109 protein-coding genes (2 of these 109 only partly in view) are annotated in these 115,343 nt (G+C 65.2%); 83 read left to right on the top strand and 26 right to left on the bottom strand.

From position 1 onward, the window contains the following. Positions 1-110 carry the 3' portion of a DUF6578 domain-containing protein gene (locus RF641_RS07970; protein WP_424572933.1) on the top strand. 259 nt of this gene lie to the left of the window's left edge, so 110 of the gene's 369 nt are visible here — the last part of the coding sequence; its start codon lies off the left edge, out of view; its stop codon occupies positions 108-110. Here RF641_RS07970 and RF641_RS07965 read toward each other — a convergent pair. From RF641_RS07965 to RF641_RS07955, 3 genes are all read right to left on the bottom strand, one after another. Continuing rightward, the gene (locus tag RF641_RS07965) at positions 107-958 is read right to left on the bottom strand and encodes a 3-hydroxyacyl-CoA dehydrogenase (RefSeq protein WP_053798220.1); all 852 of its coding nucleotides are present in this window, start codon (positions 956-958) and stop codon (positions 107-109) included. The two genes, RF641_RS07970 and RF641_RS07965, sit on opposite strands and share 4 nt — an antisense overlap. Before the next feature lie 224 nt (positions 959-1,182). Beyond that, a complete protein-coding gene (locus RF641_RS07960) occupies positions 1,183-1,524 on the bottom strand; it encodes a hypothetical protein (RefSeq protein ID WP_047119251.1) in 342 nt (113 codons plus the stop codon). Between the two features lie 136 nt (positions 1,525-1,660). Further along, positions 1,661-2,461: a hypothetical protein gene (locus RF641_RS07955; protein WP_424572932.1), complete on the bottom strand. Its 801-nt coding sequence runs from the start codon at positions 2,459-2,461 to the stop codon at positions 1,661-1,663. Between the two features lie 128 nt (positions 2,462-2,589). Between RF641_RS07955 and RF641_RS07950 the strand changes: the two genes are divergently transcribed. Next, positions 2,590-3,660 carry a PLP-dependent cysteine synthase family protein gene (locus RF641_RS07950; protein ID WP_047119249.1) on the top strand — a complete coding sequence of 357 codons (1,071 nt, stop codon included), beginning with the start codon at positions 2,590-2,592 and terminating at the stop codon, positions 3,658-3,660. Here the strand turns inward: RF641_RS07950 and RF641_RS07945 are convergent. Beyond that, a complete protein-coding gene (locus RF641_RS07945) occupies positions 3,657-4,040 on the bottom strand; it encodes a cupin domain-containing protein (RefSeq protein ID WP_237562246.1) in 384 nt (127 codons plus the stop codon). The two genes, RF641_RS07950 and RF641_RS07945, sit on opposite strands and share 4 nt — an antisense overlap. A 100-nt stretch (positions 4,041-4,140) precedes the next feature. Here RF641_RS07945 and RF641_RS07940 point away from each other — a divergent pair, with 100 nt between their 5' ends. The 10 genes from RF641_RS07940 (at position 4,141) to RF641_RS07895 (ending at position 16,716) form a co-directional block, all read left to right on the top strand. After that, complete coding sequence (locus tag RF641_RS07940) at positions 4,141-4,902, top strand: YggS family pyridoxal phosphate-dependent enzyme (RefSeq protein WP_047119247.1); 762 nt, start codon at positions 4,141-4,143, stop codon at positions 4,900-4,902. Between the two features lie 119 nt (positions 4,903-5,021). Beyond that, positions 5,022-6,746, top strand: a complete 1,725-nt coding sequence (poxB, locus tag RF641_RS07935) for a ubiquinone-dependent pyruvate dehydrogenase (protein WP_424572931.1) — start codon at positions 5,022-5,024, stop codon at positions 6,744-6,746. A gap of 85 nt (positions 6,747-6,831) precedes the next feature. Beyond that, a complete protein-coding gene (locus tag RF641_RS07930; RefSeq protein WP_424572930.1) occupies positions 6,832-7,572 on the top strand; it encodes a YggS family pyridoxal phosphate-dependent enzyme in 741 nt (246 codons plus the stop codon). Positions 7,573-8,099: 527 nt separating this feature from the next. Next, entirely contained in the window at positions 8,100-8,330 is a 231-nt protein-coding gene (nrdH, locus tag RF641_RS07925; RefSeq protein WP_424572929.1) for a glutaredoxin-like protein NrdH, read from the top strand. 58 nt (positions 8,331-8,388) lie between these two features. Further along, positions 8,389-8,874: a class Ib ribonucleoside-diphosphate reductase assembly flavoprotein NrdI gene (nrdI, locus tag RF641_RS07920; protein WP_047119243.1), complete on the top strand. Its 486-nt coding sequence runs from the start codon at positions 8,389-8,391 to the stop codon at positions 8,872-8,874. After that, complete coding sequence (nrdE, locus tag RF641_RS07915; protein ID WP_424572928.1) at positions 8,871-11,009, top strand: class 1b ribonucleoside-diphosphate reductase subunit alpha; 2,139 nt, start codon at positions 8,871-8,873, stop codon at positions 11,007-11,009. The genes nrdI and nrdE overlap by 4 nt, the downstream gene beginning before the upstream one ends. A 209-nt stretch (positions 11,010-11,218) precedes the next feature. Beyond that, positions 11,219-12,193: a class 1b ribonucleoside-diphosphate reductase subunit beta gene (gene nrdF / locus RF641_RS07910; protein ID WP_047119241.1), complete on the top strand. Its 975-nt coding sequence runs from the start codon at positions 11,219-11,221 to the stop codon at positions 12,191-12,193. A gap of 190 nt (positions 12,194-12,383) precedes the next feature. Then, complete coding sequence (locus RF641_RS07905) at positions 12,384-14,774, top strand: PEP/pyruvate-binding domain-containing protein (protein WP_424572927.1); 2,391 nt, start codon at positions 12,384-12,386, stop codon at positions 14,772-14,774. Further along, positions 14,767-15,372, top strand: a complete 606-nt coding sequence (locus RF641_RS07900) for a TetR/AcrR family transcriptional regulator (RefSeq protein WP_424572926.1) — start codon at positions 14,767-14,769, stop codon at positions 15,370-15,372. Before RF641_RS07905 ends, RF641_RS07900 begins: the two co-directional genes overlap by 8 nt. A 105-nt stretch (positions 15,373-15,477) precedes the next feature. Continuing rightward, complete coding sequence (locus RF641_RS07895) at positions 15,478-16,716, top strand: MFS transporter (protein ID WP_424572925.1); 1,239 nt, start codon at positions 15,478-15,480, stop codon at positions 16,714-16,716. A 106-nt stretch (positions 16,717-16,822) separates the two neighbouring features. Here RF641_RS07895 and RF641_RS07890 read toward each other — a convergent pair whose 3' ends face one another. Both RF641_RS07890 and RF641_RS07885 read right to left on the bottom strand, forming a co-directional pair. Then, positions 16,823-17,026: a cold-shock protein gene (locus RF641_RS07890; protein ID WP_013349123.1), complete on the bottom strand. Its 204-nt coding sequence runs from the start codon at positions 17,024-17,026 to the stop codon at positions 16,823-16,825. 760 nt (positions 17,027-17,786) lie between these two features. Beyond that, complete coding sequence (locus RF641_RS07885; RefSeq protein ID WP_424572924.1) at positions 17,787-18,722, bottom strand: NAD(P)/FAD-dependent oxidoreductase; 936 nt, start codon at positions 18,720-18,722, stop codon at positions 17,787-17,789. 72 nt (positions 18,723-18,794) lie between these two features. Here RF641_RS07885 and RF641_RS07880 point away from each other — a divergent pair, with 72 nt between their 5' ends. After that, complete coding sequence (locus RF641_RS07880) at positions 18,795-19,370, top strand: helix-turn-helix domain-containing protein (protein ID WP_053798213.1); 576 nt, start codon at positions 18,795-18,797, stop codon at positions 19,368-19,370. A gap of 92 nt (positions 19,371-19,462) precedes the next feature. Beyond that, positions 19,463-20,281: a thioesterase family protein gene (locus RF641_RS07875; protein ID WP_047119235.1), complete on the top strand. Its 819-nt coding sequence runs from the start codon at positions 19,463-19,465 to the stop codon at positions 20,279-20,281. On the opposite strand, the gene RF641_RS07870 is transcribed toward RF641_RS07875, so the two are convergent. Continuing rightward, a complete protein-coding gene (locus RF641_RS07870; RefSeq protein ID WP_244910773.1) occupies positions 20,278-20,886 on the bottom strand; it encodes a uridine kinase family protein in 609 nt (202 codons plus the stop codon). The two genes, RF641_RS07875 and RF641_RS07870, sit on opposite strands and share 4 nt — an antisense overlap. A gap of 114 nt (positions 20,887-21,000) precedes the next feature. Between RF641_RS07870 and RF641_RS07865 the strand changes: the two genes are divergently transcribed. Next, entirely contained in the window at positions 21,001-21,747 is a 747-nt protein-coding gene (locus tag RF641_RS07865; protein WP_424572923.1) for a lipoate--protein ligase family protein, read from the top strand. A gap of 54 nt (positions 21,748-21,801) precedes the next feature. Here RF641_RS07865 and RF641_RS07860 read toward each other — a convergent pair whose 3' ends face one another. After that, entirely contained in the window at positions 21,802-22,080 is a 279-nt protein-coding gene (locus RF641_RS07860; RefSeq protein ID WP_424572922.1) for a mycoredoxin, read from the bottom strand. A 120-nt stretch (positions 22,081-22,200) separates the two neighbouring features. Between RF641_RS07860 and RF641_RS07855 the strand changes: the two genes are divergently transcribed. Next, a complete protein-coding gene (locus tag RF641_RS07855; RefSeq protein WP_047119231.1) occupies positions 22,201-22,926 on the top strand; it encodes an SOS response-associated peptidase in 726 nt (241 codons plus the stop codon). On the opposite strand, the gene RF641_RS07850 is transcribed toward RF641_RS07855, so the two are convergent. The 3 genes from RF641_RS07850 to RF641_RS07840 form a co-directional block, all read right to left on the bottom strand. Beyond that, a complete protein-coding gene (locus RF641_RS07850; protein ID WP_424572921.1) occupies positions 22,923-23,459 on the bottom strand; it encodes a hypothetical protein in 537 nt (178 codons plus the stop codon). The two genes, RF641_RS07855 and RF641_RS07850, sit on opposite strands and share 4 nt — an antisense overlap. An 89-nt stretch (positions 23,460-23,548) precedes the next feature. After that, positions 23,549-24,178, bottom strand: a complete 630-nt coding sequence (locus RF641_RS07845; protein WP_424572920.1) for an MBL fold metallo-hydrolase — start codon at positions 24,176-24,178, stop codon at positions 23,549-23,551. Next, a complete protein-coding gene (locus RF641_RS07840; protein ID WP_047119228.1) occupies positions 24,178-25,263 on the bottom strand; it encodes an S-(hydroxymethyl)mycothiol dehydrogenase in 1,086 nt (361 codons plus the stop codon). The genes RF641_RS07845 and RF641_RS07840 overlap by 1 nt, the downstream gene beginning before the upstream one ends. Before the next feature lie 253 nt (positions 25,264-25,516). Between RF641_RS07840 and RF641_RS07835 the strand changes: the two genes are divergently transcribed. From RF641_RS07835 to RF641_RS07810, 6 genes are all read left to right on the top strand, one after another. Beyond that, complete coding sequence (locus RF641_RS07835; RefSeq protein WP_161448069.1) at positions 25,517-26,344, top strand: aldo/keto reductase; 828 nt, start codon at positions 25,517-25,519, stop codon at positions 26,342-26,344. Positions 26,345-26,590: 246 nt separating this feature from the next. After that, complete coding sequence (locus RF641_RS07830) at positions 26,591-27,946, top strand: MFS transporter (RefSeq protein WP_424572919.1); 1,356 nt, start codon at positions 26,591-26,593, stop codon at positions 27,944-27,946. Positions 27,947-28,141: 195 nt separating this feature from the next. Then, positions 28,142-29,002, top strand: coding sequence for an SDR family NAD(P)-dependent oxidoreductase (locus RF641_RS07825; RefSeq protein WP_424572918.1), 861 nt, complete (start codon positions 28,142-28,144; stop codon positions 29,000-29,002). A 49-nt stretch (positions 29,003-29,051) separates the two neighbouring features. Continuing rightward, a complete protein-coding gene (locus RF641_RS07820) occupies positions 29,052-29,555 on the top strand; it encodes a nuclear transport factor 2 family protein (protein ID WP_424572917.1) in 504 nt (167 codons plus the stop codon). A 221-nt stretch (positions 29,556-29,776) separates the two neighbouring features. Beyond that, a complete protein-coding gene (locus RF641_RS07815) occupies positions 29,777-30,085 on the top strand; it encodes a DUF6504 family protein (RefSeq protein WP_231736074.1) in 309 nt (102 codons plus the stop codon). A gap of 33 nt (positions 30,086-30,118) precedes the next feature. Continuing rightward, positions 30,119-33,577 carry a DNA polymerase III subunit alpha gene (locus RF641_RS07810; protein WP_424572916.1) on the top strand — a complete coding sequence of 1,153 codons (3,459 nt, stop codon included), beginning with the start codon at positions 30,119-30,121 and terminating at the stop codon, positions 33,575-33,577. Positions 33,578-33,607: 30 nt separating this feature from the next. Here RF641_RS07810 and RF641_RS07805 read toward each other — a convergent pair whose 3' ends face one another. The 3 genes from RF641_RS07805 to RF641_RS07795 all read right to left on the bottom strand — a co-directional run bounded on the left by RF641_RS07805 (position 33,608) and on the right by RF641_RS07795 (position 36,522). Continuing rightward, on the bottom strand, positions 33,608-34,291 hold the full coding sequence (locus RF641_RS07805) for an HAD family hydrolase (protein WP_424572915.1): 684 nt from the start codon (positions 34,289-34,291) through the stop codon (positions 33,608-33,610). Positions 34,292-34,339: 48 nt separating this feature from the next. Then, positions 34,340-34,780, bottom strand: coding sequence for a VOC family protein (locus tag RF641_RS07800; RefSeq protein ID WP_047119220.1), 441 nt, complete (start codon positions 34,778-34,780; stop codon positions 34,340-34,342). A gap of 164 nt (positions 34,781-34,944) precedes the next feature. Beyond that, positions 34,945-36,522, bottom strand: coding sequence for an MFS transporter (locus RF641_RS07795; protein WP_424572914.1), 1,578 nt, complete (start codon positions 36,520-36,522; stop codon positions 34,945-34,947). A 79-nt stretch (positions 36,523-36,601) separates the two neighbouring features. Between RF641_RS07795 and RF641_RS07790 the strand changes: the two genes are divergently transcribed. The 11 genes from RF641_RS07790 (at position 36,602) to RF641_RS07740 (ending at position 49,490) form a co-directional block, all read left to right on the top strand. After that, entirely contained in the window at positions 36,602-37,249 is a 648-nt protein-coding gene (locus tag RF641_RS07790) for a winged helix-turn-helix domain-containing protein (protein ID WP_120989390.1), read from the top strand. Between the two features lie 108 nt (positions 37,250-37,357). Further along, positions 37,358-39,373 carry a threonine--tRNA ligase gene (gene thrS / locus RF641_RS07785; protein WP_424572913.1) on the top strand — a complete coding sequence of 672 codons (2,016 nt, stop codon included), beginning with the start codon at positions 37,358-37,360 and terminating at the stop codon, positions 39,371-39,373. Positions 39,374-39,400: 27 nt separating this feature from the next. After that, on the top strand, positions 39,401-39,961 hold the full coding sequence (locus tag RF641_RS07780) for an HIT family protein (protein WP_047119216.1): 561 nt from the start codon (positions 39,401-39,403) through the stop codon (positions 39,959-39,961). A gap of 506 nt (positions 39,962-40,467) precedes the next feature. After that, entirely contained in the window at positions 40,468-41,694 is a 1,227-nt protein-coding gene (bioB, locus tag RF641_RS07775) for a biotin synthase BioB (RefSeq protein ID WP_424572912.1), read from the top strand. Next, positions 41,691-43,052 carry an adenosylmethionine--8-amino-7-oxononanoate transaminase gene (bioA, locus tag RF641_RS07770; protein WP_424572911.1) on the top strand — a complete coding sequence of 454 codons (1,362 nt, stop codon included), beginning with the start codon at positions 41,691-41,693 and terminating at the stop codon, positions 43,050-43,052. Before bioB ends, bioA begins: the two co-directional genes overlap by 4 nt. Then, positions 43,045-44,235, top strand: coding sequence for an aminotransferase class I/II-fold pyridoxal phosphate-dependent enzyme (locus RF641_RS07765; protein ID WP_052772381.1), 1,191 nt, complete (start codon positions 43,045-43,047; stop codon positions 44,233-44,235). The genes bioA and RF641_RS07765 overlap by 8 nt, the downstream gene beginning before the upstream one ends. Next, positions 44,232-45,413 carry a cytochrome P450 gene (locus RF641_RS07760; protein WP_424572910.1) on the top strand — a complete coding sequence of 394 codons (1,182 nt, stop codon included), beginning with the start codon at positions 44,232-44,234 and terminating at the stop codon, positions 45,411-45,413. Before RF641_RS07765 ends, RF641_RS07760 begins: the two co-directional genes overlap by 4 nt. Beyond that, positions 45,410-46,126 (top strand): dethiobiotin synthase, encoded by a 717-nt coding sequence (bioD, locus tag RF641_RS07755; RefSeq protein WP_047119212.1) that lies wholly within the window; start codon positions 45,410-45,412, stop codon positions 46,124-46,126. The genes RF641_RS07760 and bioD overlap by 4 nt, the downstream gene beginning before the upstream one ends. An 88-nt stretch (positions 46,127-46,214) precedes the next feature. Continuing rightward, entirely contained in the window at positions 46,215-46,886 is a 672-nt protein-coding gene (locus RF641_RS07750; protein WP_424572909.1) for a TetR family transcriptional regulator, read from the top strand. Between the two features lie 10 nt (positions 46,887-46,896). Further along, the gene (locus RF641_RS07745; protein ID WP_113606300.1) at positions 46,897-47,826 is read left to right on the top strand and encodes an ABC transporter ATP-binding protein; all 930 of its coding nucleotides are present in this window, start codon (positions 46,897-46,899) and stop codon (positions 47,824-47,826) included. After that, positions 47,826-49,490 (top strand): ABC transporter permease, encoded by a 1,665-nt coding sequence (locus RF641_RS07740; protein ID WP_424572908.1) that lies wholly within the window; start codon positions 47,826-47,828, stop codon positions 49,488-49,490. The genes RF641_RS07745 and RF641_RS07740 overlap by 1 nt, the downstream gene beginning before the upstream one ends. Here the strand turns inward: RF641_RS07740 and RF641_RS07735 are convergent. Together RF641_RS07735 and RF641_RS07730 are read right to left on the bottom strand one after the other, a co-directional pair. After that, positions 49,487-50,179, bottom strand: a complete 693-nt coding sequence (locus RF641_RS07735; protein WP_424572907.1) for an HAD family hydrolase — start codon at positions 50,177-50,179, stop codon at positions 49,487-49,489. The two genes, RF641_RS07740 and RF641_RS07735, sit on opposite strands and share 4 nt — an antisense overlap. Then, the gene (locus tag RF641_RS07730) at positions 50,176-50,979 is read right to left on the bottom strand and encodes a DeoR/GlpR family DNA-binding transcription regulator (RefSeq protein WP_424572906.1); all 804 of its coding nucleotides are present in this window, start codon (positions 50,977-50,979) and stop codon (positions 50,176-50,178) included. Before RF641_RS07730 ends, RF641_RS07735 begins: the two co-directional genes overlap by 4 nt. Positions 50,980-51,490: 511 nt before the next feature. Between RF641_RS07730 and RF641_RS07725 the strand changes: the two genes are divergently transcribed. The 7 genes from RF641_RS07725 to RF641_RS07695 all read left to right on the top strand — a co-directional run bounded on the left by RF641_RS07725 (position 51,491) and on the right by RF641_RS07695 (position 58,500). Further along, positions 51,491-52,264: a carbohydrate ABC transporter permease gene (locus tag RF641_RS07725; RefSeq protein ID WP_424572905.1), complete on the top strand. Its 774-nt coding sequence runs from the start codon at positions 51,491-51,493 to the stop codon at positions 52,262-52,264. After that, positions 52,261-53,145 (top strand): carbohydrate ABC transporter permease, encoded by an 885-nt coding sequence (locus RF641_RS07720; protein ID WP_424572904.1) that lies wholly within the window; start codon positions 52,261-52,263, stop codon positions 53,143-53,145. Before RF641_RS07725 ends, RF641_RS07720 begins: the two co-directional genes overlap by 4 nt. A 61-nt stretch (positions 53,146-53,206) precedes the next feature. Next, on the top strand, positions 53,207-54,574 hold the full coding sequence (locus RF641_RS07715; protein WP_113606295.1) for an ABC transporter substrate-binding protein: 1,368 nt from the start codon (positions 53,207-53,209) through the stop codon (positions 54,572-54,574). A gap of 2 nt (positions 54,575-54,576) precedes the next feature. Next, complete coding sequence (locus RF641_RS07710; protein ID WP_113606294.1) at positions 54,577-55,326, top strand: glycerophosphodiester phosphodiesterase; 750 nt, start codon at positions 54,577-54,579, stop codon at positions 55,324-55,326. A gap of 602 nt (positions 55,327-55,928) precedes the next feature. Beyond that, entirely contained in the window at positions 55,929-56,831 is a 903-nt protein-coding gene (gene pdxS / locus RF641_RS07705) for a pyridoxal 5'-phosphate synthase lyase subunit PdxS (RefSeq protein WP_047119207.1), read from the top strand. A 186-nt stretch (positions 56,832-57,017) separates the two neighbouring features. After that, positions 57,018-57,899 carry a class II glutamine amidotransferase gene (locus RF641_RS07700; RefSeq protein ID WP_424572903.1) on the top strand — a complete coding sequence of 294 codons (882 nt, stop codon included), beginning with the start codon at positions 57,018-57,020 and terminating at the stop codon, positions 57,897-57,899. A gap of 40 nt (positions 57,900-57,939) precedes the next feature. Beyond that, positions 57,940-58,500 carry a dihydrofolate reductase family protein gene (locus tag RF641_RS07695; RefSeq protein ID WP_120989401.1) on the top strand — a complete coding sequence of 187 codons (561 nt, stop codon included), beginning with the start codon at positions 57,940-57,942 and terminating at the stop codon, positions 58,498-58,500. 89 nt (positions 58,501-58,589) lie between these two features. Here RF641_RS07695 and RF641_RS07690 read toward each other — a convergent pair whose 3' ends face one another. Together RF641_RS07690 and RF641_RS07685 are read right to left on the bottom strand one after the other, a co-directional pair. Further along, complete coding sequence (locus tag RF641_RS07690) at positions 58,590-59,354, bottom strand: GNAT family N-acetyltransferase (protein WP_047119205.1); 765 nt, start codon at positions 59,352-59,354, stop codon at positions 58,590-58,592. Further along, positions 59,354-61,360: a M3 family metallopeptidase gene (locus tag RF641_RS07685; protein ID WP_424572902.1), complete on the bottom strand. Its 2,007-nt coding sequence runs from the start codon at positions 61,358-61,360 to the stop codon at positions 59,354-59,356. The genes RF641_RS07690 and RF641_RS07685 overlap by 1 nt, the downstream gene beginning before the upstream one ends. Before the next feature lie 93 nt (positions 61,361-61,453). Between RF641_RS07685 and RF641_RS07680 the strand changes: the two genes are divergently transcribed. Then, a complete protein-coding gene (locus RF641_RS07680; RefSeq protein WP_424572901.1) occupies positions 61,454-62,662 on the top strand; it encodes a CapA family protein in 1,209 nt (402 codons plus the stop codon). A gap of 15 nt (positions 62,663-62,677) precedes the next feature. Here the strand turns inward: RF641_RS07680 and RF641_RS07675 are convergent, their stop codons facing one another. Continuing rightward, complete coding sequence (locus RF641_RS07675) at positions 62,678-63,559, bottom strand: hypothetical protein (protein ID WP_424572900.1); 882 nt, start codon at positions 63,557-63,559, stop codon at positions 62,678-62,680. Next, positions 63,556-64,209 carry a DUF6318 family protein gene (locus RF641_RS07670; protein ID WP_147407186.1) on the bottom strand — a complete coding sequence of 218 codons (654 nt, stop codon included), beginning with the start codon at positions 64,207-64,209 and terminating at the stop codon, positions 63,556-63,558. The genes RF641_RS07675 and RF641_RS07670 overlap by 4 nt, the downstream gene beginning before the upstream one ends. 404 nt (positions 64,210-64,613) lie before the next feature. Here RF641_RS07670 and pdxT point away from each other — a divergent pair, with 404 nt between their 5' ends. The 9 genes from pdxT (at position 64,614) to RF641_RS07625 (ending at position 74,264) form a co-directional block, all read left to right on the top strand. Next, a complete protein-coding gene (pdxT, locus tag RF641_RS07665; RefSeq protein ID WP_120989403.1) occupies positions 64,614-65,225 on the top strand; it encodes a pyridoxal 5'-phosphate synthase glutaminase subunit PdxT in 612 nt (203 codons plus the stop codon). Positions 65,226-65,228: 3 nt separating this feature from the next. Next, the gene (locus tag RF641_RS07660; RefSeq protein WP_047119201.1) at positions 65,229-65,987 is read left to right on the top strand and encodes a YebC/PmpR family DNA-binding transcriptional regulator; all 759 of its coding nucleotides are present in this window, start codon (positions 65,229-65,231) and stop codon (positions 65,985-65,987) included. 4 nt (positions 65,988-65,991) lie between these two features. Continuing rightward, entirely contained in the window at positions 65,992-66,591 is a 600-nt protein-coding gene (ruvC, locus tag RF641_RS07655; RefSeq protein ID WP_120989405.1) for a crossover junction endodeoxyribonuclease RuvC, read from the top strand. Between the two features lie 85 nt (positions 66,592-66,676). Continuing rightward, complete coding sequence (gene ruvA / locus RF641_RS07650; protein WP_047119199.1) at positions 66,677-67,300, top strand: Holliday junction branch migration protein RuvA; 624 nt, start codon at positions 66,677-66,679, stop codon at positions 67,298-67,300. Positions 67,301-67,309: 9 nt separating this feature from the next. Beyond that, entirely contained in the window at positions 67,310-68,359 is a 1,050-nt protein-coding gene (gene ruvB / locus RF641_RS07645) for a Holliday junction branch migration DNA helicase RuvB (protein WP_082344761.1), read from the top strand. A gap of 185 nt (positions 68,360-68,544) precedes the next feature. After that, positions 68,545-68,964, top strand: a complete 420-nt coding sequence (gene yajC / locus RF641_RS07640; RefSeq protein WP_113606288.1) for a preprotein translocase subunit YajC — start codon at positions 68,545-68,547, stop codon at positions 68,962-68,964. Positions 68,965-69,019: 55 nt separating this feature from the next. Beyond that, complete coding sequence (secD, locus tag RF641_RS07635) at positions 69,020-70,756, top strand: protein translocase subunit SecD (protein WP_120989406.1); 1,737 nt, start codon at positions 69,020-69,022, stop codon at positions 70,754-70,756. After that, positions 70,749-71,723 (top strand): protein translocase subunit SecF, encoded by a 975-nt coding sequence (gene secF, locus RF641_RS07630; protein WP_424572899.1) that lies wholly within the window; start codon positions 70,749-70,751, stop codon positions 71,721-71,723. Before secD ends, secF begins: the two co-directional genes overlap by 8 nt. Positions 71,724-71,996: 273 nt before the next feature. Next, a complete protein-coding gene (locus tag RF641_RS07625; RefSeq protein ID WP_047119196.1) occupies positions 71,997-74,264 on the top strand; it encodes a RelA/SpoT family protein in 2,268 nt (755 codons plus the stop codon). On the opposite strand, the gene RF641_RS07620 is transcribed toward RF641_RS07625, so the two are convergent. Further along, positions 74,265-74,909, bottom strand: coding sequence for a hypothetical protein (locus RF641_RS07620; protein WP_424572898.1), 645 nt, complete (start codon positions 74,907-74,909; stop codon positions 74,265-74,267). 59 nt (positions 74,910-74,968) lie between these two features. After that, entirely contained in the window at positions 74,969-76,327 is a 1,359-nt protein-coding gene (locus tag RF641_RS07615; RefSeq protein WP_047119194.1) for a DUF349 domain-containing protein, read from the bottom strand. A 183-nt stretch (positions 76,328-76,510) separates the two neighbouring features. Here RF641_RS07615 and hisS point away from each other — a divergent pair, with 183 nt between their 5' ends. The 4 genes from hisS (at position 76,511) to RF641_RS07595 (ending at position 81,398) form a co-directional block, all read left to right on the top strand. Then, positions 76,511-77,833 (top strand): histidine--tRNA ligase, encoded by a 1,323-nt coding sequence (hisS, locus tag RF641_RS07610; RefSeq protein WP_047119193.1) that lies wholly within the window; start codon positions 76,511-76,513, stop codon positions 77,831-77,833. An 88-nt stretch (positions 77,834-77,921) separates the two neighbouring features. Continuing rightward, a complete protein-coding gene (gene aspS / locus RF641_RS07605) occupies positions 77,922-79,724 on the top strand; it encodes an aspartate--tRNA ligase (protein WP_424572897.1) in 1,803 nt (600 codons plus the stop codon). Positions 79,725-79,879: 155 nt separating this feature from the next. Further along, entirely contained in the window at positions 79,880-81,019 is a 1,140-nt protein-coding gene (locus tag RF641_RS07600; protein WP_424572896.1) for a hypothetical protein, read from the top strand. Positions 81,020-81,071: 52 nt separating this feature from the next. Further along, the gene (locus RF641_RS07595; RefSeq protein ID WP_424572895.1) at positions 81,072-81,398 is read left to right on the top strand and encodes a PadR family transcriptional regulator; all 327 of its coding nucleotides are present in this window, start codon (positions 81,072-81,074) and stop codon (positions 81,396-81,398) included. Between the two features lie 3 nt (positions 81,399-81,401). Here RF641_RS07595 and dtd read toward each other — a convergent pair whose 3' ends face one another. Further along, a complete protein-coding gene (gene dtd / locus RF641_RS07590) occupies positions 81,402-81,839 on the bottom strand; it encodes a D-aminoacyl-tRNA deacylase (protein ID WP_053798172.1) in 438 nt (145 codons plus the stop codon). A gap of 77 nt (positions 81,840-81,916) precedes the next feature. Between dtd and RF641_RS07585 the strand changes: the two genes are divergently transcribed. The 27 genes from RF641_RS07585 to RF641_RS07455 all read left to right on the top strand — a co-directional run bounded on the left by RF641_RS07585 (position 81,917) and on the right by RF641_RS07455 (position 109,986). Next, the gene (locus RF641_RS07585; protein ID WP_082344760.1) at positions 81,917-83,320 is read left to right on the top strand and encodes a replication-associated recombination protein A; all 1,404 of its coding nucleotides are present in this window, start codon (positions 81,917-81,919) and stop codon (positions 83,318-83,320) included. 203 nt (positions 83,321-83,523) lie between these two features. After that, on the top strand, positions 83,524-84,147 hold the full coding sequence (gene rpsD / locus RF641_RS07580; RefSeq protein ID WP_047119187.1) for a 30S ribosomal protein S4: 624 nt from the start codon (positions 83,524-83,526) through the stop codon (positions 84,145-84,147). A 122-nt stretch (positions 84,148-84,269) separates the two neighbouring features. Beyond that, entirely contained in the window at positions 84,270-84,641 is a 372-nt protein-coding gene (locus tag RF641_RS07575) for a DUF948 domain-containing protein (protein ID WP_047119186.1), read from the top strand. Between the two features lie 39 nt (positions 84,642-84,680). After that, positions 84,681-84,890, top strand: coding sequence for a hypothetical protein (locus RF641_RS07570; RefSeq protein WP_047119185.1), 210 nt, complete (start codon positions 84,681-84,683; stop codon positions 84,888-84,890). Between the two features lie 19 nt (positions 84,891-84,909). Next, positions 84,910-87,600 (top strand): alanine--tRNA ligase, encoded by a 2,691-nt coding sequence (gene alaS / locus RF641_RS07565; protein WP_047119184.1) that lies wholly within the window; start codon positions 84,910-84,912, stop codon positions 87,598-87,600. Continuing rightward, entirely contained in the window at positions 87,593-88,066 is a 474-nt protein-coding gene (ruvX, locus tag RF641_RS07560; protein WP_047119183.1) for a Holliday junction resolvase RuvX, read from the top strand. The genes alaS and ruvX overlap by 8 nt, the downstream gene beginning before the upstream one ends. A 46-nt stretch (positions 88,067-88,112) precedes the next feature. Continuing rightward, positions 88,113-89,549 (top strand): endolytic transglycosylase MltG, encoded by a 1,437-nt coding sequence (gene mltG, locus RF641_RS07555; protein WP_424572894.1) that lies wholly within the window; start codon positions 88,113-88,115, stop codon positions 89,547-89,549. 75 nt (positions 89,550-89,624) lie between these two features. Then, the gene (locus tag RF641_RS07550) at positions 89,625-90,512 is read left to right on the top strand and encodes a shikimate dehydrogenase family protein (RefSeq protein ID WP_052772374.1); all 888 of its coding nucleotides are present in this window, start codon (positions 89,625-89,627) and stop codon (positions 90,510-90,512) included. 29 nt (positions 90,513-90,541) lie between these two features. Then, positions 90,542-91,741 carry a chorismate synthase gene (aroC, locus tag RF641_RS07545; RefSeq protein WP_053799405.1) on the top strand — a complete coding sequence of 400 codons (1,200 nt, stop codon included), beginning with the start codon at positions 90,542-90,544 and terminating at the stop codon, positions 91,739-91,741. A 24-nt stretch (positions 91,742-91,765) separates the two neighbouring features. Continuing rightward, the gene (locus RF641_RS07540) at positions 91,766-92,254 is read left to right on the top strand and encodes a shikimate kinase (RefSeq protein ID WP_424572893.1); all 489 of its coding nucleotides are present in this window, start codon (positions 91,766-91,768) and stop codon (positions 92,252-92,254) included. Positions 92,255-92,333: 79 nt separating this feature from the next. Beyond that, positions 92,334-93,425 carry a 3-dehydroquinate synthase gene (aroB, locus tag RF641_RS07535; protein WP_424572892.1) on the top strand — a complete coding sequence of 364 codons (1,092 nt, stop codon included), beginning with the start codon at positions 92,334-92,336 and terminating at the stop codon, positions 93,423-93,425. 2 nt (positions 93,426-93,427) lie between these two features. Further along, complete coding sequence (locus RF641_RS07530; RefSeq protein ID WP_113606281.1) at positions 93,428-93,958, top strand: tetratricopeptide repeat protein; 531 nt, start codon at positions 93,428-93,430, stop codon at positions 93,956-93,958. 150 nt (positions 93,959-94,108) lie between these two features. Beyond that, the gene (gene efp, locus RF641_RS07525; protein WP_047119180.1) at positions 94,109-94,669 is read left to right on the top strand and encodes an elongation factor P; all 561 of its coding nucleotides are present in this window, start codon (positions 94,109-94,111) and stop codon (positions 94,667-94,669) included. Continuing rightward, positions 94,669-95,079: a transcription antitermination factor NusB gene (nusB, locus tag RF641_RS07520; RefSeq protein ID WP_047119179.1), complete on the top strand. Its 411-nt coding sequence runs from the start codon at positions 94,669-94,671 to the stop codon at positions 95,077-95,079. The genes efp and nusB overlap by 1 nt, the downstream gene beginning before the upstream one ends. Before the next feature lie 351 nt (positions 95,080-95,430). Next, on the top strand, positions 95,431-96,000 hold the full coding sequence (gene pyrR, locus RF641_RS07515; protein ID WP_047119178.1) for a bifunctional pyr operon transcriptional regulator/uracil phosphoribosyltransferase PyrR: 570 nt from the start codon (positions 95,431-95,433) through the stop codon (positions 95,998-96,000). Continuing rightward, positions 95,997-96,959, top strand: a complete 963-nt coding sequence (locus RF641_RS07510) for an aspartate carbamoyltransferase catalytic subunit (RefSeq protein ID WP_053798114.1) — start codon at positions 95,997-95,999, stop codon at positions 96,957-96,959. Before pyrR ends, RF641_RS07510 begins: the two co-directional genes overlap by 4 nt. 10 nt (positions 96,960-96,969) lie before the next feature. Then, on the top strand, positions 96,970-98,274 hold the full coding sequence (locus tag RF641_RS07505; RefSeq protein WP_424572891.1) for a dihydroorotase: 1,305 nt from the start codon (positions 96,970-96,972) through the stop codon (positions 98,272-98,274). Then, positions 98,267-98,779, top strand: coding sequence for a PH-like domain-containing protein (locus RF641_RS07500; RefSeq protein WP_146955791.1), 513 nt, complete (start codon positions 98,267-98,269; stop codon positions 98,777-98,779). The genes RF641_RS07505 and RF641_RS07500 overlap by 8 nt, the downstream gene beginning before the upstream one ends. Then, entirely contained in the window at positions 98,776-99,945 is a 1,170-nt protein-coding gene (carA, locus tag RF641_RS07495; RefSeq protein ID WP_424572890.1) for a glutamine-hydrolyzing carbamoyl-phosphate synthase small subunit, read from the top strand. Before RF641_RS07500 ends, carA begins: the two co-directional genes overlap by 4 nt. Continuing rightward, positions 99,945-103,223, top strand: coding sequence for a carbamoyl-phosphate synthase large subunit (gene carB / locus RF641_RS07490; RefSeq protein ID WP_424572889.1), 3,279 nt, complete (start codon positions 99,945-99,947; stop codon positions 103,221-103,223). Before carA ends, carB begins: the two co-directional genes overlap by 1 nt. Then, positions 103,216-104,058: an orotidine-5'-phosphate decarboxylase gene (gene pyrF, locus RF641_RS07485; RefSeq protein ID WP_047119172.1), complete on the top strand. Its 843-nt coding sequence runs from the start codon at positions 103,216-103,218 to the stop codon at positions 104,056-104,058. Before carB ends, pyrF begins: the two co-directional genes overlap by 8 nt. A gap of 143 nt (positions 104,059-104,201) precedes the next feature. Further along, complete coding sequence (mihF, locus tag RF641_RS07480; protein ID WP_047119171.1) at positions 104,202-104,537, top strand: integration host factor, actinobacterial type; 336 nt, start codon at positions 104,202-104,204, stop codon at positions 104,535-104,537. A 3-nt stretch (positions 104,538-104,540) separates the two neighbouring features. After that, positions 104,541-105,104, top strand: a complete 564-nt coding sequence (gene gmk, locus RF641_RS07475; protein ID WP_047119170.1) for a guanylate kinase — start codon at positions 104,541-104,543, stop codon at positions 105,102-105,104. Next, positions 105,097-105,375, top strand: coding sequence for a DNA-directed RNA polymerase subunit omega (gene rpoZ / locus RF641_RS07470; protein WP_047119169.1), 279 nt, complete (start codon positions 105,097-105,099; stop codon positions 105,373-105,375). Before gmk ends, rpoZ begins: the two co-directional genes overlap by 8 nt. Positions 105,376-105,507: 132 nt before the next feature. Continuing rightward, a complete protein-coding gene (gene coaBC / locus RF641_RS07465; protein WP_424572888.1) occupies positions 105,508-106,734 on the top strand; it encodes a bifunctional phosphopantothenoylcysteine decarboxylase/phosphopantothenate--cysteine ligase CoaBC in 1,227 nt (408 codons plus the stop codon). Between the two features lie 76 nt (positions 106,735-106,810). Next, on the top strand, positions 106,811-108,016 hold the full coding sequence (metK, locus tag RF641_RS07460) for a methionine adenosyltransferase (RefSeq protein WP_047119167.1): 1,206 nt from the start codon (positions 106,811-106,813) through the stop codon (positions 108,014-108,016). Between the two features lie 5 nt (positions 108,017-108,021). Further along, entirely contained in the window at positions 108,022-109,986 is a 1,965-nt protein-coding gene (locus RF641_RS07455; protein WP_113606275.1) for a primosomal protein PriA, read from the top strand. Here the strand turns inward: RF641_RS07455 and RF641_RS07450 are convergent. The 3 genes from RF641_RS07450 to RF641_RS07440 form a co-directional block, all read right to left on the bottom strand. After that, positions 109,983-111,395 (bottom strand): glycosyltransferase family 2 protein, encoded by a 1,413-nt coding sequence (locus tag RF641_RS07450; RefSeq protein WP_424572887.1) that lies wholly within the window; start codon positions 111,393-111,395, stop codon positions 109,983-109,985. The genes RF641_RS07455 and RF641_RS07450 overlap by 4 nt on opposite strands. 166 nt (positions 111,396-111,561) lie before the next feature. Then, the gene (locus tag RF641_RS07445) at positions 111,562-112,431 is read right to left on the bottom strand and encodes an alpha/beta fold hydrolase (protein ID WP_053798106.1); all 870 of its coding nucleotides are present in this window, start codon (positions 112,429-112,431) and stop codon (positions 111,562-111,564) included. 10 nt (positions 112,432-112,441) lie between these two features. Continuing rightward, positions 112,442-113,395 (bottom strand): sugar-binding transcriptional regulator, encoded by a 954-nt coding sequence (locus RF641_RS07440; protein WP_047119163.1) that lies wholly within the window; start codon positions 113,393-113,395, stop codon positions 112,442-112,444. Positions 113,396-113,556: 161 nt separating this feature from the next. Between RF641_RS07440 and RF641_RS07435 the strand changes: the two genes are divergently transcribed. Together RF641_RS07435 and RF641_RS07430 are read left to right on the top strand one after the other, a co-directional pair. Then, positions 113,557-115,233, top strand: a complete 1,677-nt coding sequence (locus RF641_RS07435) for an FAD-dependent oxidoreductase (protein ID WP_424572886.1) — start codon at positions 113,557-113,559, stop codon at positions 115,231-115,233. Positions 115,234-115,298: 65 nt separating this feature from the next. Continuing rightward, positions 115,299-115,343: the 5' portion of an MIP/aquaporin family protein gene (locus RF641_RS07430; protein ID WP_053798103.1), read on the top strand. 684 nt of this gene lie beyond the right edge of the window; only the first 45 of its 729 coding nucleotides appear in the window; it begins with the start codon at positions 115,299-115,301; its stop codon lies off the right edge, out of view.

Genomic DNA, 115,343 nt, shown 5'->3' with positions numbered 1-115,343 from the left:
TGTCCACGCTGCCCGATGGGGTGGACTATGACAGCGACGGCATCGAAGTTGATCTGCAGGTCGATCAGAGTCAGCAGCTGCCCGAACTGTTCAGCTGGCCACGCCGCTAGTTGTACTTGTAGAAGCCCTCGCCGGTCGCCGCGCCCAGCTTGCCCTTTTCGATGTACTCGCTCTTGAGCAGGGCGGCGAACTTCTTGCTTGTCTCGTCACCCATGCTGGAAATATTGTAGGCGGTGTTCAGCCCCACGATGTCGTAGATCTCGAAGGGTCCCTTCGGGGCGCCGGTGCCCAGCTTCCACGTCTTGTCGATGGTCGGAGCGTCGGCCACGCCGTTGACCAGCAGGTGGCTTGCGGCTTGGAGGAACGGGACCAGCAGGGAGTTGAGCAGGTAGCCCGGCTGCTCCTTGAGGACGCGAATCGCCACCAGTCCGGTACGTTCGGCGAAGTCGACCACGGCCTCATAGGCTTCGCTGCCGGTGAGCGCGGTGCCCATGATTTCGCCGGTGTTGTTCTGCCAGACGTGGTTGGCGTAGTGCAGGGCCAGGAACTTCTCCGGGCGCCCGGTGTGCGGTGCGATGGCCGACGGGAGCAGGGTGGAGGAGTTGGTGGCGAACACGGTGCGCTCCGGCGCCACGGCAGCCAGGGCCTCGTAGGTGCCCTGTTTGATATCAAGGGATTCCGGGACGGCCTCGATGACGAAGTCTGCGTCCTTGACCGCATCGGCCAGGTCCATTGACAGTCGGATGGAATCGCGCGCTGCCTGGGCCTTGGAGCGGTCTCCTGCGTCGAAGTAGTCCGCGTAGGTCTGCACCAGTGAATCCAGGCGGTGGTTGGCCGCCTCCAGTGCCTGTTCGGTGATGTCGTATCCCACGACGGGCAGGCCGTGATAGGCGGTCTGGAAGATGATCTGCGCGCCCAGCACGCCGGTGCCCAGGACTGTGGTGTTGGTGAGGATCATGGGATTGCCCCGATTCCGCCGGCAGGAGCTGGCAATGGTTTTCGGCGCAACGGCCGCCGTGCCGCCAACCAGTAAGTTACCGATTGGTAACTTCATTGTGCGGCACCCGGTGGCCTGCTGCAACGTTCTGTGAGGCGAAGAACGAGCTGCTGGGGCCCAGACCACATGGCAGGCATGCAAAAGGGCATCCGGGTATGCCCCGGATGCCCTTCGGATCTCAAGCCTTAGGCGGTCTTCTTTTTCAGGACCACTGCGGCCACCGCGGCAACGATCAGGGAAATGATCAGGAAGTTGCGGCCCTTGTGGCTCTGCTTCGGGGCCAGCGACTTCTGCGCGCTCTTCACCGCATTCTCCACCGAGGCGCGGGTGCGCTTGGCCGCCTTGGACTTGCCCGTCACGTTCTCCACCAGATTCGCCCCGGCGTGGCTGATCGCTTCGACGTTCACGCCGGAAATCGCGTTGTTCCAGGTTTCGCGCAACTCGTCCGGCAGCTCTTCCTTGGCGGACTTGGCGAGCTTGGCCAGCGACTTCTCTACTTCTTTGAAATTCTTGGCGGTCTTCGACATAACTTCCTCTCGGTTGGCCCGCGCCCGTGGATGGGACGCCGTGCGTTCACGTCTCCAGCCTAGCCAGCACCGATAACGCGCTCAAGCACCGTTGGTTGCGCTCAGTGCGAACTCCCAGAGACTTCACGGGCGCGGCTTACGCGGCGGGCTCGCCGTCCGCAGGCTCCTGGGGATCCCGCAGCCGACGCAGCCGGGTGCGCGCCGCGCTGGCAAGGCACAGCAGGAGCAACAGCGTGGCGACGCTCGCCACCCCGGCGAACAGGGGCGAGGAGGCCTGCCACGTGTAGCGGTCGATGGTGATCCAGAAAACGACCCACAGGGCCCCGGCATTCATGTAGAGCCCGATGGGTTTCTTGAAGGTCAGCGCGCACAGGGCAAGGCTGACCAGCAGCAGCACCAGGGCCGCGATTCCTTTGAACATCAGCCGGTTCGAATCCACTCCCAGGGCCGCCAGCCAAGCCGCCGCCTCGCCGAGCACGATGATGACCAGCCATCCGGTGAACAAGCCGAAGCTGGACCGGGTGATCCAGCGGTCCATGTTGTTGCGCAGCGTGGTGCGGTCGATCATCATGGCGATCCGGGTCAGCACCAGGAGCATGAGCAGCGCGAACAGCAGGCTGAAGCCCATCCGGTCGCGCTGCAGCAATTGCAGCCACAGGGCATTAAGCAGGACCAGCGCGAGTACCCAGGGGCGCAGCTTGCCGTGCAGGTCCGTGTGCCTGGCGGTGGGCATGCATTGCCACACTGCATAGATGCCCAGGCCCGCCATCAGGGCGAACCAGGGCAGCTGGGCCACCAGCGGAACCGCCATCACCGTGGCGTCGGCTTCCAGCCAGCCGCCGGCGATCTGGCCCAGATGCGAGCCGCGGATCGCTCCGGTGCCGAACACCGCCCAGTTCAAGGCCGCGAAAACGACCAGTGCGTAACAGATAGACACTAGTGGTGTCGCATTTTGACGGGCCTTGGCCATGGCATCCCTTATCCGATACTTCGTCTCGAGTCTGAAACTACCACGGCTGTGCGGAGATTGCCTGATGGCGCGACAGGTGGCGATAAGCTGGTTTGATGACGCAATCAACCCAGTGGGTCCGCGAGGCCATCTCCCTGCTTGACGCCGATGCAAACCGCAGCGCCGATACGCATCTGCACCGCTTCGAACTGCCCAAGCAATGGGGGATCGAGCTGTACCTGAAGGACGAATCGGTGCACCCCACTGGATCGCTCAAGCACCGTCTGGCGCGGTCGCTGATCCTCTACGGCCTGGTGAACGGCAAGATCCAGGAGGGCACCACGCTGGTGGAGGCCTCCAGCGGCTCCACCGCAGTCTCCGAAGCGTACTTCGCCCGCATGCTGGGACTTGAATTCATCGCCGTGGTCCCTAAGTCCACGAGCACCGAGAAGATCGAGCTCATCGAGTTCTACGGCGGGCGCTGCCACCTGGTGGACCAGGCCGGGCAGGTCGACGCGGCGGCCCGCGAGCTGGCCGCCGGCCCCGGCGGCTACTACCTGGACCAGTTCACCTTCGCCGAGCGGGCCACCGACTGGCGCGGCAACAACAACATCGCCGAATCGGTGTTCGCGCAGATGAGCGCCGAGCGCTACCCGATCCCGAGCTGGATCGTGGTGGGTGCCGGCACCGGCGGCACCAGCGCGACCTTCGGGCGCTTCGTGCGCTACAAGCGCCACGACACGAAGGTCGCCGTGGCGGACCCCGAAGGCTCCTCCTTCTACGAGGGCTGGCGCACCGGGAACATGGGCTACTCCACCGGCGTGGGCTCGCGGATCGAGGGCATCGGACGCCCGAGCGTCGAGCCGTCCTTCGTGCCCGGGGTCATCGACGAGATGATCCAGGTCCCCGACGCCGGCTCGCTGGCCGCCATGCGCCTGCTGCGGGCCAAGACCCGCTATTTCGCCGGCGGCTCCACCGGCACCAACCTCTACGCCGCATTCCAGATCATCGCCGGCATGCTCCAGCGCCGTGAGCGCGGCAGCATCGTCACGCTGATCTGCGACTCCGGCGAGCGCTACGCCAACACCTATTACAACGACGACTGGCTGGCAGACCAGGGCCTTGACCTGGCCCCGCACACCGCGGTGCTGGAGCGCTTCCTGGCCGAGGGGATCTGGGAGGACTAGGTCTCGCTGGGCCGGTGCGCGGGCATCAGCCCGGCGGTCTTCTTGCGCTGGTGCACAGAGAAGTAGGACAGCCCCTGCTCGCCGGCGACGAAGTGTCGCCGGGCCCTGGCCGGCAGGTAGATGATGTCCCCGGCACCCAGCTGCACGGTGGTTCCCTCGCCGTGCAGCAGGCCGGAGCCGGCGACCACGTGCAGCAGCACGTCCAGCTCCGGGCCCACGTGCTCGCCGATCTCGGCTCCCGGTGCCAGCGCGATCACGTTCGCGTCCAGGTCCCGCCGGCCCGGTTCAAGTTTCCACAGCGCCCCGTTGCGGCCGTCCGCCTGGGCGGCGAGCTCTGCGGTGTTGGCCATGCGGCGCGGGACCGGGGGCATGCTGGTCATCGGGAGCTCCTGTTCAGCGCCGGAATTCGGGCCGGTGCGCGGATGTCATCTGTGCACCCAGCATAACCGCGCACCGTGGACGCGGTCGTAGGATGGAATCATGAGTGAACACCCCTCCGCAGCAGCCCACGCCCAGACCCAGGCGGACTTCGCCGCGAACCTCGCCTCGGTGCGGGAGCGGATCGCCCGCGCGGAAGCATCCGCGGGCCGCGCGCCGGGCAGCGTGCGCCTGCTGCCGGTCACCAAGACCGTGCCCTCCGAGCGGCTGCGCCTGGCGATCGCCGCCGGGGTGGACTGGCTGGGGGAGAACAAGGTGCAGGAAGCGCTGCAGAAATCCGAGGAGCTGGCGGACCTGCCGCAGCTGAAGTACTCGGTGATCGGGCACCTGCAGACCAACAAGTCCAAGTACGTGGCGCGCTTCGCCCACGAGTTCCAGGCGCTGGACAACCTGCGCCAGGCCGAGGCGCTGCAGCGCCGCCTGGAGCTGGAGGACCGCACCCTGGACGTATTCGTGCAGGTGAACACCTCCGGCGAGGAATCCAAGTTCGGCATGCCGCCGGAAGCGGCGCCCGGCTTCGTCAAGCAGCTGCCGGCCTTCGACCGTCTGCACGTCAAGGGCCTGATGACCCTGGCGATCTTCTCCACCGACCAGGTGGCGGTGCGCCGCTGCTTCCAGAAGCTGCGGGCCGTGCGTGACACCGTGCGCGAGGCCGACGAGCGGATCGCGGAACTGTCCATGGGCATGAGCGGCGACTTCGAGCTGGCCATCGCCGAGGGCGCCACAGTGGTGCGCGTGGGGCAGGGCATCTTCGGGGCCCGCGCGCTGCCGGACTCGCACTACTGGCCCGGATTCGCCGGCTGAGCCCCGGCCGACACGCCTGTGACCTGAGAGGCAGCGGGGTATCTGCAAAAACACTTAGCCCGCAGGGCGCTGGCGCAGTAGGGTGAAAGTGACACCGTCACTGTTCCAAAGGAGCTGTCTTGCCTACCGTTGCCGAACACCTTATCGACCAGCTCGACGCCCAGGGGATCCGCCGGATCTACGGCATTCCCGGCGATTCGCTCAATGGCCTGACCGACGCGCTGCGGGTCAACGGCCGCATCGAATGGATCCACCACCGCCACGAGGAAGCCGCGGCGTTCGCCGCCGCGGCGGAGGCGGAAATCACCGGGGAGCTGGCCGTCTGCGCCGGATCCTGCGGGCCGGGCAACCTGCACCTGATCAACGGGCTGTACGACGCGCAGCGCTCACGGGTTCCGGTGCTGGCCATCGCCGCGCACATCCCCACCGAGGAAATCGGCTCCAACTACTTCCAGGAAACCCATCCCGTGGAAGTCTTCCGCGGCTGCTCGGTGTACGCCGAACAGGTCTCGGACCCCAAGCAGATGCCGCGCATGCTGCGCATCGCGATGCGCGAGGCCATCGAGAAACGCGGCGTGGCAGTGCTGGTGGTCTCCGGGGACGTGGCCCTGTCGAGCATGGAGCGCAGCGAAACCCACCAGATCGTGAAAACCAACCCGCGCATCCTGCCCGACGAGCAGGAGCTGGAGCGCGCCGCGGAGATCCTTGAATCCTCGCGCAGGGTCACCATCCTCGCCGGGGCCGGCACCGCCGGCGCCCACGACGAGGTCATCGCCCTGGCGGACAAGCTGGGCGCCCCGATCGTGCACGCGCTGCGCGGCAAGGAGCACATCGAATACGATAACCCCTTCGACGTGGGCATGACCGGCCTGCTCGGCTTCGCCTCGGGCGCCAAGGCCATCGCCGAATGCGAGGTGCTGCTGATGCTGGGCACCGACTTCCCGTACCAGCAGTTCTACCCGCAGCAGGCGACCATCATCCAGGTGGACATCCGCGGCGAGCAGATCGGCCGGCGCACCCGGGTGGATGTGCCCCTGGTGGGCACCGTGAAGGATACCGCCGCCGCGCTGGCGGCGCTGCTGCCGGTGCAGACGCACCGCAAGCACCTGGACACCGCGCTGGAGCACTACCGCAAGACCCGGACCAAGCTCGACGAGCTGGCCACCGGGTCCAAGCCGGGCACCGCGATCCATCCGCAGTACCTGGCCCGACTGATCGACCAGGCGGCCGACGAGGACACGATCTTCACCGCCGACGTGGGCTCCCCGGTGATTTGGGCGGCCCGCTACCTGTCCATGACCGGCAAGCGCCGGGTGCTGGGTTCCTTCAACCACGGCTCCATGGCCAACGCGCTGTGCCACGCGCTGGGCGCCCAGGCCATCGACCGCTCCCGCCAGGTGATCGCCTTCGCCGGCGACGGCGGGCTGGCCATGATGCTCGGCGAGCTGCTCACCGCCACGCAGAACAAGCTGCCGATCAAGGTGGTGGTCTTCAACAATTCCTCGCTGAACTTCGTGGAACTTGAAATGAAGGCCGCCGGATTCGTCACCTACGCCACCGACCTGCAGAATCCCGACTTCGGCGCGCTGGCCAACGCCGCCGGGCTGAAGGGCTACCGCGTGACAGACTCCTCCCAGTTGGAGGACACCATCAAGGACTTCCTGGCCCACGACGGACCGGCGGTGCTGGACGTGGTGACCGACCGCCAGGAGATGTCCATGCCGCCGTCGATCAAGCTGGAACAGGCCAAGGGTTTCGCGCTCTACGCGATCCGCACGGTCATGTCCGGGCGCGGCGACGAGCTGCTGGATCTGGCCAAGACCAACTGGCGGCAGATGTTCTAGGAATTAATTGCCTATGCTTAATGCCGGTGCCGTGAATGCGGCGCCGGCATTTTGCGTGTGAACTTCAGAAAGAGGCGTAGGCGCTTTGACTTCGCAACCTGCCGCGGCCCACGCGGCAACCACCGAGGACTTCTCCCACAATCTGGCTGCGGTGCGCGAGCGGATCGCCCGCGCGGCCCGCTCGGTGGGCCGGGACCCGGAAGCGGTGCGCCTGCTGCCGGTCACCAAGACCATCCCGGCCGAGCGGCTGCGCCTGGCCATTGCCGCCGGCGTGGACACGCTGGGGGAGAACAAGGTCCAGGAGGCGCAAGCCAAGCACGAGGAGTTCAAGCAGGACTACCCGCATCTGCGCTACTGCGTGATCGGTCCGCTGCAGCGCAACAAGGCGAAGTTCGTGGCGCAGTTCGCCGACGAGTTCCATGCCCTGGATTCGCTCCGGCTCGCCGAAACCCTGCAGAGCCGGCTGGAAGCCGAAGGCCGCCACCTGGATGTCTTCATCCAGGTGAACACCTCCGGGGAGGAATCGAAGTCCGGCATCGAAGCGGCAGAAGCCGCCGACCTGCTGGCAGCGCTGAAGCCGCTGGACCGCCTGAAGCCCGTCGGCCTGATGACCATGGCGGCGAATACCAGCAACGAGTCCTCCATCCGCGCCAGCTTCACCCTGCTGCGCGAGACGCTCGCCGAGCTGCAGGCCGCCGGAGCCCCGGAGGAATTCGCGCAGCTGTCCATGGGCATGAGCGGCGACTTCGAGATCGCCATCCAGGAAGGCGCCACGGTCGTCCGTGTGGGCCAGGGGATCTTCGGGGCCCGCCAGTACCCCGCCTAGGCATTCCTGGATGCTTGCAAGCCTGGCAGCGGCGGTGTGGGACGTCGTCGGTGTAGCGCGCCTTTGTATCCATTCCACGGGTGTGTCCACACCCTGCCTTGAACCGTCCTAAAGTGTCGGTTCCCGGCGGATACTACATGTAGGTACAGACACTTCAGCCATGGCACAAGTCGACGGAGGGGAAACACGCCGAGGAACTTCTCACACCAAGTATTTTTAACCCACAAGTTCGATATCCCAAGCTGTGGACAAACCAGGCTGTACCGCGAGAAATCGGGGTTTAATCAGGGGCCGGTATCCACAATTCCTGTGGACTCCCTTGTGGGGGAATCACATAGCTGTAATACATCATCTTGTGGCCGCTTGACCGGCCAGACACAAGATGTAGTATTGAATCCGATGGCGCGATAAACGCCGAAAACACCCCGAAGGTGAACTTTGGGGCATCCGAGAGGTTGGTCCGCACCGCCGTGAAAACGGTGAGAAGACGGACCGAAACTAGGACTTTTTAAAGGGGATCAGGGACTATGTCCATCACGGTTTACACGAAGCCTTCCTGCGTACAGTGCAACGCCACCTACCGCGCGTTGGACAAGAGGGGTGTCGAGTACAACAAGGTCGATATCTCTCAGGATGCTAACGCCTTGGAGCACGTGCGTGGCCTTGGATACATGCAGGCACCGGTTGTCGTGACCGACAACGATCACTGGTCGGGCTTCCGCCCGGACAAGATCGCTCTGCTGGCTCCGGCAAACTAACCAGATACCGAGCCCATTCGGTACTAAATCCGCTCTTTTGTAGTGGAGGCGAAATACCATGCCACCGACAGCTCTTGCCGACAGGCAACACGCTGAGGCGCACGAACCAGTGGTGTACACCGATTCGAAGTTGATCTACTTTTCTTCGATATCGGAGTACACCCGGCGGTTCGTCGAAAAACTTCAGATGGATTCGGCCCGGATTCCGCTTTACGGGTACGAGCCGAAACTCATCACCACAGCTCCGTACGTCCTGCTGATTCCCACCTATGGGGGAGACGGCGGCAAACGATCAATCCTGCCGCAGATCATGAAATTTCTCGGGTATGAAGAGAACCGCAAGAACCTACGCGGTGTCATCGGAGCAGGGAATACAAACTTCGGCGAGTACTACTGCATTGCGGCCAAGCGAATCGCGGCCAAATGCGATGTGCCCGTGCTTTATACATTCGAACTCATGGGAACGCAGGAAGATGTTCTCAAAGTCAAAGAAGGGCTTGAAACCTTTTGGAAACCAGCGTCGCAGAAGCAGCAGGAACGATGAAGGACTCGAAAGAGCTCCCCGCGCAGTTCCAGGGGTTGAGCTACAACGACCTCAACGCCATGCTGAACCTCTACGGTCCAGACGGCAAGATCCAGTTCGAGGTGGATCGCTACGCGGCTCGCCAGTACTTCCTGGATCACGTGAACAACAACACCGTGTTCTTCCACGATCTCGATGAGAAGCTCGAATACCTGGTCAAGCACGAATACTACGAGCGTGAAACCCTCGACCAGTACTCGATGAACTTCATTCGCGACCTGTTCAAGCACGCCTTCTCCAAGAAGTTCCGTTTCGAAACCTTCCTGGGCGCCTTCAAGTTTTACACCTCGTACACCCTGAAGACTTTTGACGGCAAGCGTTACCTGGAGCGCTACGAGGACCGTGTCTGCATGGTTGCCCTGCACCTGGCTCGCGGCAACGAAGAACTGGCCACCCAGCTCGTCGACGAAATCATCGAAGGCCGTTTCCAGCCTGCTACCCCGACCTTCCTCAACGCGGGCAAGGCCCAGCGCGGCGAATTGGTCTCCTGCTTCCTGCTTCGCATTGAAGACAACATGGAGTCGATCGCCCGTGCCGTGAACTCCTCGCTGCAGCTGTCCAAGCGCGGCGGCGGCGTGGCCCTGGCCCTGACCAACCTGCGCGAGCACGGTGCACCGATCAAGCAGATCGAGAACCAGTCCTCCGGCGTCATCCCTGTCATGAAGCTACTGGAAGATTCCTTCTCCTACGCCAACCAGCTTGGCGCACGCCAGGGTGCCGGCGCGGTCTACTTGAACGCCCACCACCCGGACATCTACCGCTTCCTCGACACCAAGCGCGAAAACGCCGACGAGAAGATCCGCATCAAGACCCTGTCGCTGGGTGTTGTCATTCCTGACGTCACCTTTGAACTCGCTCGTAAGAACGAGGACATGTACCTGTTCAGCCCGTACGACGTCGAGCGCGTCTACGGCAAGCCGTTCAGCGAAATCTCAGTCACCGAGAAGTACACCGAGATGGTTGATGATTCGCGCATCAAGAAGACCAAGATCAACGCCCGCGAGTTCTTCCAGACTCTGGCGGAGATCCAGTTCGAGTCCGGCTACCCGTACATCATGTTCGAAGACACGGTGAACAAGGCCAACCCGATCGAGGGCCGCGTCTCCATGTCGAACCTTTGCTCGGAAATCCTGCAGGTCTCCTCGCCGTCGGAGTACAACGACGACCTGAGCTACAAGACCGTGGGCAAGGACATCTCCTGCAACCTGGGTTCGATGAACATCGCCAAGGCTATGGACGGCAAGAACCTGGCCAAGTCCGTGGACATTGCCATCCGCGCGCTGTCCGCAGTCTCCGACATGTCATACATCGACTCCGTTCCTTCGGTTGCGGACGGAAACCGGAAGTCGCACGCCATCGGCTTGGGTCAGATGAACCTGCACGGCTTCCTGGCTCGTGAACGTATCTACTACGGTTCCGAAGAAGGCATCGACTTCACCAACATCTACTTCTACTCGATTCTGTTCCACGCGCTGACCGCGTCGAACAAGATCGCGATTGAACGCGGTGAGGTCTTCGACAACTTCGAGAACTCCAAGTACGCAACGGGCGAATTCTTCGACAAGTACATCGACGTGGAATGGGCTCCAGCCACCGAGCGTGTGCGCGAACTGTTCGACGGCATCCACATTCCTACCCAGGAAGACTGGATCGCGCTGAAGAAGTCGGTCATGGAACACGGCATCTATAACCAGAATCTGCAGGCCGTGCCGCCAACCGGTTCGATCTCCTACATCAACAACTCGACCTCGTCGATCCACCCTGTTGCTGCGAAGGTCGAAATCCGCAAGGAAGGCAAGATTGGCCGCGTCTACTACCCGGCCCCGTACATGACCAATGAGAACATTGAGTTCTACGAGGACGCGTACGAAATTGGCTACGAGAAGATCATCGACACCTACGCCGCTGCCACTCAGCACGTCGACCAAGGCCTGTCGCTGACCCTGTTCTTCAAGGACACCGTAACCACCCGTGACATCAACAAGGCCCAGATCTACGCATGGCGCAAGGGCATTAAGACTTTGTACTACATCCGCCTGCGCCAGCTGGCTCTTGAAGGCACTGAGGTGGAGGGCTGCGTCTCCTGCATGCTTTAATGCCTGAAATGCGGTGCTGACCAGTGCAATACTGCAACTCGAAACAAGCTGTCGAACCCTCGCGGGTTCGACAGCTTGTTGTCGTTAAATGCCTAGTCAGAGCAGAAAATAGTCGATGGTGTCGTTGCTCAAGTTATTATGTTTTGCGCTCCGGTGGCGGTAGGATTTAAGCGACTAACCATAATTCAGTCTCCAATCGATGAGGGGCAATGACCGAGAAGCTTAAGCTCGCCAATAAGGTTGAAGCGATCAACTGGAACCGTATCCAGGATGACAAGGACGTGGAGGTCTGGAACCGTCTCGTCAATAACTTCTGGCTGCCGGAGAAGGTGCCGCTGTCCAACGACATCCAGTCGTGGGGAACCCTGACCGAAGACGAAAAGCTGCTGACCATGCGCGTCTTCACCGGTCTGACCCTGCTCGACACCCTGCAGGGCACCGTTGGAGCAGTGTCGCTGATCCCGGATGCGATCACCCCTCATGAAGAGGCCGTGTACACCAACATTGCCTTTATGGAGTCGGTGCACGCCAAGAGCTACTCCTCGATCTTCTCCACCCTGGCTTCCACCAAGGAAATCGACGAGGCCTTCCGCTGGTCGACCGAGAACGTGAACCTTCAGAAGAAGGCGCAGATCATCGAGAGCTACTACTACGGCGACGACCCGCTCAAGCGCAAGATCGCTTCGACCCTGCTCGAATCGTTCCTGTTCTACTCCGGCTTCTACCTGCCGATGCACTGGTCCTCGCACGCCAAGCTGACCAACACCGCTGACCTGATCCGCCTGATCATCCGTGACGAAGCCGTTCACGGCTACTACATCGGCTACAAGTTCCAGAAGGGTCTTGAAGGCCTGAGTGAAGAGCGCAAGCAGGAACTGAAGGACTACACCTTCGAGCTGCTGTTCGAGCTATACGAGAACGAAGTTCAGTACACCCATGATCTCTACGATCCAGTGGGCTTGGCTGAGGACGTCAAGAAGTTCCTGCACTACAACGCCAACAAGGCGCTGATGAACCTGGGCTACGAGGCCATGTTCCCGTCGACTGTGACCGATGTGTCGCCAGCCATTCTGGCAGCGCTGAGCCCGAACGCCGATGAGAACCACGACTTCTTCTCCGGCTCCGGCTCCTCGTATGTCATCGGCAAGGCAGTGAATACCGAAGACGAAGACTGGGATTTCTAAGCTTTCCCCAATTCACGGATAGCTAGCCAAATCCAAAACCCGAACCCGCGTTTCGTGGGTTCGGGTTTTGTCGTCTTGTGGTCCCGAGACGCTGCATGGCTTGCCTTGTAAGTTTGATTAGAAATTTCTGCCGACAGCTTCAGCTTAAAAAGTAGTGTACGGATCGTTCTCTAAGCCGTAGCATGGCCTCATGGAAAAGCCGCAGATCCTGCCTTTGGCATTAGCTTCCCAAGACAACCTGAATGTCGTCGGAGGCAAGGCCGCAGGTTTGGGCGAACTGATCAAGCTGGGGGAAAACGTGCCTCCGGGATTTGTCGTGACGACGGATGCCTACGAAGAATTCCGGTCGGCTGGTTCCTTCACCGCGCTCAGCGGAACAAAACTGGCCGAAGTGATCGGAGCAGCTTACCGAGAACTAGGAAGCCCTTTGGTTGCCGTCCGTTCCAGCGCGACGGCAGAAGACCTTCCGGGTTCCGCTTTCGCCGGACAACAGGAGACATACCTGGGCATCTCGGGCGAGAGGCAGCTGTTCCGGGCTGTTGAAGACTGTTGGGCTTCCTTGTACTCCGACCGCGCCCGAGCGTATCGAAGTGAGCGAAAGATCGATGAATCGGTGATGTCGATGGGCGTCGTGGTTCAGTCAATGGTGGATGCAGACTTCGCCGGGGTGATGTTCACCGCTGATCCGGTGACCGGGGGCAGGGACCACATCGTGGTGGAATCTAACCCGGGCTTGGGCGAAGCAGTGGTTTCCGGAATGGTGACCGCAGATCGGGCGGTCATTGATTCCAAGGGGAGGATCATCGAGCGCCGAGCCGGACTGGCCGGCACTGTCATCAAGCTGAACTCCGACGGTGGAACCAGAAAAGAGACTCCCGAGGAAAACCAGCAGGTTCCCGAGGAAACACTGCACGAGATTGCGGAAGCCGGCGTTCGCATCCGCGAAGGTTTCGGTCGACCCATGGACATCGAATGGGCTGTAGCCAATGGCGATCTCCTGATCTTGCAGGCCAGGCCGATGACAGCCTTGCCTCCAGCCCCGCGCAATATCGGCCCGCTGGCACGGAAAATCGCACCGATGCTCTACGAGTTGTTGCCGCAGCGCCCCACTATATTGGAAACCGAAGCATGGATCGATGCCGGTATCGCCCCATTGGTCGCGGGTATGCTGCACGGAATCACCGGGGTTCGTGTGGACTACTCCGCATGGTTGAAGCGCGAGAACGGGGTCGTCACCGAATTCATTCCCGTCACGCCGAAGCCATCAGCGGCAACGCCGCGGAAAATCGTTCAAGCCTTTACGCAGAAAGCTCCGACCGGATCGTGGCGAAAAGATCCCTTGTATGACGAGTACCTGCGCAACTGCCAACAGCTCAACGAACTCCACGTGGCGGATCTGTCCTGGAAGGAACTGTCGGAGATTCCAAGCAGGGCCACCACCAGCATGCAACTTGTGACTGAGCTGCGAGTGAAATACCTACGCCAGGCGATCCCTGCGGGAATCAAGCTGATCCTGGTACTGGCGTTAACCGGAAAGCTGTCGCAGTTTGCGTCGCTGAGCGTGACTGCTGATACCGAGACCCACCGAATCAACGACGATCTGCAACGTATCGCTAAACTGATCGCCGAGATGCCCGGAGGCACCCAGCTTCTGCGGGATACGGAGCCAGAATCAACAATCCAGACGCTGCGCTCGCAACCGCACATGGAAGAAATCGCTGACCAGATCGATGAATTTCTTGCTCGCTACGGCCACAGGGAATCAGCCAGCTTGCTGCTGCCGCGAGCAGCGACCTGGGGCGACGACCCATCCCCGGTAATCAACCTGCTGCGCATGCTGATCGATGGAACTGGCGCAGAAGGAGGGGAAATAGACGCCTTGGAAAATCTGATATCGCACCCGCTGCTTGGCAGCCGGTGGCTGGAACCGCGAATCAGGCGATGGGTCAAGGGGCTGCGCGGATTCATCTCCGTGCGCGAAGACACACATTTCGAAATCACCCGGACCATGCCGGCAGTACGCTCCGCCATCAATGAAATGGGGCGCCGGCTGCATGATGCCTCGGCCTTGGAAGACCCAGGAGATATCTGGTTCGTGAACTATGACCTCCTACGCCGCGCACCAGGTGTCGCTGCACTCAGCGGCGGCCAACTTGCCCAGATTGCGGCCGGCCGTCGACGCCGCCATGATGAACTGGCCGGTGCGCCGATGATTTCTCCGGCCACCCTCTACGATCTGTCTCCCGTGCCAGGGGCATTACTGCACGGCACCGGTTCCGGCGGAGGCAGGGCCAGCGGAAGCGTTCGCATCATCAATTCGCCAGAAGAGTTCGAAAAGCTGCTGCCCGGAGAAGTCCTGGTCTGTCCCGCTACCAACCCCTCGTGGACTCCGTTGTTCTCCCGGGCCGCGGCGGTGGTGGTCAATCACGGTTCTGCCGCCTCCCACGCAGCCATCGTTGCCCGTGAATACCGGATCCCAGCGGTCATGGGATGCGCTAACGCCACCACCGTGCTGGCCGAGGGCAAGCAAATCATCGTTGACGGCGACCGTGGTCTCGTGCTGGAGCCAGAACATGGCTGACCAGAAAGATTATCGATCAGGCCCACGACGGCGCGGGGAGCAACTTGTCACTGCAATACTCGATGCCGCGGCGTTGGAGCTGGCGCAGTCCGGATTCGCCGCCCTGAGCGTTGAAGCCGTGGCACGTCGGGCCTCTGCGTCCAAGGTGTCCATCTACCGGCGGTGGCCGAACAAGATTGAATTGGTGCGGGCCGTCGCGGCGCATAAAGCCGTCATGCCGGTCCTGCCGGAACAGGCTGCAACACTTCGCCAAGACTTGCTCCTGGTGCTGCGCTCGATGGCAGCGCAGATCGACGAACCGATTGGCGAGCTGTTGCGGGGCTTGGTCATCGCGAGTTTGTCGGAACAAGCGCCGAGCATGGCAGACATGTCGTGGGGGATGGGCCCCAACATGATGCATCTGGTTGCTGAACGTGCTCAGGCGCGCGGGGAACTGGCGGAGATCCCGTCCGAACTGCTGCTTCGGGTCCCCACTGAACTGTTCAAGCAGCGTTTCATCAGTTTTGGGAAGGTTACCGACCGGTTCATTGTTGAACTAGTTGATCAGATCGCATTACCGCTGTGGACCTTGAAACCCGGGGAGCCTCACGTGAGCTAATCGCCCAGCCATGGCGATGCACCCGAAGCTATAGAATACGGTGAACCCAGCTGGGCGACGTACCAAGGAGAAATCATTACAAAGTCAGATGCCAGGGACGAGCAGTTGAGCGAGCCTCAGATCCGCGCAATTCGCCGGCGGTCCATTTCAGTGCTCGCTCTGGGGCAGATACTGGGAGGGCTCGGCGGCGGCGCGACGATAACACTGGGTTCCCTGCTCATCGTTGATGTTTCGGGCCTCGACTCGCTGGCCGGCATGGCCGCGACCATGAACACCCTCGGTGCGGCGATCATGGCGATCCCATTGGCGATGCTGGCGCGCCGCTTTGGGCGCCGGATCTCGCTTTCCACCGGCGCCTTGATCGCGGTTCTCGGCTCGCTGCTGATCGTCACCTCGGCGATGCTTGATTTGGTGCCGCTGCTATTCCTCGGAATGCTGGTGCTGGGAACCGCTTCGGCGATGAACCTGCAATCACGTTTCGCTGCGACCGACCTGTCGGACGAGAAGACCAGGGGCCGGGATTTGTCCTTGGTGGTGTGGACGACAACCATCGGTGCCGTGATCGGTCCGAACCTCTTCGCGCCAGGCGAAGTAGTGTCCACCGCATTGGGACTGCCCGCCTATACCGGAGGATTCTTGATTGCGATGGCGGCGCAGCTGGCTGGCATGAGCATTTACCTCCTTGGGCTGCGGCCGGACCCGATGAAGGTCGCCCTGCAGCAAAACAGCGGTAGCGTACCGGCTGTCGCGCGCCGTGGCGGGGGTTTCCATCTCCTGCGTGAGAGGCCTGCGGCTCGTCGGGCCGTGGTGACAGTTGCGCTGAGCCATGCCTACATGGTGGCGCTCATGTCCATGACCCCGGTGCACATGCAGCACCATGGGGCAACGCTGACGCTCATCGGATTCACCATTTCGCTTCACGTGCTGGGCATGTACGCGCTGTCGCCGCTCTTTGGTTGGCTGACCGACCGGGTCGGCGGGTCTCGTGTTGCCCTGATGGGGCAAGTCCTGCTGATCGGGTCGAGCCTCTTCGTCTGGTTCAACCCGGAGGACCACGTCATGGTGACTCTAGCCTTGGCGTTACTGGGCCTTGGCTGGTCCGCATCTACGGTGGCGGGCTCGACCATGGTTTCGGCAGCTGCGCCGATTCACGAACGCACCAGTCTCCAGGGCACCAGCGACCTGCTGATGAACCTCGCCGGTGCACTGGGCGGCCTCAGCGCGGGGCCGCTGCTGGCGCTCTTCGGGTTCCACGGGTTGGCGCTGCTGCTGTTGGCTCTGGCAGTAGTCGTAATTTTTGCCAATCGCGATGCACTGAAGTCGAGCCAACGCGTGGCTCTCTAGACTGGTGCGAAGCCTCCGGCCCGCTGAGCCGGGGGGACGGGCCTGAAAACAATAACGGCGTGGACTTCATCAAATGATGAAGTCCACGCCGTTATTTCAAAGACTCTTAGCGGGCCTGAATGTTGGTTGCCTGTGGGCCCTTTGGACCGGCTTCCAGGGTGTACTCAACGGTCTGGCCTTCTTCGAGGCTGCGGAATCCGAAGCTCTGGATAGCGCTGTAGTGTGCGAAGACGTCAGCCGATCCATCCGAAGGAGCGATGAAGCCGAAGCCCTTTTCAGCGTTGAACCATTTTACGGTGCCAGTGGCCATAGTGTTATTTCCTTATTATTGGTTGGCCACAGCGTGGCCTGAGTGCCGATCCGGAGATTCGAATCGGAAATTTTTGAGGTTACCTCGGGCAGTGCCATCCGGAACGATTCGCCTGCCGTCGATACGGGGGATCGATTACTGATTTTGCCGGTATCGGCCAAAAACGGATGTCGCTGCACTGGATTAGTTATCCGAGAGATTCCGGGAGAAGGACGGTAATGAACCAGCCCCATCGAAGTAGAACACGGAATCGGTTGTCATCGGACGCACTGATGCGTCTGGATAACCAGTTTGCAGTGAAGAAGAGAAGATGAAGAATTCGTTTCGGTTAGGAGCTGATCTGATCCATGATCTGATCAGCCGATATGTGCTGCACAGACGATTTGTTGGCTGTGCTACAAATCCATACTGCTAACGCTTGCTGGCGGGTGAGTCACACCATCAAGCGCCGAGGTAACTCAATAACTCTACCATCTGGAGCCGAGGATGTCTTCGTGACCTTCCTAACGGACCGCTGGGACCGGAGCAGAGTGTGGTTGCTGGCGGTTACGGGCGGTTGTCAAGGCCTGTTCTGGCTGCGATCTCGATTGACCGCTCGTAATGAGATTTGGTGAAGTGCCCGGCAACTTCAGAGATTACTTGTTGGAAGAAGGAGCCATGAGCGGACTCGGCAATTTCCACGACTTTTCGTCGAGCAACTCGATCGTCAAAGGCCTTGCGATGGTTGCTCTGAGTGTAACCACCGCAAGACCTGTAGCCGTTAGGAGTGTATTTTGCTCGGCTCCGAATTAATGCTCGCCATGGCAAGGTCTGCGTTGAGTGCCGCTCCAGCGATGGTGCCAGATGCAGCCGCGGCCATGACCATGGCGCCCAAGTTCACTGCGTTGCCAGCTGCGTAGACCCCGGGAATACCCGTTAGCCCCATTTCGCTTACCTGGATAAACGTGCCCAGAGGATGCTCTTGCAACCTGCCGCCGAGCTGCTGGTATAGGTCTGCATTGGCATTCATTCTGCTGGCTACAACGGCTGCTTGGGCCTTAACCAGATCGCCGTTGCTCAGCTCAACGCCTTTGAGCTGCCCGTCGCCGTCCACTCGAAGCTTCGCAATCCTGCGCTCCAGGATTGGCACACCCAGCTTTTCAAGTGTTGCCCGGTTTTCCTCGGAAAGAACATCTGGCTGGTGGTTGATGAATACCACGTGGCTGCTGAGTTGTGCGAACAGTAGGGCCTGGTGGGTGCTCATGGGACCGACCCCCAAAACGGCGACTGCCTGATCCCGCACCTCCCATCCGTGGCAGTACACGCAGTGGATGGCGGAGATGCCCCAGGCTTCGCGCAACCCTGGGATCTCTGCAAGGTTGTCGGTGAGTCCGGTGGCCAGCACGATGCGCGAGGCGGAGTACTCGCTGGCGCCGGTTTTGACGGTGAATCCGTCCTCGACGGATCCGGTCAGGCGCTCCGCCTCCTCGTGGACGATCCGTGCGCCGTAGTGTTCGGCTTCGCTTCGCCCGAGCTCCAATAGATGCTGGGGGCTGATTCCTTCTTGGCCCAAGACGTTATGGGCGTGTGATGCGCGAGCATTTCGCGGCTGGTTCGTGTCGATGACTAAAACCGTCCGGCGAGAACGCCCCAACGCTACCGCCGCTGCAAGTCCAGCGCCGCCACCACCGATGATGATTGCGTCGTAGTGTTCCATTGCTGTGTCCTTTCGGGTGGTTGTGAGAACTACCGTAGAGAGAAATTGCTTACTAGGAGTATTGTTTTGCGTATGACGCAAGAACTTGACGTGGACAGCACGATTCGCCAGCGGATTCGCGCGCTGCGGCAAAGCCGGGGCTGGTCCTTGGAGTCCTTGGCAACCAAGGCGAAACTCAGCGTCTCAACACTGAGCCGCATCGAAACCGGCTCTCGGCGTATCGCCCTGGACCAGCTGGTGCCCATCGCCCGCGCCCTGGGCACCACGCTTGACGAATTGGTGGCGACGGCCGGGGAAGACGTCGTCATCAGGCCCGAGCCAGTTGACCTGCCGGGAATGACCATTTGGAAACTGACGAATGAGGACGCGGTCAACGGCGTGACGGTGTCGAAAATCCGCTACGACTCCGCGACCGCCCCGGCGCCCAGCGAGGCTAGGATCCATCAGGGCAAGGAATGGTTCACTGTGCTCTCCGGCGAAGTGCAGTTGAAGCTCGGCGAAAGAACCTACCACGTCGTCGCCGGGCAAGCGGCCCAATTCGACACGTTGACCCCGCACGTCATCTGGGCAGTGAACGGGGTTGCTGAAATTCTCAGCATCATGGATCACGAAGGCCGGCGAGCGCATCACGGTGATCGACCGAGCTGATCCGGCGTGGTGGATGATTTAGTGGTTTGGCTCACCCATTGGATACGCTGGGATCAACGACACATCCGCGCGAACATGCCTGGAGGGCAGCAATGACGCATCAGCTCACCGAGGACCTGGACAAGATTCTTGCGTCGGGGGACTTCTACTTCGAGTCGCTGGGCGAGGGGCGCTACCGTTCTTCATGGCATGCCCAGGGTGCGTGGAATGCGCACGAGCAGCACATGGCGCCGGCTTCGGGGATCATGGCACATGAACTGGAGCAGTTCCAGCCGCGAAGCGACATGCGCATTGCGCGACTGAGCTTTGAAATCCATGGCCTGATCCATGCCGGCGAATTCGAGATCACCACGCGCATGGTGCGCCCGGGTCGGACGATCGAATTGATCGAAGCCGAAATGAAGGCCAAAGGCCGGACGAGCATTGTTGCGCAGGCTTGGCGCGTGATTACCGGGGACTCGTCGGCTGTTGCGGGTGTTGAGGATGCACCGGTGGTTGGGCCGCAGGACTGCGAAGCGTTGGAGATTTCAAAGCTCTGGCCCGGGGGATACATCAAGTCCGTTGAAATGCGTGCCGCTGAGGGTCGCCGCAAGGGAAAGGGGCTTGCCTGGCTTCGCACTCCCTACGATCTGGTGGACGTCCACAATGCCTCGTCGATGTCCCGCCTGATTGGGCTTGTCGACACCGCCAATGGTGTCGCTCCGCGGGTGGAACCCGGCGCCGGCGAGTGGATGTTCCCGAACCTCGATCTGCAGATCCACATGTACCGTGCCCCGGCGGGAGAATGGCTGGGGCTGGAGGCACAGCAAAGCTACGGCACCGATGGCATTGGGCTGACCTCGACGGTTCTGCACGATGAAAGCGGGCCGTTCGGACGAGCAGAGCAGATCCTGACGGTCCGCTCGCGCTAGGAAACCGGGCTGAGGTTTGCCAGCAGCTTCTTGAGCTGGGGCTTCGGCATGATCGTGAATCCCTTGGCCCGGTAGTTTTCCCTGTCGGAGGCATGCGCCTTGAAGAGCGCATAGCCTCGCTTGATGAGGAATAGCAGTGGCTTGCGGCGCTGGGAAACGTCCCTGACGAAGCGGCGGATCGTCGTCAGCAGCGCCGGCTCATCGACGTAGTAGGCCTGGACATCGATTCCCTGGGCGCGCAGCGGTTCGAGGATTTCCGAGAGGAAGATCCCTTCCGCGATGATGGGTCCGCCATTGCCGCAGATCTTTCGATGCCCGTCGTAGCTTGAGGTGGAGATGGAGTAGTTCGGCACCATAGTGCTGCCCGATTCCAATAGCTCGTTGACTGCCTTCAACGCTGCGTCCATGTTCCAGGTGCCCGGGTGGTCCCAGTCGACTTCTCCGTAGGGAGTGCGGGGGAATGCCTCGGGGTGCCCGTCTTCGGAAAGCTGGCGGTAGAACTCATCGAGTGGAAGATGCGGATTTCCAAACCGAGCTGCAAGGTATGACTTGCCTGAGCCTGAGGGTCCGCCGATGAGAATTACTGGTGTAGATGAAGAAGGCACACGACCAATTATGTCCTACTGCGCCCAACGCCCAGTAATTTTCACCCTCACCCAGCCGGCGACTGGGCGTCATGCGTTCGAAACGGCTTCGCCGGCTGAATTAGACTCATGACCATGACCTTGTGGAATCGCCAATCTGATGCTCCGTTGACCTTGCTGCGCGAGGAACCCAGCGGAGATCCCGGTGCTGATCTGGAGCGCGGGGTGCAACTTCTGCGCGAAGTCCAGTCCGGTGAGCGCGGGCCGCTGCTGCGCCTGTACCGGCCGGACCCCACCTTGGCGTTCGGCCAGCGTGATGTTCGCCTCCCGGGCTTCGAGCTGGCCAGCCGGGCGGCCGAGAATCAGGGATTCGCGCCGCTGGTGCGGAAGGCGGGCGGCCGGGCGGCCGCGTACCATCGCGGCACCTTGATCGTTGACCATATCGAGCCGCAGGCCGAAGCGATCATGCACCAGCAGCAGCGGTTCGAGATTTTCGCCCGGCTCTATGCCGATGCATTCCGCAGGGTCGGGGTCCAAGCCGAGGTGGGGCCCATCGACGGCGAGTACTGCGTCGGGGACCACTCGGTGCACGGGGTGCCGGGGGCGGGCTCTGCGATCGGGCATGCGGTCAAGCTGGTGGGTACCGCGCAGCGGGTGATTTCCAGAGCTTGGTTGTTCTCCAGCGTTTTCGTGGTGGAAAATTCCGAGCCGCTGCGACGCGTGCTGGATGCCGTCTACCAGGCCATGGAAGTCCCGATGAATCCCGCGACGGTGGGTGCCGGTGACGACCTGGCGCCAGGGCTCACGACCGAAACCTTCATCGAGGCGCTGCTGGCCGAATACCGGGAGCATGTCGCCGTCCCGGAGCAGACGGCCGGTTAAACACGATGTTCCCGGAACCCTCAAGGTTCCGGGAACTGTGCATTTAAGGCGGAATTACGCTCCGACGCGCTCGACGACTTCCTCGATGCGCGGGTTGGTTGCGGCGGTGCCGTCGGGGAAGATCAGGGTCGGGACGGTCTGGTTGCCGTTGTTGAACGACTCGACGATCTCCGCGGTGCCCTCGACCTCTTCGATATTCACCTCGGTGTAGGCCACTCCCTTCTGGTCCATCAGGCGCTTCAGGTTGCGGCAGTAGCCGCACCAGCTGGTGGTGAACATGGTGACTCCGCCGGCGGCAGGAACGTACTTCTCAAGGTTCGATTCGTTGCTCATACTTCATGTAACCACGCGACCTGCCCGTTTGTTCCGCCTGACCCGGCTGCCACCACTGTTTTCCGCCGTGTGTCGGACTACACTGGGAACAAAATTCGAACAAATCTGCGGGGGTTCATCATGTGCGGACGCTACGTCATGGCCAAGGCCATCGGCGACCTGGTTGCCGAGGCGGAAGCGGAGGCGGACGCCAACCTGGAGCTTCGCCAGTCGTGGAACGTCGCGCCGACCACCGACGTGCCGGTGGTGCTCGAGCGGATGATCGACGGGCAGCTGCACCGCCAGGTCCATGTGGCCCGCTGGGGCCTGGTTCCCGGCTGGGCCAAGGAGCTGTCGGTGGGGGTGCGCGCCTTCAACGCGCGCAGCGAAACCGCCTCCTCCAAGCCGACGTTCCGTTCGGCGGTCAAGAAGCGCCGGGCCGCGGTGCCAGTGCAGGGCTATTACGAGTGGAAGAAGGAAGGCAGCAAGAAACGCCCCTTCTTCGTGCACCGCGAGGACGGCAAGCTGATCTTCTTCGCAGGGCTGTACGAATGGTGGAAGGACAAGGACGGAAGCTGGATCCTGTCCACCTCGATCATGACCATGGATTCGCCATCGAGCGAAGAGCCGGGGGTGCTCGGCGAGCTGGCCGGGCTCCACGACCGCCTGCCGATTCCGCTGGATCGGGAAATGATGGCACGCTGGCTGGATCCGGAGCAGGAGGACGGCGAAGGGCTGATTGAGCAGATCCGGTCCGAGGCCTTCGACGTGGCCTCGACCTGGACCATGCACGAGGTGGATCCAGCGGTGGGAAACGTGCGCAACGACGGCCCGGAGCTGATCGAACCGCATCGCTCGCTGTTCTAGGAGTCCGCGCTCCGGGAGCGCGCTCCCGCATGCAGCCCGAAGCCCAGGCCGATGGCCCCCAGGCCCAGCGCGCTGAGCAGCTTGCCGAGGATCTGCGTCCCTGTCACCCAGGGGGCGGGGGAGAAAGCGCTGTTGTCCAGCGGCGCGTAGACGAACCAGCCGAAGCTCTTGACCTGCAGCGCATCCCAGATCAGCAGGCCGGTTCCGCCGGCCAGCACCAGCAGCCCGGCGAGCCAGATGATGCGCGTGGTGAGCGTGTGCTTCCTGCTTTTGAGCATGCGGCGTGCCAGGATCAGTCCCAGGCTCAGGCACAGCGCCCCGAAACCCAAGGCCAGCAGCAGCTCGCCGGAGACCTGCAGCAAGGAGGGGCCGATGGAAAACGTGTCGACCGGTTGCGGTTCGGTGCCGCCGGAATACAGCAGGTACTCGGCTTGGATGTCGCGCCAGAGCAACACGCTGCCGGCCAGGATGGACAGCGTTCCGATCCAGCCGGGGATTTTCGCCGAGCGCACGCGGGCAGAGGATTCAGGCATGGGTTCATCATTCCACACGAAAGCCCAAGCCGGGATGGAATTGCTCATTCCACCCCGGCTTGGGCTCAGCGTTGCGCACCGCTATGGGGCTAGTGCCCGCGGGCGATCCACTCATCCAGGTTCGGCGCTTCGTCGCCGATGGTGGTGGCGGCGCCGTGGCCGGTGTTGACCACGGTTTCCGCCGGCAGGGTCAGCAGCTTGGAGCGGATCGAGTCGATGATCGTCTCGAAGCTCGAGTAGCTGCGCCCGGTGGCGCCGGGCCCGCCGTTGAACAGGGTGTCGCCGCTGAACAGCACCCCCAGGTCCTCCGAGTAGAAGCAGGTGGATCCCGGTGAGTGCCCCGGGGTGTGCAGGGCTGTCAAGGTGGTCCCGGCGACGGTGAAGCTGTCGCCTTCGTGGATTTCCGCGTCGATATCGCGCCCCGGGTACACCGCGTCCCAGAGCATCTGGTCTTCGGGGTTCAGGAACAGCGGGGCGTCGACCTCGTCGGAGAACTGCGCGGCGGCGCGGATGTGGTCGTCGTGCCCGTGGGTGAGCAGCACCGCCATCACCTCGCGCTTGCCGATGGCCTCGCGGATGGCCTGCGGGTCGTGGGCCGGGTCGATCACGATGACCTCGGCGTCGTCCCCGATGAGCCAGACGTTGTTGTCCACTTCCCAGGTGCCGCCGTCCAGGCTGAAGGTGCCGGAGGTGACGATGTTCTCGATGCGCGCGGCCACTAGATTTCCACCACCGATCGCAGTACGGTGCCCTCGTGCATCTTGTCGAAGGCCGCCTCGACGTCGTTGATGCCGATGCGCTCGGTGACGAAGGAATCCAGGTCCAGGCGGCCGAGCTTGTACTGCTGGACCAGCATCGGGAAGTCGTGGCTCGGCAGGCAGTCGCCGTACCAGGAGCTCTTCAGCGAACCGCCGCGGCCGAAGACATCCAGCAGCGGCAGCTCGAGGGTCATCTCCGGGGTCGGCACGCCCACCAGCACCACGCGTCCGGCCAGGTCGCGGGCGTAGAAGGCCTGCTTGTAGGTTTCCGGGCGGCCCACCGCGTCGATGACCACGTCGGCGCCGAAGCCGCCGGTGAGCTCCTGGATCGCGGTGACCGCGTCCACCTGGGCGGAGTTCACGGTGTGGGTGGCGCCGAAGCGCTTGGCGGTTTCCAGCTTGTCCTGGTTGACGTCCACCGCGATGATGGTGGTAGCCCCGGCCAGCTGGGCGCCGGCGATGGCCGCCGAGCCCACGCCGCCGCAGCCGATGACCGCCACGGATTCCCCGCGCTTGATCTCTCCGGTGTTGATGGCCGCGCCGATTCCGGCCATGATGCCGCAGCCCAGCAGGCCCACGGCCGCCGGATCAGCGTCCTCGTCCACGATGGTGCACTGCCCGGAGTGGACCAGGGTCTTTTCGGCGAAGGATCCGATGCCCAGCGCAGGGGACAGTTCGGTGCCGTCTTCCAGGGTCATCTTCTGGGTGGCGTTGAAGGTGTTGAAACAGTACTTCGGCTCGCCCTTGGCGCAGGCGCGGCACTGGCCACAGACCGCGCGCCAGTTCAGGATGACGCGGTCGCCGACCTTGACGTTGGTGACGTTCTCGCCGATCTGGCTGACCACCGCAGTGGACTCGTGGCCCAGCAGGTAGGGGTAGTCGTCACCAATGCCGCCGAGCTTGTAGTGCAGGTCAGTATGGCACACGCCGGTGGTCAGCACGTCGACCACGACCTCTCCCGGTCCCGGATCCGGAACGATGATGTCGACAACCTCGACCGGGGCGTCTTTGGCGCGGGAAATGACCGCTTTGACCTTGTGGGACATGTCAGTGAGCTCCTTGTGGTGGATTGTGCTTCTGACCCGATGCTATCGGTGCGGCAGACGGGAATCTAGGAGCCGCGCGCCAAATGACCAAGTGTGGCGCGGGATGGATGCGCCGTGCGGCCGATTCGCCGATTGTCCCGGAATCCTACATAGTCGCTGACGTGTTTGGTCGTGGACTTTTGCTCGGCGGCCGCTAAATACTTGAATGGATTAGCCAAGACGATAAGCGCAGGTCAGGGACGAGGGAGCAGGAATGCAGGAACAGCACACGATTGAGTTGGTGCCGGGGTTGCGGATTCCGGCCATCGGGCTGGGCACCTGGCCGCTGACCGGCGAGGAAGCGGCTGATGCGGTGGCCCGGGCGCTGGGCAACGGCTACCGCCACGTGGACACCGCGGCGAACTACGGCAACGAGCAGGCGGTCGGCGAGGGCATCGCGCGGGCCGGGGTGCGGCGCGAGACGCTGTGGGTGACCAGCAAGTTCAACAAGGAGGACCACTCGCGCGACGGCGTGGCCGCCGCCTACGAGCGCGCCTGCGAGCTGATGGGGCTGGATTACCTGGACTTGTATCTGGTGCACTGGCCCAACCCGCAGCAGGGTGCCTATGTCGAGGCCTGCCACGGGCTGGAGGAACTGGTACAGGCAGGGAAGCTGCGCGCCTGGGGCGTGTCCAACTTCAAGCCGGCGCACCTGCAGGCCGTCTACGACGCGGGGCTGCGCCCGGCGCTGAATCAGGTGCAGGTCGACCCCGAACACCTGCAGCGCGGGCAGCTACAGGCCCATGCCCAGCGCCAGCTCGTCACCGCCGCCTACAGCCCGCTGGGCCGTGCCGGGGATTTCCTGTCCCACCCGGCGATCACCGAAGCGGCGGAGCAGTATGGCAAGACCCCGGCGCAAATCGTGCTGCGCTGGCACCTTGATTCGGGACGCGTCGCGGTGCCCAAGTCCGCCAGCAATGTGCGGCAGCGCGAGAACCTTGATGTTTTCGACTTCTCCCTGACCCGGCAGCAGCTGGCGGCGATCGATGCGCTGGATACCGGTGCCGGCCCGCGCCTGGATGCGGATTCCTTCGGCCACTAACCTCCCTCGCGCAGACCAGGGCCGCCTCTCGGGGCGGCCCTTTGCCGCGTTAACGGGGGCCTGCACACGGCAAATCGCCGTTGACCTGCAAGACACCGAGCGCCTGCGGGAGATTTTCGGATCGGCGAATTTTCTTTGAAATTTCCCTAGGTGTTGCGGATCACGCAGGAGTACACTCAAGTGTGCGCAAAACGTACCACTGTTCGGATAGCGTGCACATCGGTTCTTGTTACTTGGAGGTTCCCCATGGCGATTGACCAGAGCAGCGCAGTTGTCGGTACAGATCTCTCGCGTGTCGAGCAGAGCTACCGGATGAAGCGGGCGAAGAAAGCGGCGCTGGCCGCGTTCCTCGGAGGCATGCTGGAGTACTACGACTTCTTCATCTATGCGACCGCCGCGTCGCTGATCTTCTCGCATATCTTCTTCCCGGCGGGGGATCCCACGATTACCCTCATGGCCTCGTTCGCCACCTTCGGCGTCGCCTACGTGGCCCGCCCATTCGGGGCCATCGTGTTCGGCCACCTAGGCGACCGACTGGGGCGTAAGAACACGCTGGTGCTGACCCTGATGCTGATGGGAGGGTCGACCTTCGCGATCGGCCTGCTGCCGAACTTCGCGCAGGCCGGCTACCTGGCCCCGGCCCTGCTGGTGTCCCTGCGGCTGCTCCAGGGCCTGTCCGCCGGCGCAGAGACGGCGGGGTCCTCGACCCTGACCATGGAGGAATCCCCGGTGGGGCGGCGCGGGTTCTTCCCGTCCTTCGCCATGAGCGGGATCTCGGCGGGCATCGTGCTGGCCTCGCTGGCATTCATCCCGGTCGCCGCGATGGAGGAAACCGCCAGGATGTCGTGGGGCTGGCGTGTTCCCTTCCTGCTCTCGGTGGTCGTCATGATCGTGGCCATGCTGGTGCGCCGCTCGCTCGAGGAGCCTGAAGTCTTCGAGGACGAGGTCAAGGCGCAGGCCGGCGACGCCAAGGAGAAGCTGCCGTTCCTGCTGATGCTCAAGACCCACCCGGCGCAGTTCTTCCAGGTCTCGCTGATGTCCTTCCAATGCGTCACCAACACCCTGATGCAGGCCTTCGGCCTGGCCTACGCGGTCAGCGTGGGCATCCCCGCGGCCACCATGCTGGTGGTCAGCATCGTGGGCAACGTGCTGGCGATCTTCACCCAGCCGCTGAGCGCCCACCTCTCGGACCGCTTCGGCCGCCGCCCGATCTTCATCACGGGCATCCTGTCTTCCGGCGTGCTGATCTGGGTGTACTTCTGGGCGATCTCCACCTCCAACATCGCGCTGGTCTTCCTGCTGAGCATCGCGATCACCGCCGGCAGCTACGCGGTGTCCAACGCGATCTACCCGGCCTGGTTCTCCGAGCTGTTCCACGTCAAGGTCCGCTACTCGGGTGTCGCCATCGGCCTGCAGGTGGGCATCCTGTGCGCCGGGTTCACCCCGATGATCGCCACCGTGCTTGTCGGCGGGATCCCTGCCAACTACGGCCCGGCGGCCTGGATCGTTGCCGGATCCTCCATCGTGGCGGCCATCGGAGCCATCTGGGCCCGCGAAACCTTCAAGACCCCGCTGCACGAGCTGGGCAACCGGGTGGAGTAGAACCTCCGTCTCCTGCCAAGGGCCCGGAATCCGCTGGTCGTCGACCGGCTGGTTCCGGGCCTTCGTGCCGCCGGGGCGGCATGGCGGCCCGTCCCGTTCAGCGGGACGGGCGGATTTCGGCGGCGCGCGGGCGGGATGTAATCGAGCCACGCGCGCCCGGGACCTCGGGCGCGCCAGAATCACGGGAGGAAATCGATGACCCAGAAAACCCGACGCGTCGCAGTTGTCACCGGAGCCAGCCGCGGGGCTGGCAAGGGGATCGCGCTGGCGCTGGGCGAAGCCGGGGCCAAGGTCTACGTCACCGGGCGCACCACCACCGAAGGCGAGGCCCCGCTGCCGGGGACCGTTTTCGCCACCGCCGAGGAAATCACCGCCCGCGGCGGGATCGGCGTGCCGGTGGTGCTCGACCACACCGACGACACCCAGGTGAAGGCGCTCTTCGAACGCATCGCCGCCGAAGACGGGGCCATCGACATCCTGGTCAACAACGCCTACGCGGTCCCGGCGGAGCTGACGCTTTCCGGGGCGTTCTGGGAGAAGTCCCTGGACCTGCTTGAGGTGTTCAACGTCGGGCTGCGCTCCAGCTACGTCGCCAGCTACTACGCCGCACCGCTGCTGATCGCCGGCGGCGGGCTGGTGGTGAACACCTCCTCCTTCGGCGGAACCTGCTACATGCACGGACCGGCCTACGGGGCCGGCAAAGCGGCCGTGGACAAGATGGCCAGCGACATGGCCGTGGACTTCAAGGCGCACGGCGTCGCCGTCATCTCCCTGTGGATGGGGATGCTGAAGACCGAGCGCACCCTGGCCGAGCTGGCGAAGAGCCCCGAGCAGTACGGGGACCTGGAAGCCACCGCCGAATCCCCGGAATTCCCCGGCCGGGTCATCGACGCACTGCACCGCGACCCGCAATTGATGCAGCGCAGCGGCCAGGTGCTGATCGCCGCGGAAGTGGCCGCGGAACTGGGGGTGCAGGACGTGAACGGTGCGCAGCCGGTCTCCCACCGCCCCATGCTTGGAAACCCGCCGGTGTTTTCCGACGCAGTCATCGGCTAATTCGCCAACGGACTATCCGCTCGACACGACTTTTTCAGGAGAACAATCCATGGATTTGGAACAACGCCTTGCCGCGCTGGAAGCGATCGAAGAGATCAAGGCGCTCAAGCACCGCTACTGGCGCGCCTGTGACGGGAAAGACCCGCAGGGATTCCGCGACTGCTTCATCAAACGCGGCGCGATCATCGACTACGGCCCCATGGGCGCCTTCGACGACGTGGAGCCGATGGCCGAGATCTTTACCCAGGTGGCGCTGGCGAAGATCGACGGGAAGCACGTGATCTTCGACATGCACCACGGCATGCACCCGGACATCACGCTGATTAGCCCCACCACCGCCCGGGGACGCTGGACGCTGCGCTTCCGCCAGATCAACCTGGCCGAACGCACCGAGTACCTGAAGACCGGCGAATACGACGACGAATACGTGCTGGTGGGCGGCCAGTGGAAGATGTCCGCCTGCCGCTTCACCGACACCTGGTCGATGACCCGCGCGCTTGATGAGAGCGCGCAGATCACCGAGGGCGAGTTCCTGGAGGTTCCGGCACCCTAGCGGCGCCCGTCGAAGGCCCGGAGGCCGAGCGGATCATCCGCTCGGGCTCCGGGCCTTTGCCGTGCCTTCCGCAGCATCGCCGCGAGCGGTGAACTGATCAAAAAAATTGTTCACGAAACCGGGCCCGCGCCAAACTGTCGGCCGGGCTGACTAGTGTAGCTACCGATCGAACACATGTTCGAATAGAATGAATTTGTTGAGTAAGGAGCGCACACGTGGGCATGTTCACCGAGCCGATTGAGGTCACCCGCGCAGCGAACGGAATACCGCTGCGCGTCACCTGGCGAGGGAAAGACTACCGCCTGGTGGCTGAACCCGAACGTTGGTTCGAACGCCGCAAATGGTGGGAGGAGAACATGAGAATCCCGCGTGGACTAGGGGCAGGGGTGGCCGATTATGAGATGTGGCGACTGCAGCTGGCCGATGCCTCGGGCCGTTCGGAGCCGTTCAGCATCGATGTCAGCTTCGATGCGCAAAGCACCCGCTGGCGCCTGGTCCGCCTGCACGAGCAGCATGCCCGCAGCGCCTGAGGCGCTACTCGAATACATGTTCGAGGCGATGGCATGAGCTTCACGCACCTGAATGTCGCTTCCTCCTACAGCGCCCACTACGGGGTCTCCACCCCGCCCCAGCTGGCGGCCGCCGCGCACGCCATGGGCGCCGAAGCGCTGGCCCTCACCGACCGCGACGGGCTCTACGGGGCGGTCAAGCACGTAGCCGCCTGCATGGAACACGGGCTACAACCCTTGCTGGGCGTGAACCTGGCACTGCTCGACACCCCGGGCCATGCAGCTGGCCGGGTCATCCTGCTGGCCCGCGGGCACAGCAACGGAGCAGGCTACGCGGCCCTATGCCGCAGCATCAGCCAAGCCCACCAGGCGCCCCGCGGCATTCCCGGGTTGACCCGGCGCCAGCTCGCCCACCGGGTGGCCTCCGGAAACCTCATGCTGCTGGTCGGCGGGGAATCCGACGTGGCCCGGGCGCTGGCCCGCGGGCAGTACGCCAAGGCCCGCGCACTGCTGGCCGACTGGAAAAAGCTGGCAGGCCCCATGCTGCGCGTGGAAATCACCACCCATCTGTCCACCCCCGGATCCCGCTACAACCTCGGGGAAGCCGGCAGGATGCTGCGCTACGCCGAGGAACTGGGCCTAAAGGCGGTGCTGAGCAACGCCGTGCGCTACGCCGACCCCGACGGCGCGGTCACCGCCGACCTCCTGGACTCCGCTCGCACCCTGAACAGCCTGAGTGAAATGGACTCCTGCCAGCCCAACGGGCAGGGCTGGCTCAAGTCCCCGCAGGAGATGCGCCAGCTGGCCTCCGAAATCGCCCGCGCCACCGAGCGCGGCTGGATGCGCAAGCTGCTGCGGGAAACCGAGGCCGTCGCCAACTTCGCCGCCCTGGACCCCGCCGGCGACTTGGGCTGGAAAAAACCTGTCATCCCCGAAGCCTCGGTGCTGGGCCTACACCGCCTGGCCATGCAGGAGCTGACCGAACGCGTCTACGCCGCCGTGCCCCGGCTGCTGCCCAACGAGACGAAGCACACCGTCGAGCAGCGGCTGTCCCTGGAACTCGGGGTCATCAACCGGCTGGACTTCGCCGGCTACTTCCTCACCGTCGCCGAAACCGTCAAGCTCATCACCGGGCTGGGGGTGCGCGTGGCGGCCCGCGGCTCCGGCGCCTCCTCGCTGGTCAACTACCTGCTGGGCATCAGCCAGGTCAACCCGCTGGCCCACGACCTGGTCTTCGAACGCTTCCTCTCCGACACCCGCACCACCCTGCCGGACATCGACATCGACGTGGAATCAGCCCGCCGCCACGAGATCTATCGCAAGATCTTCGCCAGCTTCGGCGAAGAACGCGTGAGCCTGATGAGCATGCAGAACGCCTACCGGGCCCGCGGAGCGGTCCGCGATGCCGGAGCCGCCCTGGGCCTGGAGGACGGGCAGGTGGACGGCATCGCCAAGCAGCTGTGGCGCTTTTCCGCCTCCTCCTTCCGCGAAGCGCTCGCCGAGAAGCCGGAGCTGGGCGAACTGGCCGAACGCCTCACCGAGGACTCCCAGCTGGACATCCTGATCGACGCCACCGAACGCCTGGACCGGCTGCCGCGGCACATCTCCATGCACCCGTGCGGCGTGATCCTCTCCGACGCCTCGCTGCTGGACCGCACCCCGGTCCAGCCCTCGGGCATCGCCCTGCCGATGAGCCAGTTCGACAAGCACGACATGGACCTCATGGGGCTGATCAAGCTCGACGTGCTCGGGGTGCGCATGCAGTCGGCCATCGCCTACACCCTTCAGGAGATCGCGCGCCTGCACCCCGATGCGGCCGCGGTCGCCCGCGCCGGGGGACACGCCACCACCAGCTATATCGACCCGGCCGGTCATATCGACCTGGCCAAGGTCCCGCTGGATGACGCCCCCACCTTCGAACTGATCCGCTCCACCCACACCCTGGGCTGCTTCCAGATCGAATCCCCGGGCCAGCGCGAGCTGATCGGCAAGCTCGCCCCCGCCGAATTCAACGACCTGATCATTGATATCTCGCTGTTCCGCCCCGGCCCCATGCAGTCCAACATGGTCAAGCCCTACCTGGAGCACCGCCACGGCTTCGCCCCCGAACAGTACCTGCACCAGGAACTCAAGCCCGCGCTGGCCGAAACCCACGGGGTAGTGGTCTTCCACGAACAGGTGCTGCGCATCCTGGACACCATGACCGGCTGCGGTCTGGGCATGGCGGATGTCTACCGCCGCCACCTGGGCAACCCCGCCCAGGAACCGGCGGTCGAAAAATACTTCCGCGCCAGCGCCGCCGCCAAGGGCTACACCCCGGAAACCATCGACAAGGTCTGGACGGTGCTGGCGGGCTTCGGCTCCTTCGGCTTCTGCAAGGCCCACGGGGCCGCCTTCGCCGTACCCACCTACCACTCGGCCTGGCTCAAGGCCCACCACCCCGAAGCCTTCCTCGCCGGCATCTGGGAACATGACCCGGGCATGTACCCCAAGCGGCTGCTGGTCTCCGAGGCCCGGCGCATGGGCATCCCCATCCTGCCGCTGGACATCAACCGCTCCACCGGGCACTACCGAGTCGAACGAATCTTCGAATACGCTTCCGCCGCGGCCCCCGCCGTGCCCCGCGCGCCCGGAACCCTGCGCCCCGGACATTACGGCGTCCGCCTGGCCTTCCGCGACATCCACCAGATGAGCGAACGCGAAGTCGAGCGCCTGGTCGCCGGGCAGCCCTACGAGCACCTGGCCGACGTGCGCGACCGCGCCGGCCTGTCCCGGCGCACCTACCAGAACCTCGCGGCCCTGGGTGTCTTCGACTCCCTACTCACCGGCACCAGCCGGGCGGACACCATCGCCCACACCCAATCCATGGCCCGCACCAGCCTGCCGGCCAAATACCGGCCCGGCCCCGGCCAGCTCACCCTCGACCTCGGGCAGATCGAACACATCACCAACACCGGGGCGCAGCTGGAACCGGCCGAGATCATCCGCACCGAACTGGACCTCATGCACCTGGACGCCAGCGAACACCTCATCACCTCCTACCGGCAACGCCTGGCCCACCTGCCGATCACCCAGGCCATCGAGCTGCTGCACCTGCGCAACGGCACCGAGGTGCTGGTCGCCGGGGTGCGCGTGGCCACCCAGACCCCGCCCATGCGCGGAGGCAAACGCGTCGTGTTCATCTCCGTGGACGACGGCACCGGCTGCATCGACGCCACCTTCTTCGACGACACCCAGCAACGCACCGGATCGCTGCTGTTCTCCACCCGCATGCTGCTCATCCACGGCATCACCCGGCGCACCGGACCCCGCGGCATCTCGCTGCAGGCGCTGAACGCCTGGGACCTGCACCAGCCCGAAACCCTGCCCGCCGCCGGATACCTGGACTCCGCAGCCCGCCCGCGCCCCAGCTACCGGCCCAAGCTCGGCCAGAGCCCCACCGAAACCGTCGGAGAACTCGCCCGCCGCATGAACGCCGAAGGCCTGGACCAGCGCGGAGCGCAAAATATGTAGGGGGAGCCTCGAATACGGGGGATCAGCGCGTCAGGCCCCGCGTACCATGCCGGGCAGCAGCGCGAGCGCAACCGGTTCCCGGCCAAGTCCCGGGGCGCCGACATAGAACGCGCGCATCCCGACCGCTTGCGGACCCTGGATGTCCGCATCCCAGTTATCTCCCACGAACACCGCATCCTGCGCAGGAATCCCGTGCGCGTCCAACACCAACTCGAAGATCTGCCGGTGCGGTTTGCGCCACCCCAGCTCTATGGAGGTGAAGACCCGGTCGAAGTACGCGTCCAACTGCAGCTCGCGCAGCAACCGTGGCACCAACGCCGCATCATGGGTATTGCTCACCACGCTCAGCACATGATCTGCACAGAGATCCTGCAAGCACGTCCGGACATCAGCGGCGGGGGCAACCTGAGCGCTCCATACGGCAAGATACTCTCGCACCAGACGGACAAGCTCATTCTCGGCTACGGGAGAAGAATCCAGCAGCTCCCAATAGCGCCGGGCGATCTGAAGCATCGAACACTCACGCCCGGAGCGGTGCGCCGTCGAATCCAGCTCATCCCATGCGCGAGTCCACAACGTATCGGCCTCTGCCTGGCCCACCCGAACCGAAGCCCTGAGCGCAAATTCCAGCGGCGCGTTGAACGCGCTCGGCAGGACCGACGAGTCATAACGCACCAAGGTGCCAAAGAAATCAAAATAAACGTGCGAGGGCATTGGTTCATCTTCCCCCGCGCTGGGAAGAACCAAGTAAACGCGAACCTGCTACACCGAGGACACGTGGCCGTCCGCATCAATGACAAATGACGGATTGTGCACAAAATCCCAGCGGAACCCGTCCGGATCGGCAACGCAGGCGCTCATCCCGCCCCACGGCTGCACGGTAGGAGCCGTAATGGACTGGGCCCCGGCGTCGAGCGCTCGCCGGTAGAGCTGTTCAACTTCCGCATCGGTGTGCACATTGTGCCCCAGCGAAACAGGGGGAGCCTTCTCGCCGTGCCCGATGTCGCCATACTCGTTGGGCATCTGCGTAATGTCCCACAAGGCCAGCATCAAGGAATGCCCGGCGCGGACAAAGGCAATCTCCGGATGGGCTGGCTGCACCAGCTCGAAACCCAGTCCCTCGGTATAGAACCTGGTTGAAACACCGACATCACGCACGCCGAGGGTGATCGCGCTGATGGTCGGCGGGGCCGACTTGTTCATATGACCAGCCTAGGGTGCGTTGACCTCGAATGATAGAGGCAGAGCAACCCCTGTCATTACCCTGACAGGGGTTGCTCTGCCTGACCATGCCTTACCTGCGGAATGTGCAAGCAGCTGCTCCATGGAAACCTGATAAGGACGATTGCCGAATTCCGACGTAGCCCTTACAGATAGATCCATTGCTCATTGCGCGGCGAAGACAAATAGCGCTCACGCTGGGCACGGAACTCTTGATCGATACTGCGCGGCGCGTGATGGTTGCGCTGTTCACTGCTGGGGATGCGGCGCAAGCCAAGCCTCCCGGCAGAAACTGACGACCTTGATGCTGGATGGTTTTTCATGCTCGGTTCTCCTTGAGCCTGCGGCAGCTCGCCCTCTGCAGACACCACGTCCGCAGATTCCCTCGCCGCCGCTTCGATCTGAGAATTTGCGCTCGCCGGTTCGCTGATCCAGCGATCCGGGTGCGGGATGCCGCGCACATGCCGTGAGCACCAGGCGGCGACGGTTGCAACGATCACCAGGGAGCTGAAGAACACCAGCGTCGGCCCCATGCCCAGCCATTGCAGGCCGAGCCCGGTGAAAAACGGCGCCAGCGGCAAAGCCGACAGGGCCATGAACAAGATCAGGGAGTTGGCGCGTCCTGCCATCTCCCGCGGCACCACTGCCATGAAATAGCCTCCGACCGACGCATTCAGCGCCGGAACGCTGAGGAAGGCGATCAGCAGCATGGAACCTAGCCAGACCAGATTGGTGTTGAACCCCATGAGCAGCATCGCGCCACCCAGAACGCTCAAGCAGCTGCAGGCAAGCACCCCGGTCCGGAACTTCTCGATCAGGCGGCCAGCGAACAGCGACCCGGCAAACATGCCCAGCCCCATGAACGTGGAAACCAAGCCGATCACCCAGGGAGCTTCGCCGCGTTGCTGCAATCCGTAGATCAGCGTCGTGTTCAGCCCGTTGGTTCCGATATTGATGACGGTGATCAGAATCAGCAGGCTGCGCAGCTGCGGCCTGGCGAAACACCAGCGCATGCCTGCCGCGATGCCGGGGGAGACCGGTGCGCTGTCGGCAGGGGAGTTTTCCACGGGCTTGGAGTCGGCCTCTGCCGCGCGCAACGGCCCGCGCAGCGCGAATCCCGAAGCGGCGGCGAGCATCTGCAGGAAACTGACGGCCAGCAGGGCAAACCCTGCGCCCCATCCGAGCAGGAGCCCGCCCAGCGGGGCAGCGCCCAGCATGAGCACCGAATCGCGTCCCTGGTTTGCGGCCATAGCTCGTCCCAGCTGCTTGGGGTGGACCACGTCCTTCAGCGCAGCATTCGTGACCGTGCCGAAATAGCCTCCGCGCAGTTCCATGAGCACGTGGGCGACGCACAGCACCGCGACGCCCAGCGACCCGCCGATGCTGGCCACTGCCAGCGCCGAGGTGAGCGCCGCACCGCAAATCCCTCCGGTCAGCATCATGCGCGCCCGGTCGGAACGGTCGGCCACGGAGCCGCCGAGCAGCGTCAGGCTGGCCCGCGCGGCCAGGCCCACGGCGGCCAGCGTGCCCGCCTGCACCGGCGAACCAGTCAGCGCCAGCAGGATCAGCGGCAGCACGAAGGCGTAGATGCCGCCGGCCAGCAGGGCCGTGGTGTCGGCGACCCACCAGATGCGGTAGCTGCGCTGGTGGCGCAACGCCGGCCGCCGCTGTGCGCCGGCGTCGGCCGTCTGCGACTGAAGCAGGGGAGTCGGGTCCGTGGTCATGCACCAACCATAGACCTGCAAATAAAGTTGCGCAATAGAACTTGCGCAATTTTATTTGAGCAATTGCTATGCTGAATCCATGACTCAAGCTCAGTCGAACGTCACGTTCACCACGCCCATGCTCAAGGCCATGGCCAACCCGCTGCGCCGGCAGATCTTCGACGCGCTGGCTGCCATGCGCACCGGGCGCGCCTCGGATATCGGCGAGCTGCTGGGTCTTGCCCCGAACAAGGTCAGTTTCCACCTGCGCGAGCTGGCCAAGGCCGAGATGATCGAGGAGGCTCCCGAGCTGGCGCGTGACAAACGCGACCGCGTCTGGCGCCCGGCCGCCACCGGCTACACCACCGGCCAGCCCGCCGACCGCACCGAGGATGGCTCGGCTACCGCCATGAACGCCTACCTCGGGCAGGTTATCCATGACGAGCAGCGCCGCCTCGAAGCCACCTTGGCACACGCCCAGCGCTGGTACGACAGCGGCGAGGCCAGGGCGGACCTGGCGCAGCTGAGCACCAGCAACCTGATGCTCACCGAGGACGAGCGCCAGGAGCTGCAGCGCCGGTTGGATGCGGTGATCCCGGCCTTCCGCGAGGACCAGAAGAACGGGAAGATCGCCAGCTCGCAGCCGGCCTCCGAGCGCAAGCTGTGGCACTATTCGGGGCTGTTGTCGGCCGATGAGCTGTTGAACGGGTCACACTCGGGCGGACAAACGGCACAAAAGCCGAAGTGAACCGGTTGCGCAGCGCAATGCTGAACTAAACTGGGTTCTGGCTGGCTGTGGCCAAGGTATGCCACAAGCTATGAAGCCATCACAGATTGAAAGGTAGAACCCGATCTCATGAGCGAGCAGCTGACTCTCACCATCGACGGCGAGCAGGTACAGGTGGACGCGGGAACGACCGGTTTGCAGTTCTTCGCCAAGGACAAAGACGTTGTAGTCATGCACGTCGACGGCGTACTGCGAGACCTGTCCCGCGAACTCGAAGCCGGAACCACTGTCACCCAGGTAACCATCGCCGATCCTGAGGGTCTGGAGGTGTTGCGCCACTCGACCGCCCACGTGATGGCCCAGGCGGTGCAGCAGCTGCGTCCCGATGCCAAGCTCGGCATCGGCCCGTACATCACCGACGGCTTCTACTTCGACTTCGATGTCGCTGAGCCGTTCACTCCCGAAGATCTGAAGCAGCTGGAAAAGATGATGCTCAAGATCGTCAACCAGAACCAGCTCTTCTCCCGCCGCGAGGTCTCCCCTCAGGAGGCCAAGGCCGAGATGGCCAACGAGCCGTACAAGTGCGAGCTGCTGGCCAAGGCTGATTCGGCCGACACCTCCGGCGAGGGCGTAACCGTCGAGGTCGCCGCCGGCGAAACCACCATCTACGACAATGTGGACCGCAAGTCCGGCGAAACGGTCTGGAAGGACCTGTGCCGGGGCCCGCACCTGCCGAACACCAAGCTGATCAAGAACGCCTTCTCGCTGACCCGTTCGGCCGCCGCCTACTGGCTGGGCAGTGAAAAGAACAAGCAGCTGCAGCGCATCTACGGCACCGCCTGGCCGACCAAGGAGGACCTCAAGGCCTACCAGGAGCGCCTGGCCGAGGCCGAGCGCCGCGACCACCGCAAGCTGGGCGCCGAGCTGGATCTGTTCTCCTTCCCTGACGAGCTGGGCTCCGGCCTGCCGGTGTTCCACCCCAAGGGCGGCATCATCAAGCGCGAGATGGAAGACTACGTGCGCGACCGCCACGTGGAAGAGGGATTCCAGTACGTAGGCACCCCGCACATCTCCAAGGACGGGCTGTTCCACACCTCGGGCCACCTGCCGTACTACGCGGACACCATGTTCCCGGCGTTGCATATCGATGAAGAGCGCGATGAAGACGGCAACATCACCAAGCAGGGCCAGGAATACCGCCTGAAGGCCATGAACTGCCCGATGCACAACCTGATCTTCCGCGGCCGCGGACGTTCCTACCGCGAACTGCCGCTGCGCCTGTTCGAGTTCGGCCACGTCTACCGCTACGAGAAGTCCGGTGTGGTCCACGGCCTGACCCGCGTGCGCGGTTTCGCCCAGGACGACTCGCACTCCTACGTCACCAAGGAGCAGGCCCCCTCCGAGGTCGAGCACCTGCTGAACTTCATGCTGTCCCTGCTCAAGGACTTCGGCATGGACGACTTCTACCTGGAGCTGTCCACCCGCGATCCCGAGTCGGACAAGTTCATCGGCTCCGACGAGCAGTGGGAGGAAGCCACCGCGGTGCTGGAGCGCGTTGCCACCGAAACCGGCGTCGAACTGGTCGCCGATCCGGGCGGCGCCGCGTTCTACGGCCCGAAGATCTCGGTCCAGGCCAAGGACGCCATCGGCCGCACCTGGCAGATGGGCACCGTGCAGTACGACTTCAACCAGCCGGCACGCTTCGGCTTGGAGTACCAGGCAGCCGACGGCTCCCGCCAGGAGCCGGTGATGATCCACGCCGCCAAGTTCGGCTCGATCGAACGCTTCCTGGGTGTGCTCACCGAGCACTACGCCGGCGCCTTCCCGGCCTGGCTTGCCCCGGTGCAGGTTCGCGCCATCCCGGTGGCCGAGGCCTTCAACGACTACCTCGCCGACGTCGTCGCGAAGCTCAAGGCTCAGGGTGTGCGTGTGGAGCTGGATGACTCCTCGGACCGCTTCCCGAAGAAGATCCGCAACGCGTCCAAGGAAAAGATCCCGTTCGTGCTCATCGCCGGCGGCGAGGATGCCGAAGCCAACGCGGTCTCCTTCCGCTTCCGCGACGGCAGCCAGGACAACCAGGTTCCTGTTGACGAGGCGGTTGCCCGCATCGTCGAAGCCATCAAGAGCCGCGACAACAACAACTAAGCACATCGGAATAGGGAGTCCACCAGCATGCAGTATCCGCAGGACGCACAGGTCACCGACGACTTCGAACTCGCCGGCGTGCCCGACTCGTTCCAACGCTTGTGGACTCCCTACCGGATGGCCTACATCAAGGGCGGCCAGGACCAGGTCAAGGACGAGGCGAGCTGCCCCTTCTGCGCCGGTCCGCACCGCACCGACAGCGAGGCGCTGATCGTGCACCGCGGGGAAACCTGCTTCGTGATCCTGAACCTGTTCCCGTACAACCCGGGCCACCTGCTGATCTGCCCGTACCGCCACGTGCCGAACTACACCGACATCACGCTGGAGGAGACCGCTGAAATGGCGGCCCTGGCGCAGAAGTCGATGCGTGTGCTGCGCGCGGTGTCCAACCCGGCCGGCTTCAACCTGGGCATGAACCAGGGCGAGGCAGGGGGAGCTGGCATCGCCGCGCACCTGCACCAGCACGTGGTGCCGCGCTGGAACGGCGACGGGAACTTCTTCCCGATCATCGCCCGCACCAAGGCGATCCCGCAGACCCTGTCCGAGGTGCGCGAAGCCATCGCCGCCGCCTGGCTGGAGGTCGAATAGGCCGAAGGCCGGCTGCAAGCAGGCCTGCAACGTTGAATGAGCGCGCCGCGGCCCGAGAGTGAAATCCCTCGGACCGCGGCGCGCTTTTTGCTGCCCGACAACCGGGGCGCGAGTGATCGACGCCGGATGGAGGGGTGATCGAGTTCGGCAAGTCGGTGCGTGGACGCGGCGAGCCCTGGGGCTTGGCGGATCCACGGGGCGGCGCATCCTGCAGGGACTGGGAAGCGCGCCGGCGAACCGTCGAATTCCGCCAAAATCAAGGGAAAATGACCTCACCGCGTAGCGTCTGCCGCGCTCTTGCGCCCCAGGTGATCCGGGCCAGCTGCGAAAGTCCGCGTGGTTTCGGATCTTCACGACACACAGTTGAACGGTGTTCAAGAAAACTCCGGCATGGGTGTACGGTGTGTAATCAATACACATTGAACACCGTTCAAGGAAGCTGTGGCGGGTAAAAACTCGCGCCCCCGCAGCGCTCCGGAACGGGTTCGCGATCGAAAGGCACCGCCATGACCTTGAACACCGCAGCCGCAGATACCGCCGCACCGGCGGCGCTCGACGCAGACCAGCTCGCCGCCCGCATCGCCGCCGGGCACCGCCTCACCGAGGCCGAGGCGCTGGCCGTGCTGGCCACCCCCGACTTCGCCACGCTGCCGCTGGTCGGCGCCGCCGGCACCCTGCGCCGCAAGCACTTCGGCAACACCGTCAAAGTCAACTACCTGGTCAACCTGAAGTCGGGCCTGTGCCCGGAAGACTGCACCTACTGCTCCCAGCGACTGGGCTCGAAGGCCGAAATCCTGAAGTACACCTGGCTCAAGCCCGACGAGGCAGTCGCCCAGGCCGGCTACGGCATCGCCGGCGGCGCCTCGCGGGTCTGCATGGTCGCCTCCGGCAAGGGCCCCACCGACCGCGACGTGGACCGCGTGGCCACCATGGTCGAGCAGCTCAAGGAGGAGCACCCGCAGGTCGAGGTCTGCGCCTGCCTGGGCATCCTGAAAGACGGGCAGGCCGCGCGGCTCAAGGACGCCGGGGCGGACGCCTACAACCACAACCTGAATACCTCCGAATCGCTCTACCCGGAGATCTGCACCTCGCACAGCTACCAGGACCGCGTGGACACCGTGCAGCAGGCGCAGTCCGCCGGCCTGTCCTCCTGCTCCGGGCTCATCGTGGGCCTCGGCGAAACCCCGGAGCAGCTCATCGAGGCGGTCTTCGCCCTGCGCGAGCTGGGCTCTGAGTCCATCCCGGTCAACTTCCTGATGCCCTTCGACGGCACCCCGATGGAGGGCACGTGGCTGCTGACCCCGCTGGCCTGCCTGCGGATCCTGGCCCTGGTGCGCCTGGCCTGCCCCGACAAGGAGCTGCGCATCGCCGGCGGCCGCGAAATGCACCTGCGCTCGCTGCAGTCCACCGCGCTGGAGGTCGCCAACTCGATCTTCCTGGGCGACTACCTCACCAGCGAAGGCCAGGGCGCGGCCCAGGACCTGGACATGATCGCCGACGCCGGATTCGTGGTCCTGGGCCAGGAAGCCTCCAGCCCGGCCGAGGTGGCCCGCCGCCTGCGCGAAGCCGCCCACGCGGCCTCGGCCAATGAAGCGCAAGCCACGGCCGGCGGTTGCGCCAGCGGCTGCGGCACCGGATGCGGCAGTGCCGCCACCGGCTGCGGACCGAGCGCCGCGCGCGAACCGGTGCTGCGCCGCCGCGGCGCTGGAACCCAGCAGGGACCGAACGCATGAGCACCGCAACCGGCCTGCTGAGCAGGGATTCCGGGATGCTCTGGCACCCCTACGCGCCGCTGGATGCCGGAGCGCTCTACGCGGTGAGCGAGGCCGGCGGGGCCGAGCTCACGCTGCGCGATGCCCGCGGCGCCGAACATCGGGTCATCGACGGCATGGCCTCCTGGTGGTCCATGGTGCACGGCTACCGCAACCCGGTGCTGGACGCCGCCGCGCATGCGCAGATCGATACATTCAGCCACGTGATGTTCGGCGGGCTGACCCATGAACCCGCCATCGAGCTGGCCGAACGGCTGGTCGGGCTCGCTCCGGAAGGACTGCGCCACGTGTTCCTGGCCGACTCCGGATCCATCAGCGTCGAGGTAGCGCTCAAGCTCACCCTGCAGTACCAGGACGCTTGCGGACGGCCCGAACGCCGCCGCTTCCTGGCCCTGCGCGGGGGCTACCACGGAGACACCTTCGCCGCCATGAGCGTGTGCGACCCGGTCGACGGCATGCACGCCGCCTTCGCCCCGCTGGCGAGCGAGCAGCTGTTCCTGCCGCGCCCGCCCGCCGCCGAGCGCACCATCGCCGGGGACTGGCTCTGCGACGAGGACGAACTGGAGCTCTGGGCAGCCCGGGCCCGCCGGCTGGCCGCCGAACACGCCGCAGAGCTGGCCGGCATCATCTGCGAACCTCTGCTGCAGGGCGCCGGCGGCATGTTCATCTACCCGCCGCGGGTGCTGCAGGTGCTGCGCGAGATCGCCGACGAGCACCGGATGCTGCTGATCGTTGACGAGATCGCCACCGGCTTCGGGCGCACCGGCAAGCTCTTCGCCGTGGAGCACGCAGGCATCGAGCCGGACATCATGTGCGTGGGCAAGGCGCTGACCGGCGGCTACCTGTCCCTGGCCGCGATGCTCTGCACCAACAAGATCGCCTGGGCGCTGGCCTCGGGCGGAGCCACCGCCGGATCCGCGCTGCTGCACGGTCCCACCTTCATGGGAAACCCGCTGGCCTGCGCCGTGGCCTGCGCCTCGCTGGACCTGCTCGCCAGCCCCGGCGCGGCCGATTCCGAACCTGCGCCGTGGCAGGCCCAGGTGGCCCGGCTTGAACGCGGGCTGAACAGCTCGCTGGCCGGCGCCCGGAAGCTGCCGGCCGTGCGGCAGGTGCGGGTACTCGGCGGGGTCGGGGTGATCCAGCTGCACGAACCGGTCAAGGTCGCGGAGGTGACCCGCGCCGCCGTTGCATGCGGCGCCTGGGTGCGCCCGTTCCGCGACCTGGTCTACGTGATGCCGCCGTACATCTGCACCGACGGGCAGCTGCAGACCCTGGGCACGGCCCTGACCGGCGCGGTATCGGAGGTCCACGGTGGCTGAACTGACGCTCGCTCCTGCGACCACGGCCTGGGAAGGCTGGCTGCGCGGACGCTCAGCGGTGCGCGCCAAGCGGGACATGCAACGCACCGACAGCGCCCGCTCCACCCGCTACGACCTGGCCTCCAACGACTACCTGGGCCTGGGTGCGCACCCGGTGGTGCGCACCGGGGCCATCAACGCGCTGTGCATCGCTGGCGCCGGCGCTTCGGCCAGCCGGGTCGCCTCCGGCACTTGGGAAATCCACCGCGAGCTGGAAACCGCCCTGTGCAGCTACACCGGCCGTTCGCAGGCGCTGGTGTTCTCCAGCGGCTACACCGCGAACCTCGGGGTGCTCGGCGCGCTGGGCGGACCGGGCAGCCTGTTCCTGCTCGACGCCCACGCCCACGCCAGCCTTCTCGACGGGTCCAAGCTCTCCGGCGCCGCCTGGCACAGCTTCGAGCACAACAACCTGGACGCCGCCGAGCAGCTGCTGCGCGCCAACCGCGACGCCGCGGCCCCCAAGCCGCGCGTGGTGCTCGTTCTCGAATCGCTCTACTCGGTGCTCGGCGACGCCGCACCGCTGGAGCAGGCTGCCGCGTTGTGCGCCGAGTACGGGGCGGTGCTGCTGGTCGACGAGGCGCATTCGCTGGCGACGGTGCCCGGTGGATCCGCCGTGCGCGCGGCGGGACTGGAGCAGACCGGACACGTGCTGGCCACCGCCACCTTGTCCAAGGCGCTGGGCGCCCAGGGCGGCGCGGTGCTGCTCGGCGGAGACGACGCCGAACTGTGGCGCGAGCACCTGCTGAACACCGCCCGCACCTTCATCTTCGACACCGCGCTGGCCCCGGCCGCCGCGGGCGCGGCGCTGGCCGCGCTGGGCCTGGCCACCGACGAGCGGATCGCGCAACTGGCGGCCAACACCCGGCTGATCCGCGACACCCTGTCCGCCGAGCCGCGGCTGGCCGACCGTATTGAAGCCTCGGCGGGCCCCGTGCAGTCGGTGCGCATGAACACTCCCGCGCAGGCCGCGGCCGCCGCGGCGCTGCTGCGCGACCGCGGCTACGCAGTGAACTGCTTCCGCCCGCCCAGCGTGCCCGACGGCGTGTCCCGGCTGCGGCTGACCGCCCACGCGCACCACCATCCCGACACCCTGGCCGCCGCGCTGCGCAGCGTCATCGGCGCCATCCTGGAGGTTGAAGCATGAGCTGCCCCTACGCCGGAACCCTGTCGGCAGCGTCCGGCGCACCCCTGGCCCGGCCGCTGCAGGAGGTCTTGCCGAATGCGGTAACCGGACGCTACCGCAGCATCGAAGACCCTGCGACGGTCCGCGAAATCCTGCGCCGCGCAGAGGACTTCACCCCGGCCAACGCGCTGCATGCAGCGGTCGAGCTGGCTCCTGCCACGCTGCGCATCCTGGCCCGCGGACGCTTCGCGCTGCCGCCGGTGCTCGCCAGCGCCACCGGCCCCGAACACCTGGCCGTGCGCCGGGTGGTCGCCGGCTTCTTCAGCCCCGCCAAGGTCGCCGCGCAGACTCAGTTCATCACCTCACGCACCGGGCAGCTGTGCCGGCAGCTGCGCGAAGAGCTCGATGCCGGAGCGGAGCTGGATTTGGCCGTCGAGCTGGCCGCCGTCATCCCGCCGGAGGTCATGGCCCGCTTGACCGGAACTCCGGTGCCGCCGGTTGAGAAGCTCAAACGATGGAGCCGGGACTCGCTGGAACTGTTCTGGGGCTGGCCTGATGCGCAGCGCCAGCAGGAGCTGGCCCGCAGCGCCGTCGAATACCACGCTTGGCTGCGCGGCACGGTGGCCGATGCCTTGGCGCGAGACGACGAAAACCTCTACGCCGCGCTGCACCGGGCCGGGGTGGACGCCAAACGCATCGTCTCGCTGGCCTACTTCCTGGGCATCGCCGGGCAAGAAACTACCGCAATGCTCATCCAAAGCGCGCTGTTCTGCGTCCTGCACGACGGCGACTGGGCCGACTGCGCCGATCCGGCCACCGGCGACTCCGTCAGTGCCAGGGTAGTGCAGCGGGTGCTCCTGGAAGCGAGCTCGGTCCCCACCTGGCGCCGCATCACCCGGGTCGATACGGAGCTGGACGGTGAACGCTTCGCCCCGGGCGATGAACTGGTGCTGCGCCTGTCCGGCGGCCAACTGGCCGAGTTGGGGGACGATTCCCTGGTCTTCGGCTTCGGGCTGCACCGCTGCTTGGGCGCTGGACTGGCCCGCATGGAAACCGAGGTGGTGCTGCGCACCGCCGCCGAAGCATGGCCCAAACTGGAACTCGTCGACAGCAACCAACCCTGGGGCCATCTGGTTTCCTTCCAATCACCGACTACAGTCCGCGTTCGCCGCGCCACTTTCGAAAGGACCCAGCCATGATCCACGTCATCACCGGAACCGACACCGATGTGGGCAAAACCGTCGCCACCGCCGCCCTGGCCGCCCGGGAGCTTGCCGCCGGACGCCGCGTCGCGGTCTACAAACCCACCCAGACCGGGGTACAGCCAGGGGAGGCCGGCGATGCCCAGAACATCGCCGCCTGGCTCGGGCATCCGACCGGCCTGGTGGTTGCCGAAGGCATCCGGCTGCGCGAGCCCATGGCGCCGGTGGACGCAGCGCTGGTCGAGGGCGGGTCCGCCGCCGTGGCGAAGCTTCCGGTGCTGGCCGACCATCTGGCACGCATCACCCAGCTGGCCGCGGACTACGACACCGTGCTGGTCGAAGGCGCAGGCGGTTTGCTGGTGGAACTCACCGCGGCAGGGGAGAACATCGCGGATCTGGCCCGAGCGCTCGGGGCCGCGCTGGTGGTGGTCTCGCGCCCGGACCTCGGAACCCTGAACCACACCGCACTGACCCTGGAGGCGGCCGTGAACCGCGGATTCGCCTCCGGTACCCTGCTGCTGGGAAGCTACCCCGCGCAGCCGACCGTCCTGCACCGGAGCAACCTGGAGAACCTGCAACAGCTGGCGGCACGGCACGGCTGGCACTGGGCCGGAGCGATGCCCTCCGGCCTGGTCGCAGGTGACACAGGAAAATCCCTGCTCACCGCGGGAATGGCGCTCACCCAGCTGCGTGCCGCGGCGGTTCGCTGAGACCGGTTGAACCGGGGCGAAACAAGGGACTGAAACCCGTAGGAAAAACCCATTGCCAACTCCTATACACCGGAGTAGCCTCCTATACGTGAGTACAGCCCAGGATGATCTGACCGCACGGGCCAGGTTGCGCGACGCCGCAATCGAGGCCTTCGCCGCGCAGGGATTCGACGAATCCCTGCGGGCCATCGCCGCCCGCGCACAGGTCACCGCCGGGCTGGTGCGGCACCACTTCGGGTCCAAACAGGCATTGCGCGCCGAGTGCGATGCCACGGTACTCGAACGCTACCGCCGGCTGAAGGAAGAGTCCCTGCGCGTCAATCCCGGCCAGGTGCTCAACCACCTGCCTACCTCGCGGGAGAGCGGGGTTCTGTTGCTGTACATCTTGCGCTCCGCGCGCGAGGGCGCGCAGGCCGGAAGGCAGTTCACCGAACAGCTGATCAACGAGGCTCTCGCCCTGCTGGACCAAGCCGTATCCAGCGGCCTGATCGTCCCGAGCCGCAACGAGCCGGCCCGGGCACGTTACCTGATCCTGCAGTCGCTGGGAGCGCTGGTGCTCTACTTTGCGCTGTACCCGCCGAAGGATCCGGAAGACTTTTCCACCGTGGTCAAGGACTACTACGGACAAATCGCCCTGCCCACGCTGGAGCTGTACACCGAAGGGCTGTTCGCCGACCCGGGATACCTCAACGAGTACCTGGCCTCCGAGGCAGCGCATATCCCGCCCGCGGGATCCGCGGGAGACACCGTATCCCGGTAAGGAGCACACCATGGCCACCACCATCCCGGCCATTGAAGTGAGCGGACTGACAAAGAACTACGGGCGCACCGCCGCCCTGACGGGCCTGGACCTTCGGGTAGAAACAGGCCAGGTCGCCGGATTCCTCGGGCCGAACGGTTCGGGAAAGTCCACCACCATCCGCATCCTGCTCGGCCTGCTGAAGGCCGATGGGGGAGAAGCACGCATGCTCGGCGCAGACCCCTGGAAAGACGCGGTCGCCCTGCACCGCCGGGTGGCCTATGTCCCCGGCGAGGTGAACCTCTGGCCCAACCTCACCGGCGGCCAGGCCATCAGCATCCTGTCCAAGCTGCACGGCCAGAGTGATGAGCGCCGCCGCGCCGAACTGCTCGAGCGCTTCGATCTGGACCCCACGAAGAAGGCCCGCAGCTACTCCAAGGGCAACCGCCAGAAGGTCGCCCTGGTCGCCGCGCTGTCCTCCGACGCGGAGCTGCTGCTGCTGGACGAGCCGACCTCGGGGCTGGATCCGCTGATGGAGCAGGTTTTCACCTCCTGCATCCGCGAAGCGGCCGCCGAGGGACGCAGCGTGCTGCTTTCCAGCCACATCTTCGCCGAGGTGGAAAAGCTCTGCGACACCGTCACGATCATCCGCGACGGGCAGACCGTGGAAGCCGGCCGCCTGTCCGACCTGCGCCACCTGCAGCGCACCCAGGTCAGCGTGGAGATCTCCGGCAACCCCGCCGAGCTGGCCGCGGTGCCGGGCATCGAGGAGCTGCAGCTGGCCGGCGCCACCGCCAACTTCAGCGTGGATCCGGCGCAGCTTCCGGGTGTGCTGGCGGCACTGGCGGCGCATTCGCCGCGCAACCTCGTCAGCGCCCCGCCCTCGCTGGAGGACCTGTTCCTGCGCCACTACTCCGACGCGCCGGCCCAGCCGGCCGCTGCCCGGGGAGGCGAGCGGTGATGAGCACCGGAACCGCCCGCGGGCGCCATGCGCCGGCCGAGCACCTGGTGCACCCGACCGCCTCGAGGCGCGGCACCGGCACCCTGACCGGGGCCGGCACCGCGGCGCTGTTCATCCTGCGCCGCAACTGGCTTCGCCTGGCCATCTGGGCGCTGGTGCTGGCCTCGATGATCCCGGTGGTCTACGACTCGCAGCAGCAGGCGTTCCCCACGCAGGCCGCGCGCGACGCCTACGCGCAGGTGGCCAACACCCCTGCGGTGGCCGCCATGACCGGCCTGCCCTATGCGGCTGGTTCGCTGGGAGGCATCCTAGTCATCAAGATCTGGATGACGCTCGCGGTGGCACTGGGCTTCGCCGTGGTTTTCCTGGTCACCCGCAACGGCCGGGCCGATGAGGAAGCCGGGCGCACCGAACTGCTGCGCTCCACCGCGCTGGGGCGCCATGCCTACCCGACGGCGAACTATCTGGTTGCCGCGGGACTGTGTGCGGTCACGGGCCTGCTGATCAGCCTGCTGTGCCTGGCGGTGGCGCTGCCGGCAAACGGCAGCTGGGTCATGGGCGCGTCCATCGCCGGCACCGGCCTTGCTTTCATCGGCCTGGGCGCGATCTGCGGCCAGCTGGCCTCCACCAGCCGTGGGGCGAACTCGCTGGGCGTGGCGTTGATCGGGCTGTTCTACTTCATCCGCGCCGCCGCCGACCTGCAGGCCGACGGGGTCGACCCCACCGCACTGAGCTGGTTCTCGCCCGTCGGCTGGGCGCAGAACATGCGCGCCTTCGGCGAGGACAACTGGTGGCCGCTGCTCGCCCTGGTCGGCCTGGGCTTGGCCGGATGCCTGTTCGCCCTGCGCCTTGAAAGCACCCGCGACCTGGGCGCCGGACTGCTGCCCGAACGCCGGGGTCCCGCCGCGGCCGGCAACTTCACCACTACCGCGCTGGGTCTGGCGCTGCGCCTGCAGCGCTCCTCGCTGGTCGGCTGGTTCATTGGAGCCGCCGTCTCGGGCCTGTTCTTCGGCTCCGTGGCGCAGGCCATGAGCTCGCTGCTGGATCCGCAGAACCCGTTCGCCCGTAACTTCGTGGGCACCGGGCACAGCATGCTCGACGGCGTGCTGGGCATCTTCGTGCTCTTCAACGCCCTGCTGGCCGGAGCCTTCGCCATCCAGTGTCTGGGCGCGGCGCGCAGCGAGGAGGAAGGCGGACGGCTGGAACAACAGCTGGCAGGGTCTCTTTCCCGCAACACCTGGCTCGGCGCGCACCTGCTGATCGCCGTGCTCGGCTCCGGGTTCATGCTGGTGCTGGGTGGATACCTTACCGGCGCAGCCTCGCAGGGGTCGGCTGATCCCGGACAGCTCGCGGGCGCAGCCCTGGCTTTCTGGCCGGCGGTGCTCTCCATGCTGGGTCTGCAGCTGCTGACCTTCGGCTACCTGCCGCGCTTCACCACCGCGATCACCTGGGCCGTCTACGGCATTTCGGTGATGGCGGCGATGTTCGGCGGGCTATTCTCGCTGTCGGAAGACGTCATCCGCGCCACCCCGTTCGGTGCCGTCCCGAGGGTTCCGGCAGAGGATTTCAGCTGGACCCCGCCGGCGGTGCTGCTGCTGATTTCACTGGCACTCGGAGCTGCGGGCATGGCCCGATTCAACCGCCGCGACGTGCTGACGAACTAGCCTGCCGGGGCCGGCCGGCCCACCAGTGCACCGAGCTGGGCGGCCGACCGGCCCGCCAAGCTGTCCCACCGGACCAGTCCGGGCAGCGCTTCCAGCGGCACCATGTTGGGCACACCCACGGTGCACAGCCCAGCCGCCAGGGCGGAGCGCACTCCGGGCGGCGAATCCTCGACGGCGACCATGGCACGGGCTGCCTCCTGCGGCAGCTCGTGCCTCCGGCACAGCTGCTGCACTGCCAGCAGGTACGGTTCCGGATCGGGTTTGCCGCGCCGCACCATTTCGCCGGTCACCACCACGTCGAAGGTATCCGGCGGCAGCGCATCGAGCAGCACCTTGGCCAGCGGGCCGCGGCTCATCGTGACCAGCGCGCAGGGGACACCCAAGGAGTCCAGCTCCTGCAACAGCCGTCTGGCGCCCGGACGCCACGGGATTTCGGCCCGGGTGCGTGCCGCCACCTTGCCGATCAGCGTACCGATCAGCTCGTCGGCAGGCAGCGGAACCCCGAGTTGCTGGAAAAACGCGGCCGAATCCGGCAGTGCGCTGCCCACCAGCGCATGCGCCTGCTCCTGGGTCCACGCAATCGAGTAGCGGCCGAGCAGTTCGCGCTGCGCCAGGAACCAGTAGGGTTCGGTGTCGACCAGCGTCCCGTCCATGTCCCACAGCACCGCGCGTGGAAGTTCCTGGTTCATTCGGTGATTCCCTCCATCGCGTCGGGGGCCACGTGCACCCGGACCCCCAGTGTTTTCAGCTGGCCCAGGAAGTCCGCCGGCGCCAGCGCATCGGTAATCAGGTCGTCGACGTTGTCCCACCCGCCAAGGCGGTGCATGGAGCTCTGGCCGAGCTTGCTCGAATCCATGAGCAACACCCTGCGCCGCGCCGAGCGCAGCATCGCCATCTTCAACTCGACGATCGCCTCTTCCTGGTGGTAAAAGCCATCGGCATCGGCGGTGCTGGTGGAAACGAAGGCCATGTCGACGCGCAGCTCCTGCACTGCACGCACCGCTGCCAGCCCCAGGAACGACTCGTGGCTGTGGTCATAGGTTCCGCCGATGGCCCGCACCTCAGCGGCACCGCCCTCGGCCAGCGTGTTGAGCAATGGCAGGTAGTTCGTCGAGATGCCAAGCCCGTCGATGTTGGCGACTGCCGGCGCCATGAATGCCACGGTGGTCGAGTCGTCAAGGAAAAGCGACTGCCCCGGAGTGAGCAAACCAGCCGCGCACTGCGCCAGACGCTGCTTGTTCTCGGTCGCGATGTTGCGCCGCAGCGAGGCGGCGATCTCATGGTTCCCCGTGCGGGCAACGGAGACGCCGCCGTGGAATTTGCGCACCATCCCGCGGCGCTGCAGCTCGTCGAGGTCGCGGTGGATGGTCATGACGGAAACGTCGAAACGAGCCGCGAGGGATTGCGCCGAGCTCTTTTCATCGTCCAGTAGCAACTGGAGAATTTCTTCAAGCCGCTGTGGCCGGGTTCCGGTCTTAGGTGTGCTCATGGCCTGCCTTTCAGGGGTTTATAACAATTTACCCCATCCAGTGATTTCACTTAAAAATAGTTATGAACCCTAAATGAACTTCGCCTGAAATTGGCTTGTCGCGTTCATGTCGTGCAGATGGACCGAGGCGCGCGATGTTGAACAAAAATGGAAAACTCCCTTGTAAATCTGCGAATTCCTGCAATTTGAGTAAATTCATTTGTGACCTGAATCGCATGGACTGGGTGAGTTGACCGCCTGTGGGCCGGGTGAAACTATCGTTCTCGAGTACGTGAAATCTCAAGAAGTCATGTGAAATTTGAGAGGCATGAGAATGACGGTTCTCGAAACCGACCGAACGTCGCCCACCGTTGGCGCAGCCAAGGCCCTTCATACCGAGTCCCCGATAGAGACTCCCGCGGAACCGCAAACAAGGAACGGCCGGAAATACCTATTGTTTGCGCTCTTCGCATTTCCCAACCTTCTGCTGATTGCAGTTTTCGCCTATTGGCCGATCCTGGGAAATCTGCTCTTGAGCCTCACCGACTGGGACATGATCTCCCCGTTCCCGAATTTCGTCGGCCTGGACAACTACACCACGCTCTTCTCGGATCCCGGCTTCGTCGACGTCATGCGGCGGACCCTGATCTGGGTCGTGGCAGTGGTCGGAGCCAGCCTCGTTTTCGGTCTGGGTATGGCGCTGCTGTTCAACGGCGGTGCCAAAGGCACCAAGGCCGTGTCCACCTTGGCTTTCACGCCACACGTTATTTCCGGTGCCGCGGTGGCGGCGGTCTGGCTATTCGTTTTCGACCCCAACTACGGTCTGTCGCGGCTGTTGTTCAACGCCATCGGCATGGACTCGCCTCACTGGACAACCGATCCGGACATGGCGCTATCCGCGCTGATCATCGTTGCAGTGTGGAAGGGTGCGGGCTTCGTGGCCATCGTCTACCTGGCCGCATTGCAGTCGATTCCACGTGACGTCATTGAAGCGGCGCAATTGGACGGCGCTGGCCGATGGAAGACCTTCAGCAAAATCGTCTGGCCGTTGTTGACGCCGACAACCTTTTTCCTGTGCGTCACCCAGATCATTGGCTCCTTCCAGGCATTCGACCTGATCGCCATGATGACCAGCGGCGGGCCGGCAGGTTCAACCACGACGCTGAGCTGGTACATCTACGAGCAAGGATTCCAGGAATTCAATATCGGATCCGCGGCAGCCTCCTCGGTTTTCATGTTCATCATCCTGCTCGTGGTCACCGCGGTGCAGATGCGATTCGCAGAACGAAAGGTGCACTACTCGTGAGCGCCCTGGCATCCCCTACACGTGAGACGACAACCGCGGCCGGCGGTCGTCCACCGGCCAAGCGCCGGAAGCCCCATCTCGCCAGCTACCTGATGCTGGGCCTGATCGCACTGGTTTTCCTGGTGCCGGCCTATTGGATGGTCTTGGCGGCGATCAAGCCCAACGACGAAATCTACCAGTGGCCATTCACGCCGTGGCCCAGCGAGCCAACCACCGAGAATTTCTCGGCGGCGTTGGCCGCCGCGCCATTCGACCAGTTCTTCATGAATTCGCTGCTGGTCACCACCGTCGGCGCCACGGTGAAAGTGGCGCTCGCGGCCCTCACCGCCTACGCCTTCGCATTTCTGCCCTTCCCCGGCAAGAACTGGCTGTTCCTGGGAGTGCTCGGCGCGCTCATGGTTCCGGGCCATGTCACCTTGCTGCTGAACTACTCGACGATCAGCAACCTCGGGCTGATCAACACCTATGCCGGCATCATCCTGCCGGGGCTCGGCTCCGCCTTCGGAACCTTCCTGCTGCGCCAGCATTTCATGGGCCTGCCCAAGGAAGTGCTGGAAGCGGCCGAACTCGACGGGGCCGGCCACCTGCGCAAGCTGTGGTCCTTCGTGCTGCCGATGTCCAAGCCGGCGGTCATCACCGTGGCGCTGATCGCGGTCATCGACGAATGGAACGACTTCATCTGGCCGCTGCTGGTCACCAACACCCTCGACATGCGCACGATGCCCATCGGCCTGATGTTCCTGAAGCAATCCGAGGGACTGGACGACTGGGGCATGATCATGGCCGCGACGCTGATGATTGTCCTGCCCATGCTGCTGCTCTTCCTCTTCGCCCAGAAGTACATCATCAACGGCATGGCCAGCGCCGCAGTGCGCCGCTAGGCCGTAAACCTCGAAATCCGCAAACCACCCGCATTTCACCGCAATCACAAAGGACCCAACCATGCAGAACAACCCGCTTGCCAGCACACTAGAGAAATCATCGTCGCGCCGCAGCTTCCTTGGCGCCCTCGGCCTCACCGCCCTGGCCATTCCGGCACTGGCGGCCTGCGGGAACTCCTCCACCGCAACCTTCGCGCAGCCGGCCACAAAGGTGCCCGCCGGCTTCGCCGGCCGCCGCAACGTCGTGATCTGGAGCTCCTGGGGAGGCGACAACGGCAAGATGTTCGCCGACCTGATCAAGAAGTTCAACGAGTCGCAGACCGCGATTTATGCGGAGGTCCAGCAGTTCGACGGCTATGACGGAGTGGGCGAGAAGCTCACTGCAGGCCTGCGGGCCAAGCAGGTTCCGGATCTCGCGGTGCTCTCCGACATCCACTGGAACCGCTACTTCCTCTCCGACGCGCTGGAGCCACTGAACAAGTACCACGACTCCAGTTTCGGCCCATCGGTATACACGGAGAACTTCTACAAGGAAGGCACCGTGCGCGACGAGTCCTACTGGGTTCCCTTCGCCCGTTCGACTCCGCTGTTCTACTACAACCGGGATCTCTTCGCCAGCGTAGGCCTGCCTGATCGAGCCCCGGGAACCTGGGATGAATTCCGCAGCTGGGGCAAGGAAGTCACCGGTGTGAAGTTCAAGGGCAACACCATGAAGATGCGCGCCCTGACCGGCGCCGACGACTGGTACTTCAGCGGACTGCTCTGGGCCTTCGGAGGCGCGATCTCCAACGGGCTGGACGTGCGTCTGGACAGCGCCGAGTCGCTGGCCGCCGTGGACTTCGAACGCCAGCTGGTCCACGAGGACAAGAGCATGTACCTGGCGCAGAGCTTCGTCAACGACTTCAGCAACGGCCAGTGCGCCACCGTCACCCAGTCCACCGGCGGGCTGACCAGCGTCACCAAGGCAGCCAAGTTCGAGGTCGGCACCGGCTTCATGCCCAAGGGCCCTGCCGGGACGGGAACTCCTACCGGAGGCGGCGGCCTGTCCGTCCTGCGTCAGATCAGCGACGAGCGCAAGGCCGATGCGGTCGAGGTCCTGCGCTTCCTGGCCAACGACGAAATCTCCTCGCAGTGGACCGTCGGCACCGGGTACCTTCCGGTGACCAAGGGGGCAACCAGCTCCAAGCTCGTCACCGACCTGATGGACAAGAATCCCAACTACCAGGTCGCCGTGGACCAGCTGCAGATCGCCTCGGGTCCGGACGATGTGCGCCGCTACGTCACCTCCGCCATTTCGGAGCTCAAGCAGATGGTGCAGAAGAACTACACCTCCAACGTCAAGCCGGAGGAGCTGGTGAAGCCGGTAGCTGCGAAGCTGCGCGCCGAAGCGGACAAGATCCGCGCCACCTACGAAGAGAAGGTTGCCTAACCATGAGCCAGATGACTGGAATGCGACTTGTCGGGCACCGCGGCGCCATGGCCCATCGCCCGGAAAATACGCTGGAATCCTACCGCTATGCCGAAGAGCTGGGTGTTGCCGAGATCGAGCTGGATATCAGGCTGTCTGCCGACGGCGAGGTGTTCATCCTGCATGACGAGACGATTGACCGGGTTGCCCCCACACCGGGTGCCCTCGCCGGCATCAATGTAGCTACCCTGACGATGGAAGAACTTCGAGGTGTCGATCTGGGGGAGTGGCTGGGTATTCCTACACTCACCGAGGCACTGGACGCCACGACCACCGCCATCCAGATCGAGATCAAGGATCCCCGTGTCGTCCCGGCAGCTGCTGCGATCGTCAATGCCAGGCCGCAGGACTTCGAGCGGCTGCAGTTCACGAGCTTCAACCATGAGGCACTGGTGCAGATCAAGACATTGTGCCCGCAGGTTTCGCGGGGATTCATCCTCGGAGGCACCACCACCCTGACCGACGATGTTGACGCGCTGTTTGGATTGCTGGCCGAAAGCCAGGCGACCTTTGTGCATCTGAATGTCCACGCTGTGCGCGATGCTACGGTGCAGGAGCTCCACCGTAAGGGATACCTGCCCACGCTCTGGCCGCTTCGCGGTCCGGACGACGTGCGTCAGGCCTTGGCGATCGGAGCCGCCGCGGTCTGCGCCGATGATCCGGCGGCCGCCAAAACATGGATAGCCGACATCGTGGCCGAGATTCCTGCATAGCCAGCAGATCCATGGCACCGTCGTTCCGAAGCTCACGCTCACCGAATGGCGGTGCCTTCTGCATATATGCAATGCGCACGAAACGTGCGTGGACCGACGCATCGGTCCGCGCTAAAAACATGCGAAACCAGAAACGAACACGACCCACGAGCCCGGCGCAGACGACGTTGTCGAAGGCTGGCCATCAACAGGGATGCACTGACCGGGCAGTGAAAATCTGCCGCCGAATGTCGGAATCTACCAAGACTGCTGGCGAGAGCCGTAGATGCCCGAAGCGCAGCATTGATCCGCATGGCATTGGAGCCCAGAATGTGACACCGGGGTTTTGCCCTATGACAACTCATCTAGCGTGCGGCAATGTCGTAGCAAATTCGTGAAAATAGGCTTTGACCAGAGGTAACGCGGAGATCCAATTGTTACGCCGGAAACCTGATCTAAGGGATAAATCTCCTACCGTAACAATGTTACGCAACACTCAAGGTTATGAACTTCGCTGATCCTACGATGAATGGGTACCACCTCGTCGCTCCCCGCATTCCACGGTCGGATCTCGGGCGCCCAGCGACATTTTTATGCAGTATTGAAAGGAACCAGTTCTCCCCATGTCTTCGAACTCCCAGAACCCAGTTATCGGTTCGGACCGCGTTAAGCGCGGCATGGCTGAAATGCTCAAGGGCGGCGTCATCATGGACGTTGTCACCCCGGAGCAGGCACGTATCGCTGAAGATGCAGGCGCGGTCGCTGTCATGGCGCTGGAGCGGGTTCCTGCCGATATCCGCGCCCAGGGCGGCGTATCCCGCATGAGCGATCCGGACATGATCGACGGCATCATCAACGAGGTCTCCATCCCGGTGATGGCCAAGGCCCGCATTGGCCACTTCGTCGAGGCGCAGATCCTTCAGTCGCTGGGTGTCGACTACATCGACGAGTCCGAGGTCCTCTCGCCAGCCGACTACGAGAACCACATCGACAAGCAACCGTTCACCGTGCCGTTCGTCTGCGGTGCCACCAACCTCGGCGAAGCTCTGCGCCGCATCAACGAAGGTGCCGCGATGATCCGCTCGAAGGGCGAGGCAGGCACCGGCGACGTTTCCAACGCCACCGGCCACATGCGCAAGATCCGCGCGGAAATCGCAAAGCTCTCGGCCCTGCCGGAAGACGAGCTGTACGTTGCCGCCAAGGAACTGCAGGCTCCATACGAGCTGGTCAAGGAAGTTGCCGCCACCGGCAAGCTCCCGGTAGTGCTGTTCACCGCGGGCGGCATCGCAACCCCTGCCGACGCTGCCATGATGATGCAGCTGGGTGCCGACGGCGTCTTCGTTGGCTCGGGCATCTTCAAGTCCGGCAACCCGGTGCAGCGCGCCGAAGCCATCGTGAAGGCCACCACCTTCTTCGACAACCCGGACGAACTGGCCAAGATCTCGCGCGGCCTGGGCGAAGCCATGGTCGGCATCAACGTCGCCGATGTTCCTGTGCCTCACCGTTTGGCTGAGCGCGGCTGGTAAGCACCTGCTCTATCTGATTGAAACCCCCAAGGCCACCTTGGGGGTTTCGTCGTCTCCTGAATAGCGGTGTGCCTTGAACGCGGGTGTGCCTGCTCTCCGCACGAACGATTGCTGTGGTTGCGATTCCTTGTCCACTCAGACTGGCAACGATATCGTAAAGTCCATCGGACGTTTCAAGGGGGGACCATGTGCCGTTGGCTCGCTTATCTCGGTTCGCCAATAGACATCGCAGACATCCTGCTGCGCCCCAATCACTCGCTGATCGACCAGAGCCTGCACGCGCGCGAACTGTACCTGCCCCACTACCGGCTAGCCGAGGGCTTTGCAGCTCATGCGTTCCCCACGAACGGGGATGGGTTCGGCATGGCGTGGGCCGGGTTGCGGGGAACGCTGGGGCGGTATCGGCAGATCGGCCCGGCCTGGGACAGCCAGAACCTGCGCCATCTGGCGCAGCAGATTCAATCCAACTGTGTTCTTGCTCATGTCCGGGCCGCGCCCGGCGGTACGATCGCCGAGCAGAACTGCCACCCATTCGTCCACGACAGCTGGATGTTTCAGCACAATGGAACGATCCCGGAATTCGCCACACTCAAACGTGAGCTCACCTTCGACGTCGACGCGGCGCTCTACCCCTCCATCCTTGGCAATGCAGACACCGAGGTTTGCTTTTTCCTAGCGTTGACCTATGGACTGGATCAGGATCCTGTGGCGGGCATGTCGCGTATGGTGGCACGGGTGGAACGGGCACGCAACGAGCACGGGATCGCCGATCCGTTCACCGCTACCATGTGCGTATCCAACGGGCAGCAATTGATAGTCCTGCGCTGGGTCAGCCCGGATGCGCAGGGCGTCCAAGCCCCGTCGCTCTACCACGCAACGGGCCCTACCGTGTTGCTGACGGTCGATGGCCAAAATGATCGTTTGCCTGAAAATGCGCAGCTGGTGGTTTCCGAGCCCCTCGAACTGCACTGGAGCAGGCATACATGGCGGGAAGTTCCCAGCGCGTCGATCGGGATGCTGGAAACCGGCCAGCCTGCGCGATTTATGCCGATCAACCTCGACTCCTGAGGGGCCCGGCCGGAGCCGGCAGCGTGTTTAGACTTGGTCCATGGGTGAAATAATCTTTGATGCCGCAACCACGCTCAATGGCTATCTGGCCGATGCCGACCACAGCCTCCAATGGCTATTCGACGTCGGAGGGGATGAACAACCAGACCCGGATCTGTTGCCGCGGGACGTGTCCGTACATGTTGAAGGCGCCAACACGTACCTCTGGGTGCTTGAGCATGAGAAATTCATGGAGCACCCCGCAAAATGGCACACCTATTACGGGGACCGGCCCACGTACGTCTTTACGCATCGCGACTTGCCAATCCCGCAGGGGGCAGATGTCCGGCTGCTGCGTGGTGCGGTAGCCCAGCATCTGGACCACATCCGCAATGCCGCAGGCACTGGCAATATCTGGGTGCTGGGCGGCGGAGAGCTTCTCGGGCAGTTCCTTGACATCGACGAGCTCGACGAGCTGGCGCTGACGATCGCACCGGCAACCGTTGCTGCCGGTGCGTCACTGCTGCCTCGTGCGATAGGCAGCGACCGTCTCAAGCTCGTGGAAGCACGGCAAGCCGGACCGTTCGCGAGGCTGCGGTACCGGGTGCTCAAAAGGGAATGAAGTTCGGCCGCAGCTACGTCAAGGGATGCAAAGCGGCGGGATCGATACCGATTCCGGCCCTTGCCGATCAACAAAGTCTCAAGCAGCTTCTAGGCCCAAGAACGCAGCACCATATGACGGCCTCGCCCAAGGAGCTTCAGGCCGTTGGCCGTGAAGAAATCGGCGCTGGACGGAGTGGCCGCTGCGAGCAATTCGGTCGGGCCCTCGTCTTCGACGGGAGCCAGCGGGTTGATCATCGAACGCGACAGGCCGTGCAGCAGTGCAGTGCCGATGCCCTGACGGCGGAAATCGCTGCCGACGGCCAGCGCATGGACCATCAACTGTCCGCCGAGACCCTGTTGGGCGAAACCGCGGCCGACAATGTTGCCTTCCTCGGTGCGGGCAACCGCATGCTCTACCCGGCGCAACGCCGGGTGGCCACTGGAAAGCTGGGGTGAGGCTTCCCTCCACAGATTCGTGACTGCCAGTTCAGCGGCGTCGGCTCCGGTGGCTTCCGGAACATTGTTGCCAAGGCGGATCTTTCCGTCCCAGCGGTCCATCGGAATGGCCAGCGGCCCCGCATGCCAGGAGACCTGGGCGTTATCGCTGAACCCGGCGGCCTTCAGCTGCGTGGCATCCGCGCCCGAATTCACCCAGGCTTCCACCCGGCGGGCGCCGAGCCGCATGCCTTCGGCCAGGGCGGGGCGCAGGCCTGCAGGTTCCGGGTTTTCCGGGAAGAGCAGCACTAGGCGTCGGCGCACCGGCTGCCAAGCCCATGAGCAGCCGTGGGTGGTAAAAATCTTGCCGCCAGTGGCAACGGCCAGCGCCTGATGCCAGTGGCTCAACGCTTCCTGTGCGGAGGCAATCGTCGTCATTATTCTGCGTTCACCAATCCTCGACGGCGCAGCAGCGGTTCGACCTCTGCATTGCGTCCGCGGAACAATCTGTAGGACTCAAGGGGATCGCGCGTATTGCCGCGCGACAGCAGCTCCTCGCGGAACCGATTACCATTTTCCCGCATTAGGCCACCATTTTCCGCGAACCACTGCACAGTGTCGGCATCGAGCACCTCACTCCAAATGTAGGAGTAGTACCCGGCCGAGTAGCCGTTGGCGAAGATATGCTGGAAGTAACCGGTGCGGTAGCGCGGCGCGATCATCTGCGGATCGAATCCGGCCTCCACCAGCACCTGCTGTTCGAATGCTTCCGGATCGGCGATGACGGTTCCCGGCTCGATGGTATGCCAGGCCCAGTCGAGGACGCTCGCGGCCAGGTATTCGGTCGTCGCGAAGCCCTGCCCCCATAATTCCGAGGCCCGCAAGCTTTCCAGCACGGATGGATCCAGCGGCTCGTCGGTCGCGTAGTGCTTTGCATATCCGCCGACCACATCTTCATGCAGCGCCCACATCTCGTTGACCTGGGAAGGGAATTCCACGAAGTCCCGTGGCACCGAAGTTCCGGAGAGCGAGGCGTACTTCCCATTCGCGAACATCCCGTGCAAGGCGTGCCCGAACTCGTGGAACAGCGTGTTGGTCTCGTCCAGCGTCAGCAGTACCGGTTCTCCGTCCGCTGGCGGGGCGATGTTCAAGGTGTTGGTGACGATGGGGCGCTCATTGAGGAACGATGCGCCGTCGCGCAGCGTCGTCATCCATGCGCCACCCTTCTTGGTGGGCCGAGCCAGGAAATCTCCGCTGTACAACGCCAGTGCGCTGCCATCGGCGTCGAAGACCTCCCAGACACGTACATCAGGATGGTAGCCCGGTAGATCGAATCGCTCGGTGAAGGTGATTCCGTACAATCGGGTCGCGGTGGCAAAGACGCCCTGAACCAGGACCCGCTCAAGCTCGAAGTACTCGCGAAGCGCCGACGTATCTACCGAGAACTTCTCCTGAAGCACCTTCTCCGAATAGTAGCGCCAGTCCCATGCATTGATCGGGCCGCCGGCAAGGCCGGAAAGTATCCCAGCCTCGGCGTTTGCATTGCGCACGGCTGGGGCTGTCAGCTCCGCGAGTCGTTCGGCTACGGCTGCGGTGCTCGGCGCCGTTGCATCGGCGAGCACCGTCTCGGCGTGATTCGCGAAGCCGAGTACCGAGGCTCGTTCTGCACGCAGGGATGCCATTTGTGCCGCGAGTTCCAAGGTCGACTTCAGGCCGCGGGATAGCGACGCCTCGTGAACCTTGCGGCGGGATTCCGAGCGAGCCAGTTGGGAAAGCACAGGCTGCTGCGAAGGCGAAACCAGAGGCAGCAAGAAGCCGTCTGGATACCCGGCGTCAAGAGCAGCCTTGGCCGCCGCAGCTATTGCCGCGTCGCCCAATCCTTCAAGCTCCGCTGCGTCGGCGAAATGCACCGCATGCTTATTCTGGTTTTCCAATGCCAGATTCGAGAACTGGCTGGAAAGCTCCGAAATTTGTTCGTTCAGCTTCGAGAGCTTGTCCTTGGCCTCTGATCCCAAGGCCGCTCCTGCCTGTTCAAATTCCCTGAGGGTCTGTTCGGCCAGTCGAGCATCCTCACCTACCAGAGAATCAAGGTTTAAAGCTTGTAAACGAGAAAACAAAGTTTCGTTCAGGTGAATGGCGTCCTGCTGGCGTGTCATGATGCTCGACATCTCGCTTTGGATCGCACGCAGGTCCTCGGTTCCGTGGGCGGAGAGCACGGTGAAGTATGTCATCAGCGTCCGACGAAGCACCTGACCTGAGGCTTCGAGAGCTACCAGCGTGTTATCGAATGTCGCAGGTTCATTATTGGACGTAATCGCCTCCAGCTCCTCCTGCTGCAATGCGGCGCCCTGGCGCGCTGCAACAACATAGTCTTCCGCGGTAAGCGACTGGAATTCGGGCCATTGATAAGGATTTTGGCTGGGAGAAAGGAGCTGATTCGACATGCCCTAAGGTTCCCATATTGAACGTGACCCAGCTTGCATTGACGCCAATGTCATGCCAAGGGCGAACTGCGATCCACCGGTATGCTGTGGCGTATGAGCTTTCCCTTGCCCATTCGCTTCGCTGCGCTGACCGTATCAATTGCACTTCCTGCGGCCCTGGCATCTGGATGCAGCGTTGCGCCGCAAACACAATCAGGCGCGCTCACATCGACATCTGCCGCACCGACCGTTGAAGCTTCGCAGCCAGCAAAGGACCAGGATGGCCCGAAGGAAACACCAATGGATCGACCCGAGGAGTTGTCCCTCATGGTGACCGGGGATGTGCTGCTCCACCCGCAGTTGCTAGATGAAGCAGAAACCGCTGCCGGGAAATCCGACGGCAATGGCAAAGACTTCGACTTCGAGCCACTCTTGGCTGGCCTCAAGCCATACGTTCAGGACGCAGATGTAGCCCTGTGCAATCTGGAGACGCCGATCGGCACCCCTCCTTATTCCGGATACCCGCTATTCACTGTTCCCTCGCAAATCGTCTCCGATCTCGCCGCTATCGGCTATGACGGGTGCACCACCGCGACGAATCACACCGTGGACGCGGGCACCAAAGGAGTCATCCGAACCCTTGACACTCTGGCAAAGAATGAAATGTTCTCGACAGGAAGCTATAAGAGCAAGAAGGACTCCGAGCAGCCACCCATTATGGACATCAGTGGCGTGAAGCTCGGTGTTGTTGCCACAACGTACTCGTTGAACGGGATGCGCGCTGATTCTGATTGGAGAGTCGACACGGGGGTCAACTCATCGAAACTCATTGATCGTGCGAAATCTGCACGTAAGGCCGGGGCTGACATTGTGGTGGCTGCGGTGCACGACGGCGCGGAGTACACGAGTGCGCCAACTGAGTCCCAGCGAAAACTCGGCCGAGCATTGGCCAGCTCGGGGGAGTTCGATTTCGTCTACATGCACCATACGCACTCGGTCCTGCCGATCGAGAAGTACAAGGGAACGTGGATCGTGTACGGTCTTGGGAACTCGGTCGCAAAGCATGCCACCCCTACGATCCTGAATCGTGAGGGGATCAGTGTAAAGGCAACTTTTGCTCGCGACGGCGAGAACTGGGACGTGTCAAAACTTCAGTGGGTTCCGCACCAGCTAAGCAAAGCGCCGGTGGCATGGTGCCAGGTCGCCACCACAGAAACATGCGTATCCGATGCGGATGCTAATGCGTCACTTCAACGGACGCTGAAGACCGTTGATGCCTACGGAGCCGTTGATGATGGATTGGAGGAGTGGACCCTGCCTTAGTGGGCTTCCGCTCCCTTATTCATTTGCGATCAATTCTTTCTTGGTTCTCCAAACGTCCATCGTTATTGGAGTGCTGGGTACGGCCGCTTGTCCTGGAATACTTTGCCACGGACCCCCATCCACGCTGAATTCACCGCGATATAGTGTGGTGACACCGACGCTGAACTTCCCCGTTTCTTCGAAGATGTGACTTGTAGGCGTCTCATCATGCAATGTGTGTTCTGGACTCGGTTGCCCAGATGAATGCAGCTTTCGGGTAGTTCCGTCTCCGTAGTTCCAATTCCATTGGACAGGGATTGCTCTGATCTTGACATCTGCACCAGATAAGTTCGAGTTGAACTCTTGAGAATCATGGCTTGCCCAGAAATGTGTGTTTCCGTTGCGCAGTGTAAAGCCGTTCGGGTCACTGCTCAATTTAGAAGCTTTAATCGGAAAGGTTCGAAACTTATTGGGTGAGATTATTATTTCCTTTATGATTTGATCATCAGGAATCCTAATTGCAGGCGGATCTCCCGGGCAGTAGCTTAGGTCACGTAACAGATTTCCATCTAAGTCAAATATTTGACGACTAATTGGATATGAGCCATCATCGCATTGCGGTAAGTCTGGGTTGGCGTCGCATCCGAGAATTTCTTGTCGCCCAAGAACGCAAGGATCATAGTCCCTTATTTTGTATCTAGGCCCATCAATTGGTTTGTATTTATTCTCGGGAGATTCGATGTGCCACTCATCAATTTGAATCATTTTAGTCTCATCGCAAATATGGCTTGCATCTTCTCCCTTCATCGACACTTTGTCACGCTCGCAATCTGGCAGTTCCAGTGCTGGGGATGCCCCAACATTGAAGGTTAGAAAAGTTACCGCAATTGCGGTTGTGGAAAGTAGTCTCGTGATCATGACTTACGATCCTCAATAATTATGATCTTCTGAACTTTCCATCCATTGGCGTATTCGATAGCCAGAGTCAACCTCATCGAATCAGTGGATTTCTCAGTGGAGTCCAACTCGTTTGGTATGAAATAAAATTCTGCTTCATCAATCGAATAGGCCATTGATACGGCAGCTTTATTCTTCGCCGACATATATGAATCTGTAACTCTGAATTTGTGTTTCCCCCCTACTTGCCATTTGCCTGAGACCTGCGCTCTCGCTGCAGGGTCGATCAAGTATTCGCCGCAGAGTTCACAAGCTCGCGAAGTGACTCTCTTTAGGGGCGTTGAGTCATTCGATTCAACAAGATAGTTAATTAATTCAAAGTAGTATTCGGCGAAATGTGCGGCACCTTCAGCAGTGTTTTCACTTGCCTGTGCTGGCATTTTCGGAATCGGCACGTTTTCAGCAGGACCTTTTGCTGAGGCGGGTTTATATTCTTCCGTCTCTTTTGGTGAGCTGGATGATGACTGGGTTGGGGCTGCACTGCTGTTCGGTTTTTCCTGACTCTGGGCTGGTGTTGGAGTAGGCGGCGTTTCGGGGCCGGACTCGCATGCTGCGAGTGCGATCGAGCTGGCTGCAAGCAGCGCTACACATGCAATTTTCCGAGCGCTCATAGGAACTCTCCGTAGTCACTAGGATGCCGTAGTGAGCGTCATCCTATGCCCGGCGCTCAAAGATTGGGAGAGTTTTGCTCAAATCTGTGGATAACTGGCGCAAAGCGATGCAGTCGTGCTTACTTGAAAATTCCGGAATCTACTCAAAGCTGCTGGTATGCAATTCAGACCGCGAGCCCACTAGTGGTAGTCAAGTGCGGAAGTGGGCAACGCAGATAGTTGTTTCGAGCGCTTCTGGAGATGCGAAAGAATCGCGACACGCCTGGTAATAAAACCTGTATGAGCAGTGGGGGAGGAATAACGTTGATCCGGCGCTTGCTGGATTGCCTGCGCGCTGTCCCGATGGATTCCGTTTTTTGAGCGTCGAGTCCGTGGGGGATCGATTCAATTGTGAAGGTAGAACCATGCCGCTCTTCGGTGTCCTTGCCCTGCAGGGTGATTTTCGTGAACACCTGGCTTCGTTGACAGAACTTGGTGAAGTCGCTGTGCCCGTGCGTACTGTTGAAGATCTGGGGCGGATCGACGCGTTAGTTATTCCTGGCGGCGAGTCGTCGGTGATTGACCGCCTGTCGCGCATTTATGGTCTCGCTGATCCGATTCGCCGACGTATTGCCGACGGCATGCCGGCCTATGGTTCTTGCGCAGGAATGATCATGCTGGCTGATCGTCTGGAAAATCCCGCCGTTGCCAGCAATGGCGCGGTCCAGGAGACTTTCGGCGGGATCGACATGACGGTTCGTCGCAACGCTTTCGGACGGCAGGTCGATTCGTTCGAGAACCGACTGGATTTCAACGGCGTCAACCTCGAAGCGGTGTTCATCCGAGCCCCTGAAGCGGTGCAGGTTGGCCCGGACGTTGAAGTGATCAGCACCGTACCCGGAGCGGATCCGTCGTCACAAGGTAGAATCGTTGCAGTACGTCAGGGAAATCTGTTGGCAACCAGCTTTCATCCGGAGGTATCCGGAAGCGCTGCCATCCATGAATTCTTCATCAAAATTACGCGAGGAGACGCTTAAAGCATGTCAGGCCACTCCAAATGGGCAACAACCAAGCACAAGAAGGCAGCCATTGACGCCAAGCGCGCCAAGGCCTTCGCGAAATTCATCAAGGGCATTGAAGTAGCAGCCCGTGCCGGCGGTGCCGATATGGCCGGCAACCCTGCTCTTGAACTTGCGGTCAGCAAGGCCAAGAAGAACTCCGTGCCGATCAACAACATCGACCGCGCCGTCAAGCGTGGTGCGGGCCTGACCGGCGAGGTCGTCGACTACACCGAAATCATCTACGAAGCGCGCGGTCCGCAGGGCTCCGCACTGCTGATCGAGTGCCTCACCGACAACAAGAACCGTGCGGCCTCCGAGGTCCGCGTGGGCATCACCCGCAACGGCGGCTCCATCGCCGACCCGGGCTCCGTGAGCTACCTGTTCGCCCGCAAGGGCGTTGTCCGCCTGCCGAAGGGCGAGCTGACCGAAGACGACCTGCTGATGGTTGTCCTGGACGCGGGTGCCGACGAGATTCTGGACGAGGACGACAGCTTCGCCATCGTCTGCGAGCCAAGCGACCTGCGCGCCGTGGCAGCTGCGCTGGATGAGGCCGAAATCGCCTACGAGTCCGACGAAATGGAATTCCTGCCGTCCATGAAGGTGGACCTGGACGTGGACGGGGCCCGCAAGTTCCTGAAGCTGTTCGACGCGCTGGAAGAGCTGGACGACGTGCAGAACGTCTACACCAACGCCGACCTGTCCGACGAGGTTCGCGCAGCGCTGGACGAGGAGAACTAGGGGTTTGTCCCTTCGAGTCGTGGGCGTCGACCCCGGCCTGACCCGCTGCGGGTTGGCCGTGGTCGACGTTTCTGCAAGCCGACAAGTAGAACTCGTCGACGTCACCGTCGCGGGCACCCCGCCGGGCACCCCGCTGGATGCCCGCCTGCTGGCCATCGCGAACGCGATCGACGCCTGGCTGGATACCCACAAGCCGGACGTGCTGGCCATCGAACGGGTTTTCGCCCAGGTGAACGTCTCAACGGTGATCGGCACCGCGCAGGTGACCGGCATCGTCATCACCGCCGCCGCCCGCCGCGGCATCCCCGTGGCGTTGCATACCCCGACCGAGGTCAAGGCCGCGGTCACCGGCTCCGGGCAGGCCACCAAGGCCGCCATCGGCAAGATGGTCGCCAAGATCTGCCGCCTGGACGAGCCACCCAAACCAGCTGACGCCGCCGACGCGGTCGCCCTGGCGATCGCCCACGCATGGCGCGGCGCGGCCGCCGGCTCCAATGCTTCCGCCTCCGCTGCCAGCTCCTCCGGATCCCGGCAGCTCACCACCGCCCAACGCGCCTGGATCGCCGCCGAGGCCTCGGCCAAGCACCGCGCCGCCCGGCGCTGAGACTCACCCGCGGTAGGCAGACGTCGCGCTTCGTAGGTATCTTCGATAAACTGTCTGGGATCGAACATATATCCCAAGGAGTGGCATGATCAGCTCATTGACCGGCACCGTCCAAGCGGTGTCCCTGAACACCGCCGTGCTCAACGTGAACGGCTTTGGCATGTTGGTCAATGCCACCCCCGGCACGCTGTCCACCCTGCACCAGGGCCGCGAGGCCACCGTGCACACCTCCATGGTGGTGCGCGAGGACTCGATGACCCTGTTCGGCTTCGCCACCACCGAGGAGCGCGACGTCTTCGAGGTGCTCATCGGCGTTTCCGGAATCGGGCCGCGTACCGGCCTGGCCATCCTCGCCGTGCACACCCCCGAAGAAGTGCGCATCGCCGCCAACACCAAGGACACCGCCGCCTTCACCAAGGTCTCCGGCATCGGCCCCAAGGGCGCCAGCCGCATCGTGCTGGAGCTGAACGGCAAGCTCGTTCCCACCGGCGCCCCGGTGCCCTCCGGATCCGCAGCTGCCGGTTCCGCCTCGGTCTGGGAACCGCAGGTCATCGAGGCGCTCACCGGGCTGGGCTGGAGCGAGAAGGATGCCACCGCCACGCTCAAGGCGCTGTCCAAGGCGGATCCCGACATCGTCGCCACCGGCAACGTGGCCGACATCCTGCGCGCGGCCCTGCGCAGCATGTCCAGCGCCAACCGCGCCCGATAGGATTACCCCGTGTCTGATTCCAAACCGCTGACCCACGCCGGAAGCGAACCGGAGGAGCATGCGCTGGAAGCCGCGCTGCGCCCGCGCAACCTGGACGACTTCGTGGGCCAGTCCCGCGTGCGCCAGCAGCTTTCCCTGGTGCTCGAAGCGGCCAAGATCCGCGAACGCAGCGCCGACCACGTGCTGCTTTCAGGCCCTCCGGGGCTGGGCAAGACCACCTTGTCGATGATCATCGCCGCGGAAATGAACGCGCCGCTGCGCATCTCCTCGGGACCTGCCATCCAGCATGCCGGCGACCTGGCCGCCATCCTGTCCTCGCTGACCGAAGGCGAAGTGCTGTTCCTGGACGAGATCCACCGCATGTCGCGGCCGGCCGAGGAAATGCTCTACATGGCGATGGAGGACTTCCGCGTCGACATCGTCGTGGGCAAGGGCGCCGGCGCGACCGCCATCCCGCTGGATTTGCCGCCGTTCACCTTGGTGGGTGCCACCACCCGCGCAGGCCTGCTGCCCGGCCCGCTGCGCGACCGCTTCGGCTTCACCGGCCATCTGGAGTTCTACGCCGTCGAGGAGCTTGAGCTGGTGCTGCGCCGCTCGGCCATGATGCTGGACCTGCGGGTTACCTCGGCAGCCTTCTCCGAAATCGCCGGACGCTCCCGCGGGACCCCGCGCATCGCCAACCGCCTGCTGCGCCGCGTGCGCGACTGGGCGCTGGTGCACAAGCTCGAGGAGATCGACGCCCAATCCGCGGCAGCCGCGCTGGACATGTACGAGGTCGACTCCAGGGGATTGGACCGACTTGACCGGTCGGTGCTCGAGGCGCTGTGCCTGAAGTTCGGCGGGGGACCGGTGGGCCTGTCCACCCTGGCCATTGCGGTCGGTGAGGAAACCGAAACCGTGGAGACCGTCGCCGAGCCATACCTCGTGCGCGAGGGCTTGATGGGACGCACCCCGCGCGGGCGAATCGCAATGCCCAGCGCCTGGCAGCATCTGGGGATCGCCATGCCCAAGGACGCCATTTTCGCCAGCGCCCAAAGCTATGAAAACGATGAGGATTAGACCAGCATCGCTTCACCGGACGCGTAAATGGTTCGCCCGTAGTCGCGCACCCATTAGACTAAAGACGCCTGACCTATGCCCTCGACAGGGCCTGGGTGGGGCGTCTTTGCTGTTTTGCGCGTCGCTGACGCCCGCAGCATCCCGAATTTTCAGCATTCGCAACGAATCGTTAGCAGGTAATTTACGTGAACTCTCTGGTGATCGCCCAAGCCGCCGGCGGCGGCTTCAACCCCTCGATGATCCTGATGATCGCGCTGTTCGCAGTGCTGATTTTCATGATGTTCCGCGGGCGCAAGAAGCAGGCAGCCCAGCAGGAGAAACTGAAGAACAACACCGTCCCGGGTGCGAAGGTCATGACCAATTCGGGCATCTTCGGCACCGTCGTCGGTATCGACGCCGAGGACCGCGTGCAGGTCGAAGTCGCCAACGGCGTGGTGCTGACCCTGCACCGCCAGGCCATTGCAACCTTCCTGGACAACGACGCTGCTGCCGCGGCGGCCGCCCCTGCTGTGGCCGAGGCCGATGCCCCGTCGTCCACCGTGGAAACCCCGGAGGAGTCCCTTCGTCGCCTGAACGACGAAGGCAAGGATGAGCGCAACGCCTAGCCAGGCCGATTCGCGGCGGTCCGCATTGGTCCGCCTAGACGAGAAAGCACATTAGATGTCATCAATTAGACCTGTGAAGCAGGCACGCAAAGCCTTGCTGTGGCTGCTGGTGGTCTTCCTCATCGCCTCCGGCGTGCTGGTGGGCGGCGTGCTCAGCGGCAAGACGAGCTTCGCACCGAAGCTCGCGCTGGACCTGGAGGGCGGCACCCAGATGATCCTGGCCCCGCGTGTCCAGGGCGACCAGGCAATCAGCCAGGAGCAGCTGGACCAGGCGGTGGAGATCATCCGCCAGCGCGTTGACGGCGCCGGCGTGACCGAATCGGAAATCACCACCCAGTCCGGACGCAACGTCGTCGTCTCGATGCCGGGTGTTCCGAGCCAGGAGACCCGCGACCTGATCCAGGCCTCGGCGAACATGGAGTTCCGCCCGGTGCTGATCACCGGCGCGTTCACCGCCACCCCGGAGGCCGACCGCACCCCTGCCAAGGACCTGCCGAAGCCGACCGGCAAACCGGAGAACCCTTCGGATACCAACTGGATCAGCGCAGACCTGTACAAGCAGTTCGAGGCCTACGACTGCCCGACCGAGCTGAAGGAAGCCAGCACCACCACGCACGATCCTGCCAAGCCGATGATCTCGTGCGATGAGCGCATGGGCGTGAAGTACATCCTCGGCCCGCAGGAGATCCCCGGCGACCAGATTGCCGACGCCTACGCCCAGCTGGCGCGCGGCGTGAACGGCTCGGTCACCGGCGAATGGGTTGTGGTCATCGAGTTCAACTCCGAAGGCACCAAGACCTTCGCCGACACCACCCAGCGGCTGATCTCGCTGACCGGTTCGCGCAACCAGTTCGCCATCGTGCTCGACGGCAACACGATCTCCGCCCCGACGACCAACGCCGTGATCTCCGACGGCCGCCCGCAGATTTCCGGCGGCTTCACCCAGGAGACCAGCCAGGCGCTGGCCGAGCAGCTGAAGTACGGCGCCCTGCCGATCAGCTTCGACATCCAGTCCGAGCAGCAGGTCTCCGCCACCCTCGGCGCCGACCAGCTCAAGGCCGGCCTGATCGCCGGCATCATCGGCCTGTTCGCGGTGTTCATCTACTCGATCTTCCAGTACCGCGCGCTGGGCTTCGTGACCATTGCGTCGCTGATCGCCTCCGGCGTGCTGACCTACCTGGCGCTGGTGCTGCTGGGCTGGGGCATGAACTACCGCCTGTCGCTGGCCGGCGTGGCAGGCCTGATCGTGGCCATCGGCCTGATCGCCGACTCGTTCATCGTGTACTTCGAACGCGTGCGCGATGAGCTGCGCGACGGGCGTCCGCTGGCAAGCGCCGTGGCCATCGGCTGGAAGCGCGCCGAGCGCACCATCCTGGCCTCCAAGGCGGTCAACGTGCTGGCGGCCGTGGTGCTGTACATCGTGGCCGTGGGCAACGTGCGAGGCTTCGCCTTCACCCTGGGTTTGACCGCCATCATCGACCTCGTGGTCGTGTACGGCATGACCCACCCGACGCTGGTGCTGCTGGCACGCACGAAGTTCTTCGCCGAGGGCCACCGCTTCTCCGGCCTGGACCCCTCGCTGCTCGGCGCCGAGCCGCTGTACAAGGGCGCGGGCCAGATCCGCCGCTTCACCGACAACGTCGATGCGAACCGCGGGAAGAAGAACCAGAAGGCGGGCGCAGAGGCCGCCAAGCGCATGACCATCGCCGAACGCCGCCGCGCCGAAGCGGTCTCCGCCTCCACCAAGGCGAAGGCCGCCAAGGACCAGGCGCAGGAGGAGAACAATGAATAAGCTGGTCACGTGGGGCAACGAGCTCTACACGGGTAAACGCTCCTACCCGTTCACCTCCAAGCACCGCCTGTGGTTCAGCATCGCGGCGGTCCTGGTGGTCTTGTCCATACTGTTGCCAGTCGTCAAGGGCGGCTTCAACCTTGGCATCGACTTCCGCGGCGGCTCGGAGTTCACCGTGTCGAACACGACCCACACCGAGCAGGGCATCGGCGAGGAGGCAGTCAAGGCCGTCGCGCGGCAGGCCGAGGCGACCGTCACCAACATCGCCCCGGGCACCATGCGCATCCAGACCGAGCGCCTGTCCGACGACCAGACCCTGGCCATCGCCAAGGACCTGGCCGCCGGCTACGGCGTGAGCGCCGACGAGGTCACCAGCAACTTCATCGGCCCGACCTGGGGACAGGACGTCTCCCGCCAGGCCCTGGTCGGCCTGCTGGTCTTCGTGGTGCTGGTGGGCCTGCTGATGGCCGCGTACTTCCGCACCTGGAAGATGTCGCTGGCCGCCATCATCGGCCTGTTCACGGTGATCATCGTGACCGGCGGCATCTACTCGCTGACCGGTTTCGAGATCACCCCGAGCGCGATCATCGGCTTCCTGACGATCCTGAGCTACTCGCTGTACGACACCGTCGTGGTGTTCGACAAGATCCGCGAAAACACTAAGGACTTCTCCAAGCGCAATGAACGCACCTTCGAGCAGCAGGTGAACCTGGCGATCAACCAGACCCTGGTGCGCTCGATCAACACCTCCGTGGTGGCGGTCCTGCCGGTCGCCTCGATCCTTTTCATCGGTTCCTACCTGTTGGGCGCCGGTACGCTCAAGGACCTGTCGCTGGCCCTGTTCGTCGGCATCATCGTGGGCACCCTGTCCACGATCTTCGTCCAGGCCCCGCTGTACGCGTGGCTGCGCCGCAACGACCCCGAGGTCGTCGCGCACACCAAGAAGCTGGAAGCCGCCGCGGCCTAGTCCGCCGGCCCCCGGCCCGAAGAAAATCGGCACCCGCCACCTGTGTGGCGGGGTGCCGATTTTCTTAACCCGTGACACCGCGGAATTCGTGGACACCGGGTTCACGTGCTATAACGAATAAACTGGAGAACGTGTTTTTACTGGTAGCCGCGGTAACCCCCGTGGCGGCACTGATCTCGACCGAACGCAGGCAGTGGCGTCGGCACCTGGCGATCATCTCGCCGTGCGCGGCGCCGTCTCTGTTTGACCGGTGCAACGTGGAAGGAGCGGGGCATGGCCAACACGCCTAACCTGAACAATGGGAAACGACGCTCGATCTCACGTTTGGTGCGCTTCGCAGGCCGCGGCAGCACCCCGAGCACCTCGCCGACGCTGGAACCGCTGCTGCGCACCGTGAAGTCCAAGCACCCCAAGGCGGACCTGGACCTGCTGGTCCACGCCTACGAGGTCGCCGAGAAGTACCACGAGGGGCAGAAGCGCAAGAGCGGGGACCCCTACATCACCCACCCGGTGGCAGTGGCCACGATCCTGGCCGAAATGGGCATGACCGGCTCGATCCTCGCCGCCGCCCTGCTGCACGACACCGTGGAGGACACCGAGTACTCCCTGGAGTCGGTCAAGAAGGAATTCTCCGAGGAGATCGCGATGCTGGTGGACGGCGTCACGAAGCTGGACAAGGTCACCTACGGCGACGCGGCCCCGGCCGAGACGGTGCGCAAGATGGTGGTGGCGATGTCCCGCGACATCCGGGTGCTGCTGATCAAGCTGGCCGACCGACTGCACAACGCCCGCACCTGGCGCTACGTCTCGCCCGAATCCAGCTCGCGCAAGGCCAAGGAAACCCTGGAGATCTTCGCGCCGCTGGCCCACCGCCTGGGCATGAACACCGTCAAGTGGGAGCTGGAGGACCTGTCCTTCGCCGCGCTGCACCCGCTGGTCTACCAGGAGATCGTGCGCATGGTGGGGGACCGCACCCCCGAACGCGAGAAGTACCTGGCCAACATCCGCCAGACGCTGGACAAGGATCTCGGCGAAGTGGCGATCCACGCGTCGGTCTCCGGCCGCCCGAAGCACTACTACTCGATCTACCAGAAGATGATCGTGCGCGGCAAGGACTTCGACGACATCCACGACCTGATGGGCGTGCGCATCCTGGTGGACAACGTCAAGGACTGCTACGGCGCCCTGGGCGTGGTGCACGCGCAGTGGAACCCGCTGCCCAACCGCTTCAAGGACTACATCGCGATCCCGAAGCTGAACCTGTACCAGTCGCTGCACACCACCGTGATGGGCCCCGAGGGCAAACCGGTGGAGATCCAGATCCGCACCCACGACATGCACGTGCGCGCCGAATACGGCGTGGCCGCGCACTTCCAGTACAAGCACGGGCAGCACGCGAACTCCATGCTCTCCCCGGAGCAGAACATGGACTGGCTGCGCTCTCTGATGGAATGGCAGGCCGACACCGAGGACTCCGAGGAGTTCCTGGACGGGCTGCGCTACACCATCAGCTCCGCAGAAGTCTACGTCTTCACCCCGAAGGGCGACATCATGTCGCTGCCGGTGGGCGCCACCCCGGTGGACTTCGCCTATTCCATCCACACCGACGTCGGGCACCGCACCATTGGCTCCCGCGTGAACGGCAAGCTGGTCCCATTGCACACCGAGCTCAAGCAGGGCGACGTGGTGGAGGTCTTCACCTCCAAGGCCGAGGGCGCCGGGCCCTCCCAGGACTGGCAGAACTTCGTCAAGTCCCCGCGCGCCAAGGCCAAGATCCGCGGCTACTTCTCCAAGGAGCGCCGTGAGGAGGCGATCGAGAAGGGCAAGGAGCTGCTCACCAAGGAGCTGCGCCGCAACCAGCTGCCGCTGCAGAAGCTGATGACGCACGACCTGCTCTCCGCGGTGGCCAGCGAACTGCACCACTCGGACATCTCCGCGCTCTACCAGTCGGTCGGCGACGGGCACACCAGCGCGCAGAACGTCATCGAGCACCTCACCGCGCTCATCGGCCCTCCGGAGGCCGAGCAGGTCGACGAGGAAGCCGACGTCAAGGTCAACGCCCCCACCAAGCGGACCGGGAACGACGCCGGCGTGATCGTGGAAGGCGTGGGCGACGTGCTGGTCAAGCTGGCCCGCTGCTGCACCCCGGTGCCGCCGGATGAGATCCAGGGCTTCGTCACCCGCGGTGCCGGCGTCTCGGTGCACCGCACCGACTGCCTGAACCTTGCGCAGCTGGCCGGGGAGCCGGACCGCATCGTGAACGTCTCCTGGGCTTCGAAGCACAACGGGGTCTTCTTGGTGGAAATCCAGGTCGAGGCGCTGGACCGCAAGTCGCTGCTATCAGACGTGACCCGGATCCTCTCCGAGAACCACCTGAACATCCTCTCCGCCTCGGTGCAGACCAGCAGGGAACGTGTGGCGATTTCCCGCTTCTCCTTCGAAATGGGCGACCCGAAGTTCCTGAGCCACGTGCTGAACCAGGTGCGCCGGATCGACGGCGTGTACGACGTCTACCGCACCACCGCAGGCTCACGGCGGTAGCTAGGCCGCGGCCGGCCGGTCCCCGTCCAGCTGGCGCTCCGGGGCGAAGGACTCGACCAGCCGCAACGCCCGGGACACCTCCGGCTGCGCGGGATACTGCGCCAGCCGCTGCGCCACCGCATCCAAATGCAGGAACTTGTCCTGAAGCCGCACCACCTCCGCCAGCACCCTGGTGGCGCTGGGCAGCGGATCGTAGGCCGCGCAGTCGCACACCGTGCGCAGCAGGCCGGTGACCTTCACCCGCTGGCGGAAGATGATCTCCTCCTCGGCCAGCTCGAACTGCGAGAAGCTCACCTGCAGCCCGTTGCCCGGGCGATAGGGCCGCCGGTAGCCGGGCGAATTGATCCGCAGCGCGAAGGTGTAGGGCAGCAGCCCGTGCACCCAGGCGGCGGTCTCGCGGCAGATCACGTCGTGGCGCTGCAGCTGGCGCCCGGAGACGAACGCGGCGATCCGCGCCCGCACCCCGGCGTCGTACCTGAAGAACATGGGCACGAAGCAGTTGCCCATCGCCTCGCGCACCAGGCCGCGCCCGGCCATGGCCCCGAGTTCATTGCGGCTGAACAGCTCGCCGGCAATCAGCAGATCCTCCGGAATGCGCAACGCGGCGGCGCACCGTCCAGAAGCCGTGGGATGTAGATTCTCCATAGGGCTACTGAAGCAGGTGACGCCGCCGCGTTGGCGGTGCTCGTGCGAACTGTGGATTATTACTCGAAGTCGGCTGCCGACTTCTCCAGGGTGCTCAGCCACATGCGGCGGGCGTCCAGGGCTTCCTGGGCCGAAGCGATCTGCTTGGCGTTGCCCTTCGCCTGCGCGGCGGCCAGGTCGGCCTCCAGTGCGGCAATGGTCTCCTGCAGCTGCGAGAGCATGGAGTTCGAGCGGGCCTTGGTCTCCGGGTTGGACCGGCGCCACTGCTCTTCCTCGGCGCTCTTCACGGCGTCCTCCACCTGGCGCAGTGCCGACTCGATGCGCTGCAGGTCCCCGCGCGGCACCTTTCCGGCGTCTTCCCAGCGGCCGCGGATCGAATCCAGCTTGGCCTTGGCGGCGGCCAGGTCGTTGATCGGCAGCAGCGCGCGGGCTTCCTCCAGCAGGGCTTCCTTCACCACGAGGTTGGCGGCGAATTCGGCGTCCACGGCGGCGTTGGCCTCGGCGCGGGCCTGGAAGAACACGTCCTGGGCGGCGCGGAAGCGGCCCCAGAGCTGGTCGTCGTCCTTGCGCGAGGCGCGGCGCGACTTCTTCCACTCGTCCATGAGCTTGCGGTACTCTGCGGCGGTAGCGGCCCAGTCGGTGGAGTTCTGCAGCGCCTCGGCGCGCGCGATCAGCTCCTCCTTGACTGCCTTCGCGGCGGCGTTGGTGGAATCCAGCTGCGAGAAGTAGGCGCGGCGGTGGCGGTCGAAGGTCGTGCGGGCGGCGCGGAAGCGCTTCCACAGGGCGTCTTCGGTGGCGCGCGGCAGGCGTACCGAGGAGCGCTGGGTCGCCTTCCAGTTCTCGAACAGCTCGTTCATGGCCGCCGAGGCGGTCTTCCACTGGATCTGCTCAGGGCGCTTGGCGGCCATGGCTTCGGCCTGCTCGACGATGCCCTCGCGCACGGCCAGCTGCTCGGCGCGGGCGGCCTCGTTGGCCTGGCGCTGGGCCGCGGACAGCTCCTGCACCGCCACGCGCACGGTTTCCAGCCGGGATTCCAGCAGCGCGATGTCGCCGACCATGTGGCGCTCGGCCACGGCGGCGGCCAGCGCGTCGATGGTCTTGCCCATCTCGCCGGCCGGGGCCTTGGCTGCCACACGCTGCTCGAGCAGCATCAGCTGGGAGAAGACGTCGTCATATTTGCGCACAAAGTAGGCCAGGGCCTCCTCGGCGGTCGCGTCCGGGTACTGGCCGACCGGGTGCTCGGCGCCGTCGATGATGACGAATACGTGGCCGTCCTCGGCGACGCGGGCGAACTTGGCCGCTTCGTCAAGGGGCGTGGAATGCACGACTGGCTGGGCTACGACCGGCTTCGCGGCAGGCTTTACGGCCTGCGGCACGGGGGTCTTCTGGCTGTCGTCGGATTGCTGACTGGTGGTCACCGCTGAAACTCTTTCACTTTTTGCGCTGTACTTGCTCAGCCAACTCTACCTGTGACCTCCGCTTCTTAGTAAGCCGACGTGCGCAGGTTTCTTCGTGTTGGCGCTATAAGATGGGTAGGTGGCGCGTTCGCACGGCGGTTTGCGCGCAGTTTTTGCCTACAGCACGATGCACCAAGGAGTTTCATGGCACGCAAGGCCTCCCTATCAGGTTTCCCCGAATGGCTTCCGGCCGAGCGGGTGGTCGAGCAGCATGTGCTCGACACCTTGCGCCGCACCTTCGAGCTGCACGGCTTCGCGAACATCGAGACCCGCGCCGTGGAAACCCGGGCGCAGCTGCTGCGCAAGGGCGAGATCGACAAGGAGGTCTACGGCCTTTCCCGCCTGGCCGCCGAGGACGACAAGGACGATCCGAACGCGCTGGCCCTGCACTTCGATCTGACCGTGCCCTTCGCCCGCTACGTGGTGGAGAACGCCGGCCACCTGGCCTTCCCGTTCCGCCGCTACCAGATGCAGAAGGTCTGGCGCGGCGAACGCCCGCAGGACGGCCGTTTCCGCGAATTCACCCAGGCCGACATCGACGTGGTCGGCGAGGGCACCTTGCCCTTCAGCTACGACGTCGAGCTGGCGCTGACCATCGCCGACGCCCTCTCCGCCCTGCCGATCGGCGACTTCCGGCTGCGCGTGAACAACCGCAAGCTCGCCGAGGGCTTCTACCGCGGCCTGGGACTCGACGACCCGGACGCGGTGCTGCGCGCCATCGACAAGCTGGAGAAGATCGGCGACGACGCCGTGGCCAAGATCCTCATCGAGGACGTCGGCGCCACCGCCGAGCAGGCGGCCGCCGCGCTGGCGCTGGCCAAGATCCGTACCATGGACACCTCCTTCGTCGAGCAGGTCCGCGCCCTGGGCGTCGAGCACGAGCTGCTGGACACCGGCCTGGACGAGCTCTCGCAGGTCATCGCCGCCGCCTCCAAGCGCGCCCCGGGCAAGGTCATGGCCGACTTGTCCATCGCCCGCGGCCTGGACTACTACACCGGCACCGTCTACGAGACCGTGCTGGTGGGCCACGAATCGCTGGGCTCGATCTGCTCGGGCGGACGTTACGAGTCGCTGGCCTCCAAGGGCAAGAAGACCTACCCGGGTGTTGGCCTGTCCATCGGCGTCACCCGCCTGATCTCCCGCATCCTCGCCGAGGAAACGGTGAAGGCCGCGCGTTCGGTGCCCTCGGTGGTGTATGTCACCCTCGCCCACGACGACTCCTGGCACGAGGCGCAGGACGTCGCCGCCGCGCTGCGCGGACGGGGGATCGCCTGCGAGGTGGCCTCCAGCGCGGAGAAGTTCGGCAAGCAGATCAAGTACGCAGATCGCCGCGGGATTCCGTTCGTCTGGTTCACCCACGCGGACGGCACCCACGAGGTCAAGGACATCCGTTCCGGCGAGCAGGTTTCCGCCGATCCGGCCGTCTGGGCCCCGCCGGCGCAGGACCTGTACAACACCGTCGGCTAGGCTCCGGCCGCCCTGCACCCGCACCGGGTGCACTAAACTCTTGCGAAGAAGAACTTCGCACTTTGTCGAATCGACCGAAAGGATCGTAGTGCTACGCACTCATCAGCTGGGCGTGCTAAACGCCGAGCACATTGGACAGCAGGTCACCCTCACCGGCTGGGTCGCCCGCCGCCGTGACCACGGTGGAGTGGCGTTCCTGGATCTGCGCGACGCCTCGGGCGTGGCCCAGGTCGTGGTGCGCGACGAGGAGGACTTCCACCCGCTGCGCAATGAGTTCGTGCTGCAGATCAAGGGCACCGTCGAGCGCCGCCCGGAAGGCAACGAGAACCCGAACCTGCCCACCGGCGAAATCGAGGTGATCGCCGACGAGGTGATCGTGCTGAACACCGCCGCGCCGCTGCCGTTCCAGGTTGATGAGCACGTCGAGGTCGGCGAGGAGGCGCGCCTGCGCCACCGCTACCTTGACCTGCGCCGCCCGACCCCGACCCGCAACCTGCGCCTGCGTTCCGAGGTCAACCGCGTGGCCCGCAACCTGCTGCACGACGAGGGCTTCGTGGAGATCGAGACCCCGACGCTGACCCGCTCCACCCCGGAAGGCGCCCGCGACTTCGTCGTTCCCGCCCGACTGTCCCCGGGCAGCTGGTACGCGCTGCCGCAGTCCCCGCAGCTGTTCAAGCAGCTGCTGCAGGTCGGCGGCTTCGAGAAGTACTACCAGATCGCGCGCTGCTACCGCGACGAGGACTTCCGCGCCGATCGCCAGCCGGAGTTCACCCAGCTGGACATCGAGGCCTCGTTCGTCGAGGAAGACGACATCATCGCCCTGGGCGAGAAGCTGGTCAAAGCCATCTGGGCGCTGATCGACGTTGAGATCCCGACCCCGATCCGCCGCATGACCTACGCCGAGGCCATGGAGAAGTACGGTTCGGACAAGCCGGACCTGCGCTTCGGCCTCGAGCTGACCGAGATGACCGAGTACTTCGCGAACACCTCCTTCAAGGTGTTCCAGTCGGCCTACGTCGGCGCCGTGGTCATGCCCGGCGGCGCCTCGCAGCCCCGCCGCACCCTGGATGCCTGGCAGGAATTCGCCAAGCAGCGCGGCGCGAAGGGCCTTGCCTACGTGCTGCTCAAGGAAGACGGCGAGCTGGCCGGCCCGGTGGCCAAGAACCTCTCCGAGGAGGAGAAGGCGGGCCTGGCCGCCGCCACCGGCGCCAAGCCGGGGGACTGCATCTTCTTCTCCGCCGGCGACAAGGCCGAATCCCGCGCCCTGCTCGGCTCGGTCCGTGTGGAGATCGGCCACCGCACCGGATTGATCAAGGACGGCGACTGGGCCTTCGTGTGGGTTGTTGACGCGCCGATGTTCGAACCTGCCTCCGCCGCGGTCGCCTCGGGCGACGTGGCAGTGGGCGCCGGTGCCTGGACCGCTGTGCACCACGCGTTCACCAGCCCGAAGCCAGAGTTCCTGGACACCTTCGACACCGACCCTGCCTCGGCCCTGTCCTACGCGTACGACATCGTCTGCAACGGCAACGAAATCGGCGGCGGCTCGATCCGTATCCACCAGCGCGACGTGCAGGAGCGCGTCTTCAAGCTGATGGGCGTGAGCGAGGAGCAGGCGCAGACCCAGTTCGGCTTCCTGCTCGAGGGCTTCAAGTACGGCGCCCCGCCGCATGGCGGCATCGCCCTGGGCTGGGACCGCGTGCTGCAGCTGCTCACCGGTTCGGAGTCCATCCGCGACGTCATCGCCTTCCCGAAGACCGGCGGCGGCTTCGACCCGCTGACCCAAGCTCCGGCGCCGATCACCGCGCAGCAGCGCAAGGAGGCCGGCATCGACTTCAAGCCCGAGAAGAAGAAGGCCGACGCCGAGTCGAGGGCTGAGGCAGAAGCCAAATAGCCTTGGCCCAAGCTGCCTGGACGGGGCCGGGAGAATCCGCATGGATCCTCCCGGCCCCGTTGCCGTTAAGCCGGGCCCGTGCTGGCGCTTGCCATGGGAAAAAAACTGCACTAGGTTGAAAACTGATCTAGTAGGACGACTTCGGCGAGGCGGCGATGGGCAGCAATCCAGAACTCAGCACAACCGCGAAAATCATCAACTCCTACCCAGCGGGCGACCGCGAATGGGCCGAGCAATTCCATGCGGCCATGGTCATCGCCGATGCCACGCCGGCGCAGTGCGAAGAAGAGCTGCTCGCCCAGCGCGAGTGGATCCATGCCAGTGGCGAATCCGCCGAGCAGCTCCTGGGCAACGGCTGGATTTTTGGCAAGCATCGAGTGCGCGAAATCAAATCCCCCCAACAGGTTGGCCAGGATGAACTGCCCGTTGACAGCTTCCGCACGCTCGTTCTGGGATTCGGCCTCACCATCGGTGCCATGGCCGTCGGCTTCGGCCTCTGGATCGCATTCAGGGACGGCTGGCTCGCCTGGAGTTGGACGTACTGGCAGCTGGGTTGCTTCATCGCGGGAGGCTCCCTTGCCCTCATTGGAACGGGCTTCGCCTACCTGCGTCTCGCTTCGCGTTTCAAGGCGGCATGGCTGTTGTTGTCCGTAGGGCTTCCCACGACCGTCCTGGTGGCAGTGCCGCTGTTCATGATGGCCGGGGAGGATGCGGCGATCCCAGCGCCCAATGCCGTTGTCCCGATGCTTGGCCTGCTGCTCGCAGTGGGCGTCTTCTTCCTGCCAGAGGCGAGCGCGAAGCCGCATTCCCCAGCCGACGAGGCGGCCCTGAATCTGGATCCAGGTCTATGGTTTGCGCAGACCAGGAGAATCCTTCGTGGCCGCTACGGATTCACCCGGCGGGAAGCTGCCTCTGTGCTGGAAGAAGCCAGGCAGGGCTGGCACGAGAACTCCCAGGACGCGAACACCACGGACATCGTCAACGATCTGGGCACACCCAACGAATTCACCATCCAGGCGGCGCCGGGCAATGCAGCCGCGGTGCATCGTCGCTGGTTGCTCAAGAATTGCGCGCTGCTGCTGCTATTCGGCTGCTACCTGTCCGGTAATATAGGCGAAATATCCACCAACGGAATCTCGTGGTGGACTGCCTTCCTCGCCTTTTTGTGCATGCTGCTGCTGGCCTACTTCGCTACCAGACTGCTTCCCTCGCAGCGTGGAGAGCATGTTCAGGCGAAGCTGCGAGCCCTGCAACAGGCAGCCGATGCCGTCAGCGAACGCCAGGACAATATCTAGTGTTTGTAGAACCCTTTACAAGCAGAAACGGTCGCGCCAGAACAGGCCGGGCATGACAAGCAATTCATATTTTCCTGCCGGTTGGCAGCGAGCCGTGCTGCCAACGCTGCTGCTGACCCAGCTCGAGAACGGTCCCGCCCATGGCTATGCAATTGCCAAGGCATTGGCCGCCGGGGGATTCGACCCGCCCAAGGGTGCAGCGCTCTATCCCGCGCTGGCAAAACTCGAAGCTTCCGGAGCAGTGAGCACGACGTGGGAAGAAGGCCAAGGCGGACCTGGACGCAAGGTCTACGAGCTGACACCGGCAGGGCGGGAACAGCTCGCCCGGCAGCTGCGGCTCTTTGCGGACTTCGCCAAGCTTGTCGTGGGTGAAAACTGAGAACTACGCCAAGTCCGCCGAATCCACGATGATCGTCATCGGCCCGGAGTTCACCAGCGACACGTTCATCATTTCCCCGAAGCGCCCCGTTTCCACATGCGCCCCGAGCTGGCGCAGGCAGCCCACGAAGTACTCGTACAGCGGTTCGCTCACCGCTCCCGGCGCGGCGGCGGACCACGAGGGGCGCCGGCCCTTGCGCACCGAGGCGTACAGCGTGAACTGGCTGATCACCAGCAGCGGCGCGTTCGTCGACTCGGCGCTGGCCTCGTCCTGGAGGATGCGCAGGCGCCAGATCTTCTCCGCGACCTTGCGCGCGGTCGCCTCGTCGTCCTCGTGGGTGACCCCGAGCAGGACCACCAGCCCCGGGGAGGGCAGTTCGCCGACGATCGATTCCTCGACCTCGACGTGGGCGGTGCTGGCGACCTGGATGACGGCGCGCATGTGATCCTTTCCAAAGCGGCGGGGTGGCGGCGCCCGGCGTGCGGGCACAGCCTCCAGAGTATCGCTAGGCTGGGTGGGTGAGCGATTTGTTCGATGCCCTGGATGACGATGACTTTGCCGCCGCGCGCAGCGAAGGCGCAATCAATCGGCCGCGTCCGCCGCTGGCGGTGCGCATGCGCCCGCGCACCCTGGACGAGCTGGTCGGCCAGCAGCACCTGCTCGGCCCCGGCTCGCCGCTGCGCCAGCTGGCCGAGCACCCGGAAACCGGACCGGCAGGGCCCGCCAGCGTGATCCTCTACGGCCCGCCGGGCATCGGCAAAACCACCATAGCCCACGTCATCGCCCGCGCCACCGATCGCAAGTTCGTCGAGCTCTCCGCGATCACCGCAGGGGTCAAGGACGTGCGCCGGGTCATCGAGCAGGCCAAGGACGACCGTGATTTGCGCGGGGTCACCACGGTGCTGTTCCTCGACGAGATCCACCGCTTCAACAAGGCCCAGCAGGACGCCTTGCTGCCCGGGGTGGAGAACCGCGTGGTCGTGCTGGTCGCCGCCACCACCGAAAATCCCTCTTTCTCCGTCATCTCCCCGCTGCTCTCGCGCTCGCTGCTGCTGACCCTGCGCCCGCTGACCGACGCGGATTTGGCCGAGCTGGTGGACCGGGCCGTGTCCGACGAGCGCGGCTTCGACGGCCAGGTCGCACTGGATCCCGAGCAGCGCGAGGCGATCGTCCGGCTGGCCCAGGGCGATGCCCGGCGCGTGCTCACCGTGCTGGAGGCCGCCGGCGCCGTCGCCTGGAACGCCGCGGGCAAGGACGTGGCGCCGCCGGTGCAGGTCGAGGCTTCCCACGTGCACCTGGCCATGGACCAGGCCGTGCAGCGGTACGACAAGGACGGCGACCAGCACTACGACATCATCTCCGCGTTCATCAAGTCGATCCGCGGCTCGGACGTGGACGCGGCCCTGCACTACCTGGCGCGCATGCTGGCCGCGGGGGAGGACCCGCGCTTCATCGCCCGCCGCCTAATGATCTCCGCCAGCGAGGACGTCGGCATGGCCGATCCCACCGCGCTGCCGCTGGCGGTGGCCACCGCCCAGTCCGTGGCGCTGACCGGCATGCCAGAGGCGCGCATCATGCTCGGCCAAGCCACCGTGCACCTGGCCACCGCTCCGAAGTCCAACGCCTCGTACAACGCGATCAACGCCGCGCTGGCCGACGTGAACGAGGGCCGCGGCTCGCTGGTCCCCGACCATCTGCGCGACGCCCACTATCCGGGCGCCACGGCGCTGGGCCACGGCACCGGCTACCTCTACGCCCACGACGCCCCGCATTCGATCGCCTCTCAGCAGTACCTGCCCGACGACCTGCTTGGCACCAACTACTACACGCCCACCGCCAACGGGGCGGAGAAGACCATCGGCGCCAGGCTGTCCCGGCTGCGCGAGATCATCCGGGCCAAGGACCCGCGCCGCAAACGCTGAGCTCCGCCCGGCCGCGGATGTGGGGCAAACCTCACCGCGGGCGCAGGCTCATTCGTGTAAACTTGAACTTTGGCTGGCAAGCCGCATTCTCCCCGGGCGACCGGGGCCGATGCGGTTGCAGTGTTTCATCGGGACGCGACGCCCAAGCACTCTCCGTCCGGGAGGCCAGTAGACTCCGTCGCTTAAATGAAAAGGACACATCAATGGCTAATGCCCGTGCCCGCCGTACCGTGCGCCTCTCGCGCGCCCTCGGCCTTGCCCTGACCCCTAAAGCTGAAAAGTACATGGAGCGTCGTCCGTACGGTCCAGGTCAGCATGGCCGCGCCCGCAAGAAGCAGGACAGCGACTACGCAGTGCGTCTGCGCGAGAAGCAGCGTCTGCGCGCCCAGTACGGCATCCGCGAAGTACAGATGCTCAACGCCTTCAAGGAAGCCAAGCGCCTCGGCGGCCAGACCGGTGACAACCTGCTGGCTCTGCTCGAGTCCCGCCTGGATGCCCTCGTTCTGCGTGCCGGCTTCGCCCGCACCATCCAGCAGGCCCGCCAGCTGGTAGTGCACCGCCACATCCTGGTCAACGGCCAGCGCGTGGACCGCCCATCGTTCCGCGTGAAGCCGGGTCAGCTGATCCACGTTCACGAGAAGAGCGAGAAGATGGTTCCGTTCCAGATGGCCGCAGCCGGCGAGCACGCACAGGTGCTGCCAGCCGTTCCTGCCTACCTGGACGTCAAGCTGGAATCCCTCCAGGCCACCTTCCTGCGCGCTCCTGAGCGCGCCGAGATCCCGGTGACCTGCGAAGAGAACCTCGTGGTCGAGTACTACGCACGCTAAACCCGTGCGCCAGATGGCCCGCAACCGATTTCCGGTTGCGGGCCATCCGCTTAACTACCTGTTCAGGCTCACACTTCGATAAGGTGGACTGGCAGCAAAAACCCAAGCAGAAGAGGAAGCACATGTCGGGTTCGGATATCGCAGGGCTCATCGCCGCTGGAGCGTTCGTCATATTGGTGGCAATCCTCGCAGTGCCGATCATCAAGTTGGGCAAGGTGTTCGACGAGCTGCGCAACTCGATCAAGGACCTGGCAGACGGAACCACCCCGTTGATCGGCGAGGTCACCAACACCGTCGCGACCACGAACGACCAGCTCAAGAAGGTCGACGCGATCACCTCCAACGTCTCCGACGCCACCGCCAACGTCTCGGCGCTGTCCTCCCTGGTCGCCGCCACCGTCGGCAAACCGCTGATCAAGGTCGCCGCCTTCACCGAGGGCGTCAAGGCCGCGATGAACTCCAAGCCCTCAGGCAAGGCCCGCCGCAGCCGCTAACCGCAGACGACCAACTGCCTCTCAGGCAAGGAGACTAGAATGAAAAAGCTCTTGTGGGTTTCGATCGGCGTCGGCATTGGCGTGCTGGCGTCCAAAAAATACACCGAAGTTTCCTCCGGGGCGGCCCTGAACCGCCAGGTCGGCAAGTACGCCGACCGCGTCTCGGAGATCGCGCAGGCATTCAGCACCGCAATGCATGCACGCGAAGAAGAATTACGTTCCGCCCTCGGCGTGGACTCAGCTAAATGAAGGGATCATCCGTAACACGATGAAAACGCAGGAAATTGCCCGTCGATGGGTCGACTTTTTCGTCTCCAAGGGCCACACCGCCGTGCCCAGCGCCTCGCTGGTCTCGGCCGACCCGTCCTTGCTGTTCACGGTGGCCGGCATGGTCCCGTTCATCCCTTACCTGACCGCGCGCGAAGAGCCGCCGTACACTCGCGCCACCTCGGTGCAGAAGTGCATCCGCACCGGTGACATCGAAGAAGTCGGCAAGACCGTGCGCCACGGCACCTTCTTCCAGATGTGCGGCAACTTCTCCTTCGGCGACTACTTCAAGAAGGAAGCCATCCACTTCGCCTGGGAGCTGCTGACCAACAGCCTCGAGGACGGCGGCTACGGCCTGGAGAAGGACCGCCTGTGGGTCACCGTCTACGAGGACGGCGACGAGAAGGACCTCGAGGCCCGCCGCATCTGGGAAGAGGAAATCGGCCTGCCGCGCGAGCGCGTCGTCGGCACCGGCAAGGAAGACAACTACTGGAACACCGGCCAGCCCGGCCCCGGCGGACCCTGCTCGGAGATCTACTACGACCGCGGCGCCGAGTACGGCCAGGAGGGCGGCCCGGCGGTCGACGAGACCCGCTACATCGAGATCTGGAACCTCGTGTTCATGCAGTACCAGCTCTCGGCGGTGCGCTCGAAGACCGACTTCGACGTGGCCGGCGAACTGCCCAAGCGCAACATCGACACCGGCCTGGGCCTGGAGCGCCTGGCGATGATCCTGCAGGGCGTCGAGAACATGTACGAGACCGACCAGGTCCGCCCGGTGCTGGACAAGGCCGCGGAACTCGCCGCGATCACCTACACCTCCACCGAGGATCCCGAGGATCCGAACCACGCCAACGACGTGCGCCTGCGCATGATCGCCGACCACATCCGCTCCTCGCTGATGCTGATCTCCGACGGCGTCACCCCGGGCAACGAAGGCCGCGGCTACGTGCTGCGCCGCCTGATCCGCCGCGCCGTGCGCGCCATGCGCCTGATGGGCGTGGACACCGAGGTGCTTCCCGAGCTGCTGCCGGTCTCCCGCGACGCCATGAAGGGCGTCTACCCGATCGTTGAAGAGGACTTCGAGCGCATCGCCCGCATCGCCTACGCCGAGGAGCGCGCTTTCCGCCGCACCATCGCCTCGGGCACCACCCGTCTGGACGAAGCGCTGACCCATGCCAAGGCAGAGGGCCACGACCTCTCGGGCGACGACGCGTTCGCGCTGCACGACACCTACGGCTTCCCGATCGACCTGACCTTGGAGATCGCCTCCGAGGCGGGCCTGGCGGTCGACGAGGCGCGCTTCCGCGAGCTCATGAACGAGCAGCGCACCCGCGCCCAGAAGGACGCCAAGGCCAAGAAGTCGGGCCACGCCGACCTGTCGGTGTACACCGCGCTGGCCGAGGCCGGCCATGTGCACTTCACCGGCTACGACACCCTGGCCGGCGAGTCGAAGATCCGCGGCATCATCCGCGACGGCGCCGTGGTGCCGTTCGCCGAGCAGGGCCAGGAAATCGACCTGGTGCTGGAGGAGACCCCGTTCTACGCCGAATCCGGCGGCCAGGCCGGAGATGTCGGCCTGATCACCGGCGACGGCTTCGTGCTGGAGGTCACCGACGTGCAGGCCCCGGTCAAGGGCCTGAACGTGCACAAGGTCATCGTGCGCGAGGGCGAGCTGCCCGCCGAGGCGCTGGTGCGCACCCAGGTCGACGCGATCCGCCGCCACTCCGGCGAGCAGGCGCACTCGGCCACCCACCTGGTGCACGCCGCGTTGCGCCAGCTGCTGGGGGACACCGCCACCCAGGCCGGTTCCTTCAACAAGGCAGGCTACCTGCGCTTCGACTTCTCCTGGGCCGAGGCCCTGTCGACGTCCGCCCGCAGCGAGGTCGAAGAGGTCGTGAACCTGGCGATCGCCGCCAACCACCAGGTCGTCACCAACGAGATGGCGCTGGCCGAGGCGAAGAAGCTGGGCGCGATGAGCCTGTTCGGCGAGAAGTACTCCAACGACGTGCGCGTGGTGGAGATGAACGGCGCCTGGTCGCGCGAGCTGTGCGGCGGCACCCACGTGGACTCCACCGCCCGCATCGGCCAGCTGACCCTGCTCTCCGAAGCCTCCGTGGGCTCGGGCAACCGCCGCGTCGAGGCGCTGGTGGGCATGGAGGCGTTCCGCCACGGCGCCGCCGAGCGCGCCCTGGTCTCCGAGCTCTCGGGCCTGTTCCGCGTGCCGAGCAACCAGGTCTCCGAGCGCGTGAACGAGACCGTGGCCAAGCTGAAGGCAGCGGAGAAGCAGATTGCGGAGCTCAAGAGCGCCGCGATGCTCGCGCAGTCCGCGCAGCTGCTGGAGAAGGTCGTCACCATCGGCGCCACCCGCCTGCTGGCGCACAACGCCGGCGCGGTCGATTCGGCCGATGCACTGCGCACCATGGCCCTTGACCTGCGCGGCAAGCTGGGTTCGGACGCCGCGGTGATCGTGCTGATCGGCGTGTCCAACGGACGCCCGCTGGTGCTCGCGGTGACCAACGAGGAAGCCCGCGCCAACGGCTTCAAGGCCGGCGCGCTGGTGCGCACTGCCACCGGCGTGCTCGGCGGCGGCGGCGGCGGCAAGGACGACATGGCCCAGGGCGGCGGGCAGGATGCTTCGCGCATCGACGACGCCCTGGACGCGATCCGCGCGGCGCTGGCCAATGGCTAGCATCGCGCTCGGCGTCGACGTGGGCCTGGCCCGCGTCGGCGTCGCCGTCTCCGACCCCTCGGGCTTGCTCGCCACCCCGGTGATGACGCTGCGCCGCGACGCGAAGAAGAACTCCGACCGCCGCCTGCTGCTGCGCATGATCGTGGACCGCGGTGTGTCCGAGGTCTACATCGGCGAACCCAAGGCCCTGTCCGGGAACGCCACGGAATCCACCAAAATGGCCCGTGACTACGCTATTGCCTTGGTCGAAGAGGCAAATGCGGCTAGCATCGAGGTTGAGGTTTTCCTGGTTGACGAGCGCCTGAGCAGCGTCAGCGCCCACCGTGCGCTGCATGCCTCGGGCAAGAAGATGGCTTCGCACCGCGAGGTCGTCGACCAGGCCGCCGCGATCGAGATCCTGCAGCAGGTGCTGGACATGCGACGCAACAGCGTGCGTGTGCAGGCAAGCCGCGTGGTGCTGAAGTAGCGCCCGAACCAGGCAACCCGGGAACCCACCGGAGAAAAGAGAGTTGATGCGAGAGACGACCCGCGCCGAACGGCAGCGCGCCACCCAACGGGCGCTGTACGAGCGTTTCGCCGCGGGCTCATCCTCGCATCCGGACCCTCTCGCCGCACCCTCCGCGCCGGAGCTGACCGGGCTGGGCTACTACCAGCTGCAGCCGGTCGACCCGGAAACTTCCGGCACCGCGGATGCCTCCGGCGCCCAGCCGGCCACCGAGTACATTCCAGTCGCCGCGCCCGCCGAGGGCCAGGCGGCAGACCCCGAACAGCAGCCGCGCAACGAGCAGTCCTACGACGACTACGCCGGGGGTTCGGCGCCCGCCGCGGACCTGGTCGGGGAACCGCTGGACGCGCAGGCCGAGGCCGGCAAGAAGCAGCGCCGCAAGCGCACCAAACGCCGCCGCAACTTGGTGATGCTCGCCGTGGTGCTGGTGTTCGCGCTGGTAGTCGCCGGCTCGGTGCTGACCGTGAAGTCAGTGCTCAAGCAGTTCAACCCGGACGACTACCCCGGCCCCGGCGGGGAAACGGTTGAATTCACCGTCGAGGACGGCTGGGGTGTGCAGGTCATCTCCCGCAAGCTCGAGGAGCTGGACGTCGTCTCCAGCGACAAGCTCTTCGCCCAGGCCGTGGAGCAGTCCACCGCGCCCAGCAAGGTCATCCACCCGGGCAACTACCTGCTCAAGAAGCAGATGCGCGCCGCGGACGCCGCCGGCGAGCTCATCAACAACAAGCCGGACAAGGTCTTCTACGTCGCGCTGAAGGCGAACCTTCGGATGCCGGCGGCGCTGGAGGAGATCGCCAAGGGCTCGGGCCTGGAACTGGCCGAGCTGACCAAGCTCGCCGCGCAGCCCCAGAAGTTCGGCCTGCCCGCCGAGGTGAAGAACCTCGAAGGCTGGCTGCACCCGGGCGAATACCGCTTCGCGCTGGACACCAGCGCGCAGAAGGTGCTGCAGTCGCTGGTCGACGCGACCAAGAAGTCGCTGAAGGCCGCCGGTGAGCCCGACCTGTCCAAGGGCTACCGCGCCCTGAAGGTCGCCTCGATCATGCAGGCCGAGGCCACCGTAAACGACTACCCAGCCGTCGCCGGCGCGATCGAGAACCGCCTGCACAAGGACAACACCGAAACCCACGGGCTGCTGCAGGTTGACTCCGCGGTGATCTACGGGCTGGACCGCTACACCCTGCAGTTCAGCGCCGAGGAGCGCGCGGACAAGTCCAACGCGTACAACACCTACGTGCACCCCGGCCTGCCGCCCACCCCCATTGGCTCGCCCAGCAACGACGCGATCAAGGCCGCGGTGAACCCCGCGCCGAACGACTACTACTACTGGGTCACGGTCAATACGCAGACCGGCGAAACCAAGTTCGCCGCCACCTACGCCGAGCACCAGCAGAACCAGGCCGAATTCCGCGCCTGGTGCGCCGCGAACGCCGACGTCTGCCAATAACCCCTCCAAGCGGCCCCGCTGCCCGCCGCGCCCCCGCGCGCACCGGGCCCGGGGCAGAAAGATCCGGGACACGCCATGGTGCACCCAGCGCAGCCGCCGCAGGACAAGCCGCAGGACAACCAGCCGATCCAGCCGCTGCAGGCAGCCGTGCTGGGCAAACCCATCGGGCATTCCAAGTCGCCGGTGCTGCACCGCGCGGCCTATGAGCTGCTCGGCGCGCCCGTGCGCTACGAGGCGATCGAGCTGGACCCCGCGCAGGCCGCCGAGCACATCGCCCGCGTGCGCGCCGGGGGATGGGCCGGCTGCTCGGTGACCATGCCGCTGAAGGACGTGTTCGTGCCCTACATGGACGAGCTCTCCGACCGCGTGGCCCGGCTCGGCGCGCTGAACACCATCGTCGTGCGCGAGGACGGGACCCTGTTCGGGCAGAACACCGACGTGGACGGGCTGGTGCTCGCGCTGGCGGACTTCGGGCTCACGCGCTGCGAGCAGCCCACGATCCTCGGGTCGGGCAATACCGCGCTGGCCGCCATCGAGGCCTGCGCCGAGCTCGGCGCCCGGCGGCTGAAGCTGATCGTGCGCGACGCCTCCCGAGCGAACCGCGCCACCGCCCTGGCCAGCTCGCTGGGCATCGAGCCGCAGGTGCTGGAGATCTCCGCACTGGACGGCCAGGCGGTCGAGCAGGACGAGCTGGTGTTCAGCACCCTGCCTCCGCGCGCCGCGGACGGCTGGATTCACAAGCTCGGCCCCGGCGCCGGCATCCTGCTGGATGTCGCCTATGATCCGTGGCCCTCGGCACTCGCCTCGTCCTGGGGCGGAACCATCATTTCCGGGCTGCACATGCTGGTGCACCAGGCGGTCGAGCAGGCCCGGGCCTTCAGCCGCATCGACTTCGATCAGGCGCAGCGCGAGAACGTCACAAATGCGATGTATGACTCCCTGGGGCTTCATCGACACGGTTAATGCGTGCAGGTCATGGCAAAATGGTGGACATGTTGCGTTGGTTGACCGCGGGCGAATCTCATGGCCCCGCCCTTGTAGGAATTCTTGAAGGTCTGCCCGCCGGAGTCTCGGTGGACAGTGAAGCAGTGCGCGATGCCCTCGCGCGCCGGCGCCTCGGCTATGGCCGCGGCGCCCGGATGAAGTTTGAAAAGGACCAGGTCACCTTCCTCGGCGGCGTGCGCCACGGCAAGACCCAGGGCGGCCCGATCGCGATCGAGATCGGCAACACCGAATGGCCCAAGTGGCAGAAGGTGATGAGCGCCGATCCGGTCGACCTGGACGAGCTGGCTTCGATGGCCCGCAACGCGCCGCTGACCCGCCCGCGCCCGGGGCACGCCGATTTCACCGGCATGCAGAAGTACGGCTTCGACGACGCCCGCCCGGTGCTCGAGCGCGCCAGCGCCCGCGAAACCGCGGCCCGCGTCGCCCTGGGCGAGGTGGCCTCCCGCTTCCTGGCCGACCTGGGCATCCAGCTCGTCTCCCACACCACTGCCGTCGGCGCGGTGTCCGCGCCGCAGGACGCTGCCCTGCCCACCGCCGCGGACGTCGCGGCCCTGGACGACGATCCGCTGCGCTGCTTCGATAAGGAGACCTCCGCCGCGATGGTGGCCGAGGTCGACGACGCGCACAAGGCGGGGGAGACCCTCGGCGGCGTGGTCGAGGTGCTCGCCTACAACCTGCCCCCGGGCATTGGCTCCTACGTGCACTGGGACCGCCGCCTGGACGCGCGCCTGGCCGGGGCCCTGATGGGCATCCAGGCCATCAAGGGCGTGGAAGTCGGCGACGGCTTCGCCACCGCTGCCCGGCGCGGCTCCGCGGCCCACGATGAGATCGTGCGCGGCGACGACGGCACCATCCGGCGCGCCTCGAACCGCGCCGGCGGCATCGAGGGCGGCATGAGCATCGGCGAGGTGCTGCGCGTGCGCGCGGCCATGAAACCGATCGCCACCGTCCCGCGCGCCCTGCGCACCGTGGACACCGCCACCGGCGAGGACGCCACCGCGCACCACCAGCGTTCGGACGTCTGCGCCGTGCCGGCCGCCGGTGTCGTCGCCGAGGCCATGGTCGCCCTGGTGCTGGCCCAGTCGCTGCTGGAGAAGTTCGGCGGCGATTCGGTGACCGAGACCAAGCGCAACATCGACACCTACCTGGCCAGCATCCCGGACAGCCTGGAATCGACCGGCGTCTAGGCGCGCCCGAGGAACAACAACCGCATGATCTACCTCATTGGCCCGATGGCCAGCGGCAAGTCCACCGTGGGCAAGTCGCTGGCCGCCGCGCTGTCGCTGCCCTTCGTGGACACCGACGAGCTCATCGTCGCCGCCCACGGCTCCATCGCCTCCATTTTCGCCGCCCACGGCGAACAGCGCTTCCGCGACCTGGAGGAGGAAACCCTGGCCGGCGTGCCCGAGGGCGTCATCGCCACCGGGGGAGGAGCGGTGCTGCGCGAGGCGAACCGCCAGGTCCTGGCCCGCGGCACCGTGGTCTACCTGGAGATGACCGCCGCCGGCGCCGCCGCGCGCATCAAGGGCGACTCCACCCGCCCGCTTTTGGCGGGTGACGAGGCCCTCAGTGCCTGGACGACGCTGCTGGCCGCCCGCAAGGGCATTTACGAATCAATTGCTGACGTGCGTGTATTGGTCGACGACAAACCAGTTCTACAAATTGTCGAAGAGATCACGGCCCGACTTGGGCATCTGTGATTAGTGCCACGAGATGGCATATCTGCCCCCGTGCAGGGCTACGCTTGAAAAATCAGCACCATCAGGAGGTTTTAAACTGATGCCATTAGCACCAACCACACTGCAGGTCACCGGCGCCACCCCGGCGGAATCCTACCCGGTCCTGGTCGGCACCGGCTTGCTGGGCCAGCTGCCCGAGCTGCTCGGGCCCGCAGTCAAGAAGGTCTTGGTCATCCACCCCCGCGCGCTCCGGGCCACCGGCGACGTGGTGCGTGACGACCTGGCGACCGCGGGCCTCGAGGCGCTGACCGCGGAGATCCCGGACGCCGAAGAGGGCAAGCACATCCAGGTCGCCTCCTTCTGCTGGGAAGTCCTGGGCAAGAACGACTTCACCCGCTCGGACGCCATCGTCTCGGTCGGCGGCGGCGCCGTCACCGACGTGGCGGGCTTCGTGGCCGCCACCTGGCTGCGCGGCGTGAAGGTCATCCACATCCCGACCTCGCTGCTGGCCATGGTCGACGCCGCCGTGGGCGGCAAGACCGGCATCAACACCGCCGAGGGCAAGAACCTGGTCGGCGCCTTCCACCCGCCGGCCGCCGTGCTGGCCGACCTGGACGCGCTGGCGACCCTGCCGAAGAACGAACTGGTCACCGGCATGGCCGAGGTCGTGAAGACCGGCTTCATCGCCGACGAGCGCATCCTAGAACTCATTGAAGAGGACCCGCAGGACGCGATCGACCCCTCCAGCGAGCGCCTGCGCGAGCTGATCGAACGCACCATCGCGGTGAAGGCGGACGTGGTTTCCCGCGACCTGAAGGAATCGGGCGACCGCGAGTTCCTGAACTACGGCCACACCCTGGCCCACGCCATCGAGCTGGCCGAGCGCTACCAGATGCGCCATGGCGCAGCGGTCTCCATCGGCCTGTGCTTCGCCGCAGAGCTGGGCCGCTCGGTGGGCTACACCTCCGACGCGGTCGCCGACCGCCACCAGAGCATCCTGAAATCCCTGGGGCTGCCAACCACCTACCGCAACGACCGCTGGGCTTCGCTGCTGGACGGCATGAAGCGCGACAAGAAGGCGCGCGGCAGCCAGCTGCGCTTCGTGGTGCTGGAGGACATCGGCCGTCCACGCATCTACGAAGTGCCGGACAGTTCGCTGCTCTTCGCGGCCTACCAGGAAATCGGGGAATAAGCATGGGCGACTACACCGCATACGCCATCGACGTCGCATCGGTGAACCGCGAGGGCGTCGGCACCTCGATCAACGGCGTGTTGATCGATCCCGAAACCCTCAAGCCGTACATCGCCGACGCGGAAGCCGCCGAGCAGCAGATGCAGGTCGGTTCGCCGACCGACCGGGTTGTCATCCTGCTGGCCCGCGGCGAACTAGCCGCGGCCGGCGAGCTGATCGCCGAATCGCGCCTGCTGGATCCGACGAACGCCCATTTGCGTGTGCTGGACACCGAGCTGACCCGCATGCAGGGCAACTTCGACCGCGCGATCAACCGTCTGCGCAAGCTGGCCGAGGAGTTCGCCGGCACCTTCTACGAGCCGCTGATGCACCAGCACCTCGGTTTCAGCTTCTTCGCGAAGGGCGACTACAAGGCCGCCGCGACCCGTTTCCGCAAGGCCATGGAGCAGCGCATCGCCATGAACGACGACGCCTACCTGGTCAACGCCTCGAGCACCTGCCTGCAGATCGCCGAGGAACGCGCCGCAGCGTAGCCGCCAGTGCCCCGAACGGGCGCTGCGCGGTCGCGCGTAATGCGCGCCACCGCACGAACACACGCCAGCGGGCCCCTGATGGGGTAAACTGGTCAATGGATTTTTGACAATGCCGGCCCTGCGCAGGCGAAAATAGAGGATTGAGGAACCGTGGCGGATACAACCGACATCAAAAACGGCCAGGTCATCAAGATCGACGGCCAGCTGTGGACCATCATCGACTTCCAGCACGTGAAGCCGGGCAAGGGCGGCGCGTTCGTCCGCACCAAGATGCGCAACGTCATCTCGGGCAAGGTTCTGGACAAGACCTACAATGCCGGCACCAAGATCGAGCTGGCCACCGTCGACCGCCGCGACTACCAGTACCTCTACCAGGACGGCGAAGACTTCGTCTTCATGAACCTGGACGACTACGACCAGATCACCGTCGCCGGCGCCACCGTGGGCGACGCCGCAGGCTACATGCTGGAAAACCAGGAACTGACCATCGCCATGCACGACGGCAGCCCGCTGTACCTGGAACTGCCTGCCTCCGTGGTCCTGGAGATCACCTACACCGAGCCGGGCCTGCAGGGCGACCGCTCCTCGGCCGGCACCAAGCCAGCCACACTGGAAACCGGCAAGGAGATCCAGGTGCCGCTGTTCGTCGAGCAGAACACCAAGGTCAAGGTCGACACCCGCACCGGCGACTACCTGGGTCGTGTCAACTAGTGCGAGCCCGAGCCAAAGCCCGACGCCGCGCCCTCGAATTCCTCTTTGAGGCCGAGGCGCGCGATGTTGACCCCATCAAGGTGGCCATCGCACGCCGCGAGAACTCCGACATCAGCCTGAACGAGTACTCGATGACCCTGCTTGAAGGGGTCATGGCGCATCTGGACCGCATTGACGAGGTGCTGGAAAGCTATGTCAAGGACTGGACCATCGACCGCATGCCCGCCGTCGACCGTGCGGCCCTGCGCATCGGCGTCTGGGAACTGCTTTACAACGACGACGTGCCCGACGCGGTTGCCGTGTCCGAGGCGGTCATCAACGTTCGCGAGCTGTCCACCGACGAGTCGCCTGAATTCGTCAACGGCGTTCTGGGCCGCATCCAGAGCGTCAAGGACACCCTGATCGACTAGCACTCCGCACGTCTTCACGCCGCAGCCTGAACCCCCGTTCCCGGGGGTTCGGGCTGCGGCTTTTTCATGCCCTGTCGCTGCCTGGACGCTAGCGCACGGCAGCGCTGGAACGCACCGCCGGGCATGTGGTGAATGCGACAACAGCCCCCGGCACTGCGCTGAATCCTGCAGGTTGCCCGGGATTGCGCGAGGGTTGGCGGCGCCGCCTTGCGACGCCGTGGCGCAATTCACGCCGTATTCACTCTCATGCATACCCTTGCGCTCGAGAATCGGTCTTCACCCGTGATAATTTGAAGTAGCAATATTCCTTTAAGACCGTCCCGTGAGGCGGAGAAGGGAGAGGTGCACAGCATGAATGAAAATTCAGCGTCGGACGGTGCCCGTACGGTTCTTACCGGGGACGACATCGAACGTGTACTGACCCGCGTGGCCTTCGAGATCATCGAGGCCAACAAAGGCATCGAGGACCTCGTTCTCCTCGGCATCCCGCGCCGCGGCTTCCCGTTAGCCCAGCGCCTGGCGGCCCGCATCGCGGCTTCCGCCGACACCCCCATCGATCCGGCATCCTTGGTCGGACAGCTCGACATCACCCTGTACCGCGATGACCTGCGTCATTCAACCACCCGCACCCCAGAGCCCACGAAGCTGCCCGCCGGCGGCATCGACGGCAAGGTCGTGGTGCTGGTGGACGACGTGCTCTACTCCGGCCGGACCATCCGCGCCGCCCTGGACGCCCTGTCCGACTGGGGCCGCCCGCGCATCGTGCGCCTGGCCGTGCTGGTGGACCGCGGACACCGCGAACTTCCCATCCGCGCCGACCACGTGGGCAAGAACCTGCCCACCGCGAAGAGCGAGAAGGTGCGCGTGCACCTGGAAGAGATCGACGGAACCAATGAAGTGATGATCGAGGCTGCTGAATGAAACACCTGCTATCGACTGCCGACCTCTCGCGCGAGGAAGCGGTCAAGATCCTCGACATCGCCGGCGAGATGCGCGAAGCCGGAACCCGCGTGGTCAAGAAGCTCCCGGCCCTGCGCGGGCGCACTGTGGTGAACCTGTTTTTCGAGGACTCCACCCGCACCCGCATCTCCTTCGAGGCGGCCGCCAAGCGGCTGAGCGCGGACGTCATCAACTTCTCCGCCAAGGGCTCCTCGGTGTCCAAGGGCGAGTCGCTGAAGGACACCGCGCAGACGCTGCTGGCCATCGGCGCCGACGCCGTGGTCATCCGCCACCCGGACTCCGGAGCCCCGGCCCGCCTGGCCGCCACCGACTGGATCGACCTGCCGATCATCAACGCCGGCGACGGCACCCACGAGCACCCGACCCAGGCGCTGCTGGACGCGTTCACGCTGCGCCGCCAGCTGGCCCTGCGCGGCGGGGTCTCCGCCACCGGGCTCGGCCTGGACGGGCTGAAGGTCGCGATCGTCGGAGACATCCTGCATAGCCGCGTGGCCCGCTCGAACCTCTGGCTGCTGAACACCCTGGGCGCCTCGGTGACCATGGTCGCCCCGCCGACCCTGCTGCCGGTGGGCGCCGAGTCCTGGCCGTGCACCATCAGCTACGACCTGGACCAGGTCATCGCCGAGGGTGTTGACGCGCTGATGATGCTGCGTGTGCAGGGCGAGCGCATGAGGGCCGCCTACTTCCCGAACCCGCGTGAATACTCGCGCTACTGGGGGCTGGACGACGCCCGCCTGGGCACGCTGGACGCGGCCGGCGCCGAAACGCTGATCATGCACCCGGGCCCGATGAACCGCGGCTTGGAGATCTCCTCCGCGGCGGCCGATTCCCCCCGCTCCACCGTGCTCGATCAGGTCACCAACGGTGTGGCCGTGCGCATGGCAAGCCTCTACATGCTCCTCTCCGGCGACCTGATCTAAGGAAGAACCCATGAACTACCTCATTCAACAGGCCTCCATCCTGGGCGGCGAGCCCCAGGACGTGCTCATCGCCGACGGGCGCATCGCCCAGCTCGGCTCCATCGCGCCGGCGGACGGCGTGCAGGTCGTCGACGGCCGCGGTCTGGTGCTGCTACCCGGCATGGTCGACCCGCACACCCACCTGCGCGAACCCGGCCGCGAAGACGCCGAGACCGTGGAAACCGGCACCCGCGCCGCCGCCAAGGGCGGCTACACCGCGGTGCATGCGATGGCCAACTCGACCCCCGTGGCCGACACCGCCGGCGTCGTCGAGCAGGTCTACGAGCTGGGCCGCAAGGCCGGCTGGGTGGACGTGCGCCCGGTGGGCGCTGTCACCGTCGGGCTGGAAGGCAAGCAGCTGAGCGAGATCGGCGCCATGGCCGATTCCCGCGCCCAGGTCAAGATGTTCTCCGACGACGGCATCTGCGTCTCGGACCCGCTGCTGATGCGCCGCGCGCTGGAGTACGTGAAGGCCTTCGACGGCGTCATCGCCCAGCATGCCCAGGAGCCCCGCCTGACCGACGGCGCCCAGATGAACGAGGGCGAAGTCTCCTCGGTGCTGGGCCTGCCCGGCTGGCCTGCCGTGGCGGAGGAGTCGATCATCGCCCGCGACGTGCTGCTGGCCGAGCACGTCGGCGCCCGCCTGCACGTGTGCCACGTGTCCACCGCCGGCTCGGTGGAGATCATCCGCTGGGCCAAGGCGCGCGGCATCCAGGTCACCGCCGAGGTCACCCCCCACCATCTGCTGCTCACCGACGAGAAGGTGCGCACCTTCGACCCGGTCTTCAAGGTCAACCCGCCGCTGCGCCGCGAGGAAGACGTGATGGCGCTGCGCGCAGCGGTCGCCGACGGCACCATCGACGTGATCGGCACCGACCACGCGCCGCACCCTGCCGAATCCAAGGAATGCGAGTGGGCAGCGGCCGCCATGGGCATGACCGGGCTGGAGACCGCGCTGTCCATCGTGCAGCACGCCTTGGTTGACACCGGGCTGCTTTCCTGGGCAGACGTCGCCCGCATCACCTCGACCACCCCGGCGCAGATCGGCCGCGTCGCGGACCAGGGCCGCCCGATCGCCGTGGGCGAGCCTGCCAACCTGGTGCTCGTGGATCCGGCCGCGCGCTGGATCGTGGATCCGTACGCGATGGCCACCAAGGGCCGCAACTCGCCGTTCGCCGGCATGGAACTGCCTGGCAGCGTGCGCGCGACCTTCTTCCACGGCCACCCCACGGTGCTCGACGGCCAGCTGGCCACCCCGAGGCCTGCCGATGCCTAGGGAAGCCATCGTGCCGGTGCTCATCACGGTGCTGGTCATCGTCGGCGCCTGCGCGCTGATCCTTCTCGGTTGGCGCAACCTCAAAGCCCGGCAGGCGAACGTGCCCGAGCCCTTCGAGCCCTTCGCCGACGAGGTCGACCACGAGTTCTCCGGGATGTACGTGGCCACCACGAAGTACGAGGACTGGCTGGAGCGCATCGCGGTGCACGATCTGGGGGTCCGCAGCAATGCGCAGCTGCAGCTCGGCGCCGCGGGCCTGCACCTGGTCCGCCCCGGCACCCGGGACCTCCACGTCCCGTGGAGCGCCTTCGAGAAGGTCAGCCGTTCCTCCGGCATGATCGGGAAGTTCGTCGAGAAGAACGGCCTGATCGTGATCAGCTGGGAGAAGGACGGCTTCGCCTTCGACACCGGCTTCCGCCCCCGGTTCGCCGAGGACACCCCCAAGATTTATCAGTTGCTGGCGTCGCACCACCGCGGCGCAGCCGAGCAGGAGACAAACAAGTGAATTCCCTGAGCAACCTACCCGCAGTGCTGGTCCTCGAAGATGGCCGCATCTTCCGCGGCCGCAGCTACGGCAAGATCGGCACCGCGCTGGGCGAGGCAGTGTTCACCACCGGCATGACCGGCTACCAGGAGACGCTGACCGACCCGTCCTACGCGCACCAGATCATCACCCAGACCTTCCCGCACGTGGGAAACACCGGGGTGAACGACGAGGACAACGAGTCCAAGCGCATGTGGGCCGCCGGCTACGTGGTCCGCGAGGCCAGCCGACGCCCGAGCAACTGGCGCTCGGAGCGCACCCTGGAAGACGACCTGCTCAGCAACGGGATCGTCGGCATCCGCGGGGTCGACACCCGTGCGTTGACCCGCCACCTGCGCGACGCCGGCGCCATGAAGTCCGGCATCTTCTCCGGCGACGCGGCCGCGGCCTCCGAGGCCGACCTCATCGCGCAGGTCACCGCGCAGCCGCCGATGGCAGGGCGCAACATCTCCGCCGAGGTTTCCACCGACCAGGCCTACGTCGTCGAACCGGCCGACCACGGCTATGAGGGCCAGGCCAAGCACACCGTCGCCGCCATCGACCTGGGCATGAAGTCGATGACCCCGCACCGCCTGGCCGAGCGCGGCCTGCGCGTGCACGTGCTGCCGTACAATGCCACCCTCGAGGACATCAAGGCCACCGGGGCCACCGGCGTGTTCTTCTCCAACGGCCCGGGCGACCCCGCCGCGGCCGCCGCGCAGGTCGAGCTGGTGCGCTCGGTGCTCGACGCGGGCATCCCGTACTTCGGCATCTGCTTCGGCAACCAGATGCTCGGCCGCGCGCTTGGCTTGGAAACCTACAAGCTGCGCTTCGGCCACCGCGGCATCAACCAGCCGGTGATGGACAAGGCCACCGGCCGCGTGGAAATCACCAGCCAGAACCACGGCTTCGCCGTCGACGCCCCGATCGAAGGCAGCTTCACCGCCCCGATCGAGCGCTACGGCAAGGTCGAGGTCTCCCACTTCTCCCTGAACGACCAGGTCGTCGAGGGCCTGAGCTGCCTCGACATCCCTGCGTTCTCCGTGCAGTACCACCCAGAGGCAGCCTCCGGCCCGCACGATGCCGCCTACCTCTTTGACCGTTTCGTCTCCGCCATGGATTCCGCCGCAGAAAAGGACGCCAAGTAATGCCTAAGCGCACCGATCTCAACTCAGTTCTCGTCATCGGTTCGGGTCCAATCGTCATTGGCCAGGCCGCCGAGTTCGACTACTCAGGCACCCAGGCGCTGCGCGTGCTGAAGGAGGAGGGCCTGCGGGTCATCCTGGTCAACTCCAACCCCGCCACCATCATGACCGACCCGGAATTCGCCGACGCCACCTACGTCGAGCCGATCACCCCGGAGGTCGTCGAGAAGATCATCGCCAAGGAGCGCCCCGACGCGATCCTGCCGACCCTGGGCGGGCAGACCGCGCTGAACACCGCCATCGCGCTGGACAAGTCCGGCGCCTTGGAGAAGTACAACGTCGAGCTGATCGGCGCGAACATCGAAGCCATCGAGCTGGGCGAGGACCGCGAGAAGTTCAAGGGCGTCGTTGAGCGCTGCGGCGCCGAATCGGCCCGCTCGGTTATCGTGCACACCCTTGACGAGGCCTTCGCCGCCGTCGAGGAGCTGAACTACCCGGTCGTCGTGCGTCCGTCCTTCACCATGGGCGGCCTGGGCTCGGGCATGGCGTACAACGCCGAGGACCTGACCCGCATCGCCGGCGCCGGCCTGCAGTACTCGCCGACCACCGAGGTGCTCCTGGAGGAGTCGATCCTCGGGTGGAAGGAGTACGAGCTGGAGATGATGCGCGACAAGAACGACAACGTCGTGGTCGTCTGCTCCATCGAGAACTTCGATCCCGTCGGCGTGCACACCGGCGACTCCATCACCGTGGCCCCTGCGATGACCCTGACCGACCGCGAGTACCAGAACCTGCGCGACATCTCCATCGCCGTGATCCGCGAGGTGGGCGTGGACACCGGCGGCTGCAACATCCAGTTCGCCATCGAGCCCGACACCGGCCGCGTGGTGGTCATCGAGATGAACCCGCGTGTGTCGCGTTCCTCCGCGCTGGCCTCCAAGGCCACCGGCTTCGCCATCGCGAAGATCGCCACCAAGCTCTCCCTGGGCTACACCCTGGACGAGATCCCGAACGACATCACCCAGAAGACCCCGGCCTCCTTCGAGCCGGCGCTGGACTACGTCGTCGTCAAGGTGCCGCGCTTCGCGTTCGAGAAGTTCCCGGCCGCCGACGCCACCCTGACCACCACCATGAAGTCCGTCGGCGAGGCCATGGCCCTGGGCCGCAACTTCACCGAGGCGCTGCAGAAGGCCCTGCGCTCCCTGGAGCAGAAGGGCAGCGAGCTGTCCTTCGAGCCGATCGACGCCGAGGAGCTTGACTCGGTCATGAAGCGCATCGAGAAGGGCTCCACCGAGCGCATGTCCCTGGTGCAGCGCGCGCTGCTGTCGGGCAAGAGCGTCGAGGAGCTGTTCGAGGCCACCGGCATCGACCCGTGGTACCTGGACCAGCTGGCGCTGATCAACGAGACCGCCGCGATGATCGCGCAGAACAAGGACCTGGGCGAGGACGTGCTGCGCGAGGCCAAGCGCCACGGCTTCTCCGACGCGCAGATCGCCAAGCTCACCGGCAAGTCCGAGGCAGTGGTGCGCGGCGTGCGCCATGCGCTGGGCGTGCGCCCGGTCTACAAGACCGTGGACACCTGCGCCGCCGAGTTCGAGGCCTTCACCCCCTACATGTACTCCTCCTACGACGAGGAGACCGAGCTGGTCGCGCACGAGAAGAAGTCCGTGATCATCCTGGGCTCCGGCCCGAACCGCATCGGCCAGGGCATCGAGTTCGACTACTCCTGCGTCCACGCGGTGATGGCGCTGCGTGCCGAGGGCTACGAGACCGTCATGGTCAACTGCAACCCGGAAACCGTCTCCACCGACTACGACATCTCCGACCGCCTGTACTTCGAGCCGCTGACGCTGGAAGACGTGCTGGAGATCATCCACGCGGAAGAGGAGACCGGCGGCGTGCTGGGCGTGTTCGTGCAGCTGGGCGGGCAGACCCCGCTGAAGCTGGCAGCAGAGCTGAAGGAGGCCGGCGTGAACATCCTGGGCACCTCCCCGGAGGCCATCGACCTGGCCGAGCACCGCGGCGCCTTCCAGCGCGTGCTGGACAACTCCGGGCTGATCGCCCCCAAGAACGGCACCGCAGTGTCCTTCCCTGAGGCCAAGGCCATCGCGGACTCGATCGGCTACCCGGTCCTGGTGCGCCCGAGCTACGTGCTGGGCGGCCGCGGCATGGAAATCGTCTACGACGAGGCCTCGCTGGAGCGCTACATCGCCAACGCCACCGAGATCACCGTGGACCACCCGGTCCTGGTCGACCGCTTCCTGGAAGACGCCATCGAGATCGACGTCGACGCCCTGTTCGACGGCACCGATCTCTACGTCGGCGGCATCATGGAGCACATCGAGGAGGCCGGCATCCACTCGGGCGACTCGGCCTGCACCCTGCCTCCGATCACCCTGGGCCCTGACGTGCGCGCCCGCGTGAAGGAAGCAACCCGCGCCATCGCCGAGGGCGTGGGCGTGCGCGGCCTGATCAACATCCAGTTCGCGCTGGCCTCCGACATCCTCTACGTGATCGAGGCGAACCCGCGCGCCTCGCGCACCGTGCCGTTCACCTCCAAGGCCACGGGCGTGCAGCTGGCCAAGGTCGCGGCGCTGATCGGCGTGGGCAAGACCCTGGCCGACCTGCGCGGCAGCTACCTGCCTGCCGAGGGCGACGGTGCGAACCTGCCGGACTCGGCACCAATCGCGGTCAAGGAAGCGGTCATGCCGTTCGCCCGCTTCCGCACCCCGGAGGGCAAGGTCGTCGACTCGCTGCTCGGCCCTGAGATGCGCTCCACCGGCGAGGTCATGGGCATCGACAAGTACTTCGACACCGCCTTCGCCAAGTCGCAGGCCGCGGCGAACAACCCGCTGCCGACCAGCGGCAAGGTCTTCGTCTCGGTCACCAACCGCGACAAGCGCTCGATCGTGATGCCGGTCAAGCACCTGGCCGACCGCGGTTTCGAGATCATCTCCACCGGCGGCACCGCCGAGGTGCTGCGCCGCAACGGCATCCCGACCCAGATCGTGGGCAAGCTGCACGAGGGCGGCGAGTCGATCGTCGACCTCATCCAGGCTGGCGAGATCGGGCTGATCCTGAACACCCCGTCGGGTTCCGATGCCCGCGGCGACGGATACGAGATCCGCGCTGCAGCCACCAGCGTCGGCACCCCGGTGATCACCACCGTGGCGGAGTTCGGCGCGGCCGTCCAGGCCATCGACGCCCTGCGCGAATACGCCTGGGACGTCACCAGCCTGCAGGAGCACGAAACCGCACTGGAAGCAGCGCGCAATGCCTAGTCCGGTGCCATTCGGGACCCGCCTTCGGGCGGCCATGGACTCCAGCGGACCGCTGTGCGTGGGCATCGACCCGCACCCGGGGCTGCTGGAGGCCTGGGGACTGCCGAACACGGCCGAGGGAGTGCGCGTGTTTTCGCTCACTGTGGTGGAGGCGATGACCGGCGTGGCCGCCATCCTGAAACCGCAGGTGGCCTTGTACGAGCGCTTCGGTTCGGCCGGCTTCGCGGCGTTGGAGGAGACCCTCCAGGCCGCGAAGGCTGCCAACCTGCTGACGCTGGCCGACGCCAAGCGCGGGGACATCGGCTCCACCATGGCGGCCTACGCGACCGCCTGGCTGGACGATTCCTCGCCGCTGGCCTCGGACGCCGTGACCCTGAGCCCGTACCTGGGCTACGAGTCACTGCGCCCCGCCATCGACCTGGCTGCGGCCACCGGCAGGGGAGTGTTCGTGCTGGGGCTGACCTCCAACCCGGAGGGCGCTTCGGTGCAGCATGTCGGCGGTGATAAGTCAGTTGCTAAATCAATCATCGAGCAGGTCAGCGCGGAAAATGCAGATGCCGAAGATTTGGGGCATGTCGGCTTGGTGGTCGGTGCGACCATCGGCGACGCACCCGCGAAACTCGGCATTGACCTGAGCGCTTCCAAGGCTCCGCTGCTTACCCCGGGCCTCGGCGCCCAGGGGGCGACGGCGCAGGACATCGCAACGGCGTTCGCCTCCAGCTACCGCCAGGTACTGGGGACCAGCAGCCGCGACATCCTGAAGGCAGGCCCGGACGTGAACGAGCTTCGAGACAAGGCGCGCAGCGTGCGCGACGAACTGCTCGCAGCGAAGTAGCGACAACTAAATATGCGACCCAATCGCGTTGTGGCCGATAGAGTTTCTACTGGCCACAACGCGATTAGTCTTGCCAAACGCGTGTTGGAAAGCTATGTTCGGTTCATAGCCTTAGTCCACTACACATTAAGGATGGCTGAACGATGGTTCTGCGAGAACTCTCTGACGAAGACCGCATCCGGGCACGCGCCAAAGCACTTGCTGCCCGCACCCGTCGTGCTGAAATCAAGGCCCAGTTCAGTGCCGGCAAAATTTCCATCACCGAGGTACTAGACTTGGTATACGAAGATGAGGCCGTGGGACGCATGCGTGTCATGGACCTTCTGGAATCGGTACCGGGCGTTGGTGAAGTACGCGCGGCGAATTTGCTGGAGCGACTTGGCATTTCCCCATCCCGCCGGCTGCGCGGACTGGGACGCAAGCAACGCACCGCAATTACCGAGCACTTCAAGCAAAGCCCGCCAAAAACGAAAGTGTAGTCAATGACCGTTGCGTCGGTAACTGTTCTAGCCGGCCCCACGGCTGTAGGTAAGGGCACCGTGTCCACCTACATCCGAGATAACTATCCAGACGTCTGGCTTTCGGTGTCGGCAACGACACGCGATCCACGACCCGGTGAAACCGACGGAGTCCACTACTTCTTTGTGGGCCCCGAGAAGTTCCACCAGCTCGTCGACGAGGGCCAGATGCTGGAGTGGGCCGTGGTCCACGGCCAGAATAGCTATGGCACCATCCGCTCAACGGTGGAAGACGCGGTAGCCGAGGGCAAGAAGGTGCTGCTGGAGATCGATCTTCAGGGTGCCCGCCAGGTCAAGGAGTCGATGCCCGAGGCAAAATTCGTCTTCCTGGCCCCGCCGTCATGGGACGAATTGGTCCGCCGCCTGATTGGCCGCGGCACCGAAACGCCCGAAGAACAGCAGCGTCGGCTGGAAACCGCTAAACTAGAACTTGCGGCGGAATCAGAATTCGACGTGACCATCGTCAACGACGATGTCGCACGTGCCGCCGAAGAGCTTGTGGCCCTCATGGGGCTGAAGAATGACTAAAGGGAGTCTTGTGTCCAACCTAGAGGGAATCATCAACCCATCGATCGACTCGTTGCTTGAGACGAACGACTCGAAGTACGCGATCGTGCTGAATTCGGCTAAGCGTGCCCGCCAGATTAACGCCTACTACGCACAGCTTAACGAAGGCCTGTTCGAGTACGTCGGTCCGCTGGTGGAAACCAAGCTGAACGAGAAGCCTCTGACCATCGCCCTGCGCGAGCTGGATGAGAACCTCCTGAAGGTGACTCCGGCCGAGGTCACCGAGGACTAGTCGAAAAGGTGGCGCCCCATTAGTGGGCGCCTTCTTTTTCGTTAAGCACCAAAAAACACGCCCGCAACGGGTCGATGCTCCGCGGTGCGGTGAAAATCACTGCGACCGCCCAACCATCCAAGGAAGAGCTGCGTGAAGCGAATCGTCTTAGGCGTCTCAGCAGGGATCGCCGCCTACAAATCCGTGCTCCTGCTGCGCCTGCTGCGCGAGGCCGGACACCACGTCGACGTCATCCCCACCGGGAACGTCGCCAAGTTCGTCGGCAACGCCACCTGGGAGGCGCTCTCCGGCAATCCGGTGACCTCCAACGTCTTCGACGCCGTCGATACCGTGAACCACGTGCGCCTGGGCCAGCAGGCCGATCTGGTGCTCGTGGTGCCGGCCACCGCCGACATCCTCGCCCGCGCCGCCTCCGGGCTGGCCGACGACCTGCTCACCGGCACTTTGCTGGCCACCCGCGCGCCGGTGGTCATGGCCCCGGCCATGCACACCGAGATGTGGCAGCACCCGGCCACCGTGGCGAACACCGCCGTGCTGCGCGAGCGCGGGGTGCGCGTGATCGAACCGGCCTCGGGACGGCTGACCGGCAAGGACAGCGGCCCCGGCCGCCTGCCCGAGCCCGATCAGATCTTCGAGTCCATCCAGGACCTGCTCTCCGAGCCGATCCTGGCCGGTCGCAAGGTGCTGATCACCGCCGGCGGCACCCGCGAGCCGCTGGATCCGGTGCGCTTCCTGGGCAACCGCTCCTCGGGGCGCCAGGGCGTGGCGCTGGCGCAGGCCGCCCGTGACGCCGGCGCCCAGGTCACGCTCATCGCCACGCACCTGGAGGTGCCGGCCCCGCACGGGGTGGAGCTGGTGCATGCCTCCAGCGCGCTGGAACTGCGCGAGGCGGTCTTCGCCCACGCCGAGGGGCAGGACGCGCTGATCATGAACGCCGCCGTCGCCGACTTCCGCCCGGCGACCATCGAGGGCTCGAAGATCAAGAAGCGCGACGAGCATTCCGCCCCGGTCATCGAACTGGTGCGCAACCCCGACATCCTGGCAGAGATCGTCTGCGCCCGCGGCGCGAACGACCAGCTGCCGCCGGTGATCGTCGGCTTCGCCGCGGAAACCGGCGACGACCAGGGCAGCGTGCTGGACTACGGCAAGGCGAAGCTCGCGCGCAAGGGCTGCGAGCTGCTGGTGGTCAACGAGGTCGGCGCCAACTTGACCTTCGGGACCGACAGCAACACCGTGCAGGTGCTGTTCGCCGACGGGAAACCTGCAGTGGGCGCCGCCGGAAGCAAAATCGAGGTGGCCCGCGTCGTCATCGAGCAGCTCGCCGCCGAAATAAACGGACATGTTGCCGACGCAAAGTGAGCCGCGCCATATAGCGCTTGGTCACGAACGCAGCAAGTTCTGCCAACCGGTCGATACGACCAGATAGAGTACAAAGGTGACTTCAACAACCCCTGAACTACGTCTTTTCACCTCGGAATCCGTTACCGAGGGCCACCCGGACAAGATCTGCGACCAGATCTCCGACGCGATCCTCGACGCCATGTTGGCGCAGGACCCGGATTCCAAGGTCGCCGTCGAAACCCTGACCACCACCGGCCTGGTGCACGTGGCGGGCGAGGTAACCACCAACGGCTACGTCGAGATCCCGGAGATCGTGCGCCGCACCATCCTGGACATCGGCTACGACTCCTCGGCCAACGGCTTCGACGGGGCGCGCTGCGGCGTGTCGGTCTCGATCGGCCAGCAGTCCCAGGAGATCCACGACGGCGTGTTCAACTCGTTGGAGTCCCGCGAAGGCATCGCCAAGGACCCGCGCGACATGCAGGGCGCCGGCGACCAAGGCCTGATGTTCGGCTACGCCTCGAACGAGACCGCCTCGCTGATGCCGACCCCGATCTTCCTGGCGCACCGCCTGTCCGAACGCCTGACCCAGATGCGCAAGAACGGCCGCATGCCGCTGCTGCGCCCGGACGGCAAGACCCAGGTCACCATCGGCTACGACGGCGACACCCCCGTCTCCGTGGACACCGTGGTGGTCTCCAGCCAGCATGCCTCCGAATACGAGCTGAACACCCTGAAGGCCGACCTGCTCGAGGAGGTCGTGACCCCGATCCTGGAGCGCTCGGAGCTGGACATCTCCAGCACCAAGGTGATCCTGAACCCCTCGGGACCGTTCATCATCGGCGGCCCGGTGGGCGACGCGGGCCTGACCGGCCGCAAGATCATCGTGGACACCTACGGCGGCTTCGCCCGCCACGGCGGCGGCGCCTTCTCCGGCAAGGACCCGTCGAAGGTCGACCGCTCGGCCGCCTACGCCATGCGCTGGGTCGCGAAGAACGTCGTGGCCGCTGGGCTGGCAAGCCGCGCCGAGGTCCAGGTGGCCTACGCGATCGGCGTCGCGCGTCCGGTGGGCCTGTACGTGGAGACCTTCGGCACCGAGACCGTGGACCCGGCGAAAATCACCGCCGCGATCAACGAGGTGTTCGACCTGCGCCCGCTGGGCATCATCGAGGACCTTGACCTCAAGCGCCCGATCTACCGCAAGACCGCCGCGCACGGCCACTTCGGCCGCGACGACAACGACTTCACCTGGGAGAAGCTGGACCGCGTCGACGCTCTGCGCAGCTGGTTCAACGCCTAGCAGCAGTGGAGCAAGACGCCCTCATCTCAGCACCCGGCCAGGCCCGCCTCAAGCGGGTCGCCCGGGTGCTGATTGATTCCTCGGTCCCGCACCTGGACCGCCTCTTCGACTACGAGGTGCCCGAGTCCATGCACGCGGCAGCCCAGGTCGGGGTGCGCGTAAAGGTGCCCTTCGGCCCGCAGCAGCTGGCCGGGTTCATCGTCGAGCTGCTGGAGGACCACCAGCCGGCGATGAAGCTGCGCCCGCTGTCGAAAATCATCTCCGAGAGGGTGGTGCTGCACCCGGACGTCCTGGCCGCCGCCTCGCTGGTCGCCGCGCGTTACGCCGGGACCCTGTGGGACGTGGTGCGCCTGGCAGTGCCCACCCGCGCGGCCAAGGTCGAGGCCGAGGAGCTGGTGACCGCCCCGGCGCTGGCGTTGGGGGACGCCCCGAACCAGCTGGAGCACTACGAGCAGGGTTCTGCGGTGCTGCAGGACTGGGCCGACGGGGCCACCCGGCGCGCGGTGGCGAGCTGGGCGCCGAATTTCCACGGCTCCTGGCCCGGGTTCCTGCTGGATGCCGCGCGGCCGGTGCTTCAGCGCGGGGCGCGGGTGCTCATCGTGGTGCCCGACGCGCGCGACCTTGACCTCTTGTGCGCGCACCTGGACGAGCAGCTCGGCGCCCAGTCCTACGCGCGGCTGCAGGCCGACGACGGCCCGACCCCGCGCTACCGCAACTTCCTGCGCGCCATCGGCGGGCACGTGCAGCTGGTGGTCGGTACCCGCTCCGCCGCCCTGTGCCACGTGCCGGACCTGGAACTGATGATCATCTGGCAGGACGCCGACCGCTCGCACCGCGAATTGCGCGCCCCCTACCAGCACAGCCGCGAGGTCGCGCTGCTGCGCAGCCAGCAGGCGGGGATCTCGCTGCTGCTGGCTTCCCCGTCGCGCTCCGTGGAGGCCCAGCGGCTGGTGGCCACCGGCTGGGCCAGCGAGCTGAAGCTGCCGCGCGACACGCTGCGTGCCCACACCCCTCGTGTGGTGGCCACCACCAACGACTTCGAGCTGGGGCGCGACCCGCTGCTGGCGCGGGTGCGCATCCCGTCGCTGGCCTGGCGCGAAGCCACCAAGGCGCTGGAAACCGGCCCGGTGCTGGTGCAGGTCGCCCGCACCGGATTCATGCCGGCGCTGGCCTGCCAGGACTGCCGGGCTCCGGCGCGCTGCCGGCTGTGCCAGGGACCGCTGCAGCTGGCCGGGAAGCAGTCGCATGTGGGCTGCCGCTGGTGCGGGGAGCAGTTCCACGACTACCGCTGCGGGCAGTGCGGCTCGCCGCGCGTGCGCGCCGCCAGCATCGGCGCCGACCGCACCGCCGAGGAGCTTGGCCTGGCCTTCCCCAAGGTGAAGGTGCTCTCCTCCACCGGGGCCAAGCCGCTGGCGAGCCTGGGCGACAAGCCGGCGCTGGTGGTCGCCACCCCTGGCGTCGAGCCCGTCGTGGAGGGCGGGTACGCCGCGGTGCTGCTGCTGGATGCCGACAAGATGCTCGCCTACGATTCGCTGCGCAACACCGAGGAGGTGCTCGCACGCTGGTTCACCGCCGCCTGCCTGGCCCGCAGCAGCGGGGTCGTGGTGCTCACCGGCAGCCCGAGCCCGGCCGGCGCCGCGCTGGTGCGCTGGGATGCCGCCGGATTCGCCGACCGCGAGCTGGCCGAACGCCGCGAGGTCGGGCTGCCGCCGGCCGTGCGCAGCGCCCTGGTCTCCGGGCCCGGTGCCGAACGGCTGGTCGCCGCGCTGGACGATGACATCCGGGCGCTGGTCGCGATCCACGGGCCGAGCATCATCGACGGACCGCCCGTGGAGCACCGCTACGTGCTGTTCTTCAGCTACGCGCACGGCCAGGCGGTCACAGAAGCGCTGCGCGCCCTGCGCGCCCGCATGTCAGCGGCCAAGGAACCGGTGGCGACCATCGCGGTCGATCCCGACGAGGTCCTCTAGGCCACGGCCTGCCCATCCCGCGGCCGGGCGTCCAGGCTCAGGTAGCCGTTGACCGTCGCGTAGAAGCGGTGTCCCGCCCAGTCGCGCCGGCCCACCCGGACGCGCCGCGGTTCGCCCTGCACCTGGCGGTGGCTGGCCTGCACGTACACGTCGTAGATGTCCGGGGTCAAGGGCTGCAGCTCCTGTCCGCCGTGCAGCGCGAACGCGTCCGCCGCGGGGCGCAGGGGCAGGGCCGCGTCCGCGCCGCAGTGGCGTGGGCGCAGGATCAGCTCGGCCAGCTGCGGCGGCGGGCCGGCAGGAACGAAGTGCGGGACTCCTGCGGCTTGCCGGCCCTGCCTGTCCTGCCGCACATTCCAGTGTGCGGCCAGCAGCTGCTCGAGCAGCGCCCACGCCTGCATCTGCCGGGCATCCCCGGTGCGCAGCGCCGCCGAGCGCTGCCGGTGCGGGAAGCCAAGCTGCGATTCCAGCTGCGCTGGGATGAAGCGTGCGACGAAGCCCGCGTGGGCGCGCAGCCAGCTGCGCCGCCGCCACCGGCCCATCCCCAGCCAGCGTCTGGGCCGGTAGGTGCGCAGGATCTTGCGCCGGTAGAGGTCGAGCACCATGCCCTGTTCCAGATCGGCCGGAAGCCGCGCGGCGCGGACCTGCTCGGCGATGCGCGCCACCGACCGGGTGCAGCCCTCCGGGTCGGCCTTGCGGGCGCTGATGTTGTTGGCGTCCTGGCGGGTGCGCAGGAAGTAGTAGTCGTCGTCCGCCAGTACCGCGGTGCGCTCGGCGGCCAGACAGCAGGCGGTGATGAAGATGCCGTCTTCCAGCCGCACCCGCCCCTCGGGGAAACGCAGCTCCGGGCGCTCGATCAGCGCGCGGCGGATGAGTTTCTGCGGGGCGAGGGTGGCGAAAACCTCGCGCAGCTCGGCCTTGGGGTTGTTCTTGGCCAGCAGCGTGCGGTTCACCGGGCGGCCGTTGAGCCCGGCGATGCGCGGGAGCACCATGTCCGCCTGGTGCAGCTGCGCGTGGTCCAGCATGCTGCGCAGGGCGTGGCTGGCCAGCATGTCGCCGGCATCGGCGAAGAAGACGTAGTCCGCCTCGGTGGCCGCCAGCCCGCGGTTGCGCGGCTGGCCCGGCCACCCGCTGTTGCGCTGGCGGATCACCCGGGTGCCCGGGTGCGCGGCGGCGAAGCGGTCCATGAGCTGCGGCCCGCCGTCGGTGGAGCCGTCGTCGACCAGGATGAGCTCGAAGTGCTCCGGATCCAGGTCCTGCGCCGCCAGGCTGTCGAGCAGTTCGCCCAGGTAGGGCATCGCGTTGAAGACCGGGACGATGACCGCGACGCGCGCGCTGCCGGAGCTGGCCGTGGGACCGGTGTCCGACGCTCGGATGCCGCGTTGTGAAAGCCGCGCGCGGACCAGGCCCAAGCGCCGCCGCAGCGACCCAGCTAATTCCCCCTATGCCATGCGCCCCCATTTCCCCGGCCAAACCCGCGAACGCAGATAGCGGGCCTGCCTGGTACTCTAGCGCCTGGTGGGGCGGGTCACACCTTCATGACGAGGGCCGCGGACAGGCGCCGCCCCAGCTGCGTGCTTAACCGCCGAGCCCCTCCAGGAAGCGCCGCACCGCGGCCGCAGCCTGGGGCGCCTTCTCATAGTGGATCAGGTGGCCGACGTCGGGCAGCATCAGCAGCCGCGCGTCGGCGAACGTGGCGCGCAGCGCCTCCTGGGTGGCCGGGGAACCCAGCTCGTCCTGCTGCCCGCCGACCATCAGCGTCGGGATGCCGATGACCCGGGAGTATTCGCCCACGGTGTGGCTGATCGAGGCCAGGTAGGCTTCGGCCAGGGTATCGCGGGAGTGGAATCCGCCGAAGTACGCGCGGTGCTGGTCGCGCACGTAGCGGCGCATCTGCGGGTCGCGGCTCTTGGTCATCACCAGCGACATGCCGTCGGTGAACAGCCTCGATCGCAGCAGCGGCTCGCCGATGCCGGCCGGCAGCGCCGCGCACAGGGCGTAGTAGCCGCTGGTCAGCTGCGCCAGCAGCGCCTGGGAGGATTCCAGCGCCGGTTCGGAGATCGGATTGAGCAGGGTCAACGAGGCGAAGTCGCGCCCGGCGGCCAGCCTGGCGGCGATGATGGACCCGAAGGAGTGCCCGAGCAGGTGGGTGGCCGGGCCCAGCTGCAGCTCGTCGGCCAGCACGTCGAGCATCCGGGCGTAGCCCTCGACGTCGTGCGGGGCCTGGGTCATGGAGCTGGAGCTGCCGAAGCCGGGCAGGTCGGGCACCACCACGGTGTAGCCGGGAAGCTGGGCGATGATGCGGTCCAGCCCGTGGTGGTCGCCGCGGAAGCCGTGCACCGCGAAGAGCACGCCGCGCGATTCGGCAGGCACGGCCCGGTAGGTGAAGACCTTGGTGGCGGAGCCGAAGAGGCGGTGCGTGCTGACAAGTTGCGTGCGTGGGCTCATGCCTCAAATCCTACCCGTCCAGCAGCGCCAGGGCCGCGCCCTCGTCGATCACCAAATCGGTGATCAGCCCGCCGTTCAGCGCCCCGCGCACGGCATCGATCTTGCCCCGGCCGGCCACCACGCAGAAGCGCTGCGGCACCCGGCGCAGGGTATCGAGCGCGGGCCCGGTGGAGCGGGCGTTGATCCCGATCCCGGAGCTGTGCCCGTGCCGGTCGAAGAACACCGTCGCCACGTCGCCCACCACACCGATCTTCGCCAGCTGCGCGGTCTCCTGCTTGCTCAGGTAGCCGCCGCGGTAGACCTGCGAGGTGACATCCGACCCGGCCGCGCCCAGCGAGAACACCGCCAGGTTCATCTCCGACTGCACCTTGAGCACGCGCTTGACCGAGGTTTCCTGCCACATCGCCCGGCGCGTGGACGCGCGGTCGAAAAACGCCGGCACCGGGAACTGCTCGGTACGCGCGGTGAACGCCTCGCCGAAGCGGGTGAGGATCTCGCTGGCGTAGCGCACGCCGCTGGTGACAGGGTTCGCCGCGCCGTTCAGCTGCACGATCACGGTGTCATGGGTGGGGTGGGAGCTGAGCGCGGTGGACACCGCCTGCATGGTCGAACCCCAGGCCACCCCGATCGTCATCGAGGAGGAGACCATCGCTCCTAGCTGGTGCGCCGCGTGCGCGGCGACGCGGGAGAGCAGTTCCGCGTCGTCCATGGCGCCGTCGGTGGGCACCACCTGCACGTTGATGCCGAAGCGCTCGGCCAGCCGGCCGGAGAGCTGGGCTGACATTCCAGCGCTGGGGGAGATGCTGATCGAGACCATGCCGGTGCGCTTGGCGTGGGTGAGCAGCCGCGAGACGGTCGAGCGGGAGGTGCCCAGCTCGCGGGCGATGACCTCCATCTTCAAATCCTGCAGGTAATACAGCTGGGCGGCGCGCAGCGCGTCCTTCTCACGGGTGCCGTACTGCACGGATGTGTCATGCGCAGGGCGTCGGTAGGGCCCTGCAGGGGGTGGTTTCTGCATCAATCTGACCATTTCTGCACGTTTGTGCAATTCATTTGACCGCTTTGCAAACTACCGACAACACTAACCCGTAGAACTACTCAATCGTTACAAAGGGGCAACACGTCGTGAATCGGGAACAGCTGGCCAAACTGCGCGAACGGCCCCAGGCACGGGTTCTGGTCGTCGGCGGCGGCATCAACGGTGTCGCCACCTTCCGCTACCTTGCCATGCAGGGCATCGACGTTGCGCTGGTCGAACGCGGAGACTACTGCCAAGGCGCGTCGGGCGCCAGCTCGCACATGATCCACGGCGGCATCCGCTACCTGGAAAACGGCGAGTTCCGCCTGGTGCACGAGTCGGTGCAGGAGCGCAATTCGCTGCTTCAGATCGCCCCGCACTACGTCAAGCCGCTGCAGACCACCATCCCGATCTTCTCCACCTTCTCGGGGATCCTCTCCGCTCCGATGCGCTTTGTGACCCACAAGTCCGGCAAGCCGACCGAACGCGGCGCCGCCCTGATCAAGGCCGGATTGGTGATGTACGACGTGTTCGCCGGAGTCGGCGGGCGCAACACCCCGTGGCACAACTTCAAGGCCGGCGCCGCGGCCCGCAAGGACCTGCCGGCCCTGCGCGACGACGTGAAGTACACCGCGACCTACTTCGACGCCTCGGTGCACAACCCTGAGCGCCTGACCCTGGACGTGTTGCAGGAAGGCCTGCGCGTCAACCCGGACGCCCGCGCCAGCAACTACGTGGAACTGGCAGGGGTCGACGGGGGCACCGCGCAGCTGCGCGACGTGCTGACCGGGCAGAGCTTCGACTTCGACGCCGAGGTCATCATCAACGCGACCGGCGCCTGGGTCGACGTGACCAATGAGCAGCTGGGCCGGAAGACCAAGTGGACCGGCGGCACCAAGGGCTCGCACATCGTGCTGGACCACCCCGAGCTGCTCGCGGCCACCGGCGGACGCGAGATCTTCTTCGAGCACGAGGACGGGCGCATCGTGCTGATCTACCCGATGCTCGGGCGCGTGCTGGTGGGCACCACCGACCTGGAGCACGACATGGCCGAGCCGGCGGTGTGCACCGAGGAAGAGGTCGACTACTTCTTCGAGCTGGTCCACCACGTCTTCCCGCGCATCACCGTGCGCCGCGAGCAGATCGTCTACAAGTTCTCCGGCGTGCGCCCGCTGCCGAACCACGACGACACCGCCCCCGGCTTCGTCTCCCGCGACTACCAGGTGCGCGAAACCCGGCTCACCGACACCACCACGATGCTCTCGCTGATCGGCGGCAAGTGGACGACGTTCCGGGCACTGAGCGAGAACCTGGGCGGCAAGGCGTTGGAATTCCTGGGGGAGCGCGAGATCCGCTCCACCGCCGGCGTGCCGATCGGCGGCGGCAAGGACTTCCCGATGAACGAGGGCGAGCTGGCCGCCTGGTACGCCGCGCGCGAGAACGCCGCCGGGCGCGACCGCCTGCGGGTGCTGCTCGAGCGCTACGGCACCGGAGCGGACGCGGTGCTGGCCCAGCTTGGCGAGGACACCGCGCTGCAGCACTCCGACGAGCTGTCCTGCCAGGAGCTGGCCTACATGGCCGCCCACGAGCAGGTAGGCCGCCTGATCGACGTCTTCATCCGCCGCACCAACCTGGCCTTCCGAGGCCTGGTCACCAAGGATCTGGTCAGCGAGGCGGCACGCTGCCTGGCTGGGCCGATGGGCTGGGATGACACCCAGACCCAGGCCGAGATCGCCCATACGATCTCGGTCCTGGCAGGCAGCCACGGGGTCGACCTGGACTGAGCCTGCCGTTGCTGCCGGCGGCAGATCGCCGCCGGCAGGATGTGATATCACCTCAAAGGTCAAAGATGCCCATGCAAGTGTTCATTTCCGAATTCACCGGTACTTTTATC

It is taken from the genome of Arthrobacter sp. 'calajunan' (assembly GCF_046940185.1).
Taxonomy (GTDB): domain Bacteria; phylum Actinomycetota; class Actinomycetes; order Actinomycetales; family Micrococcaceae; genus Glutamicibacter; species Glutamicibacter soli.
This window is presented reverse-complemented; position numbering and strand designations above follow the sequence as displayed.

Coding starts and splice junctions, on each gene's coding strand:
- RF641_RS07965 (WP_053798220.1), bottom strand. CDS start 958: ATGATCCTCACCAACACCACAGTCCTGGGCACCGGCGTGCTGGGCGCG.
- RF641_RS07960 (WP_047119251.1), bottom strand. CDS start 1,524: ATGTCGAAGACCGCCAAGAATTTCAAAGAAGTAGAGAAGTCGCTGGCC.
- RF641_RS07950 (WP_047119249.1), top strand. CDS start 2,590: ATGACGCAATCAACCCAGTGGGTCCGCGAGGCCATCTCCCTGCTTGAC.
- RF641_RS07945 (WP_237562246.1), bottom strand. CDS start 4,040: ATGACCAGCATGCCCCCGGTCCCGCGCCGCATGGCCAACACCGCAGAG.
- RF641_RS07940 (WP_047119247.1), top strand. CDS start 4,141: ATGAGTGAACACCCCTCCGCAGCAGCCCACGCCCAGACCCAGGCGGAC.
- nrdH (WP_424572929.1), top strand. CDS start 8,100: ATGTCCATCACGGTTTACACGAAGCCTTCCTGCGTACAGTGCAACGCC.
- nrdI (WP_047119243.1), top strand. CDS start 8,389: ATGCCACCGACAGCTCTTGCCGACAGGCAACACGCTGAGGCGCACGAA.
- nrdE (WP_424572928.1), top strand. CDS start 8,871: ATGAAGGACTCGAAAGAGCTCCCCGCGCAGTTCCAGGGGTTGAGCTAC.
- nrdF (WP_047119241.1), top strand. CDS start 11,219: ATGACCGAGAAGCTTAAGCTCGCCAATAAGGTTGAAGCGATCAACTGG.
- RF641_RS07905 (WP_424572927.1), top strand. CDS start 12,384: ATGGAAAAGCCGCAGATCCTGCCTTTGGCATTAGCTTCCCAAGACAAC.
- RF641_RS07900 (WP_424572926.1), top strand. CDS start 14,767: ATGGCTGACCAGAAAGATTATCGATCAGGCCCACGACGGCGCGGGGAG.
- RF641_RS07890 (WP_013349123.1), bottom strand. CDS start 17,026: ATGGCCACTGGCACCGTAAAATGGTTCAACGCTGAAAAGGGCTTCGGC.
- RF641_RS07885 (WP_424572924.1), bottom strand. CDS start 18,722: ATGGAACACTACGACGCAATCATCATCGGTGGTGGCGGCGCTGGACTT.
- RF641_RS07880 (WP_053798213.1), top strand. CDS start 18,795: ATGACGCAAGAACTTGACGTGGACAGCACGATTCGCCAGCGGATTCGC.
- RF641_RS07875 (WP_047119235.1), top strand. CDS start 19,463: ATGACGCATCAGCTCACCGAGGACCTGGACAAGATTCTTGCGTCGGGG.
- RF641_RS07865 (WP_424572923.1), top strand. CDS start 21,001: ATGACCTTGTGGAATCGCCAATCTGATGCTCCGTTGACCTTGCTGCGC.
- RF641_RS07860 (WP_424572922.1), bottom strand. CDS start 22,080: ATGAGCAACGAATCGAACCTTGAGAAGTACGTTCCTGCCGCCGGCGGA.
- RF641_RS07855 (WP_047119231.1), top strand. CDS start 22,201: ATGTGCGGACGCTACGTCATGGCCAAGGCCATCGGCGACCTGGTTGCC.
- RF641_RS07850 (WP_424572921.1), bottom strand. CDS start 23,459: ATGCCTGAATCCTCTGCCCGCGTGCGCTCGGCGAAAATCCCCGGCTGG.
- RF641_RS07840 (WP_047119228.1), bottom strand. CDS start 25,263: ATGTCCCACAAGGTCAAAGCGGTCATTTCCCGCGCCAAAGACGCCCCG.
- RF641_RS07835 (WP_161448069.1), top strand. CDS start 25,517: ATGCAGGAACAGCACACGATTGAGTTGGTGCCGGGGTTGCGGATTCCG.
- RF641_RS07830 (WP_424572919.1), top strand. CDS start 26,591: ATGGCGATTGACCAGAGCAGCGCAGTTGTCGGTACAGATCTCTCGCGT.
- RF641_RS07825 (WP_424572918.1), top strand. CDS start 28,142: ATGACCCAGAAAACCCGACGCGTCGCAGTTGTCACCGGAGCCAGCCGC.
- RF641_RS07820 (WP_424572917.1), top strand. CDS start 29,052: ATGGATTTGGAACAACGCCTTGCCGCGCTGGAAGCGATCGAAGAGATC.
- RF641_RS07815 (WP_231736074.1), top strand. CDS start 29,777: ATGTTCACCGAGCCGATTGAGGTCACCCGCGCAGCGAACGGAATACCG.
- RF641_RS07810 (WP_424572916.1), top strand. CDS start 30,119: ATGAGCTTCACGCACCTGAATGTCGCTTCCTCCTACAGCGCCCACTAC.
- RF641_RS07805 (WP_424572915.1), bottom strand. CDS start 34,291: ATGCCCTCGCACGTTTATTTTGATTTCTTTGGCACCTTGGTGCGTTAT.
- RF641_RS07800 (WP_047119220.1), bottom strand. CDS start 34,780: ATGAACAAGTCGGCCCCGCCGACCATCAGCGCGATCACCCTCGGCGTG.
- RF641_RS07795 (WP_424572914.1), bottom strand. CDS start 36,522: ATGACCACGGACCCGACTCCCCTGCTTCAGTCGCAGACGGCCGACGCC.
- RF641_RS07790 (WP_120989390.1), top strand. CDS start 36,602: ATGACTCAAGCTCAGTCGAACGTCACGTTCACCACGCCCATGCTCAAG.
- thrS (WP_424572913.1), top strand. CDS start 37,358: ATGAGCGAGCAGCTGACTCTCACCATCGACGGCGAGCAGGTACAGGTG.
- RF641_RS07780 (WP_047119216.1), top strand. CDS start 39,401: ATGCAGTATCCGCAGGACGCACAGGTCACCGACGACTTCGAACTCGCC.
- bioB (WP_424572912.1), top strand. CDS start 40,468: ATGACCTTGAACACCGCAGCCGCAGATACCGCCGCACCGGCGGCGCTC.
- bioA (WP_424572911.1), top strand. CDS start 41,691: ATGAGCACCGCAACCGGCCTGCTGAGCAGGGATTCCGGGATGCTCTGG.
- RF641_RS07760 (WP_424572910.1), top strand. CDS start 44,232: ATGAGCTGCCCCTACGCCGGAACCCTGTCGGCAGCGTCCGGCGCACCC.
- bioD (WP_047119212.1), top strand. CDS start 45,410: ATGATCCACGTCATCACCGGAACCGACACCGATGTGGGCAAAACCGTC.
- RF641_RS07745 (WP_113606300.1), top strand. CDS start 46,897: ATGGCCACCACCATCCCGGCCATTGAAGTGAGCGGACTGACAAAGAAC.
- RF641_RS07740 (WP_424572908.1), top strand. CDS start 47,826: ATGAGCACCGGAACCGCCCGCGGGCGCCATGCGCCGGCCGAGCACCTG.
- RF641_RS07735 (WP_424572907.1), bottom strand. CDS start 50,179: ATGAACCAGGAACTTCCACGCGCGGTGCTGTGGGACATGGACGGGACG.
- RF641_RS07730 (WP_424572906.1), bottom strand. CDS start 50,979: ATGAGCACACCTAAGACCGGAACCCGGCCACAGCGGCTTGAAGAAATT.
- RF641_RS07715 (WP_113606295.1), top strand. CDS start 53,207: ATGCAGAACAACCCGCTTGCCAGCACACTAGAGAAATCATCGTCGCGC.
- RF641_RS07710 (WP_113606294.1), top strand. CDS start 54,577: ATGAGCCAGATGACTGGAATGCGACTTGTCGGGCACCGCGGCGCCATG.
- pdxS (WP_047119207.1), top strand. CDS start 55,929: ATGTCTTCGAACTCCCAGAACCCAGTTATCGGTTCGGACCGCGTTAAG.
- RF641_RS07700 (WP_424572903.1), top strand. CDS start 57,018: ATGTGCCGTTGGCTCGCTTATCTCGGTTCGCCAATAGACATCGCAGAC.
- RF641_RS07695 (WP_120989401.1), top strand. CDS start 57,940: ATGGGTGAAATAATCTTTGATGCCGCAACCACGCTCAATGGCTATCTG.
- RF641_RS07690 (WP_047119205.1), bottom strand. CDS start 59,354: ATGACGACGATTGCCTCCGCACAGGAAGCGTTGAGCCACTGGCATCAG.
- RF641_RS07685 (WP_424572902.1), bottom strand. CDS start 61,360: ATGTCGAATCAGCTCCTTTCTCCCAGCCAAAATCCTTATCAATGGCCC.
- RF641_RS07680 (WP_424572901.1), top strand. CDS start 61,454: ATGAGCTTTCCCTTGCCCATTCGCTTCGCTGCGCTGACCGTATCAATT.
- RF641_RS07675 (WP_424572900.1), bottom strand. CDS start 63,559: ATGATCACGAGACTACTTTCCACAACCGCAATTGCGGTAACTTTTCTA.
- RF641_RS07670 (WP_147407186.1), bottom strand. CDS start 64,209: ATGAGCGCTCGGAAAATTGCATGTGTAGCGCTGCTTGCAGCCAGCTCG.
- pdxT (WP_120989403.1), top strand. CDS start 64,614: ATGCCGCTCTTCGGTGTCCTTGCCCTGCAGGGTGATTTTCGTGAACAC.
- RF641_RS07660 (WP_047119201.1), top strand. CDS start 65,229: ATGTCAGGCCACTCCAAATGGGCAACAACCAAGCACAAGAAGGCAGCC.
- ruvA (WP_047119199.1), top strand. CDS start 66,677: ATGATCAGCTCATTGACCGGCACCGTCCAAGCGGTGTCCCTGAACACC.
- secD (WP_120989406.1), top strand. CDS start 69,020: ATGTCATCAATTAGACCTGTGAAGCAGGCACGCAAAGCCTTGCTGTGG.
- secF (WP_424572899.1), top strand. CDS start 70,749: ATGAATAAGCTGGTCACGTGGGGCAACGAGCTCTACACGGGTAAACGC.
- RF641_RS07625 (WP_047119196.1), top strand. CDS start 71,997: ATGGCCAACACGCCTAACCTGAACAATGGGAAACGACGCTCGATCTCA.
- RF641_RS07620 (WP_424572898.1), bottom strand. CDS start 74,909: ATGGAGAATCTACATCCCACGGCTTCTGGACGGTGCGCCGCCGCGTTG.
- hisS (WP_047119193.1), top strand. CDS start 76,511: ATGGCACGCAAGGCCTCCCTATCAGGTTTCCCCGAATGGCTTCCGGCC.
- RF641_RS07600 (WP_424572896.1), top strand. CDS start 79,880: ATGGGCAGCAATCCAGAACTCAGCACAACCGCGAAAATCATCAACTCC.
- RF641_RS07595 (WP_424572895.1), top strand. CDS start 81,072: ATGACAAGCAATTCATATTTTCCTGCCGGTTGGCAGCGAGCCGTGCTG.
- dtd (WP_053798172.1), bottom strand. CDS start 81,839: ATGCGCGCCGTCATCCAGGTCGCCAGCACCGCCCACGTCGAGGTCGAG.
- rpsD (WP_047119187.1), top strand. CDS start 83,524: ATGGCTAATGCCCGTGCCCGCCGTACCGTGCGCCTCTCGCGCGCCCTC.
- RF641_RS07575 (WP_047119186.1), top strand. CDS start 84,270: ATGTCGGGTTCGGATATCGCAGGGCTCATCGCCGCTGGAGCGTTCGTC.
- RF641_RS07570 (WP_047119185.1), top strand. CDS start 84,681: ATGAAAAAGCTCTTGTGGGTTTCGATCGGCGTCGGCATTGGCGTGCTG.
- alaS (WP_047119184.1), top strand. CDS start 84,910: ATGAAAACGCAGGAAATTGCCCGTCGATGGGTCGACTTTTTCGTCTCC.
- ruvX (WP_047119183.1), top strand. CDS start 87,593: ATGGCTAGCATCGCGCTCGGCGTCGACGTGGGCCTGGCCCGCGTCGGC.
- mltG (WP_424572894.1), top strand. CDS start 88,113: ATGCGAGAGACGACCCGCGCCGAACGGCAGCGCGCCACCCAACGGGCG.
- RF641_RS07550 (WP_052772374.1), top strand. CDS start 89,625: ATGGTGCACCCAGCGCAGCCGCCGCAGGACAAGCCGCAGGACAACCAG.
- aroC (WP_053799405.1), top strand. CDS start 90,542: ATGTTGCGTTGGTTGACCGCGGGCGAATCTCATGGCCCCGCCCTTGTA.
- RF641_RS07540 (WP_424572893.1), top strand. CDS start 91,766: ATGATCTACCTCATTGGCCCGATGGCCAGCGGCAAGTCCACCGTGGGC.
- aroB (WP_424572892.1), top strand. CDS start 92,334: ATGCCATTAGCACCAACCACACTGCAGGTCACCGGCGCCACCCCGGCG.
- RF641_RS07530 (WP_113606281.1), top strand. CDS start 93,428: ATGGGCGACTACACCGCATACGCCATCGACGTCGCATCGGTGAACCGC.
- pyrR (WP_047119178.1), top strand. CDS start 95,431: ATGAATGAAAATTCAGCGTCGGACGGTGCCCGTACGGTTCTTACCGGG.
- RF641_RS07510 (WP_053798114.1), top strand. CDS start 95,997: ATGAAACACCTGCTATCGACTGCCGACCTCTCGCGCGAGGAAGCGGTC.
- RF641_RS07505 (WP_424572891.1), top strand. CDS start 96,970: ATGAACTACCTCATTCAACAGGCCTCCATCCTGGGCGGCGAGCCCCAG.
- RF641_RS07500 (WP_146955791.1), top strand. CDS start 98,267: ATGCCTAGGGAAGCCATCGTGCCGGTGCTCATCACGGTGCTGGTCATC.
- carB (WP_424572889.1), top strand. CDS start 99,945: ATGCCTAAGCGCACCGATCTCAACTCAGTTCTCGTCATCGGTTCGGGT.
- pyrF (WP_047119172.1), top strand. CDS start 103,216: ATGCCTAGTCCGGTGCCATTCGGGACCCGCCTTCGGGCGGCCATGGAC.
- mihF (WP_047119171.1), top strand. CDS start 104,202: ATGGTTCTGCGAGAACTCTCTGACGAAGACCGCATCCGGGCACGCGCC.
- gmk (WP_047119170.1), top strand. CDS start 104,541: ATGACCGTTGCGTCGGTAACTGTTCTAGCCGGCCCCACGGCTGTAGGT.
- rpoZ (WP_047119169.1), top strand. CDS start 105,097: ATGACTAAAGGGAGTCTTGTGTCCAACCTAGAGGGAATCATCAACCCA.
- RF641_RS07445 (WP_053798106.1), bottom strand. CDS start 112,431: ATGAGCCCACGCACGCAACTTGTCAGCACGCACCGCCTCTTCGGCTCC.